Raw genomic sequence first — 82,500 nt, 5'->3', positions numbered from 1 at the left:
TCTCCTAAAAAGTTCCCGCTGAAGATGGATGAAACAATTGAAAAGCGTGTCCATTACTTTATTAAAGACCCGAGTCACTTTGCTGGAAAATCAATCGGCGTTTTTGGTGGCGGAGATTCTGCACTTGACTGGGCACTTGAATTAGCAAAGCAACCCGGAACTAAAATTAATTTAATTCATCGAAGGGCAGATTTCCGCGGTTTAGAATCAACATTGCAAGAACTTAAAAGTTTAAAAAATGTTCAAGTTCTCACTCCTTATCTTCCTAAAACGATTGCAATACGAAATAATCAACTTGATATCGGACTTAAGCAGGTCGGTCAAACTGAGTTATTACAAAAGCGGTTCGATCAAATCGTCGTTGCTTATGGCTTTCGCGCGAATAATAGTATTGTCCGCAAATGGGGTGTTGACCTTGAAGATGGCCATATTAAAGTTTCGCGTGAAATGGAAGCTAACATCCCTGGCATTTATGCGATTGGAGATGTAGCAGCTTATTCCGGCAAAGTTCCGGTCATCGGTCTTGGATTTGGCGAAGCACAGATTGCAGTAACTGCAATTATGCGTGCACTATTTCCCGAAAAGACCTTAACGATTCATTCAACCAGTATTTAGGAGCAACATATATGACAATAATCAATTTTATTCTTCACATTGATCACCATCTGATTGAAATAGTCAACCAGTTTGGCAGCTGGACATACTTGATTATTTTTGCCATTATTTTTATTGAAACTGGATTAGTCATTTTCCCTTTTTTGCCAGGTGATTCATTGATTTTCGCCGCTAGTTCAATGGCAGTCAATCCAAAATATCACCTCAACATTTGGCTCGTGTATTTTGCAGTTTTACTAGCCGCAATACTCGGTGATGCATGTAACTATGAAATCGGGGCACGTTCGGTCAAGGCCGGAGCGAAACACTCCTGGTTTAATAAGCTAATTAACCAAAAAAACCGTGAAGCAGCCGAGCGATTTTTCGAGCGGCATGGCTCAATCACAATTGTAATTGGTAGGTTTATCCCCTTTATTAGGACATTTGTTCCTTTTATCTCTGGTGGTAGTAGAATGCACTACGGTACGTTTGCCGTTTACAATATTATCGGCGGTATTATCTGGAGTGGGCTCTTTACAATCATTGGTGCCTTATTCGGCAACATTCCATTTGTTAAAGATCATTTCTCAATGTTAATTCTAGCAATCATACTTATTTCAGTTTTACCAATTTTAATTGTTGGCTTAAAAAAACGAATGACACAAAAAAAGGAGCTCCATTAATGGAACTCCTTTTTATTTTTTCAATAATTGATTTACAAAATATAATTCATAAATAATTCCGCCCACTGCAAAGCATGACGCAAAAAAGCCTTCTGTAAGTACGTTAATAATTGGATCGGTTGATGGATCAAATAACCATGTGTTACTACCGGCAAAAAATAAATGGTGAAAAGTAATAAAGAAATCGTCAAAGTTAGTTAAAGCAAACGGTAATACAACAATTGGTAAAAGTAAAAAGAGTAAAGTCCAAACTTTATCAAGTTTAAGTGCTTTGCTTTTTTTGTTTTTAGTAATTAAGAAAATTATTAGGCAGCACAAAAACGCAAAAACCGCTAAAATAAACAGTCTCTTTACTTCCGCAAAGTGTTGCGCCGCCATTACTGAAGTTGGGAAATTGCTCATATGCAAATGCTGCTTAAATGGCCAAACCAAATAACCCAACAGTTGATTATAGTTATGAATTACTTGCCCAACTGATAGGTTGACAGTTTTATAAGTCTTTTGAACAATGACAAAAACAAGTAGTAAGGGCCAGCTTGCAATTATTGCACCAACAACACTACTAGTAATACCGAATATGAAATGAAACATTACGGCTAAAATGGGATTGCTTTTTTTCATAGTTTAACCTTATCCAAGTCGTCAACTAAAATTGTTGGTTGCTTTTTATCTGCAATATCTTCTGGCTGAGTAATGCCCGTTGTAACTAGCAGTTGGTCCACCTTACTGTTAAATCCAGCTTTGATATCTGTATCATAATTATCACCCACAATTAGTGCGTCTTCTTTTGAACAACCCATTTTTTGCAAAACACGTTCAATGATAATTTCGGAAGGCTTCCCAATGAACAGTGGCTCTACTCCTGTTGCCGTAGCGATCATCGCACATTGTGAACCGTTTCCGGGTAATAAGCCATTTTCACTCGGCAAATTGACATCAGCATTTGTCCCAATAAACTTCGCGCCATTTCTAATTGCGTTAGTAGCAACTTGAACTTTGTGGTAAGTCAAATCAGTGTCCATTCCTACCACTACGTAATCTGGCTTCTCTTCGTTGATTTCGAATTCGGGATGGCTGAGAAATTCATGCCATAAACCAATTTGTCCAATTAAATAAACACCAATTTTGCCACTATCAGTCTCTTTTTTATTTAGCAAATAACTAGTAGTCGCCATGCAAGGCGTATACACATGTGAAGTATCTGTCGCTACTCCATGCCCAGCCAACTTATCTACAACCATTTGCGGTGTACGTGTTGTATTATTAGTCAAAAAAAGATAATTTTTGCCAGCTGCCTCAAGTCGATGAACAAATCTTACACCGGATGCAATAGTCTCTTTTCCGCGATAGATTGTTCCATCCAGATCAATTAAAAACAATTGATAATCTTTCACTTAATTGCTACCTTTCCTCTTTTTGATTACAAAAGTGTGATTATTAGCTTGTGCCTTTTTCACTGTAACTGTTTTTGGTTTTTTGATGCGTGACGCACTCTTTTTATACTTTTTAAAAGTAGCAGTCTTATTGTTAGGTGCAGTTTGCTTCTTATAGCGGGTTACACTGGTACGTCTTTTAAACTTAGTATTTCGGTAGTGATGTACCGGGCTCACCAGTTGCAAAATAAAATAGCCACCACCAGGATTACAGTATTCTATCAAATAATCAGCAATTGTCTGTTCCTTGCGGTCAATTGCCGTTTGTACTTTATCTTTAAAAAAGCCTTTTAAGCGCAGGTGTTCGCTCGAAACATCACCCACAATATAATCATACTGATCTAAATAAGGGTCATATTTTTTACTTAAAAGTTCAGTATCGAGCGCTTCTTGTTTATCCACAAGTACTTGATACAGTTGCTTGTTAATTTTGATTTGCTTGCCAACTATTTTGACCGCTGCAAGTGGATGACGAAGCGGCTGCTGTTCATCAAACTTATTTTCTTTTTTTGATTCATCAATTGGGCTCTTTTGGTCCACCATTAGTTTCACTTCCTATTATTGGATATTTTTTAGCTAAATAATCACCAATTACTTCACGCAAAAATTGTGGGAATAAAAATTGATTATCCCCCACAATTGCAAGCGTAGGGAAAAAAGGCACCAAAACATAGTGGTCCAAAACAGCAATTTGATATTCTTTTGCTGGGTTTATTTCCTTCCCCTCAACAAAAACGGCTTTGCTTAGTGGATCAAACTTTATTCCGCGATAGTGCATTTGACCAAATACTTTTCCCCGAAAACTCATCCCTTGAAGTGGAAAATGATCAAGGTAATGGCGATTTTTTTCGATTTCCATTACAAGGCGCCATAGGTCACTGCCTTTTAATTTTGAGCGTACAACGTGCATTGAATGAGGCAATATTTTTTGCAAGTCATACTTAGTTATGATTCCTTTTTTAAATGGTTCTAAAAATAAGCCAGTACTTAACATTGCTAGATTTGTTCCTGCAAAATCAGCAATCGCATCTAGAGACACATCAATTGCTGCCTCACGGTCTTCATCATATTTTTCTGGTAAATCTGCAACTTTCTCTTGGCTTAGGATTTCTTTTCCACGTTCTTGGTAACCTAAAATGGTTTTTTGATCATCATCATGTTCTCTCATCGAACTTGTAGCTACAACATGTGGTGAGATTCTTTGGATATGGTGCTTGTCATCAATTTCCACATGAATATTTCCTACATAATGACCCCATTTACCAGTTTGAGTAATCCAAACACCATTTACATTTCTGCCATGTGGTAACAGATCATGCGTATGGCCACCAATGATTAAATCAATTTCTGGATAATTATGGGCCAAAAAGGAATCCATATTAAGACCAACATGCGTCAATAGGATTAAAACATCATATTTTCCTTCAATTTTGGATAGAACTTCATCCATCGCATCTTTTAGCATTTTAACGTGCCAATGATTAGGTTCATAAGATAAGGGATAAGCAGCCGTTAAACCAATTAATGCAATTCTTGTGCCTTTTTTGGTTGTCAGAATTTTATCTTGAACCGCCCAATGCGGCATTGATTCATCTTCTTCACGTAAGTTAGCAAGAACTACAGGAAAATTGGCATGATCAAAAAGGTGCTCAACTACTTCATGCGAGTTCGATATTCCCTCATTGTTGCCAATTGTGATGGCATCGTAATTAAACGAATTCATCAATTTAATATTAGCTTGACCATAAGTTGCATCAGTTAATGGATGGGATCTATCCATGAAGTCACCAGCATCAAACGTTAGCACCTGGTCGACAGTCTTATCTTGTTGCGCCTTTTGCAGATAACGACCGATTTTAGGAAAGTTTTCAAAATGTGAGTGCAAATCATTAGTATGTAAAATGCGAAGTTTTTCCATCTCTTGTCCCCTAACCGATCTGATTCGATTTCAAAATCATTTCGTACGCATCCAAGACTTTACCCTTTGGCTTATCCCATTCAACCCAATCAGGATTTTTCCAATCATCCTCATTGGTTAATGTTTCAAGGTGGTAGTTTTTGTTAATATACTCTTCATAAGTGATCAACGCTTTAGTACGTGGAATATTTAGTTGCAAGATGCGCACATTTTTTATATTCCCGTGATCAACCGCCAGTTCGGCTATCCCATTTTGATCAATGTTAGAAATTTCAAAGTATTTACTGCCATCATTGCGTGTGATTTCTTCAATTAAATCTAATTCTTCATACTCTTGCTTCATCTAAATTATCCCTAAAATTAAACTGTTAAATATAGCAAAAAATGTGTAACCATGCTATCGTAATAAACAATAGAGGTGTACACATGAAACGTAAAAGCCATGTATTTACGGCTATTTTTCTTACCATAATCTTCTTGACAAGTAGTGGTTTTACTGTTGTCGGGCACCGCGGCGATCCCACGAAATATCCTGAAGAAACAATCCAGAGCGATGATTCCGCCTTTAATTCAGGTGCTGATTACGTTGAACTCGACCTTCATCTTTCAGCAGATGGACAACTGGTCGTCTCACATGATGATGATTTATATCGAGTTACTCATACACATGCAATTGTATCACAAAATACTTGGCAGGCACTTAGCCAATTAACATATGATAATGGTGAACATGTGATGAGTCTGGATGAGTTATTTGAACACTATCAAAAAAAGCCAAATACCAAATTTGTTTTAGAAACCAAAATTGATCATTCAATTGATCCGTCTTACCAACTAGAAGATGAAATTGCTGCAACAATTAAAAAATATCATATGGAAAAAAGGGTTATGATTCACTCTTTTTCGGCGGCAAGCTTATTTCACTTTCGGAAAGTCATGCCAGACGCATACCTAATTTTACTTGTCGGTAGCCTTAAACGAATCAATTTTAGTAATTTACCGCAAGTCGATGCGGTCAATGTTTCGTCGGACTTGATTTTGAATCACTCTTGGCTAATTCACTGGCTTCATCGCATCAACAAGCAAGTTTATGTTTGGGCAGAAATGGATGAATCACCTGAATTATGGCATTGGCTGATCAATAAAAATATTGATGGCGTTGTAACCAACTTTCCAAGTACCGGTTTTAAATATAAGCTGGCTAAGCAAGGCACTAAGAAATACGACATTCATCGTAACGGCATCTATTTTGGTAAAGAAAAAACAGCGACAATGATGAATCCATACGTCAGAGTTAAACAAAAGAAGTATGTTAAACCTGGGCAAAAATTGGAAGTAATGTACGGCGTCCGTGCCCACAATCAGCTCTATTACCAAATAGACAATCAGACCTTCATTTCCGCCGAGTTTGTTAACCTTGATTTAAAGCAACAGGATGTTGCTCCGTACCAAGACAAACAAATACTGGCCAAGCCCCAACACAAAGTACCGATTTATCGCTTACCTGAAAATCAAGCAAAAACAAAAAAAGAAATGCCAATTAATACTTTGTATAAAATTCAGAACTTTAATGGCAGTCCAAAAAGCATGTGGCTATACACCTCTTTAGGTTGGGTTAAGGCTCGCGATATTCTTTTCTACGGTTTTTTTGACGGAACTAGTTGGCATAATTACAATAAGCTACCTAGAATTAATCGCTACACTAATATCGCTCTACTGGAATATCTGCCTTTACAAGCGCCAAAAACTCTAAACTTTACCCAACAAATTAGAGCAACTTGGAAGTTAAATAATTGAAAGTAGCAAAAAATCGATTCACTTAAATAATGAATCGATTTTTTGTTTATTATTTATTTGCCGTGCTTTGCTTTTTCAACAATTCATATGGCAATTCAATTTGCTTTTTGTCAATTTCTTCATTGTTCATTAGCTTAGTTAGCAATCTCATTGCCACAGCACCAATATCATAAAGTGGTTGACGAATGGCTGTCAGTGCTGGTCTAACGACAGAAGCAATCTGTGTTGCACTAGCAGTTACAATTTCCATTTCTTCAGGAATCTTTGTACCTGCATCAGTTGCGGCATTTAAAATGCCGACAGCGGTAATATCTCGGGTAACGATTACACCATCAATGCCATCCTGACGCAATTGGGAATACAGATTATAGCCATCAGAATGATCTTTAATATTGCTATAAATGTGCCCTTCACCCAAGTTATGATCAGCCATAAACTTCTTATATGCTGGAATGCGGTTTTCTGCATTTACGACTGTATCTGGATCATCTAATACAAGCGCTAAGTTCTTCTTACCATCGTTATAAAGTAAATTTAATGCCTCAGTGTCAGCCTTCATGTAGTCAATTGCAACTGACGGAAACTCTTGGTGATTACTTTTAGTACCAGCCAAAACAACTGGTGTATCTGTACGCTTGAAAGCTTCGGCAGCTTCTTCTGGCAAATTATCTGACATGTAAATTATGCCATCAACTTGCTTGTTCAATAGACCTTGAATTGCTTGATCTTCCTTCATTAAGCGGTTTTCAATACTAGTAATGATGATATTATACTTGTACAGTAATGCGATATCATCTATTCCCTTTGAAAGCTCAGCAAAGTAAAGGTTAGTTAAATCTGGAACGATTAGTCCAACCGTTGTTGTTCGTTTAGAGGCAAGCCCTTGCGCTACTGCATTTGGCTGGTAGTGCAGCCGGTTGATCACCTTTAATACACGTTCACGTGTATCTTTACGAACATTGGTATTGCCATTAACTACTCGTGAAACGGTCGCCATCGACACTTTAGCTTCGCGAGCAACGTCATAAATTGTAATATCTTGTTTACGCATCTCTAATCCCCTATCTTGAATACTCCTAACAAATTTATCATGATTTCCCAAAAAGTGCAAACGTTTACAGCTATTCTTTCATTTTTTCATTGCTATAACATGATATACTTTTCATAATTAATTACTTGATATGAAAGGAAAAGTTTATGAATTTAAACAAATTACAAGAATGGCTGCAAGCATCTGGCAATGATGTTGCTTATATTTCCAATCCAACCACAATCGCTTATTTTACTGGCTACGACATGGAACCACACGAGCGTATCTTTGCTCTTCTAGCATTTAAAGATAGCGATCCATTTGTTTTCGTTCCTGCCTTAAATGTTGAAGAAGCTAAAAATTCTGCTTGGGATGGTGATGTCTTCGGCTACCTTGATTCAGAAGACCCATGGGCAGTAATTGCAGATAAAATTAAAGGTAGGACTTCAGAATACCAAAAATGGGCACTAGAGAAAAATAATTTGTCTGTAGCACATTTCCAACTGATGCATGAACAATTTCCAGACGCAAATTTTGATGGTGATGTTTCAAATTTTATTGCTAAAATTCGACTATATAAAACACCAGAAGAAGTTAAACAATTACAAGCTGCCGGACGCGAAGCAGATTTTGCTTTTGAGATTGGTTTTAACGCAATTAAAACTGGTGTAACCGAGCGCTATATTGCTGGACAAATTGAATATCAATTAAAGGTGCAAAAAGGTGTTATGCACGAAAGTTTTGAAACAATTGTTCAAACCGGGGCAAATGCAGCTAATCCACACTTAGGTCCAACAATGAATAAAGTTCAACCTAATGAACTAGTTTTATTTGATCTTGGAACTATGCATAACGGCTACGCATCAGACGCTAGTAGAACAGTTGCCTACGGTGAACCAAGTGCTAAAGCTAAAGAAATCTATGAAATTGATCGTGAAGCACAGCAAGCCGCAATTGATGCAGTTAAGCCTGGCATGACCGCTTCTGAGTTAGATGGAGTTGCACGTGACATCATTACAAAGGCTGGCTACGGCGAATACTTCATTCACCGTTTGGGTCACGGAATTGGTAAAGACGTCCATGAGTACCCTTCAATTGTTGGTGGCAATGACTTGGTAATCGAGGAAGGCATGTGCTTCTCGATTGAACCAGGAATTTATCTTCCAGGCGTTGCTGGTGTTAGAATCGAAGACTGTGGTGTTGTAACTAAAGACGGTTATGAACCATTTACCCATACCAGCAAGGAACTTAAATACATCCCACTTAGTGATTAGTATTTACAAGAACTAAAAATGCACTAACAGAATTTAACTTCCTGCTAGTGCATTTTTTATTAAGCAATTTTAATTATGGTCTTGTTGAAGGATCCTCTTTAGGAAAAGCATCTGGTCTCTCAGGTGCTTCAGCATTGTGTAAATCACTTACTGAATCCTCAGCTTTATCAGCTAACATTGGATCATCGTCTGAAGAGTTGTCAATCACGATATCATCAAAATCTTTCAATTCAGAATCATCTTCAACATTCTTTGGGAATGAAGCTAATTGATTTTTTACGACTTCAGTACCATTGTCATATTTCTTCTTAAGGTCTTGAACAGTGTCATTGTCCTTAACTTTTTTCTTCAAATCATCGATTTGTTCATCACTAACTAATAATGAGCCAGCTAGAAAACCTGCTGCACCACCAATGATTGCACCTAAAACAAAGTTTGAAAATTTCTTCATTGTAAAAAACTCCTTTTTTCTATTCTTTACCCTTGCGACGTTTCCTACGCGCAAACATTGACGATAAAGCAGAAGATACGAACCCGTTACCACTATTTAAATGAAAGTTGCTAACCCGCTTTGCCATCTTACGTGAAGAGGCGTTCACATCTGAGACACTTTCACCTAAATCAGCAGCAGCCTTGACAACAGGATCTAAAGTCTCCATCTTAACATTGACATCTGCTAAAAGCACATTGGTCTTATCAAGCAAGTCACTTGTTTGATGGGCCAAAACATCAACATCCTTTGAGATTTGTTCAAGTGATTCGTTGGCAGCTTTGATTGTTTGATTCGCTTGCTTTGCTGCTTTTGCAGCGTGGATAAGTACAGGAATTGTGAAAAGTATCAAAACTAATAATGCCACAGCGGCAATTAACCCTGCTACTTCACCATAAGATATATTCTCCATCTTCTACCTCCAATTCTATACCTTAAAAAAAGTCTAGCATGAAAATGCTTCAATCTCAATCTATATGTAATATTTTGCTATGATTAATATGCATATAAGAAAGGCGGAAAACCATGAAACCGACATTTCAACTAAATCAAAGAAATTTAAAATTTAATTGGGACCAAATTGGTACGCAAGTGTTGACCGTGGTTTGGCAGCTTGCCATCTCCACAATTATCTTCTTCTTAATTTCCCATTTTGGTAAAAAAATAATTAGTCATTATTGGAAAAACAGCAAAAGGCCCCAAAATAAGCGTTCTAAGACAGTCGCTGCCTTAATTAATAGTATTTTTTCCTACACTGTAATTTTCTTTTACCTCTTTGCAGTTTTATCAATTCTGGGTGTTCCAATCGGCACCTTGCTCGCAAGCGCTGGTATTTTCTCACTTGCATTAGGGATGGGCGCACAAGGCTTTGTTAGTGACCTCGTCAATGGCTTCTTTATTTTAAGTGAAGACCAATTTGATGTGGGAGACCTTGTTCAAATAAACAATCAAACGGGTGTAGTGATTCAACTGGGACTCAGAACTACTAGACTCAAAGGCACCGATGGTTCTATCATCTATATTCCTAATCGTAACATCTCAATTGTTCAGAATCTCGCACACGGTGGTACAGGACTCGACATTGAACTGCAGTTAAAAGTTGATAGTGACTTCAATTATGTTCGAGAGTTAATCAATCAGGTTAACTCACAAAATGAGGGCAAAGAAAAAGCACTTATTCAAAAACCATTAATTGTTGGGGTTACTTCTCAAACTGCTCAAACAGTGAAATATGTTATTCATTTTCAAGTCAAGCCAGGCAATGAAAAAGCAGTGCAAGACCGCTATTTATCTGAGTATTTAAAAACTTTACAGGCACATGACATCAATTTAGCGCAATAAAAAAGGCTAATTACATTAAGTTCGTGATAAACGACATACTTTAGTGTAATTAACCTTTTTTGTTTAAAACTGGGCTAACCAGGTCGGAAATTTCTCAAGCAGCTTTTGGATTGCTCGACCACGATGTGATAGTCCATTTTTTTCAGCAACCGTCATCTGTGCAAAAGTTTTTCCTTTTTCTGGCACATAAAAAAGTGGATCGTAACCAAAACCATCTTCACCTTCTGGTGCCACCAGAATTCGACCCGCGCACTGACCAGAAACAACTAAGTCATGTTCAAATTCGCCTGGATATGATGCCACAATTGTTGTATTAAATTTGGCCGTTCTCTTTCCTGATGGAACTCCACCGAGCTCAACTAACAATTTAGCATTATTTTTTTGATCATTGTGCTCTTCACCAGCAAAACGTGCTGATCGCACCCCAGGTGCACCATCAAGTGCATCAACCATCAAACCAGAATCATCAGCAATCGTAATCATGTTACTAAATTCAGCCAAAGCATGTGCTTTTAGCTTCGCATTTTGTTCAAAAGTCGTTCCATATTCTTCAACGATAGGTGGATGCTTTAAATCTGCATTAGTCTTGATTTGAACGTCAATCTTAGCCTGTTTGAAGGCCTCTTGAAGCTCTCTTACTTTTCCTTGATTAGTTGTAGCAAATAAAATTTCTTTCATTTTTTGTCCCTTTTATACCTGAATTGCGTTGAAATTAGGCTCAGCGAGAATTTGCGCACCCAATTTATTTACTTTTTTGACATCCCCAGTTGTAAAGTACTCATGCTTGCCCAAATTTGGCCGTTCACATGCTGCTCCTTTGGTCTGCAATAATTCTTCTGTATATCTGGCGATCTCATCAGCAGGGTTAATTAATTGCACGTTATTAGGTAAACACTGTGCAAATTGCTTTTGAATAATTGGATAATGGGTACAGCCCAAGATTAACGTATCAAAACTCTTCTTTTGTAATGGTTCTAGTGTTTCCGTTAAAACAGGCAAAATGTCCGCTGGTGTAGCATTATTTTCGATTAGTGGCACTAACTTAGGAGCAGCTAATTCTGTAACTTCAATTGCAGGATCAAGCGCCGTAATTTCTTTTTTGTAAGCGTGCGATGATGCCGTCATTTGAGTCCCGACAACAGCAATATGCTTATTTTTAGTCGCACGTATTGCAGCGATGCTGCCAGATTTAATCACACCAATCAGCTTAGTGTTAGTTTCATTTTGAATAACATCTAGTGCAACCTTAGTTGCTGTATTACAGGCAAAAATAATCAATTTAACATTTTTACTCAATAAAAATTCAACACTTTGTCTCGTTAATTCAGTGATTTCGTCTTTAGTTTTATCACCATATGGAATATGTGCATTATCACCAATAAAAACTGTTGCTTCATTTGGCATTTGCGCAATAATTTTTTTAACTACCGTTAAACCGCCAACACCAGAATCTAACAACCCGATTGGCCGATTATCCATAATATAAAATCCCCTTATTTTTTTCTATTTCAATCAATTTTAAGGTAAAATATAAGAAAATAAAAGGGATGAATTCTTAATGCAAGACAATCAGCAACAAAGTGAACACGTATATTTTGTTAATCAGTTATATCGCGACTTTCTTTTACCAACTATTTTGGGTGAAACGAGCGAAGAAATTTTATATTGGGGCGGCAAAAGAATCGCTCGTAAATATGATTTAGCTTCCTTTGAAGATGTTAATAGTTTCTTTGAAACAACTGAATTTGGCACTTTAACTAAAATAAAGGAACGCAGAACAGAAATTGATTTTGAATTAGCAGGCCAAAGCGTTACCGACCGGCTTAATAGTGACAGCCAAGAGTTTTCGCTTGAAGCAGGAATCATTGCGGAGGCAGTTGAAAAAGAAACTGGCCGCACAACTGAATGCGAATTAGAAATTGATCACAAAAATAATTTAGTTCACATAGCAGCCAAATTTGATTAAATTAAAAAGCAGCTTAATTGAGTTTCTTGCCATCTTTGCTCTATGATTAAAGTGAGAATGGAGGAAAAAATTATGCTGAAAGAATTTAAGCAATTTATTGAACGTGGCAATGTAATTGATTTAGCAGTCGGTGTTATCATCGGCGGTGCATTCACCAATATTGTAAATTCATTAGTATCCAACCTAATCAACCCACTTATCGGTCTATTTATCGGTCGAATCGACTTATCCAACTTAGTTTTGAAAGTTGGCGGTGCAACATTTAAATATGGTGCATTTATCAATACGGTGATTAATTTCTTAATTATCGCCTTTATTGTCTTCCTGCTTGTCAAAGCAGTCAACAAAGTAACTAGACCTAAACCTGCTGAGCAAAAACCAGCTCAACCTACTTCAGAAGATTACTTAAAACAAATTCGTGATCTTTTACAAGCTAGAAACAACTAATAGTGATCTGTTCGTCACTTTCCAAGTTAGAACAATCAAAAAACCTTCTGCTAATTGCAGAAGGTTTTTCCTATACTTTTAATCTGTGTATTGATTCAAAATTTGATCAAGCTTTGCCTTAGGTGTGTAACCTGTCAAGCGATCAACAATTTCACCATTCTTTTTGATGATTAAAGTTGGAATTGCCATTACACCTAAAGAACTTGGTGTATCTTTATTTTCATCAACATCCATCTTGGTGAATTTAACATCTTGACGCTCTTCAGCTAATTCATCAATAACTGGTGATTGCATTTTGCAAGGACCACACCATGTTGCCCAAAAGTCAGTTAGGACAACGCCATCTTTAGTTTCTTCTTCAAAGTTTTGATCTGTAAGTTCATCAACCATGAGTAAAACCTCCCTAAATAGTTGTAGCTCTTCATAAGTAATTTAATTATAGCATGTAACTTACTTTTTACAAGTTAAACGCGCTACTTCAAGTGAACAATCGTCGCTCCGTTGCCACCTTCGTTTGCAGGAGCGTAGTTAAAGCTTTTGACGTATCTACTTGCCTTTAAGTATTGCCAAACGCCCTTTCTAATGGCACCTGTTCCGATACCATGAATAATCGTCACTACATCAAGCCCAGCCAGTAAAACTGAATCAATATAACGATCAAGATTGGTCATTGCTTCATCATAGCGCTGTCCACGCAAGTCTAATTCACTACGTGCATTACTGCGACGATTAGCACCAGTAGCGCGGACTAGCTTGGTTGAATGCTTCTTTGCTTCATTATCCACACCAACTTTTTCAATGTCACGGTCACTGACTTTAACCTTAATAATGCCCATTTGTACTTCATACTCATGCTCTGACATCTTTTTAGTTATTGTACCAGTCTGGCCATATGACAACACCTTAACCTTATCGCCAACATTGACATGGTGACGGCGTTTTTCTTTTTGTAAAACACGATTATGCGCCAGATTTTCATTCTGCTTTTCAAGCTGGTTAAATTCACTTTTAGCCTCAATCAGCTCGTTCTGTTTTAAACTGCCTTGCTGATTTTCAAGCTGTTCAATAATCTTTTCGGCTTTTTTACGACTCTTTGCGACAACCTCATTGGCACGTTCTTGAGCAAATTCAAGTTGCTTTTGGACGCGTTGATTGTACCAGTCAAGTGCTTGCTGCAGTTTAAGCTCAAGCTTTTTGCTACGATCAAGACTGGTCACTAAATGATTGCGAGCATCTGTTGCTGCCTTAGTCTGCTTAGTCAATTCTTCAATCATTTGATTAATGTCGGCATTATCATCTGACATGAGGCTTTCGGCGCTTTTAACCACGTCTTCGCGCATCCCCAATCTACGCGCAATTGCGAAGGCATTACTGTGACCGGGAATCCCAATTTGCAGCCGATAAGTCGGCGATAAGGTCTTCAAATCAAATTCCATTGAAGCATTGGTAACTTTTGGCCGGTTGTAACCATATAATTTCAGCTCCGGATAGTGTGTGGTTACAATAATTTTAGCCTGCTTTTTGCGTAAAAAGTCTAAAATACTAATTGCTAAACTGGCTCCTTCTTCTGGATCAGTTCCCGCACCAATTTCATCAATTAAAACCAAAGTTTGATCATCGACATTTTTCATAATATCAATGATGCCATTAATGTGGGATGAAAAGGTACTGAGCGATTGCTCAATTGACTGTTCATCACCAATATCAGCACAAATATCACGGAAAACTGCTGCTTTACTGCCCTCAGCAGCTGGAATAAATAGGCCTGCTTGTGCCATTAACTGCAACAAACCAACAGTTTTCAAAGTGATTGTTTTACCACCTGTGTTCGGTCCCGTTATTAAAATTGTGTCAAATTCTTCGCCCAAACGGATATCATTAGCCACAACTTTTTCAGGATCAATTAAAGGGTGTCTCGCTTTAATAAATGAAAGTGAGTGGTCCTGCGTTAATTTAGGCTCGGTCGCTTTCATTTCATGAGCAAGCCTTGCCTTAGCCTGAATGAAGTCTAACTGAACAATTGCAGAAAAAATAGTATCAATTTGATCAACCTCTTCGCGTGCTAAATCAGAAAGATTACGTAAAATGCGTTCAATTTCACGTCTTTCTTCCGCAAGCAAGTTTTGTTGTTGATTATTTAGGTTCAGGACGCTGCTAGGCTCAATAAATAGTGTTTGTCCACTGGCACTTTGATCATGAACTACACCGCCAAACTTATTTCGGTATTCTTGCTTAACTGGAATAACGTAGCGCTCATCTCTGATTGTCACAATTTGTTCAGACAAATACTTGCTACTGCTCCCCTTAGTGTAAGCATCCATTCGATTCTTGATTTCACGGTCATTATTTTTTAGTTCATGACGTAGCTGTGCCAACTTAGTGGAGGCACTATCAAGAATTTCACCGTCATAATCAAGCGCCTTTTTTAACTGATTGAATAAGGTATCTGGTACATCTAACTCTGCTAAAATAGTTTCAATGGTCGATAAATCAAGTTCTTCTTCATCTACATCAGCCACAAAGTTATTAATGTCATTAGCCAGAGTTAGTACTAGTAGCAAGTTACCCAATTCATGGGCATTCAAATTAGCCTTAATTCGCAAACGTTTTGTACTTGGCGTAACATCCTTGAAGTCAGTTAACGGCATCTGACCTTTTATGCGCAACAAATTTGCACCGGTTAGTGTTTGACTTAATTCTCTTTCAACTTGAGTAAAATCAGCACTTGGCAAAAGCTTAGCTGCCATTTTTTTAGCCGGAGCCGTAATCGCCATTTTTTGCAATTTTTCAGTGATTTTTGCAAATTCTAGTGTTTCTAATATTTTATTATTCATCTATTTAAAATCTCTATTAATAAAAAAAGGCTGGCTTCGCCAGTCTTTTTCATTTATTCACCGCTTAAACGGTCATCGTCCAAGAATGTATTGAGTACACCCTGAACCATACCCCATTCATCGTCTGCCTCAATTTCATGCAAATCGTTGCTGGTTACATCTCCATCAGCGTCAGCATCAAAACTGAATGCAAGGACTTCGATTTCTTCGTCTTCATCCGTCGAAGCCGGATAAAGTAAAATGTAAGACTTGTCATAATCGTCTGAATGAAAAGTGAATAAAACTTCGTATAACTCCTCATTACCATTTTCATCAACTAAAGTTAATTGGCGATCATCGCCTTGTATTTCTTGTGTCATATTAATCCTTTCGATTTAGGTCTAAATAATTTTGCAGAATTAAAACCGCGGCCATTTGGTCAATAACTTCTTTACGTTTATGGCGGTCATGAATTTCAGCTTCATCAACCAGTACACGCTGGGATTCAACTGTGGTCAAGCGTTCATCTGAATAATAAATTGGCAAACCAAACTTTTCTTGCAATCTTTGACCATATGCCTTACTTCTTTTAACAGAAGTACCAGATGAACCGTCCATATTCTTAGGCAATCCTAGCACAAAACCGGACGGATTATATTCACGAACGATTTTCTTTAAAGGACGCATCCCAAAATTAAATCGATCTTCATCAATCTGAATGGTTGTAACTTTTTGGGCGGTTATTCCCAATTCATCACTAACTGCCACTCCGACTGTCTTTGAACCGACATCCAAACCAAGCAAGCGCATTATTTATTTTTACCAAGATAACTTTTTACAAGCTCTTCAATTATTTCATCACGTTCATGTTTTAAAATCAAATTACGTGCGTCATTATGCCGTGGAATATATGCCGGATCGCCAGACAGTAAGTAACCGACAATCTGGTTAACCGGATTGTATCCTTTTTCTTCAAGGGCATTATATACCTCTTGGAGAGTGTCATAGACATTCTTGCCTTTATTTTCATTAAAGTCAAAATGCATTGTCTTATCTAGCGAACTCATAATCATTCCTCCTAGCATAATTTTACTTGAAAAACACGTTAAACTCAAACACTTAATTTTCTGTGACGATTGAAATCACTTGTTTGATAGCATCTTCAAGACCTTCAGGTTTTTTACCACCTGCTTGAGCCATGTTTGGACGACCACCACCGCCGCCACCAAAGGTTGGGGCAACTTGTTTAATTAGGTCACCTGCTTTGAGACCTGCATCTAGCGCCTTGTCATTTAGGCTAATAATCATGTTGGCCTTGCCATCTTTACCTGCAGCTAAAACTAGAACGTCTGATTTGTCCTCACTCTTCCAAGTATCAGCCAGCTCACGTAAGTCATTCATACCGTTAACGTCAACTTTTTGCGCAATAATTGATAAATCACCCGCTTGTTCAACGTTATTAAAAATTGAACCAGCTTTAACTTGGTTAATTTGTGAATTCAAGTCTTCAACTTGTTTTTGACTATCGTGCAGTTCTTGTTCCAGACTACCAACTTTATCAAGAATATCTTCAGGTTTAGTCGATTTTACTTCTGTTTGAATTTCGTCCAATAATTCGGAGCGGTTTGATAGGTATTCATATGCCTTTTTGGACATCACTGCTTCAATTCTTCTCATTCCCGCACCAATTGCTGACTCGGAAATAATCTTGAAGACACCAATTTGATTGGTATTAGCACAGTGGGTACCACCACAGAATTCAATTGAGAAGTCTTCCATTTGAACAACGCGGACCTTGTCACCATATTTACCATCAAATAAGGCTAAAGCGCCCATGTCTTTTCCTTTTTCTGGATCAGTAATGGTTGTTTTAACTTCAATTGCTTCCCAAATCTTTTGGTTAACTAAGTTTTCAACCGATTTAATTTCTTTCGCGGTCATTGGTTCAATAGCAGTAAAGTCAAAGCGTAAGAAATCAGGCTCTACCAAACTTCCGGCTTGATGAGTATGCTCACCTAACACACTTCTTAAAGCAGCGTGTAATAAGTGCGTAGCGGTATGTGAATGGCGCAAGCCTTCACGACGAACACGATCAATCTTTAAGGTGTATTCTTCACCCTTTTCTAGTGGCAAAACAACATCAACAAAGTGCATGTTTTGATCATTTGGTGCGTGTTGTACGTCAGTTACTTGAGCAACTAATTCACCTTCACGATTGTAAATATTACCGTGATCGGCTACCTGACCGCCTCGTTCAGCGTAAAATGGAGTCTTATCAAAGATTAAGACTGCATTATCACCATCAGCACGATCAACTAATTTGTCATCAACAAGAATATCAATCAATTTTGCATTGTCTTCGTATACGCCGTACTCAAACTCAGATTTATCTTTTAGGTTCATTAAAGTTTCATCTTGTGCACCCATTGATTGCAAATCACCACGTGCTTTACGTGCCCGTTCTTTTTGAGCTTTCATTTCAGCGTCAAAGCCCTTTTTATCAACTTCTAATCCTGCATCTTGTGCAGTTTCAAAAGTTAATTCGTAAGGAAAACCGTAAGTATCGAATAACTTAAATGCATCTTTTCCTGAAATTGTTTTATCGTCAGACTTCTTAGCCTTTTCAATTAAGTCATCAAGTAGAGTTAAACCGGAATCAAGAGTTAATTGGAATCGTTCTTCTTCGTTCTTAATTACTTTAGCAATAAAGTCCTTCTGATCAGTAACTTCTGGATAATGGCTTTCCATAATCTTACCAACAACAGGTACTAATTTATAAAGAAATGAACCTTTAATACCTAAGCGTTGACCATTTAAATCAGCACGACGAATTAACCGGCGTAGAACGTAGCCACGTCCAGTATTTGATGGTAATGCCCCATCAGCAATAGCAAAACTGACTGTTCGAACGTGATCGGCAATTATCTTGAAAGCAGTAGTGTCTGCTGCGTTTTCGCCATATTTCTTATTTGCAGTCATCTTTTCTGTTTCGTGGATGATTGGCAAGAATAAATCAGTTTCAAAGTTAGTTGGAGCGTCTTGTAAAATTGACAGTACACGCTCTAGTCCCATTCCCGTATCAATGTTTTTATGCGGTTGATCAACATATTCACCATTTGCCAAGTGGTTGTATTGGGAGAACACAATGTTCCAAATTTCTAGATAACGCGCATTTTCACCACCAGGGAAGTTCTCTGGATCGTCTTCTGCCACATCATTATTTTCTTGACCACGGTCATAGAAGATTTCGGAGTCAGGACCACAAGGACCTTCACCAATGTCCCAGAAGTTTTCTTCTAATTTAACAATATGATCTTCAGGCATGCCAACTTCAAGCCAAATTTTATGTGCTTCAGTATCTTTAGGATAAACCGTGCAATAAAGCTTTTCTTTATCCAAATCAAGCCATTCTGGACTAGTCAAAAATTCCCAAGCCCAAGAAATAGCCTCTTTTTTAAAGTAATCACCAACTGAAAAGTTACCAAGCATTTCAAAGAAGGTTTGGTGACGTGCTGTTTTACCTACGTTTTCAATATCATTAGTTCTAATTGATTTTTGTGAACTAGTGATTCGATGATTTTTAGGTACAACAGAGCCATCAAAGTATTTCTTCATTGTTGCAACACCAGAGTTAATCCAAAGTAGTGTTGGATCATCTTGCGGAATTAGTGATTGACTTGGCATCACCATATGACCATGTTGTTCGAAGAAGTCCAAAAACATTTGTCTAAATTCCGAACTTGTTAGTTTCTTCATCAATATCTCTCCCTTTTTTTATCCAAAAATAAAAACACCGTTGCCAAATTCAAGGACGCTTTAAAACGCGGTACCACCTCAATTGCAACAGTGTTTGTTACCTCTTAATTATTTTTATTCGTTAAATCTATAAGGAGCATTTTTTAAATAACAGTAAGCCCTTCTCACCAATTAGCTCTCTCTTTGAACTGTTAATTTAAAAAACATATCTTAAGTTAACAGTAATTGTACTACTTGCACAATCTTTGTCAATGCATAATAGGAAGATCTAGAAGCTCATTCACATACTGAGTTTGCAAATTAATCTTGTTATTTTTAGATCACTTTTTATTTGTGCTTATAAAAATCATCAAATACCGAAACTGGCATGCGGCGCTTATGCTCACTCTTTCGCCAGAGTGCCTCAATTTTTTCAGCGGCCTCGTCTGACACTTCTCGTCCTTCAAGGTAATCATCAACTTCTTGATACGTTACTCCCAAAGCTGTCTCATCAGGAAGATCTGGTTGGTCTTCTTCTAGATCAGCTGTAGGAGTCTTTAAGTATAAATGTTCCGGACAATCAAGTTCTTTGAGCATTTGTTTACCTTGACGCTTGTCCAAACGGAAAAGAGGCGTAAGATCGGCTGCACCATCGCCATATTTTGTGTAAAAACCACTAAAGTTTTCAGCTGCGTGATCAGTTCCGACAACAGCACCGTTATTAGCACCAGCTATGCCATACTGCACAACCATCCGCTCACGCGCTTTAATATTGCCCTTATTAAAATCAGTTATTTCTTGTCCAGCTTCATTTAAACTAGCAACCATTGCATCAACAGCAGGCTTAATATTAACAATCATATCCTGATCTGGTTTTTGGAACGCAACCGCGTCAGCTGCATCTTTGGCATCAGCTTGAACACCATATGGCAAGCGCACTGCAATAAATTGATATGAATTATCACCAGTTTCTTCTCGCATTTCGGTAATTGCCATCTGGCATAATTTACCAGTTAAGGTTGAATCTTGTCCACCTGAAATTCCCAAAACATAAGACTTTAAAAATGGGTTAGCTTTTAAATAATCCTTGAGAAAGTCAACGGATCGTCTAATTTCTTTTTTGGGATCAATTTCTGGTAAAACATGTTCATAGGCAATTATTTCTTTTTGCAATGGTCTCATTTACCTAGTTCTCCTTCATTAATATGGTTACGAATATCTTGAATTAAGTTCATTTTACTATCATATAGATCTTGTGAGAGGTCAACTGGATATTCCTGTGGATTTAAGCTACGTTTATATTCATCCCACAAGCCGTCTAAATTAGCAGCACAGAACTGTTTTATTTCAATCAATTTAGGTTGCTTATATACTAACTTGCCGTCTTTAAAAATATCTTTAAGTAGTGGCTCAGCAGTATAGTCAGTTACGACTTTATTAATGTAGTTATATTGCGGGTGGAACATGTAGAGTGAATCAAATTTTCTTGGATCAACTCCAGCTCGTGCAACCCAATCACCCTCATTTTTCTTAGCGGTATTAGCAGAAATACGCCAAACTTGCTTTTTACCAGGCGTAGAAACCTTAATCGCATTTGAAGATATTTTGAGCGTATCACGCATTTGATGTCTGTCGTCTTCAATGGACACTAGCTTGTAAACAGCACCAAGTGCGGGCTGATCATAAGCGGTGATGTACTTAGTACCGATTCCCCAAACGTCAATTTTGGCACCTTGCATTTTCAAACTAGTGATAGTTGTCTCGTCTAAATCGTTTGAAGCATAAATTTTTGCGTCCGTGTAGCCCGCATCATCTAATTCATGACGAACCTGTTTTGAAATGTAGGCCATATCTCCAGAGTCAATTCGAACACCCTGGAAATTAATTTTGCCGCCCTTTTCATTTGCTACTCGAATGGCATTAGGAACACCACTTCTGACCGTGTCATACGTATCAACTAGGAAAACACAATCATGATGCGTTTCGGCGTAAGCCTTAAATGCTTCATATTCACTGCCAAAGGCTTCAACAAGTGAATGTGCGTGTGTACCAGAAACTGGGATACCGAATAGTTTTCCCGCGCGAACATTACTAGTGGAATCAAAACCACCAATATATGCAGCTCTAGTTCCCCAAATTGCGGCATCCGTTTCTTGTGCTCGCCGTGTACCAAATTCCATTACGCCATCGCCTTGAACGGCCAATTTCACTCTTGCTGCCTTGGTGGCCAATAAGGTTTGATAGTTGATAATATTTAAAATTGCCGTTTCAACCAATTGACATTGAGCAAGCGGTCCCTCTACTTGAAGAAGCGGCTCATTGGCAAAAACAATTTCACCTTCACTCATTGAACGCACTGTCAATTTCATTTTCAAATTGCGTAGGTAGTCAATAAAGTCATCATCATATCCTACTTTATTTTTTAGATACTCGAGATCACTTTCTTTGAATTTCAGATTATTTAAATATAGTATTACGTGCTCTAAGCCCGCAAAAACTGAATAGCCATTGCCAAATGGTTCTTCACGATAATATACTTCAAAAACAGCATTACGCTCGGAAATACCCTTTTTAAAGTAGGTATACATCATATTGATTTCGTACAAATCAGTATGCAGGGTTAAAGAATCATCTTGGTCTAGTTCTTGGTAAAACATTGTGTCCTCTTAACTTGATTACAATAAATTTTTTTGTTCTTAATTATAACCACTTATCCCAGTTTAAACAATTTAATGCACTGCTAGCAGTGTTTGATAAACTTTTTCAATACTTGCTAATTGTTGTGCCAGAGAAAAGTTAGCCGCAACATATTTCTTTTCACGCTCAGCCATTTGTCTAAGCTCAGCCGGTGGCATAGCGACAGCACTTTTCAAAGCGTTGGTAATTGAATCAACACTTCCGACTTCGGCAACAAAGCCGTGTTGTCCATCCGGAATCATCTTTTTAATATCGCCGACTGCTGTTGAAAGAAGTGGTAGCAAGTTGTCACTAGCCTCTAGCAAAACAAGCGGGAAACTTTCCGAATACGATGTTAAAACAGCCAGATCCATACGGCGATAAAGATGCTTCAATTGCTTATGTGTCATAAAGCCTTGAAAGTTTACCTGTGACCCCAAATCCAATTTTTGTGTTAAAGTCCTCAAATTATCTAGCTGTGTACCATCACCAGCAAGATATAGATGAACATTTTGATTATCCAGTTTTTTTAAAGCCTTTAGCAGCAATTCTTGACCCTTAACTTTTTCAGCTCGCGCAACATTAACAATATTAAAATGAGGGTGTTCATACTTAGCTGGGATGTCGCTATCTTGGTGGAAAAAAGTTCCGTTATAAATGACATGAACTTTCTTTCCATCAACATGAGCTTGTTCTGTGAGTAAATTAGCAAATTTCTGTGTTACCGCAAATACGCAATCTGCTGCCTTGATTGCCTTAACATTAGTTTTGGTAAAAGCTTTACCTGCTAGTCCTCTTCCCTCAAAATCTAAATATGGATCAGAGTGAACCGTTACGCACCATTTAGCAGTAATTCGGCGTTTAATTAGCGCCATAAAAAGATTGGCACGCGCACCATGAGTGTGCACAATTTGATAATTGCCTTCGTTGATAAAAGTAGCTAAGCGCCTGAGCGCGGTCAAATCGTAGCGACTATTTGAGCCTAGTACATGACAATTTAACTTTGCCTCCCTTGCAGCTTGGGCCACCGGCCCTTCTGCTAAACATAATAACGTAAAATCTTTACCTTGCAGCTTAGCTTCAGTTAATAAGTTAATAATGTGCGTTAACCCGCCACCAGATTCGAGGCCAGCATTAACATGCAAAACTTTCATGCTTATCTTTGGTCCTTTTTAGACTTATAAACTTCTACCATAAATTTAGGAATCTTTCCCATTCTTTTATAACGTGATGGCTCTTTTAGCAAACGGTAAAACCATTCCAAGTGCGCTTTTTGCCAGAATTGAGGGGCCCGTTTAACCATTCCAGAAAAGACATCAAAACTGCCACCTACGCCCATCATCAAAGCAGGTAATAAGTTTTTACGCAAAATATCAAGCAGTTGTTCTTGTCGAGGTGATCCTAGGGCAGCGAAAACCAAATCTGGTTCAGCACGTTCAATTTGGTATGCGACTACTTCTAAATCATCTTTAAAGTAGCCATCTTCTGCACCAACCAACTGAATATCAGAATATTCACGCGCAATTTTAGTTTGAATTGCGTGTATTACCTTAGGCTTAGCCCCAATTAGGTAAACCCTCAGACTACGCTCGTTAGCCAATTTCATTAGCCAAGAAAATAAATCATAGCCCGTCACTCGCTCTTTTAATGGTGTTCCCAGTATTTTAGCGGCTTTAACCACGCCAATTCCATCAGGAGTGACATAGTCCGCATCAAAATTCAAGATCTTCATAAACTCGGGATTTTCGTTCGCTGACATGACAATTTCTGGATTTGCAGTTACTACAAAGGTAGATTGGTGAGTATTAATCCGACCGATAAGTTCATTCTGAAATTGCTTGAAACTCTTATTATCAAAGTCAACGCCTAAAACGCTTACTTTACTCATGTTAGTTTCCTCCTGCGATTAATTTACCTTATTTTAGCAGACAATTTGGCATTTCGGGCTATGTTTTACCTTTTCTATAAATATGATAATATTTAGTTGTCGAAGTAAGAGGAGTAACACTACAAATGAAAAAAGTTATCACTTATGGCACTTTTGATTTATTGCACTACGGTCATGTTCGCTTACTAAAGCGCGCTCGTGAGCTAGGTGACTACCTGATCGTCGGTCTTTCGACTGATGAATTCAATGAGCTGCAAAAACATAAAGAATCATACAACAATTACGCCGAACGAAAGTTTATTTTAGAAGCTATTCGTTACGTTGACGAAGTTATTCCAGAACAAGACTGGGACCAAAAAATCACTGACATTCAAAAGTATGATATTGACACTTTTGTAATGGGTAATGACTGGAAAGGTAAATTTGATTTTCTCAAATCATATTGTGACGTCGTTTATTTACCTCGTACACCTGGAATCTCTTCTACTAAAATCAAACAAGATTTAAAATAAAAAACTCTGAACTAAGCTAATGATATGACCCCCAAATTTGTGCGGCATATCATAATTAAAGCAGTTCAGAGTTTTTATTTAGAAAAAGTAAATTCGAAGCGATCAGCTACATAGCTGGCCCTAGTATATTCAAAAGGTAATCCCGTAGAGAGCTCAGTTACTTGCAGACGTGTAATCAGTGCCTCGCCTTTTTTGGCATCAAGTAAACGAGCAGAGTTTTCATTAGCAATCGCAGCCGAAATATGTTCTGTTACTCTACCTATTTTATAACCATTTTTTTCTAACGTTTGGTAGAGGTGCGATGAAATATCTGCCTTGGACATTTTCGCAATCAGGCTCTGTGGTATAGTTACAACCTCATAACAAATAGGCACATCATCGGCATAGCGAATACGCTCCATTCGCAAGACCTCTTGGTTAGGAGCCAAGTCGAGACGTTCAGTTTCTGACAATGACGGCTTACCAATTCGATATGAAATCAGCTTACTTGAGGGTGTTTGTCCGTTAGCATGAGTTATATCGGTAAAGGACATGATACCAGACATTTTTTCCTGAACTTTTTGGTTAGCCACATAAGTTCCGCTCCCAATGCGCTGTTCTAGAATACCTTCATCCTCAAGGGTCTTGATTGCTTGTCGTAAAGTCATTCGCGAAACGCCAAATTTTTGCGCCAATTGTCGTTCGGCTGGAATTCTGCTACCGACTTTGTATACGTGATTCTCAATTTCACGTTTTATTTGATTATGAATTTTGATGTACATTGGTTCTTCCAATTATCACACCTCCATGTATGACCATATTATATTCCAAATTGGTCTATTTTAGCCAAGCTAAATCAAATTAATTTTTTGGCGCTATTTTTTCTTGTTGGTCCACTTCATACCCAAAAGTTGCACACTAGCTCCTTGACTGCATTCAACAGCAATCGAGTCATCACTGCTGGCAATCACACTAGCATGCATTCTGGCTGCATCTTTCACTGCCAAGTCGGCCCCGTTAGAATTAAAAATCAGGTCATGACCTTCTAAAAATGCTTGGTCACCAAGCGCTAAAAAGTATTGGTATTCGGCACCGCCATTAAAAGTCACTCTGCGTGCCGAGCACTTTGCCTTATCTTGAAAATCAGCATGATTAACTACAATAGAATTAATCATTGTTATTTCTGCATCATTAACTGCGATCATTCGGTTAAGTTGGCTGTTTTGAATAATCACGTGCGGTGTTTTATCGAGATAGATTCCACCATTAAAATCCGAACCAATGATGTTAGCCCACGTTTTATCAGTAATATACATCGAGGTATCATCATCGGATACGACTTTACTGTTCAACATATTCAGCCAAACTTCACCCTGAAGCAGCATTGAATTTGTAACGGAATTATTTAAATCAATTTCCGCATTTGTTTTTGTAAAAGTATCAATACTACCATGAATACGAGAATTGTTAATAATAGCCGTACCGTGACCCTCAAGTGCCAAAGTACCAAATTCTTCCGAAACATGTTCAATTGAAGAATCATTCATTTCTAAGCGAAAATCGGCGTTTGCAAAAATAGATAGTGAACCATTTAAAATCATGGTCGAATACAGTTCTAAGGTCACTTTACCGTTAGCAGCAATAGCTGCTGTATCGTTACCGTAACCCTTAATTATGCAATTGCGTAATGTTAAATAAGTGTTTGCTTCAGCGGGCACAAATAAGCTGTTTGAATCTGTATTAGTATTGATGCATAAATTCTCTAAGTTAACAAACTGACTATCAGCCGCAATGTTAACATAGCCAAGAATTGTCGTATCTTCTGGCAAACTACCAGTACCCTTAACTGTAATGTCTGAAAACAGGGTATCCTGTGGTAATTCATAAAAGCCCGGTTCTAGAAGTAATACATCATCTGCACGTAAATCTTTTAAAGCTTCGTGCCAGCCGATTTCACTACCTCCAGCCCCAACTTTAACTAGTCTCGACATAAAATTCCCTTCTTAGTTAAAAAGCAAACTAGCTATCATCCTACTCTTTTTCAGTGCCAAGTCATTATTCTCGCATGAAAATTGTATTTTAAACAGTCAACAAAAGAAAGTAAAAAGGCAACTATCAACAGCTGCCTTTAGTTTGTAATCTTAATTGGGTTAGCTGGATTCGAACCAGCGCATACTAGTACCAAAAACTAGTGCCTTACCACTTGGCTATAACCCACTGATAATGGAGGAGGGTGGATTCGAACCGCCGAACTCAGAGAGAGCGGTTTTACAGACCGCCGCGTTTAGCCACTTCGCTACTCCTCCGTTACGCACGTTAATTATCTTATCTAAAAACATGCGTAATTGCAAGCAAAAATTATGCTATTTTACTTCTTATATTCTTCAACGTATTTTGCAATTCGTTTTAGGCCTTCCTCAATCTCTGCCATAGCAACTGCATATGAGAAACGGATATAGCCTTCACCACCTTTTGCAAAGCATGAACCACTTGTAACAGCGACATGAGCTTTATCAACCAAGTCATAAATAAATTTGTTATCGTCTTGCTCTAGTCCTTCCGGAATTTTAGCAAAGATGTAGAAGGCACCTTCAGGTTTTGCACATTCAAAGCCAATTTCAGTTAAACCTTTGTATAAAACGTCACGCCGTTTTTGGAATTCTTCTTTCATTGGCTTGGAATCATCCATCCCATTTTTAAATGCTTCTTCAGCCGCATCCTGCATTGGTGTGGGTTCTGTTGTTACGATTGTTTGGTGCACCTTAGCGATTTGTTCCAAAACGTCCTTTGGAGCACAAACAATTCCAATCCGGTATCCGGTCATTGCCCATGCCTTCGAGACACCATTCATTACAATGACTTGGTCATGCAATGATTTCTCCATTGAAGCGTGCGGACCATCATAGCAAAGTTCACTATAAATTTCATCACACAAGGCAAAAATTGGCTTGTCACGAATCACATCAGCTAATGCATCAAGCTCTTCTTGCGTATAAGTTACCCCTGTTGGATTAGTAGGATAGTTCATTACTAGCATCCGAACACGGTCACCATACTGGTCAAGCACAGCCTGTAATTTTTCTGGTGTTAACTTGAAGCCATCATCCGAAGTATCAACTTTAACAATTTCTACCCCTTCATTAATTATATTGGCATCAGACATATAAAGTGGGAAAACAGGAGTAGGCACAATCATCACGTCGCCTTGGTTAAGACACGCTAAAACTGTGTCAAAAATTGATTCAGAAACACCAGTAGTAACCAAAACTTCAGTTTCTGGATCATACTTTTGACCATATTTTTCAGCCAAAAAGTTAGCTGCAGCTTTGCGCAAACCAATTGTTCCATTTGATGGAGCGTAGTGTGAGTGATTATCAGTAACACTCTTGATAGCTGCTTGCTTGATGTGCTCTGGTGTGTCGAAATCAGGCTCACCCAAAGTGAACTTGATAACATCAGGAATCTTACTTGCGTAATCGGAAAACTTCAAAATTGGATTTGAAGGAAGATCTGCTAGACCTTTTTTAGTGTAATTAATTAAGTTAACCATATGTTTCACCCTAACTTCTGTTTTCTTGCTTTTTTTAAATTATACAGTTAACAAAATTATTTTTCTACCATATTTATTTAATTTGTTATTAATTTTTATAATAAAAAAAGACAATTCATAATTAAATGAACTGCCTTTATTTGGGTTGGGTGTTCGTAAGAACAATTGGGTTAGCTGGATTCGAACCAGCGCATACTAGTACCAAAAACTAGTGCCTTACCACTTGGCTATAACCCATTCCTTTGAGCTTTTACTTGTTCGCTCAACATTTAACAGTATAGAAAAATGTTGTTCGTAAGTCAAGAGGGAAAATTATTTTTTTATATCCGTAATTACCTTATTAACTTAGCCAAAACTACAGGTTTAATTCATAAGCATTTCTAGCACCGTTTTCAGTTTGATCAATATAAATAACCCCACGTTCTTCAAAGCCGGTAGCTTTAATTAGACCTTGCATTCTCTTATTAACAGCATGTGTATCGATTCTAAAATTATGTATTCCAAGCATCATTCCACGAGAAATTAAGTTGGACATAAAAATTTTACCTAGATGCTGACCACGGAACTGAGTCGAAATCGCAATGCGGTGAATTGTCGCATATTGATCAACATCATTGTTCCATTCACCTTCAATTTGCTTATACGTCGGTTCAGGGGTCGTCATTAAAACAGCAATTCCTGCAATATCGTGATCAACCATTAAACAATATGCACGTTCTTTTTCAATATCATCAGATAATATTGCTTCATTAGGTTTTCCTTCTTGCCACTGAGGAGTACCATCATTTTTCATTAATTGCTTCGCTTCGTCAATTATCTTCATTATTTCTGGTAGGTCACTTTTTTGCGCTAATTTAATATAAGTTGGCATTTTCTAACCCTCACTTTATTCAAGATAATTAATTTTAGCATTTTTTATTATTTGCTAACAAAAAAGATAGTCAACTTTCGACTACCTTCTTTACAAATTAATTATGGCTTAAAGCCAGTATTATACGTATTATTTTTTACAATATAAGTTGGAACACTAATAAAGTGCATGGAACAAATATCATTATTATGGGAAAGGCTAAAACCATAATAGTTATAGTCACCATCATGTAGAGAACCTTGAGTATTAAATAGGTCGCCTGCATGTTCCCATTCTTGATAGTTGCTACGATCATTTCGACCCTCTTCACCACTACCTGTATAGCCAAAAATCATTTGTTTCAAGCCAAAATAAACGCTTTTCTTTAATTCTGTCATTGACATTATTCTATTAGGATTATAAAAACCCGCCATGTCCTCGACATAATTATCATCAAGATTTAGTCCATTGGACTTACATGCTTTAACTATCCCAGTAACGTAATGACTATCCTTGATTGTTTTATTATTTTCAGTATATTGGATTGCTATGTCACGCGCTAGTTTTCGTGCACCAACGCTGTCTTGCCACAAATCAAGACCTAGTTGGCTTCTAGCCTGATTAATTAAGCGGAGTGAAAAAGTGGTTAAAGTATCAATTTGTTCTGGTGTTGGTTTAGCCAAGTCTACCATATTATGGTTATCTTCTTCATTTTCAGCTGCACTAATGCGACTAAAGCTATTAGTCTTCATCCCTTTAATTGAGGCATTGATAAAAGCCTGACTAGGATTGCCCTGATAAGCTTGTAACAGCTCTAGCTTGGTATATCCTACTGGCATTTGGAGCTGGGCTTGAACATATTTTTTAGGACTTTGCTGTTTTATTACAGTTGCATCTTTGGCTAAAATCCAGTGAGAATTATTGCCAATCTTGTATGCTACACGCTTTTGCTTACCAATTTTCTTTTTCGAACTATATGGATAACGATACTTTGGACTTGCATAAAAATTAGAGTGCTTGCCTTTAATCGTGTATAAGCGCACTTTTTTATTGCTTCTAGTTTTAACATAGCCTTTAACAGTAGCTGCTGCCACCTGATTTGACTCAGTCAATCCAAGTACTGGGACAGTTACCAAAAAAATAAGGTTAATCGCGACAAGGGCAAGTTTACTTTTCTTCATTTATCTTCCTCAAGAGTATTCTTTACCTAACGGCTCTTTATGGTTTATGTTTAATTCTAAAACTAATTATACGTTATTACCACTTTATTTCCTTCATCAACTTTTTTGCATCTTTTATAAATACCAATGATAAGAATCATATTCTACTACACATGGAATTCATATCGATCAGAAATAACATATTGTTGACCAGCATGAACCACCTGATGATTCTCGTCTTCAACACAAACTTGCAAAAGTAGCAGGGGAAAACCAATCGATTTTTTCAAAAGCTTTGCTTCACTCAGGCTTGCCAATGCAACACTAATAATCATGTCACGTGAATTCAATTTATCGATTTGATATTTTTCACGCAATATTTGATACAAAGACTTATGTAAATCTTCGTCCTTCAACTTTTTAAAACGAGGTAAGGGAAAATAATTACATTCAAGCATAATTGGTTCTTCATTGACCGAATGGACCCGTTCGATAAACAGCGCTCTACGACTTTCAAGAACATCCTTTAATTCAGCAGGTGTTTCTACTTCCTTGACCTTAACTACTTCGACACTAGCTTTAAAGCCCTCTTTTTCAGCTATTTCCGAAAAACTCTCTACGGCCGAGGAGCTAACAATGCGTTTAACTTTCTGCGGTTGCCGGACAAAAGTTCCAACCCCTTGAATTTTTTCGACCAACCCATCATCAGCTAAGCCTTTAATTGCTTTTCTTAAAGTAACACGGCTAACATCAAATTGCTCACTTAAATCAAACTCATTTGGCAATTTACTATTAACTGGATATTCTCCACTAATGATTTTCTGTCTTATCTTCTCCATCACTTGAGAGTATAAAGAACCCGTTTCCTTCACTTAAAGTCACCACTACCTATATTATCAATATTCCACCTTGCCCATGTATCTTCTTACGTCTAATGAATGATCATGGACAACAGCTAATTTAGCTCTATATTCACATAGAACAGTATAAAACAAAATTGGACTAAAGTACTCTGAAACTTTATCGTCAATTAAATCCAAACCAAGTTCTTTAGCATCAACAACTTCTACTTTTTGTGCATACTTTGCTAAAAAGCGTTCGGCACGTTCATCTAATACACGCGTTCTACCTAAACTTTTTAATAAAATATAAGGAAGATTCTTATCAGTAACTTCGAAAGGGCCATGGAAATATTCACCAGAATGAATGGCAGAAGAGTTTAACCATTGCATTTCCATTAACGAACAGATAGAGAATCCATATGCATGTCCGAAAGACGGTCCACTTCCCAAAACATAAAACATTGTCTCATTTTGATAAACTTGTGCAAACTTCTTTGTTCTCGGTTGTACCTGTCTGATTGCTCTTGAAATCACAGTATCAATCTTCTTAAAACCTTTGTCAAAATCGGCAGCATATTGATAGTCTTCAAAGTTTTGTAGCAGTTTTACTGTTGCATCTAGTGTAATTGCCATCGGGTTATTGACGACTTCTTCCTCATTACCCCATTCATAAATAATTTTAGCATTCGAATATTTCAGTAAATTAGCATTTTTATTAAAAGTCAAACCAATTGTAAATGCACCTTTTTCTTGAGCAATTTTGGCTGCTTCCACCGTTTCAGCTGTATTACCACTGTGCGAGCAAATAAATACAATCGAATCTTCACCCAACTTTGCCGGTGGAACATTTACGAATTCACTTGCATTATACCAACCAGTAGTTATTGTTTTGGATTCTGCTTCTAAAAAATACTTCGAAACATAAAAATCAACAAGCGAACCACCACATGCAGTAAAGTAAATACTGGTTATTTTTCCTTGATGATGATTTGCTGCCAGTTTGACAGCTTCGTTTACCTTATTATTTTCCATCTTAAAATGTCCTCTCATTTTATTAACTGTAGGATAAGTATTAAACCCTTAGAAAAGAAAAAAGGATTCTATTTTTAAAATAGGATCCTTTTCGATAATTATTGTTTTAATTAATAAGTAAGTTTCCACATGTAGCGACGCTTAGTTAATGGGTGCTTTCTTGCCTTAGCTAATTCTTCAGCAAAGACACGCATTACACCTGTGTGAATCATTGGGTTAAAGTAATCAATGACATTTTCACTAGCAATTTCGTTTAAGCCGTAGTCTTTAGCGTCAATATTTGTGATTTGTGCATCAAATCTTTGTAAGAAGGTTAATGCTCTAGCATCTAAATGACGTGTCTTACCATCATTCATAAATAACAAGTATGGTGCATCTTGCTCTGTTAATTCAAATGGGCCGTGGAAGTATTCACCAGAGTGAACAGTTGGAGCTGCAATCCATTGCATTTCCATGAAGAGGAATGAAGCAGTTGAATATGCAACACCAAGTGAAGCACCACTACTCAACACATAAATTGTCTTCTCATCTTTGTACTTTTCACCAAATTCTTTAGCAGCTGGACCAACTGATTTAACTGCATTTTGAATCAAGTCTGGCATGCCATCAAAGGCAGCTAAGGCTTCATCGTAAAATTCATAGCCTTCAAATTCTTTAACAATTTCAATTGCCAAAGCCAAGCAATATGTCATCTTTTCAGTCTTAGCAGCATAGTTTTCTTGGAAACCGTGAACAACTTTGTATTCAGTTTCTTTAATGATTGGTGAATCTTCAGCCATTGACAAAGTTACAACATGGGCACCAAGTTCTCTAGCCTTCTTAGTTGCAGCAACTGACTCTGGTGTGCTACCACCTAAAGAAGCTGTGATAACGATAGTGTGGTCACCTACTCCTTTTGGCGTGTCGTAATTAAATTCATTAGCAGTTTGAATTGATGACAATAACTTAGTACTCTCATGAGCAACAAAGTAATAGCCAGGATACAAATCTGCCATTGAGGCACCACAACCAACGAACATTACACGATCAATTTCTGGTTGCTTTGACTTAATGTCTTCAACAATTGCTTTAACTTTTCCAAAATCCATAATAAATTTTTTCTCCTTAAATATTATTCTCTAAAATTACTAATTACCAATAAATTAACTAAATATCCCCAATACACTAAGTAGGATACCGCCCACAATACAGATGACCATAATCCAAGCAGTATTTACCTTCTTTTTGATTAGGTAAAACATGCCGAATGTAAAGGCTAATGGAAGCATTTGCGGGAAGATTGAATCCAATGTAGTCTGTAAAACAAAACTCTTGCCAAACTTAATTGGAGTTGTAATTCCAATCATTGTCGCAATCATCGCTCCAATAACCATTAATCCAATCACATTCATTAATGACATGATTCGGTTGATTGTACCGTTACTAATCAATTTTTGAATGTTCTTCTTACCTTGTAGGTAACCCCACTTACCACCCCAGTAAGTAACTATTGCTGAAGGGATAATGGAGATAATCATTGCCAAGATTGGGCCAAACAGGTTACCCTGTTGTGCCATGTTGATTCCTAAACCAAAAGCAATAATTTTAATCGTCCCTTGAAAGAGTGAATCACCAATTCCTGACAATGGTCCCATCAATGAAGTCTTAACACTGTTAATTGATTCAGGATCAAAAGTATCTGGGTTAGCTGCATACTCTTCTTCCATCGCCGACGATAATCCCAAAACAAATGAGGTTAACTGTGGCGTACAGTTGAAGAAGGCCATGTGACGATGGTATGCATCCTTTTTCTTCTGCAATTTTTCTGGAGTGTCAGGATTTTCACCATAAATCTCATCAATTGTTGGTGCCATACCGTACATAAAACCCATATTCATTTGACTTTCATAGTTCCATGAAGTCTGAATTGCCCATGCTCTCCAAAAGAATTGCGAGAACTTATGACGTAATTGTTTATCTGTATGTTTTTGTTCAGCCATTTTTGTCTCCTATAATTCTTCTAAGTCATCTAAGCTGTCACTGGATGATGGTTGAGAGTTATTATTGTCATTTCCAGACATAAACTTGTTTAGGATAACAACTAAAATAACTGCAAAAATTGCAACACTGATTACTGACATCTTGCCGTATGCGGCAATGAAGAAACCAAGAAATAGGTAAACTGCATTTTTCTTATCAATCATCGTTGACATTAATAGTGCAAATCCATATGCTGGCAAAATCTTACTTGCTAGGGTCAAACCATTTGTTAACCAAGCTGGAATCAATTTGACGAAGCTCGAAACTGCATTTGTTCCTAAGAAAATTGCCAAGAAGATTGGCACAAAGTAGAGCAGAGCATAAATAATTGGACCGTATACAATGTGGTAACTACGAGCTTTCTTGAATTTACCAGCATCGATTGCTTTATTTGCCAACTGGTTAAAGGAAGAAAACAGCATTCTAACAACAATACCAATCATTTGACCTAATACGGCAACTGGTAAAGCAACTGTTAACGCTGCTTGAGCACTCGTGTTTGACAAAATCGCGAAAGCCGAAGCAACAACTGAACCTAACACCATATCTGGTGGTGTAGCTGCACCTACAGCAACGATTCCCATTGAAACCAATTGCAAGGTTGCACCAACCATTAATCCTTTCGCTGGGTCACCTAAGGCTAGCCCTACTAAAGTACTAACAATCAGTGGCTGTTCAAAGTTTTCACGTCCTAATAATCTGGAGTCGAACATGGCAAATACACCAATTAGTCCGACAATTAACGCTTTCCAAAACATTTTTAATACCTTTCTTTCTAAATAAGATTATTTAGAAGTTCCTTATTAGACGAAGGGACCTGTTGCATTGAAATCTTGATACCTTGGTCGCACATTTTCTTAGTTAATTCAACTTCCTCAGGCAACAAGTAAATTGCATTGCTAAATCTTTTAGCTCCATCTTTTGAAGGAATCAAGCCATAGTTAATTTCTTCAACTGGACCATAAGCATCAATAAATTTACTCAGTTCTGTTACATTTTCAAAAAGCAACATAATGTTATCGTCGAGCGCTTTAATTCGATCAATTTTTTCAATTGCTGCGTCAACACTAAACACGTTCAATTTAATATCCTCAGGTTTAGCCAATTTCAATGACATTTTCTTAAAATCATCGTTTGCGGTTGCAGTATCAATGACAATAACTCGCTCAATATTGGCAAACTTTGTCCAAGAAAATACAACTTGACCGTGTAGTAATCTGTGATCAACTCTTATTACTTTAATCATAATAAATCTCCTTCATCATCATCTTCAGTCATTAACTTATTAACAGACAAAACTCCTTTCTTTCCTTCATCAATCGCTTCTGAAACCTTTTCATCTGAAATTCCAGAATTGACTGTTGTAACTAATGTAATAATCAGAGGTAAATTCATTCCAGTTAGAATTGTTAAGTTCGGATAATCCTTCAATAATTGTGTGGCCTCATTATTAACTGATCCACCTAAAACATCCGTTACGATAATCACGTCGTCGTTCTTGCTTAAAGTAAGAGAGTTCTTAAGATCATTGATAAAACTGTCATCACTGGTCCCATTTTCATAAGCTTCATATGCTTCAAGGTTTTCTTGCTGACCGGCAATCATTTCAACTGTGTCTTTCATACCTTTTGCCAATTTTCCATGGCTAACTAAAATTATTTTCACTTTCTTTCACCCCTAATCATGGACAATGTTATACAACTCCCCATAAATATAAGATGTATTAACACGTACACATGTATAATATTATATCGCCCAATTTCTGTAAAGGCTTTATTTGAAAATAATTAAATTATTTTTGTATTATTTTCAGTTTAAAGCGTTATCATTTGTTTTATATGATAATTTTAATTTTGAGTTATTATCTTTGTGCACATAGTTTTAGTAAGATTTAGTGTCAACCAGTATTTTGAACAAGTTAATTATTTGTATTCTTCTTTCCACATATATCTGCGTGTCTCATAGCTTTCATGAGTTGTATACGATAATTCACGCATATATACGTTATTAAGAATTGACGAGAAAATTGAGTGGTTAAAATACGGTGATACTTCCGGCTTAAGATCATCTAAACCTATTTCTTTGCCGTCCAAAACATATAGCTTCTTCCCACCGAATCTTTGCTCAAACCTTAGAGCTCTTTCATCTTCAGGTCTGGTTTTTCCAGTAGCCAATAATTGAAAAATCGATCTATTTTTGTCGGTAACTTCAAACGGACCATTAAAGTACTCATAGCTGTGTACAGTTGGTGAATCTAGTTGCAGCATTTCTTCTAAATTGCAAATTGAGAAAACATAAGCCGCACCAAGTGCTGGTCCACTTGCGATTACATATATTGTTTTCTGATTTTTATTTAGTTCCGCCCACTCTTTAGCCAGTGGCGTAGTATATTCAACTGCCTTACGATAAATTGGATCCAGCAAATCAAATGAATTCATTGCCAGATCATAGTTTTCATAGCCTTCTACTTCATTAAGCACGTTCATTGCTATGCAAAGACCAATACTACCGTTTACTCGGTCTAGTCTACTTTCATCCAGCGCCAAACTCTCATATTTAATTTTGAAATCTGTTACTTCTACAAGTTCTGATTCATCAACATACAGAGCAATTGTTGTCGCGCCAGAATCTCGTGCAACTTTTGCGGCTTCGATTGTTTCAGTTGTTCCTCTCATAGAGCAAAGTACTACCAAAGTATTTTTATCAATATTCTTTGGAGCAGCATAAATGCATTCTCCGCTCGTGCACATTGTTGAATACAACTGACTGGATTCTTGTTGCATGAAATAGTGTGCACCATAAAAACCGCCAAATGAGCCACCTGCTCCAATCCAGACTACTTGTTTAACCCCACCTTGCTTTTCTAGTCTGTCAACTGCTCGCTTGACTATTTGCGAAACTTCTTCTTGTACTTTCATGTATTTTCTCCTTTAAAAAATGATACATGTATCTAACTAACTTCATAATAAAGCGCTTTATTTAAAAAGTAAAGCTAATATTTTGATACAGGTATTCAAACTTGAAGACATAAAGTTGGAAAGATGTTTATTTTAAAGGCTTTTTGCTATAATTAGAGAAAGTAAAATTTAAGGACAGGTATTTATGTTAAAAAAAGCAGAGCATTTACCACTTTATGTTAGTTTGGCAAATATTATTAAAGAGCGTATTAGTAACCAGCAATATCAAGTTGGCAGTAGCATCCCTTCAGAAGCAGAATTACGTGAAGAATTTGCCGTCAGCCGTACTACAGTCCGTAAAGCGTTAAAATTGCTCACAGATCAAAACATTTTGATTAAATTACCTGGAAAAGGTACATATGTTTCTGACAACAGAAACGAGGTCAAAACAAAAAAGCATCAATTTTCTAGTCTAACTGATAGTGTTGAACGTGCTGGTAAAAACATGTCAACACGCCTAATTAGTGTAGAACTCACTCATGGCAACGATGAACAACGAGCTTTTTTCCATTTAGGGGATACAGAACAATTGATTGCAATCAATCGACTTCGTTATATTGATGATGTACCTTTTTGCCTTGAGTGGATTTGGTTGCCACCAAAATTTGATCAACTAAAAAGCGCTGACCTTAATCGTCCTTTATATCAGTTGTTGAAGGAACAATTTTCAACAATACCTAGTACTGGCAGAAAGACCTTTAAAATAGCATTTGCAACTAAGGAAGAATCAGTTCTACTTAATGTTGACCAGAACTCACCTTTAATGCTAATCAAAGACTTTGTTTATGACGAAAAGGGCCAACCTTTACACATCACCTCACAAATACTTCGTAGTGATAAGCTGACCTATGCAATTGACCATTAATTTCAAATACAAAAAAAGAGCTAGTAATTAAACTAGCTCTTCTTTTTTGTTAAATTGTTATTTATATTTTTAGCGGAATTATTAGTACCAGCCATTTGCTTGCCAGAATGCCTTAGCGGCTGCCCATGACCCATAACGTTGCGCAACATAATTATTGGCAACACGTTCTTGGTTAGCAGCGGAGTAATCTCCATTAAGGTAGGAAGCTGATAGTTGATATTTGCCAATATATTGGCCATTTTGTGCACTGTATGAGCCGCCGGATTCCCGACTTGCAATCCATGCCTTAGCTTCAGATTCTGAACCGGCTGGACTTCCATAATTTTGCGCATTTGCGCTGTAGTTTACACTTGTATCTTCCGCATTAGCCGAATTATCATCTGCAACTACTGCTTCTTGACTTGAAGCATTCTCTGGGTAGTAGCCTTTGTTAACGTATTTAGCTTTTACCCATTGATTCTTACCTAAGTCGTACCATTTATGACCATCTTTGTCATAAGCAGTTTTAATAACTTTCCAGGAAGAATTACTTGGCAAAATTTGTCCAGTAGCTTCAGGATGCTTGTAGCTGTTCCAAACGCGGATAGAATTGCCATCTACATAATTTACAGTTACAACTTCTGCATCATTTTCTACTGTTGCAGCTTGAACCGTGTCTGTATTGGTGCTGTTCATTAATGCTACACCAGAAATTGACATTGCTGCTACTGCTGCTGTTTTAGCCAAGATAGATTTTACCTTCAAAAAAATCTCTCCTTATAAAAAACCCGATCTTTTTTCTATCTCAAATTGAAAGCACAAAAGTGACTTTCGCTTTGATGTTCTATATCCTACATCCTAAAAATTGCAGAACCATAACAGAAGTATCACTCGCTTTTTAAGAAATAATTACCCAAATAAAAATACTTGTCACATTTGTAATAGAATTTTTCCGAATTAGTAAATGTGTGAAAACCACTTATAATGCTAGATTTACTTATATTTGCTATTTACAAGAACGAATGTTTGTATTTAGCAATTAGGCTTTTTTTAGGTCGCTTTTGAAACAAGATTGAAAAATAACAATCGCTATTTTATCGGTGCTATCTCTGGTTTTTTCGCCATTATTAATTAAATTTAGCACTAAAAGTGCTATAGTTAAGATAAGTTTTTTGCAGAAAGGACAATAATCATGAGCAAATATACTGTTACATTGAGTGACGAAGATATCCAAATGATTAAAGATTGCCATTCAAAAAATCCTTCTATTATGAAGGCTCTCGATGAGGCAAAAAAGATTACGGATTAATCAAATAAAGAAAAATCCTAACTTATTAAGAAGTTAGGATTTTTTATTTGCTAATTTTTAAACAGTGCCATAATTTCATCAGGTGATTTAGCATTCTTGAGCTGAGTAATAAATTCCTGATGGGTTAAAAGCTTAGCTGTGTTTGATAAGTACTGTAAATGGGCATTACTATCTACCTGTGGAATTAGGAAAGAGATAACTGTATCAATTTTTTGACCATCTAGTGATTGCCACTCAACTGGATTTTTGAGTTTGAGAACAATCATCGAGGACTTGGTAATTGCAGAAGACTGGGCATGAGGTATTGCAAAACCATCAGTCATTCCTGTTGAACCCTCCTTTTCACGATTAAGATAACTGTCATATACTTTTTCACTATCATTTGCTAAACCATTTTTTTCAGCAAAGTCAGCTAAATAGTGTAAAGCGTCATTACGACTTGCAACGTCAACATTAACTTGAATGTTTTTTAGTTCAAGAATTTCACTAGGATCAAATGATTCATCAGCACTTACTTCACCATTATTTGAGACACTAGCTGTGACATTCTCAGTTGCAAATTGCTCTTTTTTGGCAAACCTACCAGCAATTAGTGCTAAAAGAGCTCCAGAAACAACTGAACCAATTAATATCCATAGAACCCATAGAAATGGTTTATTAACTAAAGGTAAAACAATAAAACCACCATGAGGTGCAGGAACCGTGATACGTGTAATATAAGTTAGAACCGAAGCGATTGCAGAACCAATCATAAATGCAGGTATATTCCAAAGCGGATGTTTAGCTGCAAATGGAATAGCACCTTCTGTAATGTGAGTTGAACCTAACAAAAAGTTAACATAACCCGCAGCTCTTTCACTATTTGAATATGCTTTAGGGTTAAATAGAACTGCAAAACCTGTTGCCAAAGGTGGTGCAATACAAGCAGCTGAAACACCAGCCATGAAATAATAATTTCCTTGTGCTAAAAGGACTGTTCCAGTAACATATGCTGCCTTGTTAATCGGGCCACCGAAGTCAGATGCACACATTACACCGATAATAATCCCCAATAATGCAGGATTAGTATTTTCAAATCCTCTAAGCCAGTTCATTAAACCAACGTTAATTACCTTAATTGGGGTATTCAACATAAACATAATTGAACCAGTGATTAAAACGCCAAGGACAGGAAGTAAGAAGATTGACTTTAAGCCTCTAAATTTATTGTCGGGCAATGGCTTAAATAACTTTTGTAATAGCGTAACAACGATTGCAGCCAAGTAACCTGCTACAATTGCTCCTAAAAATCCGCCACCTCCATTAAAGGTCACAAATCCAGCTGCTAGTCCCACTACGAAACCAGTTCTTTGTGTAAAGGCTTCAGCTATGTAAGCTCCCAAAACTGGTGCCATCAGGTTCATCGTGGTACCACCGACCGTATTTAGCATTGCAGCAATTTGATTATACTCACTACTTTTCGGGTTAGCAGAGTCAATTCCCCAGAAAAAGGAAATAGCTGTTAAGACACCGCCTGCTACCACGAACGGTAACATGTGAGAAACACCATTCATTAATGAAGTATAAATCTTATTGCCGAAATTCTGCGTTTGTGTCGCACTAGCTTCGTTTTCTCCTTTGGCCGTCTGCCCTTCTTTATAAATAGGCGCTGTTAGAGCCTTCTTCACTAGTGCATCTGGATCTTTTACACCTCGTGCAACTGGCACCATAACTAGCCTTTTTCCAGCAAAACGATCTGTTCCAACATCTATATCAGAAGCAATTATGACTGCCTTGGCATCCTTGATTTCTTCTGGTGATAATTTGTTTTCAACACCAGTCTGACCGTGCGTTTCAATTTTAATTGTATATCCCAGCTTTTGAGCAGCTTTTTCTAAAGCTTCCTCAGCCATAAAAGTATGGGCAACACCGGTTGCACAACCAGTTGCTCCCACCAAGTCATATTTAGTCATCATTCAGTCTTCCCTTCTCTAACTGTAATTTGTGGCAATAACTCATCTAGTTCAAAATTGGTTAATCCCAATCTGCTAGCTGTATCACTACCTGCAGCAACTGCTGTTTTAAGAGCTTCTTTAGCTGATTTGCCCTTGGATAATAATCCAATAAATGTTCCAAGCATCGTATCACCTGCACAAGCTGAATTCACTAACTTGATTTTAGGTGCATTAGCATAAAGTACAGTGTTTTCATTAACTAACGCAGCCCCTTGTGCTCCTAGTGAAACCAGGACATTCTGACACCCCAGGCTAATTAATCTTTGTGCAAGCTCGATTATCTTTTCTTGTGTCATCTCACCGTGATAATTAAAAAAAGTGGCAAGTTCATCATCATTTGGTTTAAGCAAAAATGGATGAAACTTTAATGTATCCAAAACTGCCAGGTAGCTACAATCAATTACTAATTTGACTGCATTTTTTTCTGCAATTTGAGCAATCTTAACTAAAAAGTTAGGTTCAATTCCCCTGGAAAAACTTCCAGAAATTACAATCATGTCGTTTTTATGAACGCTAGAATCCAAGTAGTTCAAAAACTTTTCTTGGACAGCTTGACTAATTATGGGACCTGGATTAACCTCTTTATATTCAGTATTTTGATCAATTACATTAGTAAAAACATTAACCCTAGTTGGTTCATCAACTTTATAGAAGTTGGCCTTAATCCCACTATCTTCTAATCCCGATGTAACATAATCTAATGTGAAACCACCACCTATTCCTGTTGCAATACTGTCAATATTTAGTTTCTTTAAAACAAATGAAACGTTGACACCTTTACCATTAGGTTGCAATTCAAATCGCTCAGTTCGATTAACAACCTTAGGCTCTAATTTTTTGGTTACAATTACTAAATCAATTGCCGGATTTAAAGTTATTGTGTATATCAAAGTATTCTCTCCTTTACCACCTTTTGGATTATTATATAGGCTATAGAGTGTAACGATTTTCAATAATGATAGCGTTTACTTGAATAAGTAGAAAAACATTTACAAAAGGGGTAAAAGAATGTCATCAAGAGAATTAAGTTCTGCTGAACTACATTTGTGGAATATTGTAGAAAACAATCCTGATAAGATTGCGAAAATGTCGATTGTTAAGTTAAGCCAATTTGCTCATGTCTCTACAGCTACAATTGTCAGAACAATGCAAAAAATGGGATACAGTGGTTATACGTCCTATCGTGAATCATTAAAGCTCAAGAGTAACTCCTCCTCTTCTTTTAGTGTTCTCAATGACGCAGACGATAAAATCCGTAGTGTGATTACTAAAAACGAAATTGAAATGAACAATACACTCCATAATTTGAGCTATAGTACGCTTGAAGACAGTATTTCAATGACTAAACAAGCTAAATTAGTCTATATTTTTGCTCGCGGCTTATCAGAATCAATCGCAAATGAGATGATGGTAAAGCTTCAGCTTACCGGTAAGTACTGTGAATTCCATTCGGATCCCAATATCATCAAAACAATTGCTAAAAAAATTAAACCTGACTCGTTAGTGATTTTTATTACCCTCAACGGTGAAACTGAAGAATTGGTTGCTGCAGCTAAAATTTTAAACAAAAACGATATTCCAATTTTAACTTTCTCGACGAATTCAAATGGCAGTATTAGTCACTATTCAACGCTTTCATTTATCGGCTACCAGTCAAAAACAAATTATTTCCCTGAATATGAGGTCAGATCACGCTTGCCACTACAGATCATGACGCGTATCTTTAGTGATGCATATTCTGTTCGAACTAATTTTTATAAAAGTAAGTAGCAATCACAGCTATGCTTAAATTTACCTAACTCATTTAACTTAATGGTCAGTTGTATCTTGTCAGAAAAACTAAAAATTCAAGCAAAAAGGCATTTTCCAAATATTAGTTTGGAGAATGCCTTTTATGTATTAGAATTTTAAGTCATAAAAAAGATAACCGTCTACAGACTAGTGACCGACTTTACCTTAATTTTGCCATAATGTATTATAAACACAGGATCTATCAAATTATAAAATACCATCTTAAGGAATTTAAAAATGAAAACTAAAAGAAAAAAGTATATAGCTATTCTTCTTGGCATTGCATTATTAGGAATTAGCTTGAATAGTAAACAAAGCCCAGCTTCTCTCACGCAAACAGCAAATGCTGCTACCACAATGGTGCAGCTCAAGCACAACGCATATGTATATACTAAGCGCGGTGTAAGAAAACACGGTAAAAGTTTGAAAAAAGGGCAAGTCTTCACTACGCGCGGCACAATAAATATAAAAGGTAAAAAATACTACTGTTTGTCGAAGACACGGTATATTAAATCAGCTAATGCAACTGCTACTTCAAACCAAGGAAAAGCAAACAACGAGTTTCAAATAACACTGACTAAGCCTGCTATGATTTTCAATAGCAAATTTGTATCGACAGGTAAACTTATTTCTGCCGGCACACAAAAAGTCGCATATGGCACTACTAATATTAAAGGATATTTATTCTACAAACTTGGGAATAATCAGTATATTTTAGCTTCTACTGCTAAGAGTAGTGGTACTACAACTAATACTGAAAAAGATAAGACCAGTAATTCCACTGACAAAATTGACACAGGGCTATCAGAGCGAAGTGATAAGCCGACACCAGAAGAAGTTAGAAGTTTACTTGCAAATAGCAATGATAAACTAGGATATGCAGTATATTTTAGTGACAGCCAACTAGCCCAAGTAAAAAACCATTTATGGGAGAAAATACAAGCGTATCGTGTAGAAAAAGGCTATCCTGCATATAAGTCTAATTTGGAATTAGATTCCTTTATCAAAAAAGTTTCATCAACAACAGATAACATGTTTATCTATGCGGATGATATTAATAGTGCGGATATTAAAAAGTATCTGCCAACTTTGACATCCAAAGGAATGAACGCAATACGCTCGGTTGATAACTATAAGTATTATGGAAACTACTTAGGGGCTCCAGCCGTTTTCAATATAAAAGATCGAAATCCTGAGCATGTAGCAACTGAAATCTTTGAAAGTCTAAAAAATGATGATTACTACAACAGAACCATTTTAGGCAAAGACGATAAATTATCATACGGTTCTTTAGGATTAAACTATTACTGGGACGGAAATTCCTCTTGTGTTGGATTAGTGTTTATTGAAGTAACAGGTAGCAGCCAAGAATGGATAGATTACTATAACCAAAATTAATATGTAAAAAAGCAAAAGGCATTACTCAAAAACAGTGCCTTTTTATGTGTAAAAAAATCTGTTCTTTAAACAACAGCTGAGAGAGATAGATCTACAGCTGCAGATCTATTGAAACTAATTTAACAAGTACGAATTAATAATTAGCAGATAGTACCGGTAAGATAAAAACAAAAAACTATTGCTATATTTTTCAATACAGCAATAGTATAAAAAGTATATTCAGTTAATTAATTTCAAACATTAAAGCTATTATTCAACGCTTAACTTTTCACGCCAAGATTTTGCACCTTTGAGAGCTGCATTAAGATTTTCAATGTTTTCTTTACCCTTTGTCGATAGCCACTTTCGACCTGCTTCTTCACTTTCGCCAGCAAATGGTTCAATAGATGGTTTCCAAGTAGCACGTCCACATAAAACACCATTAAAGTCAGCGCCAGCTTCCTCAGCCATTTTAATTTCGGCAATAAATTCTTCACTGGTTACTCCAGCAGACAGGAAGATATATGGCAAGTCTGTTGCTTCAGACTGCTCTTTTAATAAGTCCTTTGCCTCTTGCTGAGTGTAAACAACATTGTTAGAGCCATTGAAGCCTTCAACATACTTAATATTAAAAGGTATTTCTACCTTCAATACAGTTACATCATATTGAGGTTTTGAAAATTCTTTCATTGTCTCAATAACTTTGTTAGCCTTAACTTTTACAAATTCTTCACTTTTGGCATCTGCAATACTTGCATCGTAGGTTAAGACTTCTAAAAAGAATGGCAATTCATTTGCTCTTGCCTCTGCACCAACACGCTCAACAAAGGCTTGTTTTTTATCATTAATTTCCTGACCTTCATCTGGATCATAATAAACTAAAAACTTAATTGCATCTCCGCCTTCATTTTTGATACGCAAACCAGATTGATTAGCAATAAGGTCAGGCATTCTACCAGGCTCTGTTGTGTCATATCCTGTTTTTTCATATGAAAGCAGTAAACCACAATTCTTATCTCTTACTTTCGTTGCTGGTAAACCGTATTCTGGATCTGTCAAAATCGACGAAGCATATGGCGTTAATTCACTTGAAACTGCCTTTTTAAAATCAACAATTGTTGTTTCATCAGCTGGCTTGTTAGCAGCATCTGCCAACATTTGTTTAAGTGAACCACGTTGGTCAATTGCTAAAGCGCTAATTACCCCATCAGTTGTTGACAAATTTTCCATATGTTTGGCAACTGCCGCAGAAATTGTTCTCATTATATGTCTCCTTTTAGTATTTTCTTTAATCGCACACTGTTATTATATACCGATACAATGCCGTTTTAAAGAAGCGCTAACATATTTGTAAAGGTTTCCAAGTATGTGGAGTATTTTGAAAATATTTTCTATAAAATGTCTGATTTACTGAAAATATTTCTTTTTAGTTCAAAAATTATTTCTCTTTTTCAACTTGTATTTTTGTCTTAAAGTTAACCTTTGGACTCCAAGCAGATACACCCTTTTCAGTTACAACACGTACCTGAAATTCGTGTAGGGTGTCGGGTTTTAAACTATTCAAAGTGAACTGTGGCTTTTTGATGTTAGTGTATAAAAGGTGATCAATTTTTAGTTGATAACTCTCACTACGAAGAACTGGTTCCCACAAAACACTAATAGCAGTGTCAGTTGTTTGGGTCTCATCTTGCTTAAGTTCCACTGGAATAGCCACAGTATCATTTGCTGTTGGAATCTTATTAACGGCAACAGGAGTGTCATCAATCCCAGTAATATTTACTGTTAAATTAGTTTGAACAACATCAACCTGACCAATTTTTATTCTTAAAAAGGACTGTTCAAGCTTTGGATCGAATTCTTTCAAATATGGATTAGTTAAATAGTGTTGGTCAAAATAAAAACAATTAGCTTGCTTTTCAAATTCTTCTATACTACTTACCTCAGTTAGCTGAACCTCATCATTTCCAACCTTCACTTCAATAGCTACAGGAGCTTTCTTAGTTCTAATATCTAGTTCAGTTACTTTTTCAGGATCAAATCCTTCGTACCCACCCTGAGTTCTTTCAAGCTTGATTGTCAAATTATTATCGGCCAATTGACTTGTTATTCTTGTTTGGGCATACTCACCCTTTTGATATTTAGCCGAAATACCGTCATCTTCATAAAGCGTGAAATTGGTGTCACCAGCAGGATAAAACACTATTTGTCGTTGTTTCTTTAGTTCCAGATAGTCGCGCGGTGTATTCGTTGCAGGTGCCATCGGAATAATTGCCCCAGCTTTAACAAAGACAGGCAATTTCCACAAAGGCGCATCAAAGTTATTGATAACTTGTCCGCCTTGATATTCTTGACCTGTATAATAGTCAATCCAAATTTGCTCAGTATCAGGTACGTAGATTTCATTACGTACGTCATTACCATCTTTATCACTTGCTGTATTCTGGTAAATTGGTGCTACCAGGAAACTAGGTCCCCAGAGATATTGATACCTAACTAAATTAGTGTGGTATTCGGGAACTTCTGGATATTCTAAAAACATTGCACGAATCATTGGCTTACTCTCAAAGGAAGCTTGAGCCGCAATACTGTAACTATAAGGAAGCATCATTGATTTTTGTTTCAAGTATGCTCGATTAAGTTTAGTTGTGATACCACCAAAAACAAAAGGATTCTTAGGATTTTTGCCCCAACCATCCATGTTAAGTTCAATTGGCGTATATGTTTTCCATTGATAGTCTCTAGTGTTAATAATTGGATGCTCGCCACCAAAGATGCCATCCATATCAGAGGCAACATTTGGCTGACCGGAAAGTCCTTCGCCGATATACGTTGGGATTTGGAAGCGAATATACTCCCATTCTCCACCAACTTCATCCCCAGTCCAAACAGCACCTGTGTTCTGGGTACCCACCCAGCCATCAAGCGTGAGAATAAATGGACGGAGCTGATCTCCTTTTATTTTTTCAACCATCTTAGCTGTGCTTTGAGTAGCGTTTAAACCTAATGAATAACCATTACCAACCCAAGCTTCATCAGTTTTCAATGCAGTTACACCAGCAACAAGCTCTTTTTCAAAGTCACGATCATCTGGCTTCGGATGTTCAGGATCAACTGGAGATAAGTTTTGTTGCGTCCATAACCCTACTTGAACCCCTTTAGCGTTGGCAAACTTAATAAATTCCGCCAGATTGGTCAAGTTTCCTTCTAATGTATCTGTTTGCCCGTAACCAGCCCCATAACCATCATTTGGTAAAAACCAGCCTAGCGGCATATCATGTTCAAGATATTGTTCTAGCATTGCTCGTGCACTGAATTGATACGTTACCCCGCCATGCTCCCCATTCAAAGTCTCTCTAATTGACTGCGGCTTTAGTTCTGCTGGCAAGTCCTTAGGCAAATACTCACGATAGTATTTGCCATCTGGATATTTAATTGCACCTTTTTCATCTGGCTTCACTTCAACCCAATAGTCACGGTTATATGCATTCAAGTGAGCTTCATAAAAACCAAAGATTGGCATTAAAATCGGCTGACCAGTTAATTGATGATACTCATGAAGTAATCCATATGCAGTGTCCGCAAAGAAGTAAACTGCATCAAAACGCTCTTCTTCATGATTGATAGTTATTTCCTGACTATCTATATTAGAAAAATCGTAGTGGCCTGGCTTATAGGTGTTACGAATGACGCCATAGCCTGCATTGGACCAATAAAATGGACTTGGAGAAGCTACACCTTGATCAACCCAGTTACCAGTATTGACGATTTCGATCTTTTCACCCGTTAAATTAAATCGTCCATTTTGTGTACCACCACCAAAATAGCTTGCACTATGATTAGCCAAAGTCTGTGTTGTTTTTACATTAGTCAGTTCAAGTGGCTCTGCTTCTTCTAGGATAGTTTGACCATTTTTGTTCACAGACATTACTGCCGGTGCTCGCTTGAAGCAAATCTCAATTACTCCAGTTGAAATTTGCCAGCCGTTTGCAGTTTCTTTTAAACTAGCTTCATTCATCCCTGCATAACCGTAAACATCTTTAACAAAGATTTGTGCGTGTAGCCCTTCTTCAGACTGTTCCGGCTCTTGAAATTTTTTCAATGGATCAACATAGTAGCGGAACGTAGTTGCATCAATCAAATATAGGCGTCCTACTAAGCCACCTACATATTTAATTTCAAAATAATCACACTGTTTTTCAACACTTGCAATTGCTTGTAGTTTTAATGTTTTAACTTCTTTTACCTGCTCGGTTTCTTTCTGCTGATTAATTGCTCTTTCCTCCTATAAACTGATAGTTTTTAAGGTTTTCATTTAACAAGTCAATTGCGCGTAATTATCACGCTAATTAACAAATATTTGATTTTTATTAAAAAATATTAACAAAAGTTATTATAAGCTATTTTAAATGTCAGATAAATAGATAGTTGTGAATTAAAGGTCCAACCACTTATTTAGATTGCAAGGCATAAATTTTTTCCGGCTAGCTTCTTTTCACCGATAGCATAGTTTAAAAATGATTAATATTTTTTTAACTAATGTTCTATTTCATCAATAACTGCTATGATAAGTTTAAATAATTTAGCAGTTTTTATTATTAGGAATGAAATTATGAGCTTTATTTATACACTACGATACATGCTGGACCCACGGTCAAATACTCCAGCTAAAGATCAGAAACTAATTGATTTTGTAAAAAAAGGGCAAATTGACGACGTTGCGTTTTTCATTAACGGTGAGGAAATGAACCACAGTCATTTGACTAGAAATGAGACCGAGCGCTGGCTTGATGCAATTAAACCATTGCAGAAAGAGCTAGCGGAGATTGGCGTTACTACAAGTCTGAATCCTTGGACAACAATTATGCATTCAGATCGCGGCTATCATGTTAATCCTGAAATTGGTTTTAACACTTTTGTTGATCTTGACGGTAATAAGGCTAAAGACATGGCTTGCCCAGCCAATCCAAAATGGCGGCAGTACTTAGCCGAAACATATGCACAATATGCCAGTATTCATCCTCGCCGCCTCTGGCTAGAAGATGATTTTCGTCACTATAACCACTCACCGCTAAAATTAATGTGCTTTTGTGATTATCACATGCAACTTTATAATCAGAAGTTACCACATGAAGAAACGCGCTCAGAATTTGTTGCCAAACTTTTGCAGCCAGGGGAACCGACACTTGAGCGAAAAGTTTATTTAGATCAAGCACGAATTGAAATGATTGAAACCGAGCATCTAATTGAACAGGCAGTTCATCAAGTTAGTCCAGAAACTGATTTGGCACAAATGACCTCCTATCCTGACTGGCATGCCCTAGAAGGACGCGACTGGAATAAGTTATTCTCAGCCCAAGCAGGAGCAGGACATCCAAAAATTGCACGTCCCCATTTACCTGCATACAATGAAGTGGCTCCATTGCAGTACGGGCGCGCCTTTGAAGAGTACACACGAATAACTGCCGCTTTTCTAGGTGAAAATGCAGAGCTATATCCTGAGCTAGAAAGCTATATGTACTCACCGCTGGTTAAATCACTGTCATTTACTAAGTTCCAAATCATTTCCACTGCTTTAATAGGCAGTCAAGGAATTTTATTAAACCTTTTCGATATGATGGGAAATGGTATTAATAATAGTTGGCAATATGCAGAAATGCTTGCGGAAATCAAACCATTCGTTAACCAATTAGTAGAAAACCGTCTGCCAATTGACCATTTAAGTGGTATCAAAATCTTAGTAGATCAAGACTCAAGCTATCACATACAAACAACGACAGGTAAAGACATCCAAGAGCTCTTACCTCACGAAAAAAATTGGGCAAGTCTCTTGGGATCATTTAGTTTCGCCACAACAATTTTTCCACTTACAACAAATAGCCGTTTGACAGGTGAAACTCTTGCAATTTCGGGACAACTGCTCCGCAATTTAACGAATACGCAAATCTCGGACTTAATTGCAAACAATCATGTTCTTCTCGATGGTGAGAGTATCCAAGTATTGCTTGATCGTGGCTTAGGTAGTTTATTACATATCAAAAAAGCTGAATGGCACCCTCATAGGTCAAATTACCAAGTGTTTGAACAAGCAGATGGTCATACTGTTGAAGGTGTCGATAACCCACGAATCACTATGCTGCAACAAACTGGTAGTTACTTAAAGTTGGAATATCAGCCGAATAGTAATGTCAGCATTTGGTCTTATGCATATAACTCACTTGATGAAAAGCTTGGTAATGTAATGGCAATAGTTGATGACCACATTCTTATCTTGCCGATAGATCAAGATCCTGCTCATGGTTGGGAAGCACAATTCACAACGTATAAACAGGGTCTATTACAGCAAATGATAAATAGCATTTGTCCAGCCGACTATTTAGTGGAAATGCCAAACGTTAAATTACTTGTACAAGAAGATCGTACAGCCGCATGGCTATCTAACTTTACCTTAGATGGCTACCAACAAATTAATTGGCATCTAGCCGCACCTCTTCCAAATGACATAGTTACCATCATCAGAAAACGTGGTAATAAGTTGGAAAGAAAGCAAGTTCAAATTCACATTGAACATGACATTGCTACAATTGACGAACCACTTAGTCCCTTAGAAACAATTCAGTTATGTTTTTAATCCAACTAAAAAGCCTAGTTCTTTAATAAGAACTAGGCTTTTAACTTGGCAAATTTTATTTTTTCATGTTGGCTAACATTTCAGTAACATCAACAATTCCTGCTTTACCCGCTGTAATCAAATCGGATTCTGTTCCGTTCATTTGACTGTTAAGCCATTCGATTACAAGTGGTAAATTCATTCCTGAAACCAAATGGATATTTTGGCCACTCATGATCATTCTACTTACTACATTAGCTGGAGTACCACCCATCAAATCTGCAAAAACTGTAATGTCTTCAGCATTCATTCCTGAAATTTGCTCTTCAAACTTTTGTTTAAAATCATCTGGACCTTCTGACGGTAGTAAACAAACTGTGTGCAAGTGCTCTTGTTCACCCATAATCAGTTCGGCACTGGTTTTCACACCTTCTGCCATGGTTCCATGACTAATTAAAATTAACTCTTTTTCTGCCATACTTTATCTCTCTATTTAATAATCAAATCATTTAAGATGTCTTAGTAACTGTCACTATATTCTATTATATCTTTGTAACAATTCCAAGACCACCTAGAATGACACAAAGTATTAAAACAATAAAGATTGCTTTAGTTGAAGTCATACCCTTCTTACCAAGCATCCAGTATACAAAGCCCACAACCGCAGCTGGTAATAACTTAGGAATAATCATATCCAAATTATTTTGAATATTCATTGTTACCTTACCAATTTGTGGTACCCAAGCAAATTTAATGTTAACCATCGTTGCAACTAATGCGCCAACCATGAAGACACCTAGTACAGTTGCTGAATCGGTTAAGGCATTAAGCTGATCTCTCATGTCAGTAACAAGTGAGACACCCTTACCATAGGCAAAGCGAAGTTGCTTCCAACGGAAGACACAGATTAACAAACATGCAACGACCCAAATGATTACTCCAATTGGATTTCCTTGTGTAGCCATTGAAGCTGCCAAGGCACCAAAGATAGTTGGAATTAATGATGCAAAAATCGAGTCACCGATGGCTGCAAATGAGCCCATTAAACCAACTTTAATACCAGTTACAGTATCCTTACCTTCAATTCCTTCATTCTCTTCAACGGCAAGATCCAAGCCTGTGATAATCGTATTAAAGAAATTAGAAGTGTTGAAGAACTGCATATGCGTCTTCATCATTTCACGTAATTCAGGTGTATCATCACCATAAATTTTACGTAATTGTGGCAAAATCGTGTAAAGATAGCCACTGTTCTGCATTTTTTCATAATTCCAACCTAGTTGAAAGCCAAAGAGTGATCTTCGGTTAATCTGATTGAAATCTTGATCCGTCAATTTATATTTAGGTTTAGAGTTCGTCATCAGTAATCTCTCCTTCATCGTCAGAATCAGAATTTGCATTGTTACTCTGTTTTTCAGTAGTTTGGACAGCACCCTTTGTAAGTGGGATGCTCTTATAGTGCAAAATTGCAAGAGCTAGTCCTAGCATTGCAATTGCAAGCATTGGTAAACCATTGAAAATTGAAGTAAAGCCTTTATTAACTTGAGATAGGCCAGTTCCAAGAGCTTGAATACTGCTAAAGAGAACTGAGAACAATGTGGTAACCGTGAAGCCCAAAATCAAGTATGCGACATGCTTTTTAACTGGTAGATAACGCAATAAAACTGCAAAACCAACAGCTGGTAAAGTAGCACCAGCAACTGCTAATCCATTACCTAGCCATAATAAATCACCATTTAGTGCATTGGCGATGGTTTGTACAAGGCCACGTCCAAAGGCTAAAGCAATAAAGACTGGGACTGCACGAGATAAGGACCAAGGAATTGCACCATATAAAACATTTCGTTCAACTGCTTTATAGTTGATCTTATCTTGATCAATTAAGTGATCAATTCTGTGAGAGAAATAGGTATTTGCAAATCTAGCTAAAATATCCAATTCAATCATAATTGCAGCAACCGGAACAGCAATTGAAGAAATAGCCGTTTGTGGACTCATTCCTTTAACAGTGGTAGAAAAGGCTGTTGCTAAGACTGTACCAGTCGTTGCATCAATCTTTGATGCTCCACCAAAAGTACCGATTCCTAAAACGGTTAATTGCATTGAAGCACCAATGAATAATCCCGTTGGCAAATCGCCCATGATAATACCGGCAATTAAGCCGGCACCAACTGGTGTATTCAATGCTGAATAAACTTGTAGTTCGTCTAAAATTTCTAATCCTGCATACAAAGTAAGCAGTAATATTTGCCACCAAGCCATTTTCTTCCTCCTACTTCATTTTTTCATCAATTAATTTCATCAAGTCGCGAGCATCAACACTAGGATTGAGCTGTGCAATCAACTTAACGCCCTTATTGGCGATTTCTCTGAAAGTCTGAGCTTCATCGGCATTGATGTTAACCTGTTTAGTTAACTCAGTAGTATCATCTTGTTTTGACATATTACCAACATTGATTGTATCGAGATCAACTCCTAAATTAAGAAGATCAAGAAACTTATCTGGCCTTTTTGCAACAAGAAACAATCTCTGATTGCCATAGCGATTCTTCTTTAAGTGATCAGCAGCTACTTCAGTTGGTAAAACACTTAATCTTGTAGTCATTGGTGTTGCCATCCTTAGACCGCTTTTTTGAATGTCGTCCTGTGCCGCTTTTTCATCAAGTACAATAATTCGCTCTACTTGCAAATTTGGTGTCCAAAGATTAGCAACTTGACCATGAACTAAGCGTTCATCGACTCTTGCCCCCACAATATTCATATTTCTTCCTCCATATCTTTATAAGGAAATCTAAATATTTATTAAAACGCTTTCACAGTTTCATGTTAAGGTACCAACCACTTTTTGTCAATATGCTCCTGATAAAAAGTTTACTTATAAAAATATTTTATATAGTAATGATTCTCTAAAACTAGAATTCATGAATTGTTACACCCTTGACCACACGGTTAACCGTACCTGTTGGTGATGGTGTATCAGGTTTATTATTAACTTTAATTGAAGTTAATAAGGCGATTGTTTGACCAAACATTACATCTGGTAGTGCCAAGTAAGCATCAGGTAACAGCTCTTCATCACTAAAGGTAAATGCCCTTCCTGAAAAGTTTTGACCGTCTTTTTCTTGTCCAACTGCCATTACTAATGGAACAATTTGGTCGTCTTTAATTTCATTTAAAATGTCTAAGTCATATTGTCTTGTATATGTGTTGTTAGATACAAAATCAAAAACAATGGTTTTCTTATCTAAAAATGACTTTGGACCATGACGTAAGCCCATTGAAGTATCAAATAATGCTGCTACTTCGCCAGCAGTTAGCTCTAGAATCTTGAGTCGTGTCTCTTCTGCTAATCCGCCTAAACATCCACTTCCAATATAGGCAATACGGTTAAAGTCAGTATTAACCAAAGTCTGAATTTCATCTTCTCGTTCGATAACACTTTGACCCATATGTGCAATTTGACCTATTATTTTTTCCTTACGATCATCTGCTAAAGTATCGAAAACAAGTAGTGCCATTAGGCTCATGCAAGAAAATGATCCAGTCATCGCAAATCCTTGATCAAGAGATTTCTCTGGCATCAATATTACTAATCCATTAGCATCATCTTTTAAGTCTTGAGCTAACTGTCCCTCAGGTGCACAAGTTATTGCAATCTGGGCCAAATTTTTGACTAGTTTTTTAGCTAATTCAACAGTTGCGACTGATTCAGGTGAGTTACCACTACGGGCAAATGATACCAAGATAGTCGGAGTCTGTTCTTCTAAATAATCTTCTGGTGTAGAAACTATTTTGGTTGTATCAATTGCCTCAAAATTGTACTTAGTCCGATCGCCATTATTTTGTAAATAAGGCATTATCATGTTTCCTACGTATGCACTAGTTCCTGCACCTGTGAAAATCACTCTTACTTTGCCCCATTGATTTTGAACTTGATTTAAAAAGTCAGTTATTTTTGCTTTATTATTCTGATATATTGACCAGGTTTCTTGCCATAATTTTGGTTGTTGTTCAATTTCACGTGTTGTGATCTTTGCACCCATTTTTGTTAATTCTTCATCAGTTTTAGTAAACATTTTTTTAGCCTTCCTTAGTTGTTATAAATATTAAAATAAATCGTTATATTGTCTTGACCGATAAACAAATTTATCGCCTCGCGCTAACGAAATTGTGAATTCAATTGGCACATTTTTATCATTAATTGTTTTTCGGAAAATTTTTAAACTAGGCGATCCGACTTTTTCCTCCAAGTTTTCACTTTCTTCTTGGTTAAGACAAACTGCTTGGACATCTTCAAAAGCCATCACACTTATCTGATCATACTTTTCCTTCATTACATCATATAGAGGTTTGTCATTTAAGTCTGACAGTTCAAGTCCAGGAAATAATTTTTCTGGTAAATAAGATGTGCTAAAAATTCGTGGTTGATTATTAGCTAATCGTAAGCGGACTAATTTATATGCCTTTTCAGTCGAAGCCATATTTAGCTGTGTGGCAATATGTTCGTCAGGAACGATTAGCGACAAACTTTGATTTTGCGTTGAGGCCTTCTGCCCAATTTTTTTAAGTTCTTCAGTAAACGAGTACATCCCGCCGATATTGGGTTGACTTAAAAAGTTACTTGAAACGAAAGTCCCTTTGCCATGGAGACGGTAAATTAGCCCGCGCTCTTCCAAATCCTGTAAAGCAAGCCTAATCGTATTTCGACTAACGCTATACTTTACTAATAATTGGCGTTCGCTAGGCAATTTTTCATTAGGCTTCATTTGTCTAATTTGGTTTTCTAAATCTCGAATGACCTGCCGGTAAAGTGGTTTTTGCATTAACACACTCCCTTTCTCTTTAACTGGTTGATACCACTTAAAGCTTAGCAAAGAAAGCGGTTTATTTCAATTAGTTTTTAAACAGTTTTGTTTTTATGAAAAAGTCTCTTTTTCGGAATTTCAGTTAACAAAAAAGCTCCATAGCAATCAACTAATCTTTGATTAATACGGAGTTTAAATATTATCTTTAATCTAATTTAACGTCGTTGTCTGTTTTGCCAGTCTCTATAGCTTGGTGGAAATTATCATAGCTAACTGCAATCATGTCAGTCAAAGCCGGACTGGTATATGAACCAATATGTGGGGTTAATAAAACTCGTGGATATAAATCAACTAGTGCTTTAGTTGTTTCGTCCGTAATCTTGCCCTTAAAGTTGTGTCCCAAGACTTCTGCTTCATTTGGTAAAACGTCGCTTGCAAACCCTGCAATATGGCCGGCTTTAACTGCAGAAGTGATTGCAGCATAATCCGCTAATTCACTACGTGCAGTGTTAACAAGAACAGCGGTTTCTTTCACTTTAGCTAGAAATCCCTTATCAATTAAATTATCATTTTGCCCAGGAAAATAAGGAACGTGAACTGAAACGATATCAGACTTCTCTAATAGCTCATCCTGACTAACGAAAGTAACATATTGCTTTGCAAAATCACTAGGATAAGGATCATAGCCCAATACCTTAGCCCCCATGCCACTATATAGTTGAGCTTCAGTGGCACCAATTCGCCCAGTGCCAACAATTCCAACAGTACTGGAATGAACTTCACCTGAAAAAGTTGCAGTTGAAACACTAAAATTACCTTGTTCAGTCATGCTTGTTGCCAAAGCCGTATGCCGAAAAAGCATCATTCCTAATGTCATTGCTAGCTCAGCTACTGCATATGGTGAATATGCAGGAACTCGTGCAACTTCCATCCCATATTTAGCGGCTGCCTTTAAATCAATATGATTATAGCCAACTGTTCGAGTGAAAACATACTTGATACCCCAATCATTTAGCTTTGCCAAATTAATATCGTCCGCCTCACAATTTGCTCTGAGCAAAACCGCATCAGCACCCTTGGCAGTTTCAATATTTTCATGTGTTAATAATTCTGATTCCAGTTGTAAATCATAATCATATTTATTTAATTTTTTAAAATACTCTACTTCGTTTTCTCGCACACCATATGCTACAACTCTAAACATTAAAGTCCTCCTTATTAACTAAATATACTGCTTTGACTAAGAACACCTAGAAAAGCAATCAAAAATGACATTGCTGCAACTACTATAATTTCCGAAACAAAAGCAATACCTGCGCTGTTGGTGTAGCAATCATAATAACAATTGTACCTAATGTTACGTAATTCATCAGTAAAACGCTAATCAAATATAGCATTAATATATAGAACCAAATTAATCAACTGAATAAAATAGCTTTATTAGAACTATACTACCATGATGTCTTATTGTATGCAGCCTGCTTAACCAAGTTTGAACCTAAAGTGGTACTAATTGATAACCACTCAGATGGAAGCTATACACTGATTTTAATTGATAAACTTGCTGCTTTTGAATATTTGCGTTATTTCACTACAAAGGTTTGTTTATGTTTAGCCTAAAAATATCTGCTAGAAAGTAAAACTATATAATTGGGAATTATCTAAAAGTACTGTCAATTTAGTTGCAAAATTAATTTTACTTGAGCAGATTATAGTAAAATATATTTTATATGTTGATGCGATAAAAAAGATAACTAAATTATTTTAGTTATCTTTTTAGATTTATTAAATTTAGAATTCATCAAATCCGTCATCAATTTCTTCTACAGCAGGGGCTGCTTTTGATGAATCTTTATCAAAAAATACATACATAATAGCCGCCATGATCACAGCAAAAATCGCTACACCAGTTGTTGACATCCCACTATATGCAACTAAGAAAAAGCCTAGAAAGAAAAATGCAGCAACTTTTTTGTTCATCATCATTTGTGCTAACATTGCAAAACCAAGTAATGGAAGTAACCCCGCTGCAACATTCATTCCATCCTGAACAAATTGGGGAATTATATTTAAAAATTTAGCTACAGTAGAAGCACCGAAGTAAAATGCTAAGGGATTAAACAAAATTCCTGGCCAATTTTGTGCCCATCCGGAAAGTAACATATCCCTTGTTAATGCCTTCGTATCTGCATTAGCAGCATCTTTGTCACAACGATGAATCAACATTAACATTACCGGTTGGCCAATTGCAGTGTTTAAAGCCAACATAACGGTAGCAATTGGTATTCCCAAAGTCAAAGCAGCAGCAGCATTGGCGTGGGACTCTATTGCAAGAGAAATTCCTAATACTGTTCCAGCAATTAGGTCTGGGGGATTATATGCACCAACTGAAACTGCTCCAATCATCGCTAATTCCAGTGTAGCACCCATTACAATTCCATCTTGTAAGTCACCTAATGCAAGACCGACAAGTGGCCCCAGAATAATTGGTCGCTGTAAGTAGCTTGTTCCCAAAAGCCATTCAGAATATCCTAAAAAGTTAATCAAAAAGATTAAAATTGTTTTTATTATCATAATGTTCACACTTACTAAAAGCTATCAAACTCATCCACTTCATTAGATGTAGTTTCTGTATTTACATTATCAAAGTTGATTATTCCTTCTTTAGAAGCATTAATGCTATCATCAATCAGCTTCGAAACATCTTGATTTGGAGACGTTAAAAATTGCAATATAAACGGCAAGTTTATTCCAGCAACTAAGTGAAGCTTATCGTTAGAAGCTGTGATCTTTTGTAAATCATTATTTACACTTCCTCCAGCTATATCAGTCCCAAATACAATGTCTTCTTTTTCATTTTCTTCAATAATCTTTTTTATAGCCTTAGGAAAGTCAAGACACTCTGTTGTATAAGCTGGAATTGCATATAAGTTCTCTTGCTTGCCCATAATAAGTTCTACAGACATTTTTAGTCCTTTTGAAAAATATCCATGCGTGGCTATTACTAATTTTGTCATTTGTACCTCCTTTTAATTGGTTCTTTTTATAATCCATTTAATAAAAAAAGTATACCACTACTGTAGCTTTGTGTAAACGCTTTACAAAGATATAAGTACAGTTCTCAATTGATATCGTAGTAATCTTAAGCTAAGATTAAGTTAAATAATTTTGTCAAGGAAGATTTATTAAAATGTTCAATATCATCAACAAGAGCGAATTAATCGCAAAAGATATCGAATTTCAAATTTCGCAAAAAAAATATGTAAATTCTATTCCATCAGAAAGAAAACTTGCTGAGCAGTATTCTGTATCCAGAAATACTATCAGAGAAGCATTAGATATACTTTTGAATAAGTGTGTCATTTCTCTTAACTCAAATAGTTATGAAATTAATAGCCCTAAAGAAGACTATGACTGGTTGGATATTTTTGGCAAGCAGTCAGTATGTAAAGTTCATAACAGTATAGTTAAGAACACTTGTTTAGAAGTTAATAAAAAGATTGCTCAGAAGCTTAAAGTTCCTTTAGCAACAAAAATTCGTTTACTAGTATATAAAAGAACTATTATTGAAAATAATTCTTCAAGAGTTTTATCACTTGATTATGTGTATGTCCCTGAAAAACTAGCCAAGAGTGTTGATTTGAAAAAATTAAATAATTCTTCCTTTTGGCAATTACTACTTCAAGAAAAGAAAGGTAAAAACCTAAAAGAGTATCAAAATCTGTCTATTGACGTCATAACAGATGAAGAGGCTGCAATTTTAGAATTACCTACCCATAGCAAAGTTTTGGAGCGTACTTCTTTGTTTTATATAGAAGACACACACATTTATTTTATTTCCAAAAAAATTCCGGAAAATAGTTTATTAATGCAAATAGATAGATAAGGAACACACAAAAATGAACGACCTTTTCCATGCACCCTTATACATTCAAATAGAAAATTTATTAGAAAAGAAGATTTTAAGTAAAGAATTTCTTCCAGGTTCTAAAATACCTAGTGAACGTGATTTAGCTATTCAGTATGGCGTTAATCGAATGACAGTTAAAAAAGCCATTGATGCCTTACGCGAAAAAGGTTTGCTATACCGCAAACAAGGTAGCGGAACCTACGTTACATCTTCCAATGTTGATAAAGAAAATGTGTATTTCAATTTATCTTTTACTGATAAAAACTCAAACTCGGGTATTTCAGAGCTCCTGACCAAAAATGGCATTCATTTTTCTAATGAAGTTATTGGAAAAGAAATAATTAGTAATAATGCATTCCTTAATGACAAACTTGAACAAACAAACAATGATCAAGTTTTTGCTTTACACCGAATTCGTCAAATAGAAGATAATCCATTTGCAATAGAATACAATTATTTGCCGGCTGCTTTATTTCCTGGTGCACTCGAAGTTGATTTTAAAAACGTTAGTTTGTACGATTATATGGATTCAAAGAACCACCGTCCGATTCATATTTCTCAGTTTATCCAAGTTGTTCCAGCGCTTAAAAAGGAAGCAAGACTGCTCAAAACTGATGAGGGTTCTCTACTTTATTACATTGTTTATCTTGGTTACGACGAACAAAATAATGCCGTTGAGTACACCGAAAGTTATCTAGTCTCTGATGAACTCCATTTGCAATTCACTTTGGGGGGAATTCTAGGTGTCAAAGAAACATATTAAACTTACTTTCAAAAAATAAAAATCGTAAAAGGATAGCCTTTTACGATTTTTTGATATTTCTAATAGTCAAATTGACGATAGTATCGACGGAAGTTAAGGTCATGCCCTGTGTATTGTTGATACCATGAAGCAAGACGATCGGTTAAGAGTGAAGTAATAATCATTGGAGAACAAATCTGACGGAAATCGTCATCTATTCCTTCAAAAACAAAGTCTTTAGTATCAAAGACTTCATAATTATCTGTATGCTTTGGTAAAAAACGCTCAACTCTCTCATCTAGTGCACGATATTCATCTTCACCCTTAATCAAGTATACTGGTAAAGAGTCATCCACTAGTTCTAAAGCACCATGGAAGAAATCTGCTGAAGTAACTGGACGTGTGCGCACCCATTGCATTTCTTCTAAGATACACATTGAGAACATACATGTTTCTCCCCAAAGCATGCCAGAACCAACAGTCATTGTAAGTGGTGCATCATGATATTTACGTGCAATTTTTTGTGCACGATCTTCAAATTCTTCTCTAAAACGTAAAAGATTTGGATACAGGTTTTGCATTTGATCTGCCCAGCGGCTGTAGTCCTTATAATATCCCCAGTTTTGGTAAATTCTTAAAACCAGCATAAAGTACATTAAATATGCATTTTCACATTCAGCTAGTGAACCATTGATTGATTCCTTTAGGAGCTTGCCTAAAGCTGAATCTGGATTTTTTGTGAAGCCATAAACATCTATTCCTTTTTGATTACAATACTTAACGGCATCTAGAATTTCCTTAGTATCTCCAGAATCAGATGATGTTAAAACAAGTGACTTATCAGTAAGATAGTTTATGTCCTTTTTTACTAATAATTCGCCAGCATTCTCCAAATAAACTGGGAAATCAGATAGATGGTGTAAATACTCTGCAACAGGATACCATTCCATCCAGGTTCCCCCAACACCTATCATCACAATATTTTGATAATCTTTTTTAGAAAGCTTATCAGCCAATTTTTCAATATTTGTTCTCTGTGAGTATACATCTTTACCGTTTTGTAGATATTTTTCTACGTCAAAATTCTTTAATAGTGTCATTTTATTTTCCTTTCTCTGCCTATTTAGGCACCCAAAATCTTAAAATACGTTGCCGCAATACTTACTAGTAGTATTATCAACATAATCATTAATGGATTTAGTTTCTTCTTCAACATCCAGTAAGTCACTCCAAATAGAGCTAATGTAGCAATACCAGGAAATATTCCATCAAGTAGTGACTGTACAGTCGATGCACTCTTACCTACTCCAATTTTTGTAATAAACTTTACATTTACCATTTCTTGCGTCATAGCTCCGACAACCATCATTCCAATCATCGAAGCATATTTAGTAATCTTATCCATCACCCCCGAACTTTCCACATTGTTAATAACATTAGAACCTAAGCTATATCCTAAAAATGTTCCATAATATCTCAAAATATAATGAGGTATATTGAATACCAAGAAGAATAGAATTGGTCCTAATATACTTCCCTTTAAAGCAAGTGTTGTTCCTATTCCTGTTGCCAAAACTCTTAATGTACCCCAGAAAAAAGAATCACCAATGCCAGATAAAGGCCCCATCAAAGCTAACTTTACGGCTGAAATAGAGCTCTCATCAAATTCAGGATTTGTCGCATTAGCTTCTTCCATAGCGACAGAAATTCCTAATGGAAGAGTAACAATATAGGGCGTCATATTGTATAGTTCCAAATTACGCTTCAATGCATGGACAAAATTTTCTTTTTTAGGATATAGTTTCTTTAAAATAGGCATTATTGCCCAAGCGAAGCCAACGTTTCCCATACGCTCATAGTTCCAAGAATGCTCATAAGGTATACTTCGCCAAAACAGCTTTACTAAGTCGGACTTGTTTATTTTTTTGTCATATGTAGGTTTTATATTAAAATTCATCGAATCCATCGCCTTCCTGTACAACTTCATTTTTTCCGGTGTTCTCTGTTTCTTTTGAATTATCAAAAAAGACATACATAATAGCAGCCATAATTACTGCAAAAATTGCTACACCTGTAGTTGATATTCCGGCATATGCGACTAGGAAAAAGCCCAAAAAGAAAAATGGTACTACTTTTTTATTCATCATCATTTGAGCTAACATTGCAAAGCCTAATAAAGGCAGTAACCCGGCTGCGACATTCATTCCTTCTTGAATAAAAGCAGGGATGATATTTAATAACTTAGCAACGGTAGATGACCCGAAATAAAAAGCTAGTGGAATAAAAACTATTCCCGGCCAATCTTGAATATAACCTGCTATCAACATATTTCTAGTTAATGCCCTTGTATTTCCTTTTTCTGCAGCATTATCACAGCGATGAATAAATGCCAACATTAATGGTTGACCTGTTGCTAACCCTAATGCTTGCATAATTGCCGCAATTGGAATTCCTAAAGTTAAAGCTGCGGCAGGGGCTGCATGGGTTTCAATTGCTAACGAAATTCCTATAATTGAGCCTGATACCAAGTCTGGTGGATCATAGGCTCCTACTGATACTGCTCCTATCATTGCTAGTTCTAAAGTAGCACCCATAATAATGCCATTTTGTAAATCGCCGAGAACTAAGCCAACTAAAGGTCCGAGAATAATTGGCCTTTGTAAATAGCTAGTTCCAAGTAACCATTCTGAATAGCCAAGCAATCCTACAAGAAAAATCAGAAATGTTTTAAGTATCAAGTTCTAACACCTCCTATATGAATTTTTTAGCGTCAATTTTATTTTCACTAGGCACCATTTGAATAAATAAATCAACTCCTTGATCTGCCAACTCTTTTATTAACTCCTTGTCCTCTTTATTCAAAAAAATACTCTTTGTTACCTGTTCTTTATCTTCAGCAAAAGGCATATTTCCCAAATTAATTGCTTTTTCTCCAATTTCTTTAACTAGTTTGGAAGCTATTGGCAATGTCTCACAAATAATAAATAGTTTGTATTTATCTGTTACACCGCTTTTAATTTGTTGAATCGCTTCATCACTAGTTTTAATAACAACTTTTGTGCCTGCAGGCTTAGCCAATCGTAGTGCTTTCATCCTTAATGGATCATTTTTTACAGTATCACTAACTAGTAATAAAGCATCTGCCCCAAGAGCTTGCGTCCATGAAAATGCAACTTGACCATGTAACAGCCTATAGTCAACTCGAACCATTTTTATCATTTTGAACCTCCTATTTATTATTCTCTGCTTCCCATTTTCTTCTTATTTGATCGATTTCTTGATCATAATCACTGGTTTTAATTTCAATGTTCTTTTCAAATTTAGTAAAGTACGGGTGTGTGTCCCAAGTACCAAGTTCATCTGACATCTTTGCAGCAATTAATTGGATCACAGGTAATGAGTAATATGGACTTAAAATCCAATCTTCATTCTGTCTTGCTTTAAAAACCCTATAATCATCATCAGCTTTATTTTCTGAATCAGTTATAAAAAAGACATTAGGGGTCACTTCTTTTAAGCCTTCAAAAACCTCGTTAAATCGTGAATTTTTATTACTCTTACTGTCGTCTAACAAGAAAACTGTATAATTCGGTGTCAGTTGCATATTAGGACCATGTAAAAATTCTTCCAGTTCATAGTACATTGACGGCCTTTTGAGTGTTTCTTGAAATTTCAATGCTCCTTCTTTAGCAACACCATAATTGGGTCCATTACCACAAAAGAAAGTCGGACTTTCCATTGCAAAACTAAAATGATTTTTTGAAATATACTTTTCAGCTTTATCAAGCAGCTCGTTTTGATAACTAATAGACTCCTCTAAGTGGGTGTAAAAGTTATCTTTTTGTTCTTGATTTAGATGACTAATTTCACAGCCTAGAAGAATGAAATATTCAATTAAAGTTTGAACACCTGTTGTAACAAAGTCGACATACTCATTACCTGGACCATAATCAAAAATCTTATATGAATACTTAGCCATTTGACTGTCTACATTGCCAGTTAAGGAAACTGAAGGTATTTTTTCCTTTTCTAGATATTTCAAGCAGTTAATAATATTGGTAGATGAACCACTTTGAGAAATTACAAATAACATTGTTTTTCCGCATCCAGTAAGTCCGTATTCTAAAACATGCTCCGGTGTGTATAAATAAACTGGAAAATGAATAAAATATTGCAATGCATCTTGAACCATGAGCATTGAATTATATGAAGATCCTGATGCAACTAATGTAACGCTTTGATAATCTTCTTGGAAAAATAGCTTAGCAACTGGTCTTATTAAATCTTCCCGGTTTTGAAAATTTTGATGTAATTTTGTTGAAGAATATCTAACATAATCTTGCATTCTCACATTATCACCCCTTTAAATTGGTTTCTAATATATACCATTTATAAAATACACTATACCACTACCATATACTTTTGCAAGCGTTTTCTAAAAAGTTTTTTTCTGGTAAATAAAAATATAATTAAGTTGTTCAGCACTAGCAGTAGTAGTTAAAAGTATGTAGATACAAAAAGTGACTTACGATTAGACTAATCGATTGTTTTTAGCAGATTATAGTAAAATATATATTATTGATAATTAAAGAGGTTTGAGAAATGAAAATTGTAAACTTAGATAGCTATGCGTTAAATCCTGGTGATCTTGACTGGTCCCCTCTCAAAGAATTGGGTGACTGCACCTTTTATGATCGAACTCCAGTAAACGACGATAATGAAATTTTAAAGCGAATTAGTAATGCCGAAATCGTTTTGACCAATAAAACTCCCCTTGACGATCATGTGATTTTTACTGCTCCTAATCTCAAATATATTGGTGTAACTGCAACAGGCTACAATGTAATTGACACTGAAGCTGCAACAAAAGCTAACATTCCAGTAACCAATATTCCTACATACGGCACTGATGCAGTTGCTCAATTTACTTTTGCCCTACTACTTGAAATTACCAGCCACGTTGGACTACACAATCAACTTGTGCATGATGGCCGCTGGAGTAGCAATCCTGACTTCACATTTTGGGCTAAACCATTAATGGAGTTGCAGGGCAAGACTCTTGGCTTAATTGGATTTGGTAGTATTGCCAAAAAAGTAGCCGAAATTGGTCATGCTTTTTCTATGAACATCATCTTTTATAATCACCGTCCTAAAACAGATTTACCTAATTATGTAAAACAAGTTAGCATGGAAGAACTATACCAACAATCTGACATTATTAGCCTACACGTTCCGCAAACTCCAGAAACCACAGAAATGATAAATCAAGAAGCAATTAGTCAAATGAAAGACGGCGTTATCTTGATTAATACAGCACGTGGCGGATTAATCAGTGAAAAAGATGTTGCAGATGCGTTAAATGGTGGCAAGATTGCTGCTGCCGGAGTTGATGTCGTTCAAAAAGAACCAATTCCAGCTGACAGCCCACTTCTTTCTGCTAAAAACTGCTACATTACCCCTCATATTGCATGGGCACCTCGTGAGACTCGCAATCGTCTTTTAGGAATCGTCGTTGATAATCTTCAGGCCTTTTTAAATGGCGAAAAACTAAATGTAGTAAACTAGACGCCATAACAAAAACCAGTATTCTAATCAGAATACTGGTTTTTTATTGATAAAAAATTAATTCCGTACTTGACCTTGACGTTACGTCAACCAATATACTTGATTTTGCAAGTGAGGAGATTTTAACCATGTCATATTCTATCAATGAACTAGCAAAACTAGCTGGCATTTCAACACGAACTTTACGGTACTACGATAAACAGGGACTTTTAAAAGCGCGCAGAGACCCTGTAAATAATTATCGCTACTATGAAGAAGCCGAAGTTGATCAACTTCAAAAAATACTGTTCTTAAAGCTATTTGACCTGCCACTAGAGCAAATTAAAAAAGTTATGCAAACTTCACCAGAAACTCAATATCAAGTTTTACGAAGTCAGCGTAGCAAATTAGTTGCAGAGCAGCGATATCTGGATGATTTGATTAAGAATTTGGACAAGACACTTGCAACAATGAAAGGAGAAACACAAATGACAGACACTGAAAAATTTGCCACACTAAAAAAAGAGGTAATTAAGAATAACGAAAAGCAATACGGTACAGAAATTAGAGAAAAGTATGGCGACGCCCAAATAGATTGCAGCAATCAAAAGTTCAATTCTCTATCAGAAAATGAATTTTCACATTTCAAAGAATTATCTACTGAAATTTTAACTGAACTAAAAAATTTGGCTAATACTACTGATATCAAGCGACCTGCTGCTAAACATCTGTTTGATTTACACAAAGAGTATTTACTAACATTATGGCCAAAAGACCAATATTCTGCAGAGGCACATAAGAATCTCGCCAAGATGTACATATGTGACGAACGTTTTAGTAAGTACTATGAAGAAGGCACTGGCAATCCTGAAGCTGCGAAAACGTTGAAAACAATCATTGATTACTATGCATAATTCATCAAGTTAAGAACAAGAAAAAATAAGGGTAATGAAGGCTTCTAGCTTACATTACCCTTATTTTCTATTATCAGTCAGGATTCTAAATTCTTAAAACTGTTTCTGCTCCATAACCACAATGGATTTTGCAGGTCTGTTGGGACAAATTCAGTTCCCTGCAGTTCTTTCGCCCAGGCATCAATAACATAAGTTTGTACTTTTGAGCTTTCCATTTGTTCTTTAGTAATCAAACCTAATTTGTAACTAGCTCTGATTATATGACGATCAGCAGCGATGTATATATCGTTAGTGTTTTTCAAAGGAATTGCAGTGTAATTGCTAAGAACATACAGCCAATAATTACACAACTTGGTTCCAGACAGATAAGGAAATTTTTTCTTAGCTTCTTTTTGCATAAAGTATCTGATTTTATTCACATCATCATCTAAATTTCTGGCAAAATTGATAATATTACCATCAGATAAATCAGTGAATGTCTGACACAATTTAAGCCAGATATTGGTTTGCTTATTCCTTTGCAGTGCAAGTCTATACTTGGTTAAGGCTTCCTGCACTTCTTCATAATCAGCATTTATGACTTTATTAGGTGAAAAGACAAAATTCGTTTCAGAATCTTCATATGTTTTTAGGGCACTTTCCCACAAAGTATAAGAATTTCTTTGAGAATTTAAAGCCATTGGCAAAGTGAAATAAAGTGCATTTTCATTCGAACTAGAATCAAGGCCTGGATTAGTATCCTCTGGCAGACTAGTATCACCAAATTCACCATTCTGATACTTTTGATAAATTAGTCTTGCTTTTTCAAGAATTACATCAGACATATATTGTTAACCTCATTTCTTTACAACCAGTTAATATTTGCTAACTTTTCAAAGCTTTTAGATACTTATCCAAATATTTTTCTTCATCCACAGGATAGTACGGTGTAATAAAACGTGGATGCTCTAGTGGAATGATTTTCTTGAATAACTTTAATTCTTTATTTATTGCTTTAGTATTCCCATTGATAAGTACCCGATTTTACAACAATTCCGGTATTTTGAGCTTTGGTTTCGGGATATTTCTTTAAAAAGCTAGCAGAATCTGGAAGATACACTATCGCTTTACAACCCTCAGGAATAGTAAATTCATATTTACCATTCAATAATTTTATTGTAAACAAGCCATTTTCACTCAAATATTTCATTTGGAAGTCATCAACAATACCTTTTATCTGAGGCTTAATTTCTACTTCCTTAAATCCGGGCTTAATCTCATTTAAACCAACAACTTTTCTGATAAACCAGTCAAGGACACAGCCCATTGCATAGTGATTGAACGAAAATGTTCCTGTTTTGCCATCTGGCTGAATTCCTGCCCAAGATTCCCAAATAGTTGTTGCACCATGATCAACCTCATATAACCAAGACGGACATTTATTTTGGAGAAAAACCTTTCTGGCTAAATCAGTTTCTCCATTATCAACTAATACATCCAACAAATAAGGAACAGATACGAACCCTGTATCCAGGCAATCATGATTATTATGAATTAATTCCACTAATCTACTTAGTAGTTTTTTTCTCGTATTAGTATCACTAATCATATCAAATGCTAAGGCCAGAACGTAGCATCCCTGATAGTCACTGGTTAATCTTCCCTCTTTGACAAATTTTTCAACAAATGCTTGCTTAACTTTATTGGCATAGGCAGTATATTCGTCACCATTTTCACCTAAAACATTACTTATTTTAGCAAGAAGATCCGCAGAATGAGCCAGAAAAGCGGTAGCAACCACATCTTTAGTTGCTGTAGCACTTTTCATTGGATTAGGATCTCCAATCATCATACTTGGGAGCATCCAGTCACCATAATGAAATGTAGTGTCCCAAATGTAGCGATTAATGCCACTCTTATCGCCGGCAGCACTTTTGACGCTATAATTATGCCACTTCTTCATGGCAGCATAATTTTCGGTCAAAATCTCTTTATGACCATATCTTTGATATAAAGTCCACGGTACCATTATAATTGCATCGCCCCACCCGGCTGAACTTAGGCTGCCTTTAAAATCCAACGTGCTTTGATAAAAACTAGCTGGAGCTGGTGAGTAATCAATAATTTCCCCGTCTTTTTGCTGATCAATCCGAACGTTTTTTAGCCAGCGACGGATCAAATTTTCCGTGTTGTAGTAAAAAGTAGAAGCTGGTGCAAAGACTTGCATATCTCCAGTCCAACCAGCACGTTCACGCTGCGGGCAGTCAGTTGGAATAGACAACATGTTTCCCTGCTGACTCCATTTAATATTTTGTAGTAAACGATTTATTTGCTGGTTAGAAGTACTTATTTCACCAGTTCTTTTCATGTTACTAAAAATAACTATGGCATTTAAATCTTGAATATCTGCTTGCTCAAGGCCAGTAATCCTAATATATCTGAAGCCATGATATGTAAAATCAGGCTCAAAAGTTGTCAATTTACCATTTCCAATCACATGATCTTCTTGATCCTTATTACGGCCAATAATATTTTTAAAGAAATGACCATCTTGATCTAAGGCTTCAGAATGTTCAATCTTAATGTCAACATCCTTTTTAAAAGTTGCTGTTATCCGAATCCGTCCCGTTATGACTTGACCGAAATCAACTACTAGCTTGTTTTCTTCTTGCCAAATCTTTTTTACTTTTAAAGTTTGCATTCGTTTTACCAGCGGACCAAATTGTGGGGATAAGCATTCATAATCTGCATCAATCACTTCTGCTCTCTTAGCAAAAGGAGTATCAGTAGCTAGCTTATTTTTAATACGCAGATCTTGCTTTTCACCGATAACAACATCTGCATAACGCCATTTTCCGGTATCAACAGTAAAAGACGAATCAGTGCCAATTTTTAAATAGCTGTGATCTTTATATTCAACAGTTAGATCTGCCAATAAGGCTAATCGCTCACCAAACTGACAGCTTTCGCCAGAAACAGCTATTCTACCTGCATACCAACCATCTGCTACAACTACTGTCAACACGTTTTGCCCACTGACTAATAAATCTTTTGCGTCATATGTTTGATATAGTAAATATTCTTGGTATTGCGTATAATCGGGAGTAAAAATGGCATCACCAACTTTTTGCCCATTTAAATATACTTGATACAGACCCTGTGCAGTAATCTCTAGTTTTGCAGAATTAATAGTTTTCTCTATATTAAAAATTTTCTTGAAAACTATTGGCGCATGTAGTCTTTCATCAACAGGCTGTGGAATCGGTGCTTTTTTACCACTAAACATGTTAGCCAAAGAAAACTCTGGCTCTTTACTAACCTCAGCAAAGTCTGAACTTATCCATTTTCCTAACCATTTATCTTCACTGTTCTTAATCATTTTTACTAGCCCTCTTTTACAGAATTAGACATAACTTCTTTACCTAAATTTGTTACCTAGATTTGACAGTATACAAATAATATCAATTATAAAGCAACATACACACCCAAAAGTAAAAGAACTTTAATGTGAAGCAAATTTAATACTACAGGGTTATAAACCACCCTATGAAATTCATATTTATGTGAAAGGACAGCGACGATACCAATTAAAATAAGGTTATTGACAATTCTTCCCAGTAAGAAAGTAACTCCCAAAGTAATGTACCCACCGACAATTATTTTGTCTTTAAATATTTTGCTCAGATACTTTTCCAGGAAAGGTGATTGAAAGCAGTCCTCCTACCCAAGCTGATAGATTTCAATTTTATCTTGCGTAGATAATTTAGCCATAAAAATAGCCCCCAAATTCGAGGACCATTTCAAAACTTGCTTTTTATTTCTGCCACCATAAGAATTTATTATTTTATATGATTGCGGATTTTATTTTTACTACCAATATCCAACAAGGCACTGCACAGTAATTTAAATGAACCATTTAGTTATTAGAATTCCAAGTCTATTTCAAAAAACATTTCTAGTTTTCAAAATTAGTGTCGTTACTTTCTTTTGCACGACGTAAACTTTCTTGTCGAATAGCTTCGCGCCGTAAGTATTTTTCACTATTAAGAACTGTAGCAGCACCAGTAAGATAATCTATGTCTAGCAGCGGCGAGTCATTATCTAAAATTACTTGGGTTACTTTACCCTTCATTTTTAGTCCACTTATAGGCAACTTAATCTTAGTTTGTCGATTTGCCGGAGTAACGCCCACAAAGCTTAATAGCACTTTACGGGCAACTAATTCATCTTGATAATATAAAGGAATTACAGCATAGTCGAGTTTACTTTGGGGATGCTCATTAATCCACTTGCGTAAAAGATTTTCATAATAGAGCATTGCCTTTGAATTAGTATCGTCCATACCAGTAGTAGATCCTTGATTCAAGTAAGCCGTCTCTGTAATTAAGTTACGCTTTTCATCATTTAAGCCTGAAAATTGGTAACCAACTAAATGTCCTCTGTTAAAAGCCCAAGCAGTATATGGTTTGCCATTCTTAGTAGTTTCAATTTTATAATTATGCCAGCCACTTGGGTTAACGGTTAGCCTTGGTGCACGGGGTTCGGTGGGCAATTCTGAGCGTTTTACTTGAATGTGACTACCTTGGGCACGGCCTAAATTATCCAATTCCATCAGACTTAGTTTTCTTTCCTCTTGATATGACCATGGCTTTATAAATGCCGCTTGTGTTTTATTGGGTGACAGCTTTATCTCTTTTGGCTTACTTGCCTTAGTTATCTGTTCGGTCCCAGCCGCTGTAGCTGTTAAAGTTGCATCATTTGTGGTTTGATATCCTGCTATTAATCCAATCGCAACTAAAAATGTTGTTAAAATTTTTCTATATTTCATTAGTTTAGACTTCTCCTTTTAAAATCAGCACCTTTATTTATTATTAGTGCATTCTAATGACTTTCCGTAGTATATAAAACTTATCAAGACCATCTAATCGACTTACTGAGCAGTTAATACGCTGATTTATAAATTTAGTACGTCATAAAATATCTCTGCATAAATAATATGTACATAGTAAACTAGCTTTTCGCTTGATAACCACAATATATCACAACTTTATCTCAGTGCAATACTATATGTAGTGCTAAAACCTGCTATTTAACAATGTAATCCTTAACTGCGCTATTTCTAACAGACGTTTTTTACCTTAAAAAATTTGGCACACGTTTTATAAAACGTGTGCTATTTTTGTCCACAAATTCTAAATAAAAAAGTCTTGACTACTAACATAAAACGCCAGTAATCAAGACTTATCAAAGTTAATTATATAATAGTATGCTGATTGCCAGAATCGAACTGGCGACCTTTTCTTTACGAGGGAAACGCTCTACCAACTGAGCTAAATCAGCGCTTTTTACAACGTATAAATTATACCAGAACAAGAAAAGCCGTGCAATTGAATGCACGACTTTTCTTATTTAGAGTAGACTACATAAGCTACTGGCAATTTTTCCACAAAAATCAAATTTTAGTTTAATTTCCAGTCTAGGCACAATTCTTGCTTGTGTAAAAGTTCAGGTAACTCATCACGGTCAATTGCCTTTGTATTTAACTTTTCACCCGTAATTTGTTTAGTAAATGAGTCAATTCGTTTATTTGTATCACGCAAATCATAATAAGTTGTGACAACTTGATCGTAATCTTTCAAATTATCCACAGTAAAATCACGTGGATAATCATTTTCAAAGGTAGTAAATTTTAGTGGCAAACGTGGTTTTAATTGCGGATCTTGGTCAGGCACACCTACTTGCATCCCTAAAGCTGGAAAAGTCAGTTTAGGCAAGTCCAATACATCTAACATCGCCAACGGATGATCATTAATTGTCCCAAGTGGCACGTAACCTAAGCCCATGCTTTCCACAGCATTAGCCACATTTTGCCAAGCAAGCAGTGTGTCATCCAGCCCCTGGAAAAAGATGTCAGTAGTGTGAAGGCGACCATCATCCTTACCTAACTGCTGCCGAATTTGTTGATTTCGGTATAAATCAACTACAAAAATAAAGAGATCTCCTTGTGCACCAACATATTTTTGCCCGCACAATTCTCTAATTTTTGCTCGTTTAGTTTCATCAGTAATATGTAAAAGCGTTGCATTTTGCATAAATAAACTTGTCGCAGTATGTTGAAAAACTGTGTATAAAGTCGTTAACTGCTCCTCAGTTAATTGTTGATCTTTAAATTTACGAATCGATCGATGATTGACTTGTTGATCAATTGTTGCATTATGAATCATTTGACTACTTCTTTCCATACTATTTTGACTAACTTTTTACTTTGCTATATAAAACATTATAGCAGAAATATTTCAGCAACCTCTCTTGCACTATGCTAGAATTTAACTGTCTATAAAAGTATTAATGGAGGAAATTATGCGTGTATTAGTTATTGGCGGGGCCGGCTACATTGGTTCAATTGCCGTCAAGCATTTAGTTGAACAAGGCTATGAAGTTGTTGTCCTTGACGCACTCTACACAGGCCATCGAAAAGCTGTTAATCCCAAGGCAAAGTTTTATCAAGGTGATATCGAAGATAAATTCTTAGTCAGTCAGATTTTACGTGAAGAAAAAATTGACGCAGTGATGCACTTTGCTGCCTACTCACTTGTACCTGAATCTGTTAAAAAGCCACTTAAATACTACGATAATAATGTTTCCGGTATGATTGCCCTTTTAGAAGCTATGAAAGATGCACGAGTTAAGTATCTTGTCTTTTCATCAAGTGCTGCAACTTATGGCATCCCCAAGAAGTTACCAATTACAGAAGATTCGCCTCTAAATCCAATTAATCCTTATGGTGATACTAAGGCAATGATGGAAAAAATCATGCACTGGGCAGATAAATCTGAGGGTATTAAGTCTGTTGCTCTTCGCTACTTTAACGTCGCAGGAGCTTCAACAGACGGTAATTTCGGTGAAGATCATGGACCTGAGACGCACTTAATCCCTAATATTCTACGTAGTGCTATTACTGGAGACGGAGAATTTACTATTTTTGGTGATGATTACGATACTAAGGATGGTACTAACGTGCGCGATTACGTTGAAATAAACGACTTAATCGACGCTCATATCTTAGCGCTTCAATATTTAATGAAAACTGGTCATTCAGATGTTTTCAATTTGGGAACCGCGCATGGCTATTCAAATCTTGAAATTTTACAAGCAGCTCGTAGTGTTACCGGAATAGATATTCCTTATACAATCGGACCACGAAGAGCCGGAGATCCCGACAGTTTAATTGCTAATTCAGACAAGGCAAGATCCGTCTTAAATTGGCAACCGCAACATGAAAGTGCAGAAGAGGCCATTGAAAGTGCTTGGCAGTGGCACCAAAAACATCCCAATGGTTACGAAGACAAGTAATAAAACGGCTTATAGTATATAGCTACTATAAGCTGTTTTTGTTTATTAAGGTATACAACTCCATATCTCGAAACTCACCATGATATTTTACTTCATCTGGTAATAATGCTATATGGGCAAAATTAAGTCTTTCCGCTATTGCGCAACTAGCCCTGTTTTCATGGTCAGCCAATAGGCTAAGTCGATGCAATCCTAATTGATTAAAGGATACTTCAACCAGCTTTTTAACTGCTTGAGTCATAATTCCTTTCTTCTGATACGTTTGCCCCAACCAATAGCCTATTTCCGCACTTTGATTTTTCAATTTAATATTATGGAGGTCAAGCATTCCAGCCGCATCGCCGTTAACTAGAACTACTAAAGCAAGTTTCTTATACTCTGCGGTTTCCCTACGCATTTGCTTAATAAAATCTATTTCATCTTCAACTACGTTAATTTTATCAGCCCATGGTAAAAAGCGTGCCAGTTCTACTCGATCGTGAACAATAATTTCATATAGCGCTTGTGCATGCTTTATTTCAGGTAAAACTAACTCTATTTCTTGGCCAGCAAACAAAAACTTAGCAATTGTAAACATTTCTATAACACTCCTTTTACCTATCTATTTTATTCCATGATACTACTGTTTCCATCTTTTTTTAATGCTAATAATTCAATGTAGTTAAACTAGTGCTATAATCGATTATTGTAGTATAAAAATACATATCTAGAATTTGGAGTGATTAGATGGATGACGAAAACGAAAATAATAGTTCTGGTTATGAACGAACCTTAACCAATGCCCATATTCAGTTAATTGCACTAGGCGGTACAATTGGCACGGGTTTATTTTTGGGTGTCGGCAACAGTATTAGAATGGCCGGTCCAAGCGTCATTTTAATTTACATGATTGTCGGTATTTTTTTATTTTTATTGATGCGGGCTCTAGGTGAATTAATTGTCTCTGACCTATCCAAGCACACCTACATTGATTTTTTTCAGAAATATTTAGGTAAAAATATCGGTTTTATTTCCGGTTACCTGTATTGGATTAGTTGGGTCACGCTAGGAATGGCTGAAATGACAGCTTTAGGAATCTATTTTCAATATTGGTTCCCACATTTGGCAACCTGGATTCCAGGTCTGGTTACAATTGCTATCCTGCTTTTTATTAACTTACTTTCTGCTCGCCTATTTGGAAACCTAGAGTTTAGTTTTGCAATCATCAAAATTGTCACTGTGCTTGCTTTTGTCATTTTGGTAGCTTATTTGACCATTACTGGTGGAAAAACCAGTTTTGGACCAGTAACTTTCGCAAATTTAACTAATAATGGTGGCTTCTTTGCCAAAGGCGGTTCCGGCTTTTTCGCTGGATTTCAAATGGTAATTTTTAGTTTCGTCGGCGTTGAATTAGTTGGCCTGACGGCAGCCGAAGCACAAAATCCTAGAGTCACAATTAAGAAAGCAATTAATGAAGTTCCATTACGAATTATTTTATTTTATGTTTTAGCAATTGTTGCAATTCTAATTGTTATTCCTTGGAATAAGGTTTCAACTAGTTCCAGTCCTTTTGTACAGACTCTTGCAGCAACTGGAATTCGTAACGCTGGCTCAATCATTAATTTCGTTGTGATTTCTGCGGCCGTTTCATCAACCAATAGTATTTTGTATAGTGCGGGACGATTACTTTTTTCTGTTACCTTTAATGGAAAAGGCAAGTGGAACAAGACCTTTGGTCATTTAAGAAGACAATTACCTCAAAACGGTTTGATTTTATCCGCCTGTCTAATGGCTCTTGCACCCTTTGTCATTATCTTAATTGGCAACCAGGCTTTTAATTTCATTTCTTCTACTTCTACCAGCATGTTTATTATAATCTGGTGCTTAATGCTACTGACGCACATTGCATATCGCAAACAGACCCCAGAGGCCAAATTAAGTGATTTCAAAATGCCAGGATTTCCTTATTTGGATTATTTAACCTTACTATTTTTTATCATGATAATTATTTTGTTACTCATCTTGCCAAATAATCGTGTATCAATGGTTGCGGCTATTTTGATTTTTATTCTCTTATCCGCTTTAACCAAAATATGGCAAAAAGAAAAAGCGTGCTGAAGCAGCAGTAACTGAATTACGTGATAAAGTTCGTGATTATTTACGTATTGAGGGTAAAATCAACTCATTTACTAAAAACCAATAGAAAAAGTTCCTAAGTGGATATCTACTTAGGAACTTTTTTAATTACGTGTAAATCTTCGCTTTAAATTTTGCCATAGACTCAATGCCTGTCGCATATGATCAGCCGGAACATAGTTACGGATTGCCCGTAATGTCTTTTTATTATTTTTAGTAGTAAAAATAAATGTTCCACTAGTGCGAGTTCTAATTTCAAATCGCGGAATATACTTCCCTTTGAAATGAACGTCAGCCACTACATAAGTAACTTCATTCCAAGGTATTTGGACATAGTCAGAAAGATTGCGATCATTATAAAATTCGATTGCCTTATTTCCAACCATGATGTTGCCATATGAAGCAACTGCCCGAAACCACGTAGCGTCAGTCGTCAAATCTACTTTGGTATTCTGTGATTCAACCATTTTTTAAATTATGTGTAAAACGTGTAGTAGAACACCAACAATAAAGATAGCGATAATAATAACGATTGGTGAAACTTTCTTCTTCAATAACCACATACATAAAAAAGTTAACAGCAAACCTGCCAAACCAGGAATCAAGGTATCCAAGTTGTTTTGTAAAGTGGTTACCTTGAATTTAGTAAGCGATAATCCATTACTTTGATCGATCAAAGCCTGTTGAATTCCCTTTGCCCCAGCAGGAATCGAGTTCCAATCAATGTACGCACCCTTTTGAAGCGGTGTTTTTGAAACTATTGGCGTGAATTGAATGTTTACCCAACGTTCAATTAGCGAACCAAGGACAAACATACCCATCATTGAAGCACCACGGGTAACCTTTTGTAAAAGACCACCAGAAACATCATTAGTAATTGCAGAACCTGCTTTATAGCCAAATTCTTGTGTATACCACATAAAGGCAATTCTGATAACATTCCAAAGTACAAAGAACAAAATAGGTCCTAAAAGGTTACCTTGGATAGCCATTGATGCTCCCAAAGCGCCAAGGATTGGACGAACTGTATACCAAAATACTGGGTCACCGACACCAGCCAAAGGTCCCATCATTCCGACCTTAACACCTTGAATAGCTTCGTCCTGAACTTCAGCACCGTTTGCCTTATCTTCTTCCAAAGCAAGCGTAACACCTAAAATTGGTGAAACTAGGTAAGGGTGAACGTTGAAGAAAACTAAGTGACGTTCAAGTGCTGCAGACATATCATCCTTGTTTGGATATAGCTTTCTTAATGCAGGAATTAATGAATATGCAAAACCACCGTTCTGCATTCTTTCATAGTTCCATGATGCTTGTAAAAATTGTGAGTGCCACATCACGTTGAAGCGGTCGGCTTTACTTAATTTGATTTTTTGATCAGCCATAATAAAATCCTCCTCTTAAATATCACTTTAATAGTCGTCAATGATATCGCCGAGTGGATCGCCGGTACCTTCATTATCTGAACTCTTGTTGCCATTACCACCCTTAGATTCAAGAGCTAAGTACATTACGGCAAGAGCCAAACCAATTGCACCTAATGCAATTAAAGTTAGGTCCTTGATAGCAGCTAAAGCAAAACCAATTGCAAAGAATGGCCAAACTTCACGGCTAGCCATCATGTTAATAACCATTGCATAACCAACAGCTACGACCATAGCACCACCGAGTGACATACCATCACTTAACCAAGCTGGCATTAAACCTAACCAATATCTAACAGTAGATGCTGGAATAGCTAGCAGTAAAGCAGCTGGAATAGCAATTCTTAATCCTTGCAAGCAAACAGCAACCCATTGCCACATATTAATTTTGCGCCAATTTCCCTTTTTAGCATCAGCGTCCATGATATGCGCAATACCAGTTGAAATAGTACGTACAATCATAGTTAAAAATAGTCCGGCAACAGCTAAAGGCATAGCAATACCTGTAGCCATACCAATTCCTTTGGTGCCCTGACCACTTTGAACCAAGATAATAGCTGAAGCTACTGAGGCTAATGCAGCATCAGGTGCAACTGCGGCACCAATATTAGCCCAACCAAGGGCAATCATTTGTAAATATCCGCCCAAGATAATTCCTAAATCTAGATGTCCAGTAACTAATCCAATTAGTGTACAAGCAACTAGTGGTTGATGAAATTCCCATTGATCCAAGATACCTTCCATACCTGCAAGAAAGGCAACTAGAACAACTAAGATCATTTGTATAGCGTTCATTTTTTTGCTCCTACTCTTTTATTTCTTTTGTTCATCCAACAAGCTTTGCGCCTTATTCAAAATTGCGTCCATATTACCGCCTTTATCAGTTGGTACTTTCCGTACGTCGAACTCAACTCCCATTTTTTCAAGTTCGCGGAAAGTATCAACGTCGTCTTGATTCATTGACAAGACGTTATTAGCGTTAACATCACCAACTTTATAAGACATTGAACCCACGTTGATAGTCTTAAGGTCAATACCAGCTTTAATAACTGTTAGAACATCCTCAGGATTTTCAAACAGTAATAATGCATGAGTATTACCAAAGCGAGGATCATTTGCAATTTCAATCATTTTCTTGATTGGAACAGTATGAGCCTTAACACCAGCAGGTGCAGCTTCACGAATCATGCTCTTACGCATCTCATCCTTAGCAACACTGTCTGAAACAACAATAACGCGATCAGGATGCATTGCTGGTATCCAACCGGTAGCAACTTGACCGTGCAATAAACGTGAATCAATTCTAGCTAGAACGTACTTGATGTGTCCATCACCAACTACTGTTCCTTCTGGAATAGATTTTGCAGGTTTAGCTACACCTGCACCACCTTGAACTGAAGCTTCAGTTTTTGGCATTAAATCTGTTGGTTTAGTTTTAATGCCATCCTTAGCAGGTTCAATAATAGCAGTGGCAATTTCTTTTGCAGTATGATCAGGATTGGTCATTCTCTGCGTTAATGCTTCAACAACCATTGGTAAATTCATACCAGAAACGACTGCCCAGTTTTCATGATCTTCTAGTAAACCGTTTGCTTGATTAAACGGTGTCCCACCCCAAAGATCAACAATTAACAACACTTCATTCGAATCATCAAATGAGGCAATTGCATCTTCCATCTTGCTCTTAATATCTTCCGGCCCTTCATCAGGCGACAAAATAACATGAGCAAAATTGTCTTGTTCTCCGAATAACATTTGCGCAGACTGCGCAATTCCATCGGCAAAACCGCCATGGCTGGCTAACACAATTCCTACCATGAGCTTTTCCTCCTTTTAGATAAAATGTATCCATTTACATTATACACCTAAAAAAGAGCTATAAACCGCAGGCTCATCACATTCTAATCTTATAATATTATTTATTTAATAAAAATATAGTACAACAAAAAGAGGATCAATAAAGATCCTCTTTTCTTGTACTTTGCTCCGGCTGTCAGACTCGAACTGACGACATCTTGATTAACAGTCAAGCGCTCTACCAACTGAGCTAAGCCGGAATATTAAAAAAGCACGGCAGCGTCCTACCCTCGCAGGCAGTCTCCCACCAACTACTCTCGGCGTGAAGAAGCTTAACTGCTGTGTTCGGCATGGTTACAGGTGTTTCCTTCTTGCTATTGCCACCGTACTTTTTTCCTTTGAGCTTTTACACTCAAAACTAAATATAATCCTCTTTGAAAAACCTATCCGCTCTCTTCCAGATCGCTCAAGCTTGTGGTCAAGTCCTCGACTGATTAGTACTAGTCCGCTCCAAACCTCACGGCTCTTCCACTCCTAGCCTATCTACCTCTTAGTCTTTGAGGTGTCTTACTACTTTCGTATGGGAAATCTCATCTTGAGGGGGGCTTCGCACTTAGATGCTTTCAGCGCTTATCCCTTCCATACTTAGCTACCCAGCTATGCCTTTGGCAAGACAACTGGTACACCAGCGGTATGTCCATCCCGGTCCTCTCGTACTAAGGACAGCTCCTCTCAAATTTCCAACGCCCACGACGGATAGGGACCGAACTGTCTCACGACGTTCTGAACCCAGCTCGCGTGCCGCTTTAATGGGCGAACAGCCCAACCCTTGGGACCTACTTCAGCCCCAGGATGCGACGAGCCGACATCGAGGTGCCAAACCTCCCCGTCGATGTGAACTCTTGGGGGAGATAAGCCTGTTATCCCCAGGGTAGCTTTTATCCGTTGAGTGATGGCCCTTCCATGCGGTACCACCAGATCACTAAGCCCGACTTTCGTCCCTGCTCGAGTTGTCGCTCTCGCAGTCAAGCTCCCTTATACCTTTACACTCTGTGAATGATTTCCAACCATTCTGAGGGAACCTTTGGGCGCCTCCGTTACTCTTTAGGAGGCGACCGCCCCAGTCAAACTGCCCATCAGACACTGTCCCATACCTCGCTTAGAGGTCCTGGTTAGAGCAGCCATCAAACAAGGGTAGTATCCCAACATTGCCTCTGATAACACTGGCGTGCTATCTTCTCTGGCTCCTACCTATCCTGTACATGTTTAACAGCTACTCAATATCAAATTGCAGTAAAGCTCCATGGGGTCTTTCCGTCCTGTCGCGGGTAACCCGCATCTTCACGGGTATTATAATTTCACCGAGTCTCTCGTTGAGACAGTGCCCAAATCATTACACCTTTCGTGCAGGTCGGAACTTACCCGACAAGGAATTTCGCTACCTTAGGACCGTTATAGTTACGGCCGCCGTTTACTGGGGCTTCAGTTCGTTGCTTCGCTTACGCTAACAACTCTCCTTAACCTTCCAGCACCGGGCAGGTGTCAGCCCCTATACGTCGTCTTTCGACTTTGCAGAGACCTGTGTTTTTGATAAACAGTTGTTTGGGCCTATTCACTGCGGCTGGCTTTTACACCAGCACCCCTTCTCCCGAAGTTACGGGGCTATTTTGCCGAGTTCCTTAACGAGAGTTCTCTCGCTCACCTTAGTGTTCTCCACTCGACTACCTGTGTCGGTTTGCGGTACGGGTACGTTAGCTCTCACTAGAAGCTTTTCTTGGCAGTGTGACTCTTGAACCTTCGCTACTTTAATTTCGCTCCTCATCACAACTTGTGCTTTCTAGATAGAAGCATTTAACTCTTATCTACACTTATTGCTTAAACATGGATATCCAGCACCATGCGTTCTTTGCCTCCTGCGTCCCTCCTTCGCTATTAACGATCTAACGCAGTACAGGAATTTCTACCTGTTGTCCATCGACTACGCCTTTCGGCCTCGCCTTAGGTCCCGACTTACCCTGGGCGGACGAGCCTGCCCCAGGAAACCTTAGTCTTTCGGCGGATAGGATTCTCACCTATCTTGCGCTACTCATACCGGCATTCTCACTTCTAAGCGCTCCACTTATCCTCTCGATTAAGCTTCGCCGCACTTAGAACGCTCTCCTACCACGTGTATTACTACACATCCACAGTTTCGGTACTATGCTTAGCCCCGGTAAATTTTCGGCGCAGCGTCACTCGACTAGTGAGCTATTACGCACTCTTTTAATGATGGCTGCTTCTAAGCCAACATCCTAGTTGTCTACGCAACTCCACATCCTTTTCCACTTAGCATAGATTTTGGGACCTTAACTGGTGATCTGGGCTGTTTCCCTTTCGACTACGGATCTTATCACTCGCAGTCTGACTCCAGTGCTTTGATATATGGTATTCGCAGTTTATCTGAACTCAGTAACCCTTGATGGGCCCCTCATCCAAACAGAGCTCTACCTCCATTATCATCCTCGCACCAGGCTAGCCCTAAAGCTATTTCGGAGAGAACCAGCTATCTCCAAGTTCGTTTGGAATTTCACCGCTACCCACAACTCATCCCCGCAATTTTTAACTTACGTGGGTTCGGTCCTCCAGTGCGTTTTACCGCACCTTCAACCTGGTCATGGGTAGGTCACTTGGTTTCGGGTCTACATCAACTAACTATCTCGCCCTCTTCAGACTCGCTTTCGCTCCGGCTCCGTCTTTTCTGACTTAACCTCGCTAATTAACGTAACTCGCCGGTTCATTCTACAAAAGGCACGCCATCACCCTTTAATGGGCTTTGACTACTTGTAGGCACACGGTTTCAGGTTCTCTTTCACTCCCCTTCCGGGGTTCTTTTCACCTTTCCCTCACGGTACTGGTTCACTATCGGTCACAATTTAGTATTTAGCCTTGCGAGATGGTCCTCGCTGCTTCAATCGGGATTCCTCGTGTCCCGACCTACTCAGGATTCTGCTCGGCGTCTCTTGGATTTCG

The 82,500-nt window shown here is 37.0% G+C and carries 79 protein-coding genes, 5 tRNA genes, 2 rRNA genes and 1 pseudogene (2 of these 87 cut by a window edge); 18 read left to right on the top strand and 69 right to left on the bottom strand.

Going from position 1 to position 82,500, the window contains the following annotated elements; genetic code table 11:
* Nucleotides 1-615 carry the 3' portion of an NAD(P)/FAD-dependent oxidoreductase gene (locus DKL56_RS01680; RefSeq protein ID WP_109715185.1) on the top strand. Its footprint begins 387 nt before the window's first position, so 615 of the gene's 1,002 nt are visible here — the last part of the coding sequence; its start codon lies beyond the left edge, outside the window; its stop codon occupies nucleotides 613-615.
* A gap of 11 nt (nucleotides 616-626) precedes the next feature.
* The gene (locus tag DKL56_RS01675; protein WP_109715184.1) at nucleotides 627-1,277 is read left to right on the top strand and encodes a VTT domain-containing protein; all 651 of its coding nucleotides are present in this window, start codon (nucleotides 627-629) and stop codon (nucleotides 1,275-1,277) included.
* A gap of 12 nt (nucleotides 1,278-1,289) precedes the next feature.
* Here DKL56_RS01675 and DKL56_RS01670 read toward each other — a convergent pair whose 3' ends face one another.
* The 5 genes from DKL56_RS01670 to DKL56_RS01650 are packed head-to-tail and all read right to left on the bottom strand — an operon-like array spanning nucleotide 1,290 to nucleotide 4,971.
* Nucleotides 1,290-1,898 carry a TIGR01906 family membrane protein gene (locus DKL56_RS01670; protein WP_109715183.1) on the bottom strand — a complete coding sequence of 203 codons (609 nt, stop codon included), beginning with the start codon at nucleotides 1,896-1,898 and terminating at the stop codon, nucleotides 1,290-1,292.
* Nucleotides 1,895-2,671: a TIGR01457 family HAD-type hydrolase gene (locus DKL56_RS01665; protein ID WP_109715182.1), complete on the bottom strand. Its 777-nt coding sequence runs from the start codon at nucleotides 2,669-2,671 to the stop codon at nucleotides 1,895-1,897. Before DKL56_RS01665 ends, DKL56_RS01670 begins: the two co-directional genes overlap by 4 nt.
* Nucleotides 2,672-3,253: a YutD family protein gene (locus DKL56_RS01660; RefSeq protein ID WP_109715181.1), complete on the bottom strand. Its 582-nt coding sequence runs from the start codon at nucleotides 3,251-3,253 to the stop codon at nucleotides 2,672-2,674.
* On the bottom strand, nucleotides 3,228-4,628 hold the full coding sequence (locus DKL56_RS01655) for a bifunctional metallophosphatase/5'-nucleotidase (protein ID WP_109715180.1): 1,401 nt from the start codon (nucleotides 4,626-4,628) through the stop codon (nucleotides 3,228-3,230). The genes DKL56_RS01660 and DKL56_RS01655 overlap by 26 nt, the downstream gene beginning before the upstream one ends.
* 10 nt (nucleotides 4,629-4,638) lie before the next feature.
* Nucleotides 4,639-4,971 (bottom strand): hypothetical protein, encoded by a 333-nt coding sequence (locus DKL56_RS01650; protein ID WP_074426388.1) that lies wholly within the window; start codon nucleotides 4,969-4,971, stop codon nucleotides 4,639-4,641.
* 83 nt (nucleotides 4,972-5,054) lie between these two features.
* Here DKL56_RS01650 and DKL56_RS01645 point away from each other — a divergent pair, with 83 nt between their 5' ends.
* On the top strand, nucleotides 5,055-6,425 hold the full coding sequence (locus DKL56_RS01645; protein WP_046306155.1) for a glycerophosphodiester phosphodiesterase: 1,371 nt from the start codon (nucleotides 5,055-5,057) through the stop codon (nucleotides 6,423-6,425).
* A 49-nt stretch (nucleotides 6,426-6,474) separates the two neighbouring features.
* Here the strand turns inward: DKL56_RS01645 and DKL56_RS01640 are convergent, their stop codons facing one another.
* Nucleotides 6,475-7,476 (bottom strand): substrate-binding domain-containing protein, encoded by a 1,002-nt coding sequence (locus DKL56_RS01640; RefSeq protein ID WP_109715179.1) that lies wholly within the window; start codon nucleotides 7,474-7,476, stop codon nucleotides 6,475-6,477.
* Nucleotides 7,477-7,622: 146 nt separating this feature from the next.
* Here DKL56_RS01640 and DKL56_RS01635 point away from each other — a divergent pair, with 146 nt between their 5' ends.
* Nucleotides 7,623-8,729 carry an aminopeptidase P family protein gene (locus tag DKL56_RS01635; protein WP_074426385.1) on the top strand — a complete coding sequence of 369 codons (1,107 nt, stop codon included), beginning with the start codon at nucleotides 7,623-7,625 and terminating at the stop codon, nucleotides 8,727-8,729.
* Between the two features lie 73 nt (nucleotides 8,730-8,802).
* On the opposite strand, the gene DKL56_RS01630 is transcribed toward DKL56_RS01635, so the two are convergent.
* Nucleotides 8,803-9,180, bottom strand: a complete 378-nt coding sequence (locus DKL56_RS01630) for a DUF1269 domain-containing protein (RefSeq protein WP_109715178.1) — start codon at nucleotides 9,178-9,180, stop codon at nucleotides 8,803-8,805.
* Nucleotides 9,181-9,199: 19 nt separating this feature from the next.
* Nucleotides 9,200-9,631 carry a DUF948 domain-containing protein gene (locus tag DKL56_RS01625; RefSeq protein ID WP_046306148.1) on the bottom strand — a complete coding sequence of 144 codons (432 nt, stop codon included), beginning with the start codon at nucleotides 9,629-9,631 and terminating at the stop codon, nucleotides 9,200-9,202.
* Between the two features lie 113 nt (nucleotides 9,632-9,744).
* Here DKL56_RS01625 and DKL56_RS01620 point away from each other — a divergent pair, with 113 nt between their 5' ends.
* Nucleotides 9,745-10,560 carry a mechanosensitive ion channel family protein gene (locus tag DKL56_RS01620; RefSeq protein ID WP_109715177.1) on the top strand — a complete coding sequence of 272 codons (816 nt, stop codon included), beginning with the start codon at nucleotides 9,745-9,747 and terminating at the stop codon, nucleotides 10,558-10,560.
* 63 nt (nucleotides 10,561-10,623) lie between these two features.
* Here DKL56_RS01620 and DKL56_RS01615 read toward each other — a convergent pair whose 3' ends face one another.
* Both DKL56_RS01615 and murI read right to left on the bottom strand, forming a co-directional pair.
* Complete coding sequence (locus tag DKL56_RS01615) at nucleotides 10,624-11,238, bottom strand: XTP/dITP diphosphatase (protein ID WP_109715176.1); 615 nt, start codon at nucleotides 11,236-11,238, stop codon at nucleotides 10,624-10,626.
* 12 nt (nucleotides 11,239-11,250) lie between these two features.
* A complete protein-coding gene (gene murI, locus DKL56_RS01610; protein ID WP_109715175.1) occupies nucleotides 11,251-12,039 on the bottom strand; it encodes a glutamate racemase in 789 nt (262 codons plus the stop codon).
* A gap of 79 nt (nucleotides 12,040-12,118) precedes the next feature.
* On the opposite strand from murI, the gene DKL56_RS01605 reads away from it, so the two are divergent.
* Together DKL56_RS01605 and mscL are read left to right on the top strand one after the other, a co-directional pair.
* The gene (locus DKL56_RS01605) at nucleotides 12,119-12,526 is read left to right on the top strand and encodes a YslB family protein (RefSeq protein ID WP_046306141.1); all 408 of its coding nucleotides are present in this window, start codon (nucleotides 12,119-12,121) and stop codon (nucleotides 12,524-12,526) included.
* Nucleotides 12,527-12,598: 72 nt separating this feature from the next.
* Nucleotides 12,599-12,973: a large-conductance mechanosensitive channel protein MscL gene (gene mscL / locus DKL56_RS01600; RefSeq protein ID WP_074426378.1), complete on the top strand. Its 375-nt coding sequence runs from the start codon at nucleotides 12,599-12,601 to the stop codon at nucleotides 12,971-12,973.
* Nucleotides 12,974-13,051: 78 nt separating this feature from the next.
* Here the strand turns inward: mscL and trxA are convergent, their stop codons facing one another.
* The 10 genes from trxA to DKL56_RS01550 all read right to left on the bottom strand — a co-directional run bounded on the left by trxA (nucleotide 13,052) and on the right by DKL56_RS01550 (nucleotide 24,085).
* On the bottom strand, nucleotides 13,052-13,363 hold the full coding sequence (trxA, locus tag DKL56_RS01595; protein ID WP_074426377.1) for a thioredoxin: 312 nt from the start codon (nucleotides 13,361-13,363) through the stop codon (nucleotides 13,052-13,054).
* An 83-nt stretch (nucleotides 13,364-13,446) separates the two neighbouring features.
* A complete protein-coding gene (locus DKL56_RS01590) occupies nucleotides 13,447-15,807 on the bottom strand; it encodes an endonuclease MutS2 (RefSeq protein WP_109715174.1) in 2,361 nt (786 codons plus the stop codon).
* Nucleotides 15,808-15,860: 53 nt separating this feature from the next.
* The gene (locus tag DKL56_RS01585) at nucleotides 15,861-16,166 is read right to left on the bottom strand and encodes a DUF1292 domain-containing protein (RefSeq protein ID WP_109715173.1); all 306 of its coding nucleotides are present in this window, start codon (nucleotides 16,164-16,166) and stop codon (nucleotides 15,861-15,863) included.
* A gap of 1 nt (nucleotide 16,167) precedes the next feature.
* Nucleotides 16,168-16,596: a Holliday junction resolvase RuvX gene (gene ruvX, locus DKL56_RS01580; RefSeq protein ID WP_046306131.1), complete on the bottom strand. Its 429-nt coding sequence runs from the start codon at nucleotides 16,594-16,596 to the stop codon at nucleotides 16,168-16,170.
* Entirely contained in the window at nucleotides 16,596-16,853 is a 258-nt protein-coding gene (locus tag DKL56_RS01575; RefSeq protein WP_046306129.1) for an IreB family regulatory phosphoprotein, read from the bottom strand. The genes ruvX and DKL56_RS01575 overlap by 1 nt, the downstream gene beginning before the upstream one ends.
* A gap of 52 nt (nucleotides 16,854-16,905) precedes the next feature.
* Entirely contained in the window at nucleotides 16,906-19,542 is a 2,637-nt protein-coding gene (alaS, locus tag DKL56_RS01570) for an alanine--tRNA ligase (RefSeq protein WP_109715172.1), read from the bottom strand.
* A 327-nt stretch (nucleotides 19,543-19,869) separates the two neighbouring features.
* Nucleotides 19,870-20,703 (bottom strand): ammonia-dependent NAD(+) synthetase, encoded by an 834-nt coding sequence (gene nadE, locus DKL56_RS01565; RefSeq protein WP_109715171.1) that lies wholly within the window; start codon nucleotides 20,701-20,703, stop codon nucleotides 19,870-19,872.
* Nucleotides 20,700-22,178, bottom strand: a complete 1,479-nt coding sequence (locus tag DKL56_RS01560) for a nicotinate phosphoribosyltransferase (RefSeq protein WP_109715170.1) — start codon at nucleotides 22,176-22,178, stop codon at nucleotides 20,700-20,702. Before DKL56_RS01560 ends, nadE begins: the two co-directional genes overlap by 4 nt.
* A gap of 72 nt (nucleotides 22,179-22,250) precedes the next feature.
* Nucleotides 22,251-23,351 (bottom strand): glycosyltransferase, encoded by a 1,101-nt coding sequence (locus DKL56_RS01555; RefSeq protein ID WP_109715169.1) that lies wholly within the window; start codon nucleotides 23,349-23,351, stop codon nucleotides 22,251-22,253.
* A 2-nt stretch (nucleotides 23,352-23,353) separates the two neighbouring features.
* The gene (locus tag DKL56_RS01550; protein WP_109715168.1) at nucleotides 23,354-24,085 is read right to left on the bottom strand and encodes a WecB/TagA/CpsF family glycosyltransferase; all 732 of its coding nucleotides are present in this window, start codon (nucleotides 24,083-24,085) and stop codon (nucleotides 23,354-23,356) included.
* A gap of 125 nt (nucleotides 24,086-24,210) precedes the next feature.
* On the opposite strand from DKL56_RS01550, the gene tagD reads away from it, so the two are divergent.
* Nucleotides 24,211-24,597 carry a glycerol-3-phosphate cytidylyltransferase gene (tagD, locus tag DKL56_RS01545; protein ID WP_109715167.1) on the top strand — a complete coding sequence of 129 codons (387 nt, stop codon included), beginning with the start codon at nucleotides 24,211-24,213 and terminating at the stop codon, nucleotides 24,595-24,597.
* A gap of 74 nt (nucleotides 24,598-24,671) precedes the next feature.
* Here the strand turns inward: tagD and DKL56_RS01540 are convergent, their stop codons facing one another.
* The 16 genes from DKL56_RS01540 to DKL56_RS01465 form a co-directional block, all read right to left on the bottom strand.
* A complete protein-coding gene (locus tag DKL56_RS01540) occupies nucleotides 24,672-25,370 on the bottom strand; it encodes a GntR family transcriptional regulator (protein ID WP_046306117.1) in 699 nt (232 codons plus the stop codon).
* A gap of 81 nt (nucleotides 25,371-25,451) precedes the next feature.
* The gene (locus tag DKL56_RS01535) at nucleotides 25,452-26,567 is read right to left on the bottom strand and encodes a hypothetical protein (RefSeq protein WP_109715166.1); all 1,116 of its coding nucleotides are present in this window, start codon (nucleotides 26,565-26,567) and stop codon (nucleotides 25,452-25,454) included.
* Nucleotides 26,568-26,721: 154 nt separating this feature from the next.
* Nucleotides 26,722-26,793: transfer RNA gene (locus DKL56_RS01530), tRNA-Gln, on the bottom strand.
* A 7-nt stretch (nucleotides 26,794-26,800) separates the two neighbouring features.
* Nucleotides 26,801-26,882: transfer RNA gene (locus tag DKL56_RS01525), tRNA-Tyr, on the bottom strand.
* Between the two features lie 62 nt (nucleotides 26,883-26,944).
* Nucleotides 26,945-28,126, bottom strand: a complete 1,182-nt coding sequence (locus tag DKL56_RS01520) for an aminotransferase class I/II-fold pyridoxal phosphate-dependent enzyme (RefSeq protein ID WP_109715165.1) — start codon at nucleotides 28,124-28,126, stop codon at nucleotides 26,945-26,947.
* Between the two features lie 165 nt (nucleotides 28,127-28,291).
* Nucleotides 28,292-28,363: transfer RNA gene (locus tag DKL56_RS01515), tRNA-Gln, on the bottom strand.
* Nucleotides 28,364-28,481: 118 nt separating this feature from the next.
* Complete coding sequence (locus DKL56_RS01510) at nucleotides 28,482-28,997, bottom strand: GNAT family N-acetyltransferase (RefSeq protein WP_109715164.1); 516 nt, start codon at nucleotides 28,995-28,997, stop codon at nucleotides 28,482-28,484.
* Nucleotides 28,998-29,098: 101 nt separating this feature from the next.
* Complete coding sequence (locus DKL56_RS01505; RefSeq protein WP_109715163.1) at nucleotides 29,099-30,157, bottom strand: SEC10/PgrA surface exclusion domain-containing protein; 1,059 nt, start codon at nucleotides 30,155-30,157, stop codon at nucleotides 29,099-29,101.
* A 146-nt stretch (nucleotides 30,158-30,303) separates the two neighbouring features.
* Nucleotides 30,304-31,008 (bottom strand): GntR family transcriptional regulator, encoded by a 705-nt coding sequence (locus DKL56_RS01500; RefSeq protein WP_109715162.1) that lies wholly within the window; start codon nucleotides 31,006-31,008, stop codon nucleotides 30,304-30,306.
* A gap of 24 nt (nucleotides 31,009-31,032) precedes the next feature.
* The gene (locus DKL56_RS01495; RefSeq protein ID WP_109715161.1) at nucleotides 31,033-32,010 is read right to left on the bottom strand and encodes an SIS domain-containing protein; all 978 of its coding nucleotides are present in this window, start codon (nucleotides 32,008-32,010) and stop codon (nucleotides 31,033-31,035) included.
* Nucleotides 32,011-32,120: 110 nt separating this feature from the next.
* Nucleotides 32,121-33,098: an SIS domain-containing protein gene (locus tag DKL56_RS01490; protein ID WP_109715160.1), complete on the bottom strand. Its 978-nt coding sequence runs from the start codon at nucleotides 33,096-33,098 to the stop codon at nucleotides 32,121-32,123.
* Between the two features lie 54 nt (nucleotides 33,099-33,152).
* The gene (locus tag DKL56_RS01485; protein ID WP_109715159.1) at nucleotides 33,153-33,989 is read right to left on the bottom strand and encodes a PTS system mannose/fructose/sorbose family transporter subunit IID; all 837 of its coding nucleotides are present in this window, start codon (nucleotides 33,987-33,989) and stop codon (nucleotides 33,153-33,155) included.
* A 9-nt stretch (nucleotides 33,990-33,998) separates the two neighbouring features.
* Nucleotides 33,999-34,787 carry a PTS mannose/fructose/sorbose/N-acetylgalactosamine transporter subunit IIC gene (locus DKL56_RS01480; protein ID WP_046306101.1) on the bottom strand — a complete coding sequence of 263 codons (789 nt, stop codon included), beginning with the start codon at nucleotides 34,785-34,787 and terminating at the stop codon, nucleotides 33,999-34,001.
* A 17-nt stretch (nucleotides 34,788-34,804) separates the two neighbouring features.
* On the bottom strand, nucleotides 34,805-35,275 hold the full coding sequence (locus tag DKL56_RS01475; RefSeq protein ID WP_046306099.1) for a PTS sugar transporter subunit IIB: 471 nt from the start codon (nucleotides 35,273-35,275) through the stop codon (nucleotides 34,805-34,807).
* A complete protein-coding gene (locus DKL56_RS01470) occupies nucleotides 35,272-35,694 on the bottom strand; it encodes a PTS sugar transporter subunit IIA (RefSeq protein ID WP_109715158.1) in 423 nt (140 codons plus the stop codon). Before DKL56_RS01470 ends, DKL56_RS01475 begins: the two co-directional genes overlap by 4 nt.
* 257 nt (nucleotides 35,695-35,951) lie before the next feature.
* Nucleotides 35,952-36,947: a sugar isomerase gene (locus DKL56_RS01465; protein ID WP_109715157.1), complete on the bottom strand. Its 996-nt coding sequence runs from the start codon at nucleotides 36,945-36,947 to the stop codon at nucleotides 35,952-35,954.
* Between the two features lie 184 nt (nucleotides 36,948-37,131).
* Here DKL56_RS01465 and DKL56_RS01460 point away from each other — a divergent pair, with 184 nt between their 5' ends.
* A complete protein-coding gene (locus DKL56_RS01460) occupies nucleotides 37,132-37,851 on the top strand; it encodes a GntR family transcriptional regulator (protein ID WP_074426355.1) in 720 nt (239 codons plus the stop codon).
* Nucleotides 37,852-37,932: 81 nt separating this feature from the next.
* Here DKL56_RS01460 and apf read toward each other — a convergent pair whose 3' ends face one another.
* From apf to pfkB, 3 genes are all read right to left on the bottom strand, one after another.
* Entirely contained in the window at nucleotides 37,933-38,595 is a 663-nt protein-coding gene (apf, locus tag DKL56_RS01455) for an aggregation-promoting factor (protein WP_109715156.1), read from the bottom strand.
* 594 nt (nucleotides 38,596-39,189) lie between these two features.
* Nucleotides 39,190-41,091, bottom strand: coding sequence for a fructose-specific PTS transporter subunit EIIC (locus tag DKL56_RS01445; RefSeq protein WP_109716018.1), 1,902 nt, complete (start codon nucleotides 41,089-41,091; stop codon nucleotides 39,190-39,192).
* On the bottom strand, nucleotides 41,091-42,023 hold the full coding sequence (pfkB, locus tag DKL56_RS01440; protein ID WP_109715154.1) for a 1-phosphofructokinase: 933 nt from the start codon (nucleotides 42,021-42,023) through the stop codon (nucleotides 41,091-41,093). Before pfkB ends, DKL56_RS01445 begins: the two co-directional genes overlap by 1 nt.
* Nucleotides 42,024-42,141: 118 nt before the next feature.
* Here pfkB and DKL56_RS01435 point away from each other — a divergent pair, with 118 nt between their 5' ends.
* Complete coding sequence (locus tag DKL56_RS01435) at nucleotides 42,142-42,903, top strand: MurR/RpiR family transcriptional regulator (protein ID WP_109715153.1); 762 nt, start codon at nucleotides 42,142-42,144, stop codon at nucleotides 42,901-42,903.
* A 258-nt stretch (nucleotides 42,904-43,161) separates the two neighbouring features.
* Nucleotides 43,162-44,322 (top strand): SLAP domain-containing protein, encoded by a 1,161-nt coding sequence (locus tag DKL56_RS01430; RefSeq protein WP_109715152.1) that lies wholly within the window; start codon nucleotides 43,162-43,164, stop codon nucleotides 44,320-44,322.
* Nucleotides 44,323-44,571: 249 nt separating this feature from the next.
* Here DKL56_RS01430 and DKL56_RS01425 read toward each other — a convergent pair whose 3' ends face one another.
* The 3 genes and pseudogenes from DKL56_RS01425 to DKL56_RS07965 all read right to left on the bottom strand — a co-directional run.
* Entirely contained in the window at nucleotides 44,572-45,564 is a 993-nt protein-coding gene (locus DKL56_RS01425; RefSeq protein ID WP_109715151.1) for a tagatose 1,6-diphosphate aldolase, read from the bottom strand.
* A 175-nt stretch (nucleotides 45,565-45,739) separates the two neighbouring features.
* Nucleotides 45,740-46,561: a DUF5110 domain-containing protein gene (locus DKL56_RS07970; protein ID WP_420812400.1), complete on the bottom strand. Its 822-nt coding sequence runs from the start codon at nucleotides 46,559-46,561 to the stop codon at nucleotides 45,740-45,742.
* A gap of 15 nt (nucleotides 46,562-46,576) precedes the next feature.
* Nucleotides 46,577-48,316, bottom strand: a pseudogene (locus DKL56_RS07965) (TIM-barrel domain-containing protein); the annotation flags it as partial.
* 594 nt (nucleotides 48,317-48,910) lie between these two features.
* On the opposite strand from DKL56_RS07965, the gene DKL56_RS01415 reads away from it, so the two are divergent.
* Nucleotides 48,911-50,929: a hypothetical protein gene (locus DKL56_RS01415; protein WP_109715149.1), complete on the top strand. Its 2,019-nt coding sequence runs from the start codon at nucleotides 48,911-48,913 to the stop codon at nucleotides 50,927-50,929.
* Between the two features lie 55 nt (nucleotides 50,930-50,984).
* Here DKL56_RS01415 and DKL56_RS01410 read toward each other — a convergent pair whose 3' ends face one another.
* The 9 genes from DKL56_RS01410 to DKL56_RS01370 form a co-directional block, all read right to left on the bottom strand.
* Entirely contained in the window at nucleotides 50,985-51,386 is a 402-nt protein-coding gene (locus DKL56_RS01410) for a PTS sugar transporter subunit IIA (protein ID WP_109715148.1), read from the bottom strand.
* Nucleotides 51,387-51,450: 64 nt separating this feature from the next.
* On the bottom strand, nucleotides 51,451-52,269 hold the full coding sequence (locus DKL56_RS01405) for a PTS system mannose/fructose/sorbose family transporter subunit IID (protein ID WP_109715147.1): 819 nt from the start codon (nucleotides 52,267-52,269) through the stop codon (nucleotides 51,451-51,453).
* Nucleotides 52,256-53,170 carry a PTS mannose/fructose/sorbose/N-acetylgalactosamine transporter subunit IIC gene (locus tag DKL56_RS01400; protein WP_109715146.1) on the bottom strand — a complete coding sequence of 305 codons (915 nt, stop codon included), beginning with the start codon at nucleotides 53,168-53,170 and terminating at the stop codon, nucleotides 52,256-52,258. The genes DKL56_RS01405 and DKL56_RS01400 overlap by 14 nt, the downstream gene beginning before the upstream one ends.
* A gap of 10 nt (nucleotides 53,171-53,180) precedes the next feature.
* Nucleotides 53,181-53,669 carry a PTS sugar transporter subunit IIB gene (locus DKL56_RS01395; RefSeq protein ID WP_109715145.1) on the bottom strand — a complete coding sequence of 163 codons (489 nt, stop codon included), beginning with the start codon at nucleotides 53,667-53,669 and terminating at the stop codon, nucleotides 53,181-53,183.
* Nucleotides 53,670-53,820: 151 nt separating this feature from the next.
* Entirely contained in the window at nucleotides 53,821-54,984 is a 1,164-nt protein-coding gene (locus DKL56_RS01390) for an SIS domain-containing protein (RefSeq protein WP_109715144.1), read from the bottom strand.
* A gap of 30 nt (nucleotides 54,985-55,014) precedes the next feature.
* Entirely contained in the window at nucleotides 55,015-55,731 is a 717-nt protein-coding gene (locus DKL56_RS01385) for a GntR family transcriptional regulator (protein ID WP_109715143.1), read from the bottom strand.
* A 187-nt stretch (nucleotides 55,732-55,918) separates the two neighbouring features.
* Nucleotides 55,919-56,917 (bottom strand): NAD(P)-dependent oxidoreductase, encoded by a 999-nt coding sequence (locus tag DKL56_RS01380; RefSeq protein ID WP_109715142.1) that lies wholly within the window; start codon nucleotides 56,915-56,917, stop codon nucleotides 55,919-55,921.
* Between the two features lie 587 nt (nucleotides 56,918-57,504).
* Nucleotides 57,505-58,287 (bottom strand): PTS mannose/fructose/sorbose/N-acetylgalactosamine transporter subunit IIC, encoded by a 783-nt coding sequence (locus DKL56_RS01375; protein WP_109715141.1) that lies wholly within the window; start codon nucleotides 58,285-58,287, stop codon nucleotides 57,505-57,507.
* 14 nt (nucleotides 58,288-58,301) lie between these two features.
* Nucleotides 58,302-58,730: a PTS sugar transporter subunit IIA gene (locus DKL56_RS01370; protein WP_109715140.1), complete on the bottom strand. Its 429-nt coding sequence runs from the start codon at nucleotides 58,728-58,730 to the stop codon at nucleotides 58,302-58,304.
* A 173-nt stretch (nucleotides 58,731-58,903) separates the two neighbouring features.
* Here DKL56_RS01370 and DKL56_RS01365 point away from each other — a divergent pair, with 173 nt between their 5' ends.
* Both DKL56_RS01365 and DKL56_RS01360 read left to right on the top strand, forming a co-directional pair.
* On the top strand, nucleotides 58,904-59,599 hold the full coding sequence (locus tag DKL56_RS01365; protein ID WP_109715139.1) for a GntR family transcriptional regulator: 696 nt from the start codon (nucleotides 58,904-58,906) through the stop codon (nucleotides 59,597-59,599).
* Between the two features lie 13 nt (nucleotides 59,600-59,612).
* Entirely contained in the window at nucleotides 59,613-60,386 is a 774-nt protein-coding gene (locus DKL56_RS01360; protein WP_109715138.1) for a GntR family transcriptional regulator, read from the top strand.
* Nucleotides 60,387-60,445: 59 nt separating this feature from the next.
* Here the strand turns inward: DKL56_RS01360 and DKL56_RS01355 are convergent, their stop codons facing one another.
* From DKL56_RS01355 to DKL56_RS01335, 5 genes are read right to left on the bottom strand one after another with little or no spacing between them, the layout of a single operon-like run.
* Complete coding sequence (locus DKL56_RS01355; RefSeq protein WP_109715137.1) at nucleotides 60,446-61,465, bottom strand: SIS domain-containing protein; 1,020 nt, start codon at nucleotides 61,463-61,465, stop codon at nucleotides 60,446-60,448.
* Between the two features lie 23 nt (nucleotides 61,466-61,488).
* On the bottom strand, nucleotides 61,489-62,322 hold the full coding sequence (locus DKL56_RS01350) for a PTS system mannose/fructose/sorbose family transporter subunit IID (RefSeq protein ID WP_074426339.1): 834 nt from the start codon (nucleotides 62,320-62,322) through the stop codon (nucleotides 61,489-61,491).
* A complete protein-coding gene (locus DKL56_RS01345; protein WP_074426338.1) occupies nucleotides 62,312-63,103 on the bottom strand; it encodes a PTS mannose/fructose/sorbose/N-acetylgalactosamine transporter subunit IIC in 792 nt (263 codons plus the stop codon). The genes DKL56_RS01350 and DKL56_RS01345 overlap by 11 nt, the downstream gene beginning before the upstream one ends.
* Nucleotides 63,104-63,116: 13 nt before the next feature.
* A complete protein-coding gene (locus tag DKL56_RS01340; protein WP_074426337.1) occupies nucleotides 63,117-63,584 on the bottom strand; it encodes a PTS sugar transporter subunit IIB in 468 nt (155 codons plus the stop codon).
* Between the two features lie 10 nt (nucleotides 63,585-63,594).
* Nucleotides 63,595-64,710 (bottom strand): SIS domain-containing protein, encoded by a 1,116-nt coding sequence (locus tag DKL56_RS01335; protein ID WP_109715136.1) that lies wholly within the window; start codon nucleotides 64,708-64,710, stop codon nucleotides 63,595-63,597.
* A gap of 257 nt (nucleotides 64,711-64,967) precedes the next feature.
* Between DKL56_RS01335 and DKL56_RS01330 the strand changes: the two genes are divergently transcribed.
* Both DKL56_RS01330 and DKL56_RS01325 read left to right on the top strand, forming a co-directional pair.
* Nucleotides 64,968-65,930, top strand: a complete 963-nt coding sequence (locus tag DKL56_RS01330) for a D-2-hydroxyacid dehydrogenase (protein WP_109715135.1) — start codon at nucleotides 64,968-64,970, stop codon at nucleotides 65,928-65,930.
* A 128-nt stretch (nucleotides 65,931-66,058) separates the two neighbouring features.
* Nucleotides 66,059-66,823, top strand: a complete 765-nt coding sequence (locus DKL56_RS01325; protein WP_109715134.1) for a MerR family transcriptional regulator — start codon at nucleotides 66,059-66,061, stop codon at nucleotides 66,821-66,823.
* 77 nt (nucleotides 66,824-66,900) lie between these two features.
* Here DKL56_RS01325 and DKL56_RS01320 read toward each other — a convergent pair whose 3' ends face one another.
* From DKL56_RS01320 to DKL56_RS01300, 5 genes are all read right to left on the bottom strand, one after another.
* On the bottom strand, nucleotides 66,901-67,647 hold the full coding sequence (locus DKL56_RS01320; protein WP_109715133.1) for an HhH-GDP family DNA glycosylase: 747 nt from the start codon (nucleotides 67,645-67,647) through the stop codon (nucleotides 66,901-66,903).
* 170 nt (nucleotides 67,648-67,817) lie between these two features.
* Nucleotides 67,818-70,181: an alpha-L-rhamnosidase gene (locus DKL56_RS01315; protein ID WP_239440586.1), complete on the bottom strand. Its 2,364-nt coding sequence runs from the start codon at nucleotides 70,179-70,181 to the stop codon at nucleotides 67,818-67,820.
* Nucleotides 70,182-70,757: 576 nt separating this feature from the next.
* Nucleotides 70,758-71,630, bottom strand: a complete 873-nt coding sequence (locus DKL56_RS01310) for a DNA/RNA non-specific endonuclease (RefSeq protein ID WP_109715132.1) — start codon at nucleotides 71,628-71,630, stop codon at nucleotides 70,758-70,760.
* 439 nt (nucleotides 71,631-72,069) lie between these two features.
* A tRNA-Thr gene (locus DKL56_RS01305) sits at nucleotides 72,070-72,142 on the bottom strand.
* Nucleotides 72,143-72,261: 119 nt separating this feature from the next.
* The gene (locus DKL56_RS01300; protein ID WP_109715131.1) at nucleotides 72,262-73,026 is read right to left on the bottom strand and encodes an NADPH-dependent oxidoreductase; all 765 of its coding nucleotides are present in this window, start codon (nucleotides 73,024-73,026) and stop codon (nucleotides 72,262-72,264) included.
* 136 nt (nucleotides 73,027-73,162) lie between these two features.
* On the opposite strand from DKL56_RS01300, the gene galE reads away from it, so the two are divergent.
* On the top strand, nucleotides 73,163-74,155 hold the full coding sequence (gene galE / locus DKL56_RS01295; protein ID WP_109715130.1) for a UDP-glucose 4-epimerase GalE: 993 nt from the start codon (nucleotides 73,163-73,165) through the stop codon (nucleotides 74,153-74,155).
* A gap of 25 nt (nucleotides 74,156-74,180) precedes the next feature.
* Here galE and DKL56_RS01290 read toward each other — a convergent pair whose 3' ends face one another.
* A complete protein-coding gene (locus tag DKL56_RS01290; RefSeq protein WP_109715129.1) occupies nucleotides 74,181-74,732 on the bottom strand; it encodes a GNAT family N-acetyltransferase in 552 nt (183 codons plus the stop codon).
* A 149-nt stretch (nucleotides 74,733-74,881) separates the two neighbouring features.
* On the opposite strand from DKL56_RS01290, the gene DKL56_RS01285 reads away from it, so the two are divergent.
* The gene (locus DKL56_RS01285) at nucleotides 74,882-76,252 is read left to right on the top strand and encodes an amino acid permease (protein WP_109715128.1); all 1,371 of its coding nucleotides are present in this window, start codon (nucleotides 74,882-74,884) and stop codon (nucleotides 76,250-76,252) included.
* Nucleotides 76,253-76,374: 122 nt separating this feature from the next.
* Here the strand turns inward: DKL56_RS01285 and DKL56_RS01280 are convergent, their stop codons facing one another.
* The 7 genes from DKL56_RS01280 to DKL56_RS01250 form a co-directional block, all read right to left on the bottom strand.
* The gene (locus DKL56_RS01280; RefSeq protein ID WP_109715127.1) at nucleotides 76,375-76,737 is read right to left on the bottom strand and encodes a DUF956 family protein; all 363 of its coding nucleotides are present in this window, start codon (nucleotides 76,735-76,737) and stop codon (nucleotides 76,375-76,377) included.
* A 3-nt stretch (nucleotides 76,738-76,740) separates the two neighbouring features.
* A complete protein-coding gene (locus DKL56_RS01275; RefSeq protein ID WP_109715126.1) occupies nucleotides 76,741-77,655 on the bottom strand; it encodes a PTS system mannose/fructose/sorbose family transporter subunit IID in 915 nt (304 codons plus the stop codon).
* A 27-nt stretch (nucleotides 77,656-77,682) separates the two neighbouring features.
* Nucleotides 77,683-78,489 (bottom strand): PTS mannose/fructose/sorbose transporter subunit IIC, encoded by an 807-nt coding sequence (locus DKL56_RS01270; RefSeq protein ID WP_046306072.1) that lies wholly within the window; start codon nucleotides 78,487-78,489, stop codon nucleotides 77,683-77,685.
* An 18-nt stretch (nucleotides 78,490-78,507) separates the two neighbouring features.
* Nucleotides 78,508-79,512, bottom strand: a complete 1,005-nt coding sequence (locus tag DKL56_RS01265; RefSeq protein ID WP_109715125.1) for a mannose/fructose/sorbose PTS transporter subunit IIA — start codon at nucleotides 79,510-79,512, stop codon at nucleotides 78,508-78,510.
* Nucleotides 79,513-79,678: 166 nt separating this feature from the next.
* Nucleotides 79,679-79,751, bottom strand: a tRNA-Asn gene (locus tag DKL56_RS01260).
* An 11-nt stretch (nucleotides 79,752-79,762) separates the two neighbouring features.
* Nucleotides 79,763-79,879: ribosomal RNA gene (gene rrf / locus DKL56_RS01255) — 5S ribosomal RNA — on the bottom strand.
* 86 nt (nucleotides 79,880-79,965) lie between these two features.
* Nucleotides 79,966-82,500: ribosomal RNA gene (locus DKL56_RS01250) — 23S ribosomal RNA — on the bottom strand; it runs 373 nt beyond the window's last position.

The sequence above is a fragment of the Lactobacillus apis genome (assembly GCF_003150935.1).
GTDB lineage: Bacteria > Bacillota > Bacilli > Lactobacillales > Lactobacillaceae > Lactobacillus > Lactobacillus apis.
This window is presented reverse-complemented; position numbering and strand designations above follow the sequence as displayed.

Excerpts from the sequence above, each read along its gene's own strand:
- DKL56_RS01675 (WP_109715184.1), top strand. The coding sequence starts at position 627 with ATGACAATAATCAATTTTATTCTTCACATTGATCACCATCTGATTGAA.
- DKL56_RS01670 (WP_109715183.1), bottom strand. The coding sequence starts at position 1,898 with ATGAAAAAAAGCAATCCCATTTTAGCCGTAATGTTTCATTTCATATTC.
- DKL56_RS01660 (WP_109715181.1), bottom strand. The coding sequence starts at position 3,253 with ATGGTGGACCAAAAGAGCCCAATTGATGAATCAAAAAAAGAAAATAAG.
- DKL56_RS01655 (WP_109715180.1), bottom strand. The coding sequence starts at position 4,628 with ATGGAAAAACTTCGCATTTTACATACTAATGATTTGCACTCACATTTT.
- DKL56_RS01650 (WP_074426388.1), bottom strand. The coding sequence starts at position 4,971 with ATGAAGCAAGAGTATGAAGAATTAGATTTAATTGAAGAAATCACACGC.
- DKL56_RS01645 (WP_046306155.1), top strand. The coding sequence starts at position 5,055 with ATGAAACGTAAAAGCCATGTATTTACGGCTATTTTTCTTACCATAATC.
- DKL56_RS01640 (WP_109715179.1), bottom strand. The coding sequence starts at position 7,476 with ATGCGTAAACAAGATATTACAATTTATGACGTTGCTCGCGAAGCTAAA.
- DKL56_RS01635 (WP_074426385.1), top strand. The coding sequence starts at position 7,623 with ATGAATTTAAACAAATTACAAGAATGGCTGCAAGCATCTGGCAATGAT.
- DKL56_RS01630 (WP_109715178.1), bottom strand. The coding sequence starts at position 9,180 with ATGAAGAAATTTTCAAACTTTGTTTTAGGTGCAATCATTGGTGGTGCA.
- DKL56_RS01625 (WP_046306148.1), bottom strand. The coding sequence starts at position 9,631 with ATGGAGAATATATCTTATGGTGAAGTAGCAGGGTTAATTGCCGCTGTG.
- DKL56_RS01620 (WP_109715177.1), top strand. The coding sequence starts at position 9,745 with ATGAAACCGACATTTCAACTAAATCAAAGAAATTTAAAATTTAATTGG.
- DKL56_RS01615 (WP_109715176.1), bottom strand. The coding sequence starts at position 11,238 with ATGAAAGAAATTTTATTTGCTACAACTAATCAAGGAAAAGTAAGAGAG.
- murI (WP_109715175.1), bottom strand. The coding sequence starts at position 12,039 with ATGGATAATCGGCCAATCGGGTTGTTAGATTCTGGTGTTGGCGGTTTA.
- DKL56_RS01605 (WP_046306141.1), top strand. The coding sequence starts at position 12,119 with ATGCAAGACAATCAGCAACAAAGTGAACACGTATATTTTGTTAATCAG.
- mscL (WP_074426378.1), top strand. The coding sequence starts at position 12,599 with ATGCTGAAAGAATTTAAGCAATTTATTGAACGTGGCAATGTAATTGAT.
- trxA (WP_074426377.1), bottom strand. The coding sequence starts at position 13,363 with ATGGTTGATGAACTTACAGATCAAAACTTTGAAGAAGAAACTAAAGAT.
- DKL56_RS01590 (WP_109715174.1), bottom strand. The coding sequence starts at position 15,807 with ATGAATAATAAAATATTAGAAACACTAGAATTTGCAAAAATCACTGAA.
- DKL56_RS01585 (WP_109715173.1), bottom strand. The coding sequence starts at position 16,166 with ATGACACAAGAAATACAAGGCGATGATCGCCAATTAACTTTAGTTGAT.
- ruvX (WP_046306131.1), bottom strand. The coding sequence starts at position 16,596 with ATGCGCTTGCTTGGTTTGGATGTCGGTTCAAAGACAGTCGGAGTGGCA.
- DKL56_RS01575 (WP_046306129.1), bottom strand. The coding sequence starts at position 16,853 with ATGAGTTCGCTAGATAAGACAATGCATTTTGACTTTAATGAAAATAAA.
- alaS (WP_109715172.1), bottom strand. The coding sequence starts at position 19,542 with ATGAAGAAACTAACAAGTTCGGAATTTAGACAAATGTTTTTGGACTTC.
- nadE (WP_109715171.1), bottom strand. The coding sequence starts at position 20,703 with ATGAGACCATTGCAAAAAGAAATAATTGCCTATGAACATGTTTTACCA.
- DKL56_RS01560 (WP_109715170.1), bottom strand. The coding sequence starts at position 22,178 with ATGTTTTACCAAGAACTAGACCAAGATGATTCTTTAACCCTGCATACT.
- DKL56_RS01555 (WP_109715169.1), bottom strand. The coding sequence starts at position 23,351 with ATGAAAGTTTTGCATGTTAATGCTGGCCTCGAATCTGGTGGCGGGTTA.
- DKL56_RS01550 (WP_109715168.1), bottom strand. The coding sequence starts at position 24,085 with ATGAGTAAAGTAAGCGTTTTAGGCGTTGACTTTGATAATAAGAGTTTC.
- tagD (WP_109715167.1), top strand. The coding sequence starts at position 24,211 with ATGAAAAAAGTTATCACTTATGGCACTTTTGATTTATTGCACTACGGT.
- DKL56_RS01535 (WP_109715166.1), bottom strand. The coding sequence starts at position 26,567 with ATGTCGAGACTAGTTAAAGTTGGGGCTGGAGGTAGTGAAATCGGCTGG.
- DKL56_RS01520 (WP_109715165.1), bottom strand. The coding sequence starts at position 28,126 with ATGGTTAACTTAATTAATTACACTAAAAAAGGTCTAGCAGATCTTCCT.
- DKL56_RS01510 (WP_109715164.1), bottom strand. The coding sequence starts at position 28,997 with ATGCCAACTTATATTAAATTAGCGCAAAAAAGTGACCTACCAGAAATA.
- DKL56_RS01505 (WP_109715163.1), bottom strand. The coding sequence starts at position 30,157 with ATGAAGAAAAGTAAACTTGCCCTTGTCGCGATTAACCTTATTTTTTTG.
- DKL56_RS01495 (WP_109715161.1), bottom strand. The coding sequence starts at position 32,010 with ATGGAAAATAATAAGGTAAACGAAGCTGTCAAACTGGCAGCAAATCAT.
- DKL56_RS01490 (WP_109715160.1), bottom strand. The coding sequence starts at position 33,098 with ATGGATTTTGGAAAAGTTAAAGCAATTGTTGAAGACATTAAGTCAAAG.
- DKL56_RS01485 (WP_109715159.1), bottom strand. The coding sequence starts at position 33,989 with ATGGCTGAACAAAAACATACAGATAAACAATTACGTCATAAGTTCTCG.
- DKL56_RS01480 (WP_046306101.1), bottom strand. The coding sequence starts at position 34,787 with ATGTTTTGGAAAGCGTTAATTGTCGGACTAATTGGTGTATTTGCCATG.
- DKL56_RS01475 (WP_046306099.1), bottom strand. The coding sequence starts at position 35,275 with ATGATTAAAGTAATAAGAGTTGATCACAGATTACTACACGGTCAAGTT.
- DKL56_RS01465 (WP_109715157.1), bottom strand. The coding sequence starts at position 36,947 with ATGAAAGTACAAGAAGAAGTTTCGCAAATAGTCAAGCGAGCAGTTGAC.
- DKL56_RS01460 (WP_074426355.1), top strand. The coding sequence starts at position 37,132 with ATGTTAAAAAAAGCAGAGCATTTACCACTTTATGTTAGTTTGGCAAAT.
- DKL56_RS01445 (WP_109716018.1), bottom strand. The coding sequence starts at position 41,091 with ATGACTAAATATGACTTGGTGGGAGCAACTGGTTGTGCAACCGGTGTT.
- DKL56_RS01435 (WP_109715153.1), top strand. The coding sequence starts at position 42,142 with ATGTCATCAAGAGAATTAAGTTCTGCTGAACTACATTTGTGGAATATT.
- DKL56_RS01430 (WP_109715152.1), top strand. The coding sequence starts at position 43,162 with ATGAAAACTAAAAGAAAAAAGTATATAGCTATTCTTCTTGGCATTGCA.
- DKL56_RS01425 (WP_109715151.1), bottom strand. The coding sequence starts at position 45,564 with ATGAGAACAATTTCTGCGGCAGTTGCCAAACATATGGAAAATTTGTCA.
- DKL56_RS07970 (WP_420812400.1), bottom strand. The coding sequence starts at position 46,561 with ATGGCACCTGCAACGAATACACCGCGCGACTATCTGGAACTAAAGAAA.
- DKL56_RS01415 (WP_109715149.1), top strand. The coding sequence starts at position 48,911 with ATGAGCTTTATTTATACACTACGATACATGCTGGACCCACGGTCAAAT.
- DKL56_RS01410 (WP_109715148.1), bottom strand. The coding sequence starts at position 51,386 with ATGGCAGAAAAAGAGTTAATTTTAATTAGTCATGGAACCATGGCAGAA.
- DKL56_RS01405 (WP_109715147.1), bottom strand. The coding sequence starts at position 52,269 with ATGACGAACTCTAAACCTAAATATAAATTGACGGATCAAGATTTCAAT.
- DKL56_RS01400 (WP_109715146.1), bottom strand. The coding sequence starts at position 53,170 with ATGGCTTGGTGGCAAATATTACTGCTTACTTTGTATGCAGGATTAGAA.
- DKL56_RS01395 (WP_109715145.1), bottom strand. The coding sequence starts at position 53,669 with ATGAATATTGTGGGGGCAAGAGTCGATGAACGCTTAGTTCATGGTCAA.
- DKL56_RS01390 (WP_109715144.1), bottom strand. The coding sequence starts at position 54,984 with ATGTTTACTAAAACTGATGAAGAATTAACAAAAATGGGTGCAAAGATC.
- DKL56_RS01385 (WP_109715143.1), bottom strand. The coding sequence starts at position 55,731 with ATGCAAAAACCACTTTACCGGCAGGTCATTCGAGATTTAGAAAACCAA.
- DKL56_RS01380 (WP_109715142.1), bottom strand. The coding sequence starts at position 56,917 with ATGTTTAGAGTTGTAGCATATGGTGTGCGAGAAAACGAAGTAGAGTAT.
- DKL56_RS01375 (WP_109715141.1), bottom strand. The coding sequence starts at position 58,287 with ATGATAATAAAAACAATTTTAATCTTTTTGATTAACTTTTTAGGATAT.
- DKL56_RS01370 (WP_109715140.1), bottom strand. The coding sequence starts at position 58,730 with ATGACAAAATTAGTAATAGCCACGCATGGATATTTTTCAAAAGGACTA.
- DKL56_RS01365 (WP_109715139.1), top strand. The coding sequence starts at position 58,904 with ATGTTCAATATCATCAACAAGAGCGAATTAATCGCAAAAGATATCGAA.
- DKL56_RS01360 (WP_109715138.1), top strand. The coding sequence starts at position 59,613 with ATGAACGACCTTTTCCATGCACCCTTATACATTCAAATAGAAAATTTA.
- DKL56_RS01355 (WP_109715137.1), bottom strand. The coding sequence starts at position 61,465 with ATGACACTATTAAAGAATTTTGACGTAGAAAAATATCTACAAAACGGT.
- DKL56_RS01350 (WP_074426339.1), bottom strand. The coding sequence starts at position 62,322 with ATGAATTTTAATATAAAACCTACATATGACAAAAAAATAAACAAGTCC.
- DKL56_RS01340 (WP_074426337.1), bottom strand. The coding sequence starts at position 63,584 with ATGATAAAAATGGTTCGAGTTGACTATAGGCTGTTACATGGTCAAGTT.
- DKL56_RS01335 (WP_109715136.1), bottom strand. The coding sequence starts at position 64,710 with ATGCAAGATTATGTTAGATATTCTTCAACAAAATTACATCAAAATTTT.
- DKL56_RS01330 (WP_109715135.1), top strand. The coding sequence starts at position 64,968 with ATGAAAATTGTAAACTTAGATAGCTATGCGTTAAATCCTGGTGATCTT.
- DKL56_RS01325 (WP_109715134.1), top strand. The coding sequence starts at position 66,059 with ATGTCATATTCTATCAATGAACTAGCAAAACTAGCTGGCATTTCAACA.
- DKL56_RS01320 (WP_109715133.1), bottom strand. The coding sequence starts at position 67,647 with ATGTCTGATGTAATTCTTGAAAAAGCAAGACTAATTTATCAAAAGTAT.
- DKL56_RS01315 (WP_239440586.1), bottom strand. The coding sequence starts at position 70,181 with ATGATTAAGAACAGTGAAGATAAATGGTTAGGAAAATGGATAAGTTCA.
- DKL56_RS01310 (WP_109715132.1), bottom strand. The coding sequence starts at position 71,630 with ATGAAATATAGAAAAATTTTAACAACATTTTTAGTTGCGATTGGATTA.
- DKL56_RS01300 (WP_109715131.1), bottom strand. The coding sequence starts at position 73,026 with ATGATTCATAATGCAACAATTGATCAACAAGTCAATCATCGATCGATT.
- galE (WP_109715130.1), top strand. The coding sequence starts at position 73,163 with ATGCGTGTATTAGTTATTGGCGGGGCCGGCTACATTGGTTCAATTGCC.
- DKL56_RS01290 (WP_109715129.1), bottom strand. The coding sequence starts at position 74,732 with ATGTTTACAATTGCTAAGTTTTTGTTTGCTGGCCAAGAAATAGAGTTA.
- DKL56_RS01285 (WP_109715128.1), top strand. The coding sequence starts at position 74,882 with ATGGATGACGAAAACGAAAATAATAGTTCTGGTTATGAACGAACCTTA.
- DKL56_RS01280 (WP_109715127.1), bottom strand. The coding sequence starts at position 76,737 with ATGGTTGAATCACAGAATACCAAAGTAGATTTGACGACTGACGCTACG.
- DKL56_RS01275 (WP_109715126.1), bottom strand. The coding sequence starts at position 77,655 with ATGGCTGATCAAAAAATCAAATTAAGTAAAGCCGACCGCTTCAACGTG.
- DKL56_RS01270 (WP_046306072.1), bottom strand. The coding sequence starts at position 78,489 with ATGAACGCTATACAAATGATCTTAGTTGTTCTAGTTGCCTTTCTTGCA.
- DKL56_RS01265 (WP_109715125.1), bottom strand. The coding sequence starts at position 79,512 with ATGGTAGGAATTGTGTTAGCCAGCCATGGCGGTTTTGCCGATGGAATT.